At 33.3% G+C, this 115343-nt stretch carries 106 protein-coding genes (1 of these 106 running past the window's edge); 37 read left to right on the forward strand and 69 right to left on the reverse strand.

Annotation, left to right across the window (positions count from 1 at the left end; genetic code table 11):
* Nucleotides 1–1965: the 3' portion of a thiamine pyrophosphate-dependent enzyme gene (locus DK441_RS09060; RefSeq protein ID WP_109098423.1), read on the forward strand. The gene continues 99 nt to the left of window position 1, outside the view; only the last 1965 of its 2064 coding nucleotides appear in the window; its start codon lies beyond the left edge, outside the window; it ends in the stop codon at nucleotides 1963–1965.
* Between the two features lie 61 nt (nucleotides 1966–2026).
* Here DK441_RS09060 and DK441_RS26505 read toward each other — a convergent pair whose 3' ends face one another.
* The 4 genes from DK441_RS26505 to DK441_RS09075 all read right to left on the reverse strand — a co-directional run bounded on the left by DK441_RS26505 (nucleotide 2027) and on the right by DK441_RS09075 (nucleotide 5829).
* Nucleotides 2027–2206 (reverse strand): hypothetical protein, encoded by a 180-nt coding sequence (locus DK441_RS26505; RefSeq protein WP_131248830.1) that lies wholly within the window; start codon nucleotides 2204–2206, stop codon nucleotides 2027–2029.
* A gap of 206 nt (nucleotides 2207–2412) precedes the next feature.
* Nucleotides 2413–3951, reverse strand: a complete 1539-nt coding sequence (locus DK441_RS09065; protein WP_109098424.1) for a serine hydrolase — start codon at nucleotides 3949–3951, stop codon at nucleotides 2413–2415.
* Between the two features lie 158 nt (nucleotides 3952–4109).
* Entirely contained in the window at nucleotides 4110–4841 is a 732-nt protein-coding gene (locus tag DK441_RS09070) for a glycoside hydrolase family 25 protein (RefSeq protein WP_109098425.1), read from the reverse strand.
* A 49-nt stretch (nucleotides 4842–4890) separates the two neighbouring features.
* Nucleotides 4891–5829: a hypothetical protein gene (locus tag DK441_RS09075; RefSeq protein ID WP_109098426.1), complete on the reverse strand. Its 939-nt coding sequence runs from the start codon at nucleotides 5827–5829 to the stop codon at nucleotides 4891–4893.
* 268 nt (nucleotides 5830–6097) lie between these two features.
* On the opposite strand from DK441_RS09075, the gene DK441_RS09080 reads away from it, so the two are divergent.
* The 6 genes from DK441_RS09080 to DK441_RS09105 all read left to right on the forward strand — a co-directional run bounded on the left by DK441_RS09080 (nucleotide 6098) and on the right by DK441_RS09105 (nucleotide 17196).
* Nucleotides 6098–8383: a glycoside hydrolase family 3 N-terminal domain-containing protein gene (locus DK441_RS09080; protein WP_235015743.1), complete on the forward strand. Its 2286-nt coding sequence runs from the start codon at nucleotides 6098–6100 to the stop codon at nucleotides 8381–8383.
* 110 nt (nucleotides 8384–8493) lie between these two features.
* On the forward strand, nucleotides 8494–9042 hold the full coding sequence (locus tag DK441_RS09085; RefSeq protein ID WP_109098427.1) for an RNA polymerase sigma factor: 549 nt from the start codon (nucleotides 8494–8496) through the stop codon (nucleotides 9040–9042).
* Nucleotides 9043–9219: 177 nt separating this feature from the next.
* A complete protein-coding gene (locus DK441_RS09090; RefSeq protein WP_109098428.1) occupies nucleotides 9220–10227 on the forward strand; it encodes a FecR family protein in 1008 nt (335 codons plus the stop codon).
* A gap of 135 nt (nucleotides 10228–10362) precedes the next feature.
* Nucleotides 10363–13719, forward strand: coding sequence for a SusC/RagA family TonB-linked outer membrane protein (locus DK441_RS09095; protein WP_109098429.1), 3357 nt, complete (start codon nucleotides 10363–10365; stop codon nucleotides 13717–13719).
* A 20-nt stretch (nucleotides 13720–13739) separates the two neighbouring features.
* The gene (locus DK441_RS09100) at nucleotides 13740–15266 is read left to right on the forward strand and encodes a RagB/SusD family nutrient uptake outer membrane protein (RefSeq protein ID WP_109098430.1); all 1527 of its coding nucleotides are present in this window, start codon (nucleotides 13740–13742) and stop codon (nucleotides 15264–15266) included.
* Nucleotides 15267–15600: 334 nt separating this feature from the next.
* Nucleotides 15601–17196 (forward strand): solute:sodium symporter family transporter, encoded by a 1596-nt coding sequence (locus DK441_RS09105; protein WP_235015744.1) that lies wholly within the window; start codon nucleotides 15601–15603, stop codon nucleotides 17194–17196.
* Between the two features lie 69 nt (nucleotides 17197–17265).
* Here DK441_RS09105 and DK441_RS26510 read toward each other — a convergent pair whose 3' ends face one another.
* Complete coding sequence (locus tag DK441_RS26510) at nucleotides 17266–17424, reverse strand: hypothetical protein (protein WP_160112017.1); 159 nt, start codon at nucleotides 17422–17424, stop codon at nucleotides 17266–17268.
* A 23-nt stretch (nucleotides 17425–17447) separates the two neighbouring features.
* Nucleotides 17448–17678, reverse strand: a complete 231-nt coding sequence (locus DK441_RS09110; protein ID WP_109098431.1) for a hypothetical protein — start codon at nucleotides 17676–17678, stop codon at nucleotides 17448–17450.
* Between the two features lie 203 nt (nucleotides 17679–17881).
* Here DK441_RS09110 and DK441_RS09115 point away from each other — a divergent pair, with 203 nt between their 5' ends.
* Complete coding sequence (locus DK441_RS09115) at nucleotides 17882–18748, forward strand: bile acid:sodium symporter family protein (RefSeq protein ID WP_074407567.1); 867 nt, start codon at nucleotides 17882–17884, stop codon at nucleotides 18746–18748.
* Between the two features lie 982 nt (nucleotides 18749–19730).
* On the opposite strand, the gene DK441_RS09120 is transcribed toward DK441_RS09115, so the two are convergent.
* Nucleotides 19731–23156, reverse strand: coding sequence for an amidohydrolase family protein (locus DK441_RS09120; protein WP_109098432.1), 3426 nt, complete (start codon nucleotides 23154–23156; stop codon nucleotides 19731–19733).
* 721 nt (nucleotides 23157–23877) lie between these two features.
* Between DK441_RS09120 and DK441_RS09125 the strand changes: the two genes are divergently transcribed.
* Nucleotides 23878–29832, forward strand: a complete 5955-nt coding sequence (locus DK441_RS09125) for a fibronectin type III domain-containing protein (protein ID WP_109098433.1) — start codon at nucleotides 23878–23880, stop codon at nucleotides 29830–29832.
* 342 nt (nucleotides 29833–30174) lie between these two features.
* Here DK441_RS09125 and DK441_RS09130 read toward each other — a convergent pair whose 3' ends face one another.
* The gene (locus DK441_RS09130; protein WP_109098434.1) at nucleotides 30175–31074 is read right to left on the reverse strand and encodes a hypothetical protein; all 900 of its coding nucleotides are present in this window, start codon (nucleotides 31072–31074) and stop codon (nucleotides 30175–30177) included.
* A 171-nt stretch (nucleotides 31075–31245) separates the two neighbouring features.
* Here DK441_RS09130 and DK441_RS09135 point away from each other — a divergent pair, with 171 nt between their 5' ends.
* From DK441_RS09135 to DK441_RS09150, 4 genes are all read left to right on the forward strand, one after another.
* Entirely contained in the window at nucleotides 31246–32100 is an 855-nt protein-coding gene (locus DK441_RS09135) for a carbonic anhydrase (RefSeq protein WP_109098435.1), read from the forward strand.
* A 150-nt stretch (nucleotides 32101–32250) separates the two neighbouring features.
* Nucleotides 32251–32937, forward strand: coding sequence for a Crp/Fnr family transcriptional regulator (locus DK441_RS09140; RefSeq protein ID WP_109098436.1), 687 nt, complete (start codon nucleotides 32251–32253; stop codon nucleotides 32935–32937).
* Nucleotides 32938–33114: 177 nt separating this feature from the next.
* Complete coding sequence (locus tag DK441_RS09145; protein ID WP_109098437.1) at nucleotides 33115–33972, forward strand: carbonic anhydrase; 858 nt, start codon at nucleotides 33115–33117, stop codon at nucleotides 33970–33972.
* Nucleotides 33973–34221: 249 nt separating this feature from the next.
* Nucleotides 34222–34920 carry a Crp/Fnr family transcriptional regulator gene (locus DK441_RS09150; protein ID WP_109098438.1) on the forward strand — a complete coding sequence of 233 codons (699 nt, stop codon included), beginning with the start codon at nucleotides 34222–34224 and terminating at the stop codon, nucleotides 34918–34920.
* Between the two features lie 18 nt (nucleotides 34921–34938).
* Here DK441_RS09150 and DK441_RS09155 read toward each other — a convergent pair whose 3' ends face one another.
* The 4 genes from DK441_RS09155 to DK441_RS09170 all read right to left on the reverse strand — a co-directional run bounded on the left by DK441_RS09155 (nucleotide 34939) and on the right by DK441_RS09170 (nucleotide 39054).
* A complete protein-coding gene (locus DK441_RS09155; RefSeq protein WP_109098439.1) occupies nucleotides 34939–36180 on the reverse strand; it encodes a sodium:proton antiporter in 1242 nt (413 codons plus the stop codon).
* 58 nt (nucleotides 36181–36238) lie between these two features.
* Nucleotides 36239–36622, reverse strand: a complete 384-nt coding sequence (locus DK441_RS09160; protein WP_109098440.1) for a hypothetical protein — start codon at nucleotides 36620–36622, stop codon at nucleotides 36239–36241.
* A 5-nt stretch (nucleotides 36623–36627) separates the two neighbouring features.
* Entirely contained in the window at nucleotides 36628–37374 is a 747-nt protein-coding gene (locus tag DK441_RS09165; RefSeq protein ID WP_109098441.1) for a hypothetical protein, read from the reverse strand.
* Between the two features lie 69 nt (nucleotides 37375–37443).
* Nucleotides 37444–39054 carry a glutamate synthase-related protein gene (locus DK441_RS09170; protein WP_109098442.1) on the reverse strand — a complete coding sequence of 537 codons (1611 nt, stop codon included), beginning with the start codon at nucleotides 39052–39054 and terminating at the stop codon, nucleotides 37444–37446.
* A gap of 664 nt (nucleotides 39055–39718) precedes the next feature.
* Between DK441_RS09170 and DK441_RS09175 the strand changes: the two genes are divergently transcribed.
* The 4 genes from DK441_RS09175 (at nucleotide 39719) to DK441_RS09190 (ending at nucleotide 44886) form a co-directional block, all read left to right on the forward strand.
* Nucleotides 39719–41011 carry a DUF5690 family protein gene (locus tag DK441_RS09175; protein ID WP_109098443.1) on the forward strand — a complete coding sequence of 431 codons (1293 nt, stop codon included), beginning with the start codon at nucleotides 39719–39721 and terminating at the stop codon, nucleotides 41009–41011.
* Nucleotides 40995–42152 carry a TIGR03364 family FAD-dependent oxidoreductase gene (locus tag DK441_RS09180; RefSeq protein WP_109098444.1) on the forward strand — a complete coding sequence of 386 codons (1158 nt, stop codon included), beginning with the start codon at nucleotides 40995–40997 and terminating at the stop codon, nucleotides 42150–42152. Before DK441_RS09175 ends, DK441_RS09180 begins: the two co-directional genes overlap by 17 nt.
* Nucleotides 42153–42154: 2 nt before the next feature.
* On the forward strand, nucleotides 42155–42841 hold the full coding sequence (locus DK441_RS09185; RefSeq protein WP_109098445.1) for an HAD hydrolase-like protein: 687 nt from the start codon (nucleotides 42155–42157) through the stop codon (nucleotides 42839–42841).
* Between the two features lie 221 nt (nucleotides 42842–43062).
* Entirely contained in the window at nucleotides 43063–44886 is a 1824-nt protein-coding gene (locus DK441_RS09190; RefSeq protein WP_109098446.1) for a hemopexin repeat-containing protein, read from the forward strand.
* A 41-nt stretch (nucleotides 44887–44927) separates the two neighbouring features.
* Here DK441_RS09190 and DK441_RS09195 read toward each other — a convergent pair whose 3' ends face one another.
* Entirely contained in the window at nucleotides 44928–45506 is a 579-nt protein-coding gene (locus tag DK441_RS09195) for an XRE family transcriptional regulator (protein ID WP_025667154.1), read from the reverse strand.
* 353 nt (nucleotides 45507–45859) lie between these two features.
* On the opposite strand from DK441_RS09195, the gene DK441_RS09200 reads away from it, so the two are divergent.
* Together DK441_RS09200 and hppD are read left to right on the forward strand one after the other, a co-directional pair.
* Nucleotides 45860–47020, forward strand: a complete 1161-nt coding sequence (locus DK441_RS09200) for a homogentisate 1,2-dioxygenase (protein ID WP_109098447.1) — start codon at nucleotides 45860–45862, stop codon at nucleotides 47018–47020.
* Between the two features lie 25 nt (nucleotides 47021–47045).
* Nucleotides 47046–48203: a 4-hydroxyphenylpyruvate dioxygenase gene (gene hppD / locus DK441_RS09205; RefSeq protein ID WP_109098448.1), complete on the forward strand. Its 1158-nt coding sequence runs from the start codon at nucleotides 47046–47048 to the stop codon at nucleotides 48201–48203.
* Between the two features lie 61 nt (nucleotides 48204–48264).
* Here hppD and DK441_RS09210 read toward each other — a convergent pair whose 3' ends face one another.
* Nucleotides 48265–48495: a ferredoxin gene (locus DK441_RS09210; protein ID WP_109098449.1), complete on the reverse strand. Its 231-nt coding sequence runs from the start codon at nucleotides 48493–48495 to the stop codon at nucleotides 48265–48267.
* Nucleotides 48495–49736 carry a peptidase U32 family protein gene (locus tag DK441_RS09215; protein WP_109098450.1) on the reverse strand — a complete coding sequence of 414 codons (1242 nt, stop codon included), beginning with the start codon at nucleotides 49734–49736 and terminating at the stop codon, nucleotides 48495–48497. The genes DK441_RS09210 and DK441_RS09215 overlap by 1 nt, the downstream gene beginning before the upstream one ends.
* A gap of 296 nt (nucleotides 49737–50032) precedes the next feature.
* On the opposite strand from DK441_RS09215, the gene DK441_RS09220 reads away from it, so the two are divergent.
* Entirely contained in the window at nucleotides 50033–50686 is a 654-nt protein-coding gene (locus tag DK441_RS09220) for an OmpW family protein (protein WP_109098451.1), read from the forward strand.
* Nucleotides 50687–50776: 90 nt separating this feature from the next.
* Here DK441_RS09220 and DK441_RS09225 read toward each other — a convergent pair whose 3' ends face one another.
* Nucleotides 50777–51109, reverse strand: coding sequence for a single-stranded DNA-binding protein (locus tag DK441_RS09225; RefSeq protein ID WP_025667148.1), 333 nt, complete (start codon nucleotides 51107–51109; stop codon nucleotides 50777–50779).
* Between the two features lie 350 nt (nucleotides 51110–51459).
* Here DK441_RS09225 and DK441_RS09230 point away from each other — a divergent pair, with 350 nt between their 5' ends.
* The 7 genes from DK441_RS09230 to DK441_RS09255 all read left to right on the forward strand — a co-directional run bounded on the left by DK441_RS09230 (nucleotide 51460) and on the right by DK441_RS09255 (nucleotide 57318).
* On the forward strand, nucleotides 51460–52596 hold the full coding sequence (locus DK441_RS09230; RefSeq protein WP_109098452.1) for an ankyrin repeat domain-containing protein: 1137 nt from the start codon (nucleotides 51460–51462) through the stop codon (nucleotides 52594–52596).
* Between the two features lie 114 nt (nucleotides 52597–52710).
* Nucleotides 52711–53847, forward strand: a complete 1137-nt coding sequence (locus DK441_RS09235; protein ID WP_109098453.1) for an AraC family transcriptional regulator — start codon at nucleotides 52711–52713, stop codon at nucleotides 53845–53847.
* Between the two features lie 87 nt (nucleotides 53848–53934).
* Nucleotides 53935–54060, forward strand: coding sequence for a hypothetical protein (locus tag DK441_RS27150; RefSeq protein ID WP_255412299.1), 126 nt, complete (start codon nucleotides 53935–53937; stop codon nucleotides 54058–54060).
* Nucleotide 54061: 1 nt separating this feature from the next.
* Entirely contained in the window at nucleotides 54062–54673 is a 612-nt protein-coding gene (locus tag DK441_RS09240) for a hypothetical protein (protein WP_025667146.1), read from the forward strand.
* Nucleotides 54673–55719 carry an alpha/beta fold hydrolase gene (locus DK441_RS09245; protein WP_109098454.1) on the forward strand — a complete coding sequence of 349 codons (1047 nt, stop codon included), beginning with the start codon at nucleotides 54673–54675 and terminating at the stop codon, nucleotides 55717–55719. Before DK441_RS09240 ends, DK441_RS09245 begins: the two co-directional genes overlap by 1 nt.
* 132 nt (nucleotides 55720–55851) lie before the next feature.
* A complete protein-coding gene (locus DK441_RS09250) occupies nucleotides 55852–56334 on the forward strand; it encodes a GNAT family N-acetyltransferase (protein ID WP_109098455.1) in 483 nt (160 codons plus the stop codon).
* A gap of 291 nt (nucleotides 56335–56625) precedes the next feature.
* Nucleotides 56626–57318 (forward strand): nitroreductase family protein, encoded by a 693-nt coding sequence (locus DK441_RS09255; RefSeq protein WP_109098456.1) that lies wholly within the window; start codon nucleotides 56626–56628, stop codon nucleotides 57316–57318.
* Nucleotides 57319–57392: 74 nt separating this feature from the next.
* On the opposite strand, the gene DK441_RS09260 is transcribed toward DK441_RS09255, so the two are convergent.
* The 5 genes from DK441_RS09260 to DK441_RS09280 are packed head-to-tail and all read right to left on the reverse strand — an operon-like array spanning nucleotide 57393 to nucleotide 59864.
* Nucleotides 57393–57686: a hypothetical protein gene (locus tag DK441_RS09260; RefSeq protein WP_109098457.1), complete on the reverse strand. Its 294-nt coding sequence runs from the start codon at nucleotides 57684–57686 to the stop codon at nucleotides 57393–57395.
* Nucleotides 57687–57696: 10 nt separating this feature from the next.
* Nucleotides 57697–58542, reverse strand: coding sequence for a DUF5777 family beta-barrel protein (locus DK441_RS09265; RefSeq protein WP_109098458.1), 846 nt, complete (start codon nucleotides 58540–58542; stop codon nucleotides 57697–57699).
* Between the two features lie 10 nt (nucleotides 58543–58552).
* Entirely contained in the window at nucleotides 58553–58945 is a 393-nt protein-coding gene (locus DK441_RS09270) for a hypothetical protein (protein ID WP_109098459.1), read from the reverse strand.
* The gene (locus DK441_RS09275) at nucleotides 58942–59487 is read right to left on the reverse strand and encodes a YceI family protein (RefSeq protein WP_109098460.1); all 546 of its coding nucleotides are present in this window, start codon (nucleotides 59485–59487) and stop codon (nucleotides 58942–58944) included. The genes DK441_RS09270 and DK441_RS09275 overlap by 4 nt, the downstream gene beginning before the upstream one ends.
* Before the next feature lie 5 nt (nucleotides 59488–59492).
* The gene (locus DK441_RS09280) at nucleotides 59493–59864 is read right to left on the reverse strand and encodes a hypothetical protein (protein WP_109098461.1); all 372 of its coding nucleotides are present in this window, start codon (nucleotides 59862–59864) and stop codon (nucleotides 59493–59495) included.
* A 220-nt stretch (nucleotides 59865–60084) separates the two neighbouring features.
* On the opposite strand from DK441_RS09280, the gene DK441_RS09285 reads away from it, so the two are divergent.
* Together DK441_RS09285 and DK441_RS09290 are read left to right on the forward strand one after the other, a co-directional pair.
* Nucleotides 60085–60555 (forward strand): GNAT family N-acetyltransferase, encoded by a 471-nt coding sequence (locus tag DK441_RS09285; protein ID WP_160112018.1) that lies wholly within the window; start codon nucleotides 60085–60087, stop codon nucleotides 60553–60555.
* A gap of 36 nt (nucleotides 60556–60591) precedes the next feature.
* Nucleotides 60592–61131, forward strand: coding sequence for a dihydrofolate reductase family protein (locus DK441_RS09290; RefSeq protein WP_109098463.1), 540 nt, complete (start codon nucleotides 60592–60594; stop codon nucleotides 61129–61131).
* 212 nt (nucleotides 61132–61343) lie between these two features.
* Here DK441_RS09290 and DK441_RS09295 read toward each other — a convergent pair whose 3' ends face one another.
* From DK441_RS09295 to DK441_RS09305, 3 genes are all read right to left on the reverse strand, one after another.
* Entirely contained in the window at nucleotides 61344–61955 is a 612-nt protein-coding gene (locus DK441_RS09295; protein ID WP_109098464.1) for a DUF4230 domain-containing protein, read from the reverse strand.
* Nucleotides 61956–62049: 94 nt separating this feature from the next.
* Nucleotides 62050–62580 (reverse strand): DUF4136 domain-containing protein, encoded by a 531-nt coding sequence (locus tag DK441_RS09300; RefSeq protein ID WP_109098465.1) that lies wholly within the window; start codon nucleotides 62578–62580, stop codon nucleotides 62050–62052.
* A gap of 155 nt (nucleotides 62581–62735) precedes the next feature.
* On the reverse strand, nucleotides 62736–62912 hold the full coding sequence (locus DK441_RS09305; protein ID WP_159025630.1) for a DUF5522 domain-containing protein: 177 nt from the start codon (nucleotides 62910–62912) through the stop codon (nucleotides 62736–62738).
* 28 nt (nucleotides 62913–62940) lie between these two features.
* Here DK441_RS09305 and DK441_RS09310 point away from each other — a divergent pair, with 28 nt between their 5' ends.
* The 4 genes from DK441_RS09310 to hemL are packed head-to-tail and all read left to right on the forward strand — an operon-like array spanning nucleotide 62941 to nucleotide 66378.
* The gene (locus DK441_RS09310) at nucleotides 62941–63267 is read left to right on the forward strand and encodes a hypothetical protein (protein WP_025667132.1); all 327 of its coding nucleotides are present in this window, start codon (nucleotides 62941–62943) and stop codon (nucleotides 63265–63267) included.
* A complete protein-coding gene (locus DK441_RS09315; RefSeq protein ID WP_109098466.1) occupies nucleotides 63268–64215 on the forward strand; it encodes a 1-aminocyclopropane-1-carboxylate deaminase/D-cysteine desulfhydrase in 948 nt (315 codons plus the stop codon). It abuts the gene before it with no gap.
* 1 nt (nucleotide 64216) lies between these two features.
* On the forward strand, nucleotides 64217–65089 hold the full coding sequence (locus DK441_RS09320; RefSeq protein ID WP_109098467.1) for a glucosaminidase domain-containing protein: 873 nt from the start codon (nucleotides 64217–64219) through the stop codon (nucleotides 65087–65089).
* Nucleotides 65090–65091: 2 nt separating this feature from the next.
* On the forward strand, nucleotides 65092–66378 hold the full coding sequence (gene hemL / locus DK441_RS09325; protein WP_109098468.1) for a glutamate-1-semialdehyde 2,1-aminomutase: 1287 nt from the start codon (nucleotides 65092–65094) through the stop codon (nucleotides 66376–66378).
* 15 nt (nucleotides 66379–66393) lie between these two features.
* On the opposite strand, the gene DK441_RS09330 is transcribed toward hemL, so the two are convergent.
* From DK441_RS09330 to DK441_RS09475, 29 genes are all read right to left on the reverse strand, one after another.
* Nucleotides 66394–67794 (reverse strand): COG3014 family protein, encoded by a 1401-nt coding sequence (locus tag DK441_RS09330; RefSeq protein WP_235015745.1) that lies wholly within the window; start codon nucleotides 67792–67794, stop codon nucleotides 66394–66396.
* 80 nt (nucleotides 67795–67874) lie between these two features.
* Nucleotides 67875–68459, reverse strand: coding sequence for a penicillin-binding protein activator LpoB (locus DK441_RS09335; RefSeq protein WP_025667127.1), 585 nt, complete (start codon nucleotides 68457–68459; stop codon nucleotides 67875–67877).
* A 45-nt stretch (nucleotides 68460–68504) separates the two neighbouring features.
* Nucleotides 68505–68885, reverse strand: a complete 381-nt coding sequence (locus DK441_RS09340; protein ID WP_160112019.1) for a hypothetical protein — start codon at nucleotides 68883–68885, stop codon at nucleotides 68505–68507.
* A 294-nt stretch (nucleotides 68886–69179) separates the two neighbouring features.
* The gene (locus tag DK441_RS09345) at nucleotides 69180–70595 is read right to left on the reverse strand and encodes a SusD/RagB family nutrient-binding outer membrane lipoprotein (RefSeq protein ID WP_109098471.1); all 1416 of its coding nucleotides are present in this window, start codon (nucleotides 70593–70595) and stop codon (nucleotides 69180–69182) included.
* An 11-nt stretch (nucleotides 70596–70606) separates the two neighbouring features.
* Nucleotides 70607–73834, reverse strand: coding sequence for a SusC/RagA family TonB-linked outer membrane protein (locus tag DK441_RS09350; protein WP_109098472.1), 3228 nt, complete (start codon nucleotides 73832–73834; stop codon nucleotides 70607–70609).
* 628 nt (nucleotides 73835–74462) lie between these two features.
* Complete coding sequence (locus DK441_RS09355; protein ID WP_109098473.1) at nucleotides 74463–75023, reverse strand: TIR domain-containing protein; 561 nt, start codon at nucleotides 75021–75023, stop codon at nucleotides 74463–74465.
* A gap of 197 nt (nucleotides 75024–75220) precedes the next feature.
* Nucleotides 75221–75628 carry a lipocalin family protein gene (locus DK441_RS09360; protein ID WP_109098474.1) on the reverse strand — a complete coding sequence of 136 codons (408 nt, stop codon included), beginning with the start codon at nucleotides 75626–75628 and terminating at the stop codon, nucleotides 75221–75223.
* Between the two features lie 96 nt (nucleotides 75629–75724).
* Nucleotides 75725–76852, reverse strand: a complete 1128-nt coding sequence (locus tag DK441_RS09365; protein ID WP_109098475.1) for a helix-turn-helix domain-containing protein — start codon at nucleotides 76850–76852, stop codon at nucleotides 75725–75727.
* 127 nt (nucleotides 76853–76979) lie between these two features.
* Nucleotides 76980–78479, reverse strand: coding sequence for a malate dehydrogenase (quinone) (gene mqo, locus DK441_RS09370; protein ID WP_109098476.1), 1500 nt, complete (start codon nucleotides 78477–78479; stop codon nucleotides 76980–76982).
* 57 nt (nucleotides 78480–78536) lie between these two features.
* Complete coding sequence (locus tag DK441_RS09375) at nucleotides 78537–79070, reverse strand: GNAT family N-acetyltransferase (protein WP_109098477.1); 534 nt, start codon at nucleotides 79068–79070, stop codon at nucleotides 78537–78539.
* A gap of 29 nt (nucleotides 79071–79099) precedes the next feature.
* Nucleotides 79100–79864, reverse strand: coding sequence for an arylamine N-acetyltransferase (locus DK441_RS09380; protein WP_109098478.1), 765 nt, complete (start codon nucleotides 79862–79864; stop codon nucleotides 79100–79102).
* Complete coding sequence (locus DK441_RS09385) at nucleotides 79864–80370, reverse strand: flavodoxin family protein (RefSeq protein WP_109098479.1); 507 nt, start codon at nucleotides 80368–80370, stop codon at nucleotides 79864–79866. The genes DK441_RS09380 and DK441_RS09385 overlap by 1 nt, the downstream gene beginning before the upstream one ends.
* A gap of 283 nt (nucleotides 80371–80653) precedes the next feature.
* Nucleotides 80654–81520 carry a DUF5694 domain-containing protein gene (locus DK441_RS09390; protein WP_160112020.1) on the reverse strand — a complete coding sequence of 289 codons (867 nt, stop codon included), beginning with the start codon at nucleotides 81518–81520 and terminating at the stop codon, nucleotides 80654–80656.
* Nucleotides 81521–81771: 251 nt separating this feature from the next.
* The gene (locus tag DK441_RS09395; RefSeq protein WP_074407702.1) at nucleotides 81772–82149 is read right to left on the reverse strand and encodes an ester cyclase; all 378 of its coding nucleotides are present in this window, start codon (nucleotides 82147–82149) and stop codon (nucleotides 81772–81774) included.
* Between the two features lie 38 nt (nucleotides 82150–82187).
* The gene (locus DK441_RS09400; RefSeq protein WP_109098481.1) at nucleotides 82188–82700 is read right to left on the reverse strand and encodes a GNAT family N-acetyltransferase; all 513 of its coding nucleotides are present in this window, start codon (nucleotides 82698–82700) and stop codon (nucleotides 82188–82190) included.
* Between the two features lie 179 nt (nucleotides 82701–82879).
* Nucleotides 82880–83710, reverse strand: coding sequence for a CPBP family intramembrane glutamic endopeptidase (locus DK441_RS09405; protein ID WP_109098482.1), 831 nt, complete (start codon nucleotides 83708–83710; stop codon nucleotides 82880–82882).
* Nucleotides 83711–83770: 60 nt separating this feature from the next.
* Entirely contained in the window at nucleotides 83771–84562 is a 792-nt protein-coding gene (locus DK441_RS09410) for a leucine-rich repeat domain-containing protein (RefSeq protein WP_109098483.1), read from the reverse strand.
* A 170-nt stretch (nucleotides 84563–84732) separates the two neighbouring features.
* Entirely contained in the window at nucleotides 84733–85650 is a 918-nt protein-coding gene (locus DK441_RS09415; protein WP_109098484.1) for a pyridoxal-phosphate dependent enzyme, read from the reverse strand.
* On the reverse strand, nucleotides 85640–85894 hold the full coding sequence (locus DK441_RS09420; protein WP_109098485.1) for a VF530 family DNA-binding protein: 255 nt from the start codon (nucleotides 85892–85894) through the stop codon (nucleotides 85640–85642). The genes DK441_RS09415 and DK441_RS09420 overlap by 11 nt, the downstream gene beginning before the upstream one ends.
* Before the next feature lie 60 nt (nucleotides 85895–85954).
* Complete coding sequence (locus DK441_RS09425) at nucleotides 85955–86257, reverse strand: hypothetical protein (protein WP_109098486.1); 303 nt, start codon at nucleotides 86255–86257, stop codon at nucleotides 85955–85957.
* 470 nt (nucleotides 86258–86727) lie between these two features.
* Nucleotides 86728–86940, reverse strand: coding sequence for a hypothetical protein (locus DK441_RS09435; RefSeq protein ID WP_160112021.1), 213 nt, complete (start codon nucleotides 86938–86940; stop codon nucleotides 86728–86730).
* A 365-nt stretch (nucleotides 86941–87305) separates the two neighbouring features.
* Nucleotides 87306–88385, reverse strand: coding sequence for a hypothetical protein (locus tag DK441_RS09440; protein WP_109098489.1), 1080 nt, complete (start codon nucleotides 88383–88385; stop codon nucleotides 87306–87308).
* 21 nt (nucleotides 88386–88406) lie between these two features.
* Entirely contained in the window at nucleotides 88407–89501 is a 1095-nt protein-coding gene (locus tag DK441_RS09445) for a serine hydrolase (protein ID WP_109098490.1), read from the reverse strand.
* A 74-nt stretch (nucleotides 89502–89575) separates the two neighbouring features.
* Nucleotides 89576–90007 (reverse strand): hypothetical protein, encoded by a 432-nt coding sequence (locus tag DK441_RS09450; protein WP_109098491.1) that lies wholly within the window; start codon nucleotides 90005–90007, stop codon nucleotides 89576–89578.
* Between the two features lie 55 nt (nucleotides 90008–90062).
* On the reverse strand, nucleotides 90063–90548 hold the full coding sequence (locus DK441_RS09455) for a thioesterase family protein (protein ID WP_109098492.1): 486 nt from the start codon (nucleotides 90546–90548) through the stop codon (nucleotides 90063–90065).
* Entirely contained in the window at nucleotides 90545–91030 is a 486-nt protein-coding gene (locus DK441_RS09460) for a pyridoxamine 5'-phosphate oxidase family protein (RefSeq protein ID WP_109098493.1), read from the reverse strand. Before DK441_RS09460 ends, DK441_RS09455 begins: the two co-directional genes overlap by 4 nt.
* A gap of 70 nt (nucleotides 91031–91100) precedes the next feature.
* Nucleotides 91101–91670: a Crp/Fnr family transcriptional regulator gene (locus tag DK441_RS09465; RefSeq protein WP_074407704.1), complete on the reverse strand. Its 570-nt coding sequence runs from the start codon at nucleotides 91668–91670 to the stop codon at nucleotides 91101–91103.
* 175 nt (nucleotides 91671–91845) lie between these two features.
* Nucleotides 91846–93012 carry an MBL fold metallo-hydrolase gene (locus tag DK441_RS09470; protein WP_109098494.1) on the reverse strand — a complete coding sequence of 389 codons (1167 nt, stop codon included), beginning with the start codon at nucleotides 93010–93012 and terminating at the stop codon, nucleotides 91846–91848.
* 59 nt (nucleotides 93013–93071) lie between these two features.
* Nucleotides 93072–93599 (reverse strand): hypothetical protein, encoded by a 528-nt coding sequence (locus DK441_RS09475; RefSeq protein WP_160112022.1) that lies wholly within the window; start codon nucleotides 93597–93599, stop codon nucleotides 93072–93074.
* Nucleotides 93600–93935: 336 nt separating this feature from the next.
* On the opposite strand from DK441_RS09475, the gene DK441_RS09480 reads away from it, so the two are divergent.
* Nucleotides 93936–94610, forward strand: a complete 675-nt coding sequence (locus tag DK441_RS09480) for a class I SAM-dependent methyltransferase (protein WP_109098496.1) — start codon at nucleotides 93936–93938, stop codon at nucleotides 94608–94610.
* Nucleotides 94611–94686: 76 nt separating this feature from the next.
* Here the strand turns inward: DK441_RS09480 and DK441_RS09485 are convergent, their stop codons facing one another.
* The 8 genes from DK441_RS09485 to DK441_RS09520 form a co-directional block, all read right to left on the reverse strand.
* Nucleotides 94687–95025, reverse strand: a complete 339-nt coding sequence (locus DK441_RS09485) for a hypothetical protein (protein ID WP_109098497.1) — start codon at nucleotides 95023–95025, stop codon at nucleotides 94687–94689.
* Between the two features lie 12 nt (nucleotides 95026–95037).
* Complete coding sequence (locus DK441_RS09490; RefSeq protein WP_109098498.1) at nucleotides 95038–95343, reverse strand: hypothetical protein; 306 nt, start codon at nucleotides 95341–95343, stop codon at nucleotides 95038–95040.
* 126 nt (nucleotides 95344–95469) lie between these two features.
* The gene (locus DK441_RS09495) at nucleotides 95470–96003 is read right to left on the reverse strand and encodes an SRPBCC family protein (RefSeq protein ID WP_109098499.1); all 534 of its coding nucleotides are present in this window, start codon (nucleotides 96001–96003) and stop codon (nucleotides 95470–95472) included.
* Between the two features lie 2 nt (nucleotides 96004–96005).
* Nucleotides 96006–96206: a hypothetical protein gene (locus tag DK441_RS09500; RefSeq protein WP_109098500.1), complete on the reverse strand. Its 201-nt coding sequence runs from the start codon at nucleotides 96204–96206 to the stop codon at nucleotides 96006–96008.
* Nucleotides 96207–96217: 11 nt separating this feature from the next.
* Entirely contained in the window at nucleotides 96218–96574 is a 357-nt protein-coding gene (locus DK441_RS09505; protein WP_025667101.1) for a YciI family protein, read from the reverse strand.
* Between the two features lie 90 nt (nucleotides 96575–96664).
* Complete coding sequence (locus DK441_RS09510; RefSeq protein ID WP_109098501.1) at nucleotides 96665–97945, reverse strand: RNA polymerase sigma factor; 1281 nt, start codon at nucleotides 97943–97945, stop codon at nucleotides 96665–96667.
* Between the two features lie 280 nt (nucleotides 97946–98225).
* Nucleotides 98226–98924, reverse strand: coding sequence for a hypothetical protein (locus DK441_RS09515; protein ID WP_109098502.1), 699 nt, complete (start codon nucleotides 98922–98924; stop codon nucleotides 98226–98228).
* A gap of 148 nt (nucleotides 98925–99072) precedes the next feature.
* The gene (locus DK441_RS09520) at nucleotides 99073–99930 is read right to left on the reverse strand and encodes an alpha/beta fold hydrolase (RefSeq protein WP_109098503.1); all 858 of its coding nucleotides are present in this window, start codon (nucleotides 99928–99930) and stop codon (nucleotides 99073–99075) included.
* Nucleotides 99931–99985: 55 nt separating this feature from the next.
* Here DK441_RS09520 and DK441_RS09525 point away from each other — a divergent pair, with 55 nt between their 5' ends.
* Nucleotides 99986–100621 carry a TetR/AcrR family transcriptional regulator gene (locus DK441_RS09525; RefSeq protein ID WP_109098504.1) on the forward strand — a complete coding sequence of 212 codons (636 nt, stop codon included), beginning with the start codon at nucleotides 99986–99988 and terminating at the stop codon, nucleotides 100619–100621.
* Between the two features lie 111 nt (nucleotides 100622–100732).
* Here the strand turns inward: DK441_RS09525 and DK441_RS09530 are convergent, their stop codons facing one another.
* The 7 genes from DK441_RS09530 to DK441_RS09560 all read right to left on the reverse strand — a co-directional run bounded on the left by DK441_RS09530 (nucleotide 100733) and on the right by DK441_RS09560 (nucleotide 110126).
* Entirely contained in the window at nucleotides 100733–101428 is a 696-nt protein-coding gene (locus tag DK441_RS09530) for an SUMF1/EgtB/PvdO family nonheme iron enzyme (protein WP_109098505.1), read from the reverse strand.
* Between the two features lie 147 nt (nucleotides 101429–101575).
* Nucleotides 101576–102919, reverse strand: coding sequence for a hypothetical protein (locus tag DK441_RS09535; RefSeq protein ID WP_109098506.1), 1344 nt, complete (start codon nucleotides 102917–102919; stop codon nucleotides 101576–101578).
* A gap of 463 nt (nucleotides 102920–103382) precedes the next feature.
* Complete coding sequence (locus DK441_RS09540) at nucleotides 103383–104810, reverse strand: SDR family oxidoreductase (RefSeq protein ID WP_109098507.1); 1428 nt, start codon at nucleotides 104808–104810, stop codon at nucleotides 103383–103385.
* A 99-nt stretch (nucleotides 104811–104909) separates the two neighbouring features.
* Nucleotides 104910–105362, reverse strand: coding sequence for a hypothetical protein (locus DK441_RS09545; RefSeq protein ID WP_109098508.1), 453 nt, complete (start codon nucleotides 105360–105362; stop codon nucleotides 104910–104912).
* Between the two features lie 303 nt (nucleotides 105363–105665).
* A complete protein-coding gene (gene aqpZ / locus DK441_RS09550) occupies nucleotides 105666–106352 on the reverse strand; it encodes an aquaporin Z (RefSeq protein ID WP_109098509.1) in 687 nt (228 codons plus the stop codon).
* Between the two features lie 474 nt (nucleotides 106353–106826).
* Nucleotides 106827–109325, reverse strand: coding sequence for a zinc-dependent metalloprotease (locus tag DK441_RS09555; RefSeq protein WP_109098510.1), 2499 nt, complete (start codon nucleotides 109323–109325; stop codon nucleotides 106827–106829).
* A gap of 375 nt (nucleotides 109326–109700) precedes the next feature.
* Nucleotides 109701–110126 (reverse strand): VOC family protein, encoded by a 426-nt coding sequence (locus tag DK441_RS09560; protein ID WP_109098511.1) that lies wholly within the window; start codon nucleotides 110124–110126, stop codon nucleotides 109701–109703.
* Nucleotides 110127–110474: 348 nt separating this feature from the next.
* Here DK441_RS09560 and DK441_RS09565 point away from each other — a divergent pair, with 348 nt between their 5' ends.
* Nucleotides 110475–111602 carry an AraC family transcriptional regulator gene (locus DK441_RS09565; protein WP_109098512.1) on the forward strand — a complete coding sequence of 376 codons (1128 nt, stop codon included), beginning with the start codon at nucleotides 110475–110477 and terminating at the stop codon, nucleotides 111600–111602.
* 89 nt (nucleotides 111603–111691) lie between these two features.
* Nucleotides 111692–113485: an alpha/beta hydrolase gene (locus tag DK441_RS09570; protein ID WP_109098513.1), complete on the forward strand. Its 1794-nt coding sequence runs from the start codon at nucleotides 111692–111694 to the stop codon at nucleotides 113483–113485.
* A 30-nt stretch (nucleotides 113486–113515) separates the two neighbouring features.
* Here the strand turns inward: DK441_RS09570 and DK441_RS09575 are convergent, their stop codons facing one another.
* Entirely contained in the window at nucleotides 113516–115042 is a 1527-nt protein-coding gene (locus DK441_RS09575) for an arylsulfatase (protein WP_109098514.1), read from the reverse strand.
* Nucleotides 115043–115343: the final 301 nt, after the last annotated feature.

Here is a 115343-nt window from a genome sequence, read left to right on the forward strand (position 1 = left end):
AAAACAGTATCTAAATATGTGCATGCGACTTCAAGAGGGCATGAAGCAATTCAAATAGCTACAGCCATGCAGTTATTACCTCAGGATTATGCGTTTCCGTATTACAGAGATGATTCGATGTTATTAGGGATAGGAATGCGACCGTATGATTTAATGTTGCAATTATTGGCTAAAAAAGGAGATCCTTTTTCGGGAGGTAGAACCTATTACTCACACCCCAGTTTGCGTGATGAGGATAAACCAAAAATTCCGCACCAATCATCGGCAACAGGAATGCAGGCCATACCTTCTACCGGAGTAGCATTAGGGATGCAATACAAAGAATTGGTTGGTTTAGATGACAAATCATTAAAAGATAAACCTCTGGTAGTATGTTCTCTTGGAGATGCATCAGTAACCGAGGGAGAGATTGCAGAAGCTTTTCAGATGGCTGCCTTAAAGCAATTACCGATTTTGTATTTGGTACAGGATAACGGATGGGATATTTCTGCAAATGAAGAAGAAACCCGTGCACAAAATGCTTTTGAATATGCTGCAGGATTTAATGGATTAGAAGCGATTTCTATCGATGGAGCTAATTTTACCGAAAGCTACCTGGCGATACAAGAAGTAATCAAAATCATTAGAGAAGAAAGAAGACCGATTCTGGTGCATGCCAAAGTACCTTTGCTAAATCATCATACTTCGGGGGTGCGAATGGAATGGTATCGAGATGACCTTGAAGAAGCTCGTTCTCGCGATCCATATCCGGTATTGAGAAACCAATTACTTTCATCTGGTTTTACCGAAGATGAAGTGCTGGCTATCGAAACAGAAGCAAAAGCAGTAGTAGCCAAAGATTTGGACGAAGCTATGAAAGCCGAAGATCCAAGGCCAGAAGATTTATTTACTCATGATTTTGCCCCTACACCAATTACAGAAGAGAAAGGAGAACGATCTCCTGCAGATAAAGAAGAAGTGGTAATGGTAGATTGTGCTTTGTTTGCTGTAGAAGAATTAATGAAGGAGCATAAAGAATGTTTGTTATATGGGCAAGATGTAGGAGGAAGACTAGGAGGAGTATTTAGAGAAGCAGCTACATTAGCTCAAAAATTTGGAGACGAGCGTGTGTTTAATACGCCTATACAGGAAGCTTTTATTGTTGGTTCTACTGTGGGAATGTCTGCCGTTGGTTTAAAGCCTATTGTAGAAGTACAGTTTGCCGATTATATCTGGCCAGGGCTAAATCAATTATTTACAGAAGTGAGTAGATCCTGTTATTTATCTAATGGAAAATGGCCGGTATCGATGATTCTGCGAGTTCCGATTGGAGCTTATGGTAGTGGAGGGCCTTATCACTCCTCTTCTGTTGAATCTGTAGTAACTAATATTCGTGGAATCAAGATTGCATATCCAAGTACAGGGGCAGATCTTAAAGGGTTGATGAAAGCTGCATATCATGACCCAAATCCTGTAGTCATTTTAGAGCACAAAGGATTGTATTGGTCAAAGGTAAAAGGAACCGATGCTGCCAGAACTATAGAGCCATCAGAGGATTATATATTACCTTTCGGTAAAGCTAATGTTGTACAACGTATCTGGCCGCAGGATGAAAAGGAAACCATGACGATCGTAACCTACGGTATGGGAGTACATTGGGCGCTTAATGCGACAAAAGGGATGAAAGATGTAGTCGAGGTTATTGATTTACGTACATTGTATCCTCTAGATGAAGAAACCATTATGGAATCGGTAAAGAAAACCAAGAAATGTCTTGTGGTTACCGAAGAACCTACTAATAATTCTTTTGCAAGAGCATTATCGGGCAAAATCCAGGAGGAGTGTTTTAGATCTCTGGATGCTCCTGTGATGACTATAGGGTCAGAGAATATGCCAGCTATTCCTTTGAACAGCACTTTAGAGCAAACCATGATTCCTTCTACCGAAAAAGTAAAAGAGAAAATAGATGAATTGTTAAAGTATTAAACGATTTGATAATAAAAAATATACCCTGGTAATTTAGATCTAAATTACCAGGGTATATTTTTTATCCCCACATACAGAATCTGCCATTGCATTCTCCAATGCCACAAATATTAAGACTTATTCGGCAACATAACTCTCCTTTCTGATAGCAATCCGATATACGGCTTTTTGATCCATTAATAGATTTTTGAACCGCTTTATTCAGTTTTTTTACTCCATTTACGTTTATGATATTTTTCATTTTTAAAGGTTTTAAGAGTTTATATTTATTTAAACTAAAAATGAAAGTGTAAGATATTGATAATAAGTGTTTTTTGTTTAATACGATGTAATATGATTATGTTAAGAAATTGAATTTTATGACAAAGAAGGTATTGATTTCTATAGAGAAATCACCACTTTACGTTCTCATATTGAAAATCAGATTCTTTTTTTGAATATAGGTTGTTATTCAGATATTCTATATGGTTTTAGTTCTTCAAAGAAAATATCATCATTAGGAACATCAAAATCCATACTTTTAACATTTAGGTTATTATCAGTATTAAATTTTACGGTTCCAAAGCTAAACCAGGCATGTTTCTTATCCCAAACAATTTCCCAAACATCATGATGCCAGTGTCGCAGTGTAGCAGATAAATCTGGAGTATGTTCAAATTTCATGCGTAACTGGTCTTTTTCTAACGAGATTTTAATTTTTCCGTAGATATCAGACCTATAATCTCCTACTATTTTAGTTGGTGCGACAGAAGGTTTGGTATTTAGCTCTCTTTTTTCTTTTCTTGTAGAGATTCGAGTGTCTTTTTTACCATTAGTATTTGCCTTTTTCAATAGTTTGGCAGACCAATTGATAGATGCTGTACCTAGAAATTGATCTAAAGCATGGTAAGTTGCAGCTCTAATCGGGCTTTTCATACCATTAGTAAGTACTACAACTCCTAGATTTTCATCAGGAATTAAAGTAACTGCTGTAATCATTCCATCAAACCCTCCTGTATGAGCAACGCTAAGTCTTCCTTGATAATCACTTAATCCCCATCCTAATCCATAGCCACTAAAATGCTTATTGAAATCATTTTTTGAAGTGTGATCTACTCTATAATTGTTATGAGGTGTCCAGATTATATTTCTGGTGTTTTTGGTAAGTAAAGTATCTTTACCGATACGACCATGGTTTAGATTAAAGATCATCCATTTAGAAACATCTTTAACACTAGAAATAAGCCCGCCCATAGCTCCTATTTCTTCCCAATCTACCCAGTCGATAGGGATGTTTTTATCATTTTCGCGACCATGCGGGGTGGCATAATTCTTTTTTGTATCCAGTTTTTTATATGATGTTAAGGTTCTATCCATTCCCAGAGGATCTAGAATTCGTTCTTTTACATTTTCTCCCCAACTTTTTCCGGTTACTTTTTTTATAATTTCTCCTGCAGTAATGTACATTACATTAGAGTACCCAAATCCAGATCTGAAATCATGAGTTTTAGGAAGATGTTTACTTCTTTTTATAATTTCTTCTGATGTTAAGTTTGCTTTATACCAAATCACATCACCACTGAATGTGCCAAGTCCAACACGATGACTTAATATATCTCTAATAGTAACTTCATTACTTACCCATGGATCGTAAAGGGCAAAATATGGTAGATGTTTTTTTACTTTATCATCCCAATTAAGCTTTCCTTCCTGTACCAGCATTCCAATAATAGTAGCCGTAAACGCTTTAGAGTTAGATGCAATGGCATACAGCGTGTTTTCATCTGGTTTTTCGTCTTTTCCTTTTTCTTTTACTCCGTAATTACCACTGAAAATCAGTTTTCCATCTTTAACAATTCCAATAGAAACACTAGGTATATCCCAGTCTTTTGCCATTTTTGCATAGTATTCATCTAACTTTTTAAGATCAACTGTAGTGCCTGTTTGACTTAATATATTTGTTGTAGAAATCAGTAATACTGTAAATAACAGCAATAGTTTTTTCATGATTTTAATTTTAGATAGTGTTTTGTGTGTTTCGAAAGGTAAATATAATTTATTTAAGATGATAAGAATGTTATATCTCCTTCAAAATACTATTCAAAAGATGATCAGGTATACAATCGGTTTTGTCTAATTAATAATTATAATAGCTATACGGGATACTACTTTTTTAACAATTTTCTAAATGCTTCGGCATTTCCATGAAATAGATCATAATCGACATTGCCTTTGATTCCTTTTAAGTTTTTAAGATCTGTACGTTGCCAGATAGTCCAGCCTTCACTCTTCCAGGTGTTAGGAACTTTTGGAGCTTTTTTGGTATACGCTGCAATCCACAATTTATATTTGGCAAAATCGGGATGGTCAAGGTATTTAATACCAAAATAATAATTAGAATAGATAATTGGGGTTACTCCCCATTCCTTTTCTACTGTTTGTAACCAGAGTAAGGTGTTTTTTTGATATTCTTTTTTAGTAACAGGGGCTTGAATCCCTAATTCTTCTAGATCTAAAACAGGAGGTAAATCTCCCGGTTCTAATGTGCCTACTGCAGCTATAAAATTTTGAGCTTGCTTTTTAGGATCATAACCGGTTTGATAAAAATGATAAGCACCCCGGTAGATACAGTTACTTTTTGCAGCTGCTCTGTTTGTTTTAAACATAGGGTCTTTAAAATCATCACCTTCTGAAGCTTTGATGTACACAAAATTAACACCGTCTTTCTTAATATCATTCCATTTGATATCTCCTTGAAAATGAGAAACATCCATTCCTAAAATAGAAGGATCTGTTTCGAGTCTTTGATTTTCTGAAGTACACAAATTGTTTTTGTCTGTTGCACAAGAAAATAATACTAACGATAGTGTAAAAAGTTGAATGGTAATTTTTTTCATGAATTCTATTGGTTAAGTCTTAAAAGTATTTAATTGTTTAAATTTTAGGTTAATGTGGATCATGGGTTAGATCTTTACCAAGTTTTTTTAAATTTTCCTCTTGGGCTTCTTCAATTTTACTTAATCCAGAAAAATGAAAGAACTTCTTAAGTAAGAAACTCATGAGATAAAAATATAATAGTGGTAAAATAAGAAAAAGAACAATGAGGTTACTAATCATGTTTATGATAAGTTTCATCAATTCTTTTTTACCTTCTTTCAAGATTGCAAAAGCTTCAGAAAACCCTTCTTCTGCATCAACACTTACATCTTCGACTTTATCAACAACTGCATCTTCAACTTTTTTAAAAATGCCTATACCTTTACGACCTTTTTCTTTAGCTTTCTCTAATTGCCTGTTTTTTCGAGCTTCTTGTTTTGATTTGATGTACTTTTTCTTTGCTTCATATTTGTTCTTAATAGATGAAAGATGTTCATGTAACGAAGAACCAAGACTTAATTCCATAGAGTCAGATACATAGTGTATTCCATTAACATATAAAGAAAGTCCCGGGTTGATAAGTAATGCTATAATAAGCAGTTTTAAAGCTACTTTTTTATATTTTTCGAAGAATATGCCTACAAGAAAAATCACAGGAAGCACTTTAAACAATAATGATTTACCCATATTTACCAATATGGTTTGAACTGCGATTACAATATTTGCAAAGGTTAAATAATTGATTGCTCGTGTAAAAATATCAGAAAGCTCTGTTGCCAGTCCCCCAACTAAGAGGATACCAGAATTGTCAATACCTGCAGTGATACTTTTTAACTCCATGGCAACGCCAAGACCCAGCATCATATCTCCATTAATATTAGATAAAAAATCAATAGCTGGTGCTACTAATATGTTACTAAATCCCAGAATGATAATAATCAAAGAGATGATAATAACCCAGGTTTTATCATTTTTAATAAGATTGGATAGTGTTTGGTTAATATCCATAGCAGTAGTAAAGTTGGTTCATTTTGTGTAGTTTAAAGGTAGAGAATTTTTGAAGTAAATTGTATAGGTATTTATACGTAATTATTACAGAAATATATAAAGTATGTTCAAAAAAATTATGTATAAATAACCATATGATTTTCTATAATTTTGATATGATACAAGTGATATTTTTGATGATTCTTTAAAAAAACTTTAAGAATAGTGTCTATGTTTCTTGAAGCAAGTACTCTTTACTATAATGTTTACGAATAAATAATCACCAAATATGAGAATTAGTACAATTATTACTATGCTATTAAGTGTAGCTCTATTATTATCTTGCTCATTTAAGAAACAAGAGAATGTTCCTTCTGATCCAATTGATGCCAAAATATCTAAACTATTATCAAGTATGACTTTGGAAGAGAAAATTGGTCAAATGACACAAATTACAATTACTGCATTAGAAAAAGAGGGGCAACCTGGAATACTAGATAAGAGTAAATTAAAAGAAGCAATTCATAAATATAAGATTGGTTCGATACTTAATACTCCTAATCCAGGAGCTCCAAAACCAAAAAGGTGGAATGCGATTTTAAATGAAATTTTAGCAGAAACTAATCAAACTGATAAAAAAATTCCGATAATTTATGGAATAGATGCTATTCATGGAGCAAATTATACAGATGGGGCAGTTTTATTTCCTCAACAAATAGGCTTGGCTGCAACATGGGATGCTGAGCTAGTAGAAAAATGCACTGCTATTTCAGCCTATGAAACCAGAGCATCTTCAATACCCTGGGTTTTTTCTCCAGATCTGGATTTACCAAGACATCCAGCCTGGTCAAGACTTTGGGAATCTTTTGGAGAAGATACATACCTGTCTTCACAAATGGCTGTAGCTATGGTAAAAGGTTTTCAGGGAAATAATGTTGGTGCATCTGATAAAGTAGCTGCATGTCTTAAGCATTATATTGGATATGGAAGTACAACTACAGGAAAAGACAGGACCCCAAGCATTATTCCTGAAAGAGTACTTAGACAATATGATTTACCTATATACCAGAAAAGCATAAGTGCTGGAGCAAAAAGTGTTATGATTAGTTCTGGAGAGATTAATGGCACCCCTGTTCATGCTAGTAAAAAAATGATAACAGAGATTTTAAAAGGCGAATTAGATTTTAAAGGTTTTGTGGTAACCGATTGGAAGGATATAATTTACTTACATACACGCCATAAGGTAGCCTCTACGATGCGTGAAGCTGTTAAGAAATCAGTTATGGCAGGAATTGATATGAGTATGGTGCCAGAGAATTACTCTTTTTTTGAAGAGTTATTTTCTTTGGTGAGTGACGGCGAAGTACCTATGTCTAGAATAGATGATGCGGTAAGTAGAATTCTGAGAGTGAAGTTTGAATTAGATTTATTTAGAACACCGGTTACCAACCCTGAAGATTATCCTGATTTTGGTTCTCCTTCTTCGATTGCAATGTCGTATATCGCCGCATCTGAGTCTATTACTTTACTAAAAAACACAGATAAAATACTTCCTATTGCTAAAGAAAGTAAGGTACTGATAACAGGGCCAACTGCTAACAGTATGCAATACCTTAATGGTGGATGGTCATACACATGGCAAGGGGAAAAAAGTGATGAATATGCAAATGATAAGCTTACAATTTTAGAAGCATTTAAAAATAAAATAGGGGAACAAAATGTAGTATACACGCCTGGGGTATCTATTTTTAAAGAGGTCGATATTGCCAAATCTGTTTCACTAGCGAGTAATGTAGATTATATTGTTTTATGTTTAGGCGAGCATAACTATACAGAAACTCCGGGAGATATTAATGATTTGATAATAACCAAACCTCAAATCAAATTAGCTCAGGCATTAGCTAAGCTAAATAAACCGATTATACTAATCCTTAATGAAGGAAGACCAAGAATTATTAGTGAGTTTGAAAATGATATGGATGCCGTTTTACAGTGTTATCTTCCCGGAAATGAAGGAGCACGAGCCTTGGTAGATATTGTTTATGGAGATATAAATCCAAGTGGAAAACTACCTTATAATTATCCCAGATACTCAAATTCTCTACAAAAATATAATAGAAAATATACAGAAAGTTTGGGAGATGAAGAGCAAAATGATGATGCAGATTATCAAAAAAGTTATAATCCACAATATGAGTTTGGATATGGGTTATCATACACAACTTTTGGCTATAAAAATTTAAAACTGGATAAGATATTTATTAATAAAGAAGACGCGATTCAAATAACTATCGATGTCCAAAATACTGGAGTAAGAACCGGAAAAGAAGTGGTGCAACTATATCTTAAAGATATGTATGCAAGTATTACACCTGAGGTAAAAGCTCTAAAAAGATTTAAAAAAATAGAACTTCAACCAGGAGAAATGAAAACAATTTCATTTACGATTGGAATTGATGATTTAAAGTTTGTTAATGAAAATAATGAATGGATTGCAGAAAGTGGAGAATTTGAAATAATGATTGGCCCCCTTTCTAAAAAAATAGTACTTGAAAAAGAGCTACAAGAACCGTAAAGATTTTTTTATTAGAATTGTTTTTGTTAATTTAATGTTAAACAAACATTCTTAATGCTTTGAAAGTAAATTATTTATTCAGGAATTCATAAACGCTTAAACTATTTTAAATGCAATCCGTTAAAACTATAGATTCTGTACTGTGGACCAAAGTTAAATTGGGGGATTTAGATGCTTTTAATCAACTATATGATAAGTATATAGATGCACTTTATGAGTTTGGGATTCAGCATACTAAGGATACAGATTATGTTAAGGATTGCATCCATGATCTATTTTTAGATATTTACAAATACCGTAAAAAACTTTCTGATGTTGATAATGTAAAATATTATCTGTTTAAATCTTTAAAAAGAAAGATCAATAGAAAATTTAAATCAAAACTAGGTCTATTTTCAACCGAAGAGAAAAAAAATGAAATTAGATCTGAATACAAGTCGATAGAAGAAGTGATTATTCAGTCAGAAAATTCCATAGAAACTAAAGCAAGACTTTCTATTGCGCTATCATCTCTTTCTAGTAGGCAACGAAAAGGATTATCATTAAAATTTGATGAAAAAAAATCATACAAAGAGATTGCAATGATCATGGGAATTTCTATAGAATCGGTACGTACACTTATCTACAGAGCGGTAAAAAAATTAAGAAATGAGATTTGAATTAAGTAAAAAAACAAAAAAGATAATTTTTTGTCTATGTTTTTTGAGTTTGATGCTCTTATAGTATGTTAAGGTGCTAATTTATTATTTCACATTCAAAATTTTACTAAATACTATAGTAGAATAATGTGTTAAGTAAAAATACAAAATAGTAATTGATATTAAAATCTTCCCAAAATGTTAACCGAAGAAGAAAAAAGGCTTTTAAAAAATAAAATAAATACTTCTGTTATGGAGTATCGTAGTAAAAGAAAAAACCGACGAATAGGATATTATATAACTTCGGCGGCGGCAATCACGGTTATATTCTTTTCTACTAAGTATACGAATATCTATCAAAATTCTTCAGCAATAAAAAACTATGTTGATGCTACAGATATTAATATTGATAAAGATGGAGACGTAAAGTTGGTTTTAAATGATAAAGAGGAAGTGAAAATTACAGAAAAAACATCAAGTGTCACGTATTCTAGCTCTGGAGGAGAAGTAGATATTAATGATTCTAAAATAATAGAACAATCGTTAGAGAATACTTTTAATACAGTTATTGTTCCTTTTGGAAAGAGAACTAAAATCACTCTGTCCGAAGGTACAAAAGTATGGCTTAATTCGGGGTCGAAACTTACATATCCAGTTGTGTTTAATGGAAGTAAAAGAGAAGTTCATCTTATAGGAGAAGCTATTTTTGATGTAAAACATAACAAAAAGCAACCATTTTATGTGGTTACAGATGATTACGATATTAAAGTTTTAGGTACGGTATTTAATGTAAGTAGTTATAATGATGATGATTATACGAGTACAGCTTTAGAACGAGGTAGTGTAGAGATAAAGTATAAAGGGAATTCTATTTTTGGAAAATCAAGTATAAAAATAACTCCGGGAACACTCGCTGTATATAATAATAAAACTAAAAAAATAAGGAGCAAGAGAGTCGATGTTACCAAATATATGTCGTGGCGTGATGGTAAATTTATATTCAAAAAAGAAAGAATGGATATGATAGTTAAAAAGCTTTCCCGGTATTATAATGTTGTAATTTCTATAGAGAGCGAAGAACTTAAAATGCAGACTTTCTCTGGTCATTTAGATTTAAAAGATAGTGTAGAAAAAGTGATGGAAGTTCTCAAACAATCAACAGATTTGAGATACAAAATAGAAAACGGAAAATTTGTAATTAACTAAAAACCAAAAACCATATGATATGAAATAACAAAGAGATTGTAATCTATTACAAAAAAGTCAGAAAATGCGGCAACATTTTCTGACCTAATCAAATATTGCGATATCGCAAATACTTAATGCATAAAAAACAAAATTATGAATAAAAAAATTAACGATGTTTCTTTTTTGTCTGAAAAGAAGAGATTCAATTTTTTATTAACCATTATGAGAGTTTTTATTTTATTTCTGTGTTTTGGCTTAACAAGTGTATATGCACATAACTCTTATTCACAAACTAAGCTGGACATTAATTTAAAAAACGGTACTCTTGAAGAACTGTTTGATCAAATTCATTCTCAAAGCGAGTTTATATTTTTTTATAAGGATGATATTGTAAAAACCAATACAAAAATCACACTACGTCTTAAACAATCTACTGTAAAAGAGATACTAAATAGGGTATTTCAAAAAACAGATCTCACTTATAAAATAATTGATCGGCAAATAGTAATATCTAAACGAAAAAAAGAGCTGGGTACGAAAACGATTTCAGAATCAAAAGAATCCCAACAGACGATGTTAACAGGTAAAGTTACCACTGCCGATGGTGAACCCTTACCAGGAGCAAGTATTACTATAAAAAATACAAATAGAGGTACTCAAACCGATTTTGATGGTAACTATGAATTAGAAGTATCTAAAGGAGAATCTTTAGTGTTTTCTTATTTGGGGTTTGCTAATATAGAGGTTGTATATTTTGGTCAACCTAAATTAGATATTACATTGATTGAAGATGCAGGAGAATTAGGAGAAGTAATTGTTGTAGGGTACGGAACCAGGGCAAAAAGTCTAGTTACCGGAGCAATTTCTAGTATTGATTTTAAACAAATAGAAAATTCATCCAACCAGCGTATAGAACAAGTCTTACAAGGAAGAGTGTCTGGTGTTACAGTTGTTTCTTCATCAGGATCTCCTGGTTCTGGATCAAAAGTTAGGATTCGTGGTACGGGCTCTAATGGGAATTCTGATCCTCTTTATATAGTTGATGGCATGAAAGTTTCAAATTTAGAGAATATTGCTCCAAGTGATATTGCGAATATAGAAGTATTAAAAGATGCTGCATCCTCGGCAATTTATGGTACTCAAGGTGCAAATGGTGTTGTTATTGTTACTACAAAACAAGGCAGAAAAGGTAGATCAGTTATAAGCTATAATTCACAAATTGGAATACAGACTTTAAGAACTAAAATGGAACTGATGAATGCTTCTCAGTTTGTAACATATATGAATGAAGCTGGTAATACAACTGTGGCAAATAATGGGATTGATACAGATTGGATTGATGAAACCTTTCAAGATGCATTTATTCAGAGACATGACCTTAGTTTTTCGGGGGGGGCAGAACGATCAACGTATTTTTTATCAGGGTCTTTTTTAGATCAGGATGGTATAGTAGGTAAAAGTAATTCATCATACAAAAGATATACTTTAAGAGCAAATCTTAAGAGTGATATAAAAGATTGGTTAGAAGTAGGAACTAATATTGTGTATTCTAATACTGGGCAGTCTCCAATTATAGAGGATGATTCTTTTAGAGGAGTAGTAAATCATGCACTATTAATTGACCCGTTAACTCCTGTTGTATATAATGGTACACTTCCTCCAAGAGCAATGACAGGTCTTGAGGATGGTACTGCGATGCTTGATAGAAACGGGAATGTATATGGGTATCCTACATACACTACAGGAGAGATAATTAACCCTGTAGCATCTTCAAATTATATTTTTAGAGGGGGAATAGATATCGATAGAGTTTTACTTTCTGTTAAAGGAAAAATAAAATTATCAAATGATTTATCATTTACGTCAAGATTCGGCTATGAAAGATCTAATTCATTTGATACGAGATGGACACCTGTATATTATGTTGCCAGCGAAGCAAGTAATTCTGTCGTAAGTCTAAGGCATGCAATAAGCAGAAATTCAAGATGGTTATGGGAAAATTTTGCAAGATATACTAAGAATCTAGAAGAACACAGTTTTACTGGATTACTTGGTTATTCTGCTGAGAAAATCAAGAATCCATTTTATAATTTGCAAGGGGCTGATGTTCCTAGAGGAACTGATGATTTTGCATATTTTGATTTTTCTAACAGAGATAATGATATTATAGGGAACAATATATTTCAGAAGAATATGACTTCGGTTTTTGGAAGAATATCGTATGATTATTTAAATAAGTATTTGATAGAAGGATCATTGCGATATGACCAATCAAGTGTTTTTCCTAAAAATAAAAAAGGGGGATATTTTCCTGCAGTTTCTGTAGGCTGGGTGGTTTCTAAAGAAAATTTCTGGAACTCAAATAAAATTGACTACATCAAATTACGTGGTAGTTGGGGACAGAATGGGAGTGATGCAAACTTATCGGGTAATGGAGATTTACAATTCTGGCAAAGTGTTGCTACCGATGTTGGAGTAATACCAATAGTTTATGAGGGCGTAAGTGGTACTCAAGTTGGAGATTTGGCAAACCCTCAATTATTATGGGAGCGTTCAGAACAACTCGACATTGGCCTTGATTTAAAAGCATTAGATAATAAGTTTAACTTTTCTGTAGATTATTATAGTAAAACTACTAGAGATTTGATTGTTTCTAATGGTAATATCATAGTGCCTGGATCAGTAGGGAGAACATTAGGAGCAATTAATGCAGGTACGATTACAAATAGAGGTTTTGAGTTTGAGATTGGTTATAATACTACTACAAGTAGAGGTTTGGATTATGGTGTTAATCTTAACTTGTCTACATTAAAAAATAATACTTCAGAAGTATCTATTGGAGGAGCTTTAAATGGCGCGTCAATCCCAGGAAGACCGATTACAAGATTCGAAGAAGGCTTTCCTGTATGGTATTTTTATGGATTTAAAACCAATGGTATAGATCCACAAACAGGGGGAATTATTTTTGTTGATACCGATGGAGTTCCTGGTATTACCTCTAATGATAAAACTATGATTGGTTCACCACATCCAGATATATTGTTTGGAGGTAATATTAGTTTGGGGTATAAAAACTTTGATCTAAACGTATTATTTCAAGGAACATATGGTAATGATATTTTTGCTGGATATCATCGTCCTTCTAGACCATTAACTAATAAACCTGTTGATTATTTTAATAATAGATGGCAACAACCAGGGGATATAGCATCTTTTCCGGGAGCTGCAAATATAGCTGAAGCATATGATACCGATCTTATGGTAGAAGATGGCTCTTATCTAAGAATTAAACAATTACAATTAGGGTATAATTTTCCACAAGGAATTACAGATAAACTTAACTTAGGAAAGTTAAGAGTTTACATTTCTCTGGATGATTATTTTACTTTCACTAAGTATAATGGTTTAGATCCTGAGGCAGGAAGTTTTGCAAATAATAGCCAAGGAATTGATAGAGGATTTTACCCAATACCTGGTAAAGCATTATTTGGTTTATCAGTAGATTTTTAAAAATTTAATTATTTATAATTATGAAAAAAATAATTTTTATCACAATATTGGTTTTTTGTACGTCTTGTAGTGATGATTTTGTAAATATTGCCCCAATTGGGACATTAGATAATGCTACATATTTTGATACCGAAGAAAATGCAGATCAGGCAATTATAGGATTGTATGATCTTATGCAACACAATTATGGTCTTAACTGGAATAGTGCATATTTCGTAAAAATGTTACCTGGTGATGATGTTAATGCCGGGGGAGGTAGCTCTACCGACCAAGAACAGTTACAAGATATTGATGGTTATGTAAATGTGTCTATTGATAATATTTCAATTCAGAGCAATTGGGATTTGTTTTATCAAACAATTGCATTAGCAAATATTATTATTAATACTGTAGAGACAGGAACTTTAAGTAATCGTGAATTAGTCTTGGGGGAGGCAAAATTTATCAGAGCTTGGTGTTATTTTGAATTAGCAACAATGTGGGGAGATGTACCTTTGCGATTAGAAAGTCCATCTAATATAAGCCCTGATGATTTTACTTTACCTAAAAGTCCTAAGGCAAAAATCTACGAGCAGGTAGAAAATGACTTGAAAAGTGCTATTGCTGGTTTGCCAGATAAGATGTCGGTTTCTCAACCGTTTAGAGTTTCCAAAGGAGCAGCCAAAGCTCTTTTAGGTAAAGTATTGGTTTTTCAGGAAAAATATGCCTCAGCAATTACAGAGTTATCAAGTGTGATAGCTAATCCTGCACATGATCTTGAAGATACTCCGGCAGATGTATGGACTACTGCAACAGAATTTGGCAAAGAATCACTTTTTGAATTAGGATATATCTCTACTAATGGCTATGATTGGGGTAATTTCCCATGGGGAGGTCGTGTAGAAAGTAATATTCACCAACAATTAATGGGACCAAGAGGAGATGGTCTTTTTGATGTAGCTGGATTAGGAATTCTAAATGGATGGGGGTTTAATTTGCCTACATCTAAATTGGTAATGGCTTTTGATACCGCTGGGGATATAGATCGAAAAGCAGCTACTATAGCTACAGAAGCAGAAATTATTGCTGCAGGAGGTAGTGTGAATACCCCAGAGAATATTTGGGGTTATGAAGGAGCCATACGAATGAAGTATGTTACTCGTTTATCTGAAACTGTTTCTGATGGAGGAGTATCTGAACTAAATTATTCAGCTAACTGGAGATTATTACGGTATGCAGAAGTTTTGTTATTAGCAGCAGAAGCGTACAATAAAAATGGCCAAGATGATTTGGCATTAATCGAGTTGAATAAGGTAAGGAATAGAGCAGGATTACCTAACCTTTCTGGAATATCTGGAAATGATTTATTTGAAGCAATTATAAATGAGAAATTCTTAGAATTAGCACATGAGGGGCAACGTTTTTGGGATTTGGTACGATGGGGTAGAGCAGCCACAGAACTTGCAGGTACAGGATATACAACTAAAAATAATTTGTTTCCTATTCCCATGACCGAAATTCAATTGAATACGGCATTGTCTGTATCAGATCAAAATCCAGGATATTAAATTAAAATCAGTAATAGTAATTAGGTTATAAAAAAACAACGTGTGTAAACACGCTGTTTTTTTATAGCATATCATGATAATGATTGATTAATACAAGCATATTACTATTTTTAAGCAATTGCCCAAAAACAAGAGCACTGCATAAAAATAATCCTTCAATTTTTTGCCTATAGTTTTCAAATGTATACGAGTAGTATATAGCACAGAAATGTAGATATTGATGATATTGAATACAATATTCATAGGGTATATTCTTTTAATTATAACCTATATGGGATGCTAGTAATTTTCTAAACATTACACCAAAATTATACATGAAGGTTAAAATAAAATTATGGACTATATAGGTATCATTTCTTTTTTTGGGTTTACACTTCTGGTTGGTATTATTGCCTATTTATCTACATCTAAGACAGATGAAACATCTTCTGATGGTTACTTTTTGGGAGGAAGAAGTTTAACGGCAGGAGTCATTGCAGGATCTTTATTGCTTACTAACCTATCAACAGAACAGATTGTAGGTCTAAATGGAGCTGCATTTAAAGAAGGTATATTGGTGATGGCATGGGAGACACTTGCGGCCATTGCTATGGTAATAACGGCGATATTTTTATTACCTCGGTATCTAAAAGGAGGGATTACCACGGTACCCCAGTTTTTACAACGACGATACGATACAACTACTAAAGCAATAACATCAGGGTTATTTCTTACGGGGTATGCTATTATTTTGCTACCAACAGTGTTATATTCTGGTGCATTGGCTATTAATACTATGTTTAATATACCAGAACTTCTGGGAGTATCAGAATCAATAGCACTTTGGATTACTGTATGGGGGATAGGAAGTATAGGCTCAATTTATGCAATTTTTGGAGGATTAAAAGCTGTAGCCGTGTCAGATACTATTAATGCTATTGGATTATTAATAGGAGGAGTGATGATCCCTTTATTTGGATTATGGGATATTGGAAGTGGTAATATTTTAGAAGGAATTAATGTTTTACTTGATTTATATCCTGATAAATTTAATGCAATAGGAGATAAAAAAGCTTCGGTTCCCTTTACAACCATTTTTACAGGAATGATGCTGGTGCAATTATTTTATTGGGGAACCAATCAGGCTATTATTCAAAGAGCTCTTGGAGCCAAAAATTTAAAAGAAGGGCAAAAAGGTTTGTTGTTGGGGTCATTCGTTAAAATTTTAGGGCCAATTATTGTTGTGTTACCTGGTATTATTGCTTTTCATATGTTTGGAGATACACTCAAAAATCCAGATGAAGCTTATCCGATGTTGGTAAGTAAAGTTTTGCCTGTATCCTTGGTAGGCTTTTTTGCAGCAGTATTATTTGGTGCTATTTTAAGTTCATTTAATAGTGCTTTGAATAGTTCTGTTACATTATTTGGGATAGATATTTATAAAGAATATTTTAATAAAGAAGCAAGTGAAACTACCGTTGTAAAAGCTGGAAAACGGTTTGGGATTATCTTAGCAATAATATCAATGTTTGTGGCACCACTTCTTGTGTACGCTTCAGATGGATTATTTGGCTATCTTCAAGAAGCAAATGGTATTTATAGTATTCCAATCTTAACAATAATTGTAGTAGGCTATTTAACAAAATATGTTCCAGCAATTGCTGCAAAAATAGGACTCATTTCTGGTTCTATATTGTATATTATTAGCCAGTTTATATTAAAGCCATATGTAATTGGAGACGAAAATTATCCGCATTTTTTACATGTAATGGCAGTGCTATTTATTTTAAATGTAATTATTATGTTGTTAATAGGTAAGCTTTATCCAAGGAAAGATGAATACAAGCAAAAATACACCAAACAGGTAAATATCACTCCGCTAAGATATGTAATGCCTATTGGTGTATCGATTTGTATAACAGTGATTGCTATTTATTTATATTTCTCATAAAAATGACTTGCTTAATTGTATAAATAAAGCCCCGTTACTTCTTATATGTTGTAACAGGGCACTACTACATCATTTATCAAAAATGCGATGTCTGTCATTTTTACTTTGTACTCCTTTTACTTCCGCAGGGTATAAAGCTTTGCTCATCGCCGTGATGTAATTAGATAACCATTTTGCTAGTATTTTTGATATTTTTCTTTCTTTATTATTGGTAAGTTGTGTTTTCATATTATTAAATTTTTAACTGTTATTTATGTGCCTGGTAATGATGCATATACAGGCGCGTTAATTTTTTTAAAAGAATTTGAATAATTCTCTGTTCGTTTCTTTGCTGTATAGCTCATGTCGAGACAATACCTATCGAGGTTACTCCCGCTGGTTGGTTTGAGGCGAAGAGTAATACTCATAGTTCTTGGTTGTACAATGAACTTTTTTGTTTCTGTGGTTTTACGCAAAAACCATTGTGATTCATCATTTTTCATGATTATTGTTTTTAAAGATTAATAGAGCCGATAAGGTTATCTTATCAGTTTTTGCTTTTTTATACTGTATGTTAATTATGGTATGGGGTGATCCATAAATTGATGGTAATTAGATGCTTGAGGAATACCGTATTCCTTGTGATGTTTTACCAGAATATCCTTCAAAAATTTCTATATTGCTTATTCAATCAGAACTATAAAAGATGGATAGTGTATCGACAATTATTTTAGCTTTATCTCTTATTATTATAATGTTAGGAATGGGATTATCGCTAGTTGTTGATGATTTTAGAAGAATATTTATATATCCTAAAGCAATACTGTTAGGATTGACCAATCAAATACTAATACTACCAGTGTTAGGATTTGCATTGGCATCATTATTTCCTATTCAACCCGAGATCGCAATCGGAATTATGATTTTAACTGCATGTCCAGGAGGACCAACGTCTAATTTGATATCTCATTTGGCAAAAGGAGATATAGCATTATCTGTTACCCTTACTGCATTAAGTAGCTTTATTACTATTTTAACTATACCTTTTATTATAAATTTTGCACTTCTTCATTTTTTGGAAGAGGGACAAATGATTAAATTGAATGTAGTAACAACTATTGTTCAGATATTGGTAATTACCATTATTCCTGTAGGTATTGGTATGTTAATTAGAAAATATAATGAACGATTTGCTTTAAAAATGGCTAAACCTGTTCGACGAGCTTCTGGTATTGTACTAATGCTTGTAATTGTAGGTATCACAATTAAAGAAAAAGATAATATGGTGTCTTACTTTCAGCAAGCAGGAATAGTTGCCTTATGTTTAAATGTTATTACAATGATTGTGGGATATTATTCTGCTAAATTATTTAGTATTAAAGATAAAAGAGCTATTTCAATCGCAATAGAGTCGGGAATCCAAAATGGAACTCTAGCAATAACTATTGCTGTTGTTTTACTTAAAAATACTTCGTTTGCAGTTGCTCCGGCAGTGTATAGCTTATTAATGTTTTTTACAGGAGGTATTGCTGTTTATTTGGGTATTAAGAAAAGTAATACCCAGAAAAATTAGTAGTACCGATCCCGCAGTGCGGGATATACATCCAAGAGACAGTCGGATGTACTAGCAATTGTGCTACAGTACATACTATATTATATTGGTTCTGGTATTAGAACCTTATATATTAGTTTTTTCAATATGTCAATGAACCTTATCAACAAAAAAAGACGCCTTATTAGGGCGTCTTTTTTATATCTTGATCTGTTTATAAGTTATACTCTTATAATTATCTTTTGTATATAATAGACACCTTTTATGTTCACTCCAGAACAATACCTCGATTGTTTAATAAAAAAACGAGTTAGTATATGTTGTAAGTTACTTGGTGTCATTTTTTAATTTTTTAGTTAAATATGTGCTATTGATAATAATTTAGGTTGATAATTGTTTCGATGCAAAGATCAAAACATTTTTTAAAAAAGCAAATATTTTTTCAAGTTATTTTATTGAAAATCAATTAGTTATAATCATTTTAAGATATAGAAATCCCTGTCCGTTTTTCAACAGATTTTGGATATTCTTGCAATTGTCTGTCTCCCTGTTGCTTACTTTCCAAATGGTATTTTTTATGTGCTAATTAATTTTTATTCATATGTCTAATTTTTTTTACTGAATTTATTGGGATTACTTAATTTATTAGATTAAAATGTATTATTTCTTTATCAGGTTTCTCTCTTTAAGGGAATCATTCCGACTAGATTTTCTGTATTTGCTTCATTTTACTTCAAAAAGGCTCAATAAAAAAAGCGTCCAATTTCTTGGACGCTTGAGTTATATTTAGTTTTTGTTTTAAATCACTTCAAAAAAAATCAAAAATAGCTATATAGCATCCTATTTTGTGGGGATAATGTATGTACCCAACGAGATTCACATTGTTTATACAATGTTTTAGGATTAATATGTAGTCTATTGTTTCTCATTTTGTTATGCAAATATTAATAGTTTCTCTGCTGTTTTCCAAATATTTATTGAAATTAACTCTATTTTCACATACCTATTTCCTAATTCCGGGTAATCCATTAGGTTTTTTGGTTTGCCAATGAAAAGTTTCTGCTTTTTGTTTTTTGGGCCATACTTCATCCAATGTATTTGCATTATACACTCTTCCATTTTTGATTACATGAGTTAATGTATTTGTGTTTCTGATATTTTCTAATGGTTTTTTTGATAAAATTAAAATATCGGCTAGTTTCCCGGCTTCAATGCTTCCCAAATCATGATCTAATCCCAATGCTTCAGCACCAAGTGTTGTAGCAACTCTAAGCGCATCATGATTTTTCATTCCGCCACTGCCCACAGACCATAATTCCCAATGAAACCCGAGTCCTTGTAATTGTCCATGACTTCCTATTCCGGCCAAACCACCTGCTTCTACCAGTTCTTTCATAAACGCTGCATGTTTTTTAAATACATGTTCCTCTTCCATAAACCAACCTGGCCTTCTTCTGGATTTTTGTGCTAATTCTTCATAAGGTGTGAAATATTGAATTTTTTGATCGCTCCAAACATTCTCACGTGAGTAATAATAATTTTCTGCCCAAGGCCCACCATAGGATACTAATAAAGTAGGTGTCACTGCCATTTTTGAATCTGCTACGGTTTTTACAACATCTTTATAGATAGGGTAAATAGGTAAGGAATGTTCATGACCGGGATAGCCGTCTAAGAGCTGGGTCATATTTAGTTTAAAATCTAATCCTCCTTCAGTAGTAGGCATTAGTTTTAATTCTTTTGCAGCCATCATGATCCATTGTCGGTGTTTACGATTACCCACCAAATACATTTTGATACTCTTGGTATTGTAATACTCGCTATACTGTTTTAATACATCTTTGGCATGATCCAGGCTTTCGATTTGATATTTCCAAAACCCAACTCCCGGACCAGTACTGTATACACGTGGACCGTGAATCATACCAGATTCTACCATATCACTATAAGTAAGCACATCTGTTGTAGCAGTTTGTGGATCCCTGGTAGTGGTAACACCATAGGCCAGATTCGCAGAATACATCCATACCTGGTTTTTATGTACGCCCCAATTAGGCCACATATGAGCATGGGTATCAACGAATCCAGGAACTAATGTTTTACCAGAAACGTCAATGATTTGAGTACCCGCAGGAATCGTTAAGCTTCCCGAAATACCAATAGCTTTAATTCTATTGTTCTCTATAAGAATATCTCCTTTTTTGATAACATCGTATCCTTTCATAGTAACAATATGACCACCTTGTAATAATAAAGTTCCTTTAGGAATATCCTTTTTATAATTTACTCTAATTTTAAATTTTTCAGCTTCAAATTTTGGATCTTTCTTTTTTTCTTCATCTTCTTTCGTATCTGTTTTTGTAGTATCAGATTTTTTCTGTGTTTCCTTAAGTTCTTCTTCTTTTTTCTTGGCTGTAGTTAAGCTATCGATAAACTTTTTTCCTGCTTCTAGATCATACCTGAAATGACTTGCTCCCAGGGACCAATGTACTTTTTTACTATTCGAGGACCAGGTAGGAAATTCACCACCCATAACTGTTAATTTCATAGCCGGAAATGCAGCTCCGCTAACTTTGGCGACAGAAACCGAAGGCGTTTTACCATATCGAGGAATAATTACCGTATAAATATCATTATTAATTAAAGCGAGTGCAGTTTTTCCATCTGGAGAGATTTGTATTTCTGAAGGTTTGGAAGCCTTACTTTTATCACGCCACCCTTCTTCTGCTGATGGCAACGCACTAGAAATATAACTATCAATATTATTTTCATGATGATCTTTACCAAAAATATCCTGAGAACCATGAGTAGTGATTCCGGTTAATTTTAGGTGCTCTTTTTCATCAGATCCATCCCAACGAATAGAAATTAACCCTTTTTCATTACTACTTAAATAAATACGATTATCTATTTTGGTAAAATGAGGGTTTTGTCTTCCTTTTGTTTTATCAATCATATTGATAACACCTCCATTAGCATGTATCCATACTAAATCTTCCTGAGTTCGATTTGAAAATGGGTTAATTGCATCATCATACGTTTGAGCTACTCCTCGATGAAATGCAATTCTATTCGAAGAATAAGACCATGAAGGTTTTGTATAGATACCAGGTTGTTTGGTTAATTGTATAGCCGCAGAACGACCATCAGGACTTACTTTAAATAAATGACCACCTCCTTGTTTCCAGGTAGTAAATACGATATGCTTTCCATCGGGAGACCAGGTAGGTTGTGCTTCTGTAAAATTATTTGTAGTTAAACGTCTGGGAGTACCATTAGGTAAACTCATTACATATAACCGATTCAATGCAGTAAATGCCAGTTTCGAACCATCTGGTGAGGGCTTGGCGTCACGAATCTGGGTTGCCCATACATTTTCTGTATCTTTTATAGGGTATTTGAAAGCTAGTTTTGGCCCTAAATCAAGTTTCGCATCAACCTGAAAAGGAATTTCTTTAGCAGTATTGTTTTCTACAGAAACAGCATATATTTTTCCGCCATACGAAACAATCAGGTTCTTATTGTCAGGAGTAAATGACATCGCCGGAAGTACTCCCAGAGGAGCAATCGATTCTTGCTCATCTCGTTGAACCGGGTATGCCAACCATCGTTCTTTTCCGGTTTTTAAGTTTCGTAATACAAGGCCGGTTTCATCTTCAAAACGAGTACCATACACCAGCCAGTTACCATCATTAGATAAAGTAGGAGTAAAAGCAGAACCATATCGAGAAGTTATTACTGCCATATCACCATCTTCCATGTCATAAGTCCCTATTTGATATTGTGGTAATTGAGCATTGTAGTTCCATGAACCTTTTCGCTGAGAGAAGTATAACAATTTACCATCGGCACTAAAAGCAGGATCAATAGCTTTAATATCTTTAGGTTTTTCAAACAATTGACCACCAGAACCACCTTCTTTATGATAAATATGTAGTTTAATATTTCTACGTCCTTTACCTCCTACAATATATTGACCATCGGTAGTCCATTCTGCAGAAAAGAAATTGTGTTTTTCTTCTTTAGTAATCTGTTTATCCTCTTTGGTAGCAAGATCCAGAGTCCAGATATTATCAGAACCACTTTTATCTGAGATAAAAACCAGGGATTTGCCATCAGGACTATATCTGGGGTGTACATCATACGCCATACCACTAGTAATTTGCGTTGCTTTACCACCGCTAATCGGAATAGAATAAATATCACCCATAAGATCAAAAACAATAGTTTTTCCATCCGGACTTACATCTAGCGAAATCCAGGTTCCCTGATCGGTTGTAAAGGATATTGTACGTTCAGGCTCTAAGGGAAGCTCCTTAGTCGCTTTTTTGATTGAATCTTTTTCCTTTTTAGCATTTTGAGAAAATGTAGTGAGCGTACATAAAAATAAAAATAGGGAGGTAACCCTTAGAGTGATGTGTGATTTCATTGATTGTGAATGTTGAATTATTTTGAAAAGTAAATATAAACAATAAATTAATGGACTCTATTCTTGTTCAAGATCCTAAATACTAAAGTTTTGTGAAATGTATCACCTTTTAAGCTCTCTAAAAGTAAATTAAAAAAGATCACCTTTTATGAAGGTACTAAACTGATATATGTCAAAAAAATAGTTGATAAATATCAGGAGTTAGGTTGATTAATTCGAGAATTTGAATGATGATAAGAAAGTATTTTTGAATCATTATTAACCACAAATCTACACAAGCTTATGAGAACCAGGGAAATACTCTTATCTCCAACTTTATACACTATCATTCATTACAATTTTACATTTCTAAATGTAGAAAAAGAAGAAACTACACTATAGCTTTATAAAAAAATGAATTCAGTTTAATAAAAATGATAAACCACCTTCAGGATGGATGTAGTCTGTGGTGGTTTATAATCTATTGATAGTAAAAGCTTTATTTAAATAAAAAAATAATGAACTAGGGGGTGATTATAATTAATACGTCATAATAAATAGACACAACTATTTTAATTAGTAACCAAATTAAAACTTATGAATACTCAAAAAACCAGAAGTAACAAAACGAAAATTATGATTCCCCGAACTCAATGTCTTTTTAGACATAAAAGATTTTTCTGATAAAAATCTTAAGCTAATTTTTCTATACACACAATCTTAATTAATTAAAACTCAACTCATGAAATCAAGGAAGAGCATATTCCTCCTTATTCCTTTTTTGTTGTTTTCGATATTCGTTAACGCACAAAATCAGAATGACCGAGAGAATATTAAAAAGCAGACCAATTTACAAGCCTTACAAAGGATTGTTGACAGGTCTAATAATGTGAATAATGCGAATAGGGCCAAAATTACTAATCAAAAAATTCCTCTTACTAAGACCACTGCAGATGGTCGATTAGGAGTTTTTTATTCTTTTAATGAAAAAGGTGAAGCCATTTATGCATATGATGATAATGTTGATGCTGCCGCTTCTGGACGTACAAATAAAATTTGGACAGGAGGTTCATCTGGACTTAATCTTACTGGTTCTGGCATCGAAATAGGTGTTTGGGAAAGTGGTTATGCCAGACCGACTCATCAGGAATTTGGAGGCAGAGCTTCTAATGGAGGTGATGGGGGATCTGTTACCAGCCACGGGACACATACAGGAGGAACATTAATCGCAAGTGGTACCGATCCAGCTGCCAGAGGAATGGCCTCTGGAGCAACTATAAAAAACTATACAGCTTCTGGGATGGTAACAGAAGCGGCTTCATTTGCTGCTGCCGGAGGAATTTTGGCTAATAACTCTAATACTCCGAGTGGTTCGGCAGGTGTTTATGACGCTACTGCCCGTGATATGGATGAAGTTACTCATAATGCTCCATTTTACCTGCATTGTAAATCTGCAGGAAATAGTGGAAATAATTATGGAGTAGTAAAAACAAACCAACTCGCAAAGAATTTACTGGTTGTCGGAAATTGTAATGATGTACTAAACTATACGGGGCCTTCTTCTGTAAGTATGTCTTCATCTAGTTCCTACGGTCCTTCTGATGATTGGAGAATTAAACCAGATATTACTAATAATGGTACTACGGTATATTCTTCTGATAGTGCTAATAATACAGATTATGGTACGAAGAGCGGTACTTCGATGTCTACTCCCGCAACTGCAGGTACTATTGCTTTGTTACAAGAGCACTATAAAAATATTAACGGAGTGTATATGAGGGCTGCTACGGCTAAAGGATTGATTATTGATACTGCTGATGAAATGGGAGCCAATGATGGTCCTGATTTTGCAAGTGGATGGGGGCTGGTGAATGCAGAAAGAGCTGCCCAGGTGATCACTAATAATGGTAACACATCTATTATGGATGAGTTAACCTTAAATAACGGAAGTACATATACCAGAACTATTATTTCTAATGGATCTACCCCATTAGCTTTGACTATCGTATGGAATGACCCCGCAGGAGCAATAGGTTCGGGAAATACACCTGTATTGGTAAATGATCTGGATGTTCGTGTGACTGGTAACAATACTACCTATTCTCCCTGGGTAATGGTACCTAACGGAAGTTTTAATAACTATACAGATCCTGCCCAAAAAGGAGATAATTTTAGAGATAATGTCGAAAAAATAGATGCTGTTTTGGCTGCAGGAACATATACCGTTACAGTTACTCATAAAGGTACATTGACTAATGGATCTCAGGACTTTTCATTGATTGTTGACGGAGTTGTAGTAAGCGCAGATACGCAGGCGCCAAGTGCTCCGGCAAGTTTAGCAGCTTCTAATATTGGAGCTACAACAGCAGACTTATCCTGGAGTGCTTCTACAGATAATATAGGAGTTACCGGATACGAGATTTTTCAGGGAGGTAATAGTATAGGAACATCAACAACCACTAGTTTTAATGTTACAGGTCTTACTGCTTCAACAGCATATAGTTTTACAGTAAAAGCTAAAGATGCAGCAGGTAATGTATCAGGAAACAGTAATGTTGCTAATATTACTACTACAGCTATTCCAGCATGTGCTGGGATTAGTAGTTTTCCATACAGTGAGAGTTTTGAGTCTGGTTTAGGAGTCTGGACTAATGCTACAGGTGATGATATTGATTGGACCCGAGACTCAGGAGGAACCCCATCTAATGGTACTGGTCCTGCAAGTGGGCAAGATGGTTCATTCTATCTGTATACTGAAGCGTCAACCAATGTTACTCCGGCAGGTAGTCCAAATAAAGTTGCTTTATTAAACAGTCCTTGTATAGACTTAACAGGAGTTACAAGCATTTCATTAGAGTTTGGATACCACATGCAGGGAACTGCTATGGGTAATATGGAAGTTTTGGCAAGTACCGATAATGGAGTTACATATACTTCAATCTGGTCAAAGAATGGTAGCCAGGGAGATGTTTGGAACCCAGCAACTGTATCTCTTGCGACATATTCTGGATCTGTCATCAAGTTACAATTTAAAGCAACCACAGGATCAGGATGGAGTAGTGATATAGCGATCGATAATGTAAAGATCATTTCTACAACACCCGATACCCAAGCACCAAGTGCTCCGGCAAGTTTAGCAGCTTCTAATATTGAAGCAACAACAGCAGATTTATCCTGGAGTGCTTCTACAGATAATATAGGTGTTACCGAATATGAGATTTTTCAGGGAGGTAGTAGTATAGGAACATCGACAACCACTGGTTTTAATGTTATCGGTCTTACTGCTTCAACAGCATATAGTTTTACGGTAAAAGCTAAAGATGCAGCGGGTAATGTATCAGGAAACAGTAATGTTGCTAATATTACTACTACAGCTACTCCAGGGTGTGCTGGGGTTAACAGTTTTCCATACAGTGAGAGTTTCGAGTCTGGTTTAGGAGTTTGGACCAATGCTACAGGTGATGATATCGATTGGACCCGAGATTCAGGAGGAACCCCATCTAATGGTACTGGTCCTGCAAGTGGGCAAGATGGTTCATTCTATCTGTATACCGAAGCTTCGACCAATGTTACCCCGGCAGGTAGTCCAAATAAGGTTGCTTTATTAAACAGTCCTTGTATAGACTTAACAGGAGTTACAGGCATTTCATTAGAATTTGGATACCACATGCAGGGAACTGCTATGGGTAATATGGAAGTTTTGGCAAGTACCGATAATGGAGTTACGTATACTTCAATCTGGTCAAAGAATGGTAGCCAGGGAGATGTTTGGAACCCAGCAACTGTATCTCTTGCGACATATTCTGGATCTGTAATCAAGTTACAATTTAAAGCAACCACAGGATCAGGATGGAGTAGTGATATAGCGATCGATAATGTAAAGATCATTTCTACAACACCCGATACGCAAGCACCAAGTGCTCCGGCAAGTTTAGCAGCTTCCAATATTGGAGCAACAACAGCAGATTTATCCTGGAGTGCTTCTACAGATAATATAGGAGTTACGGGATACGAGATTTTTCAGGGAAGTAATAGTATAGGGACATCAACAACCACTAGTTTTAATGTTACCGGTCTTACTGCTTCTACAGCATATAGTTTTACGGTAAAAGCTAAAGATGCAGCGGGTAATGTATCAGGAAACAGTAATGTTGCTAATATTACTACTACAGCTATTCCAGCCTGTACCGGGATTAGTAGTTTTCCATACAGTGAGAGTTTCGAGTCTGGTATAGGAGTTTGGACCAATGCTACAGGTGATGATATCGATTGGACCCGAGATTCAGGAGGAACCCCATCTAATGGTACTGGTCCTGCAAGTGGGCAAGATGGTTCATTCTATCTGTATACCGAAGCTTCGACCAATGTTACTCCGGCAGGTAGTCCAAATAAAGTAGCTCTATTAAACAGTCCATGTATAGATTTGACAGGAGTTCCTAATGGATCATTAGAATTTGGATACCACATGCAAGGAACTGCTATGGGTAATATGGAAGTTTTAGCAAGTACCGATGATGGAGTTACGTATACTTCAATCTGGTCAAAGAATGGTAGCCAGGGAGATGTTTGGAACCAAGCTACTGTTGCACTTACTTCATATGCTGGATCTGTAATCAAGTTACAATTTAAAGCAACTACAGGATCAGGATGGAGTAGTGATATAGCGATCGATAATGTAAAAATCATATCTATCGTTCCAGATACACAAGCACCAACTGTACCTGCAAATTTAACGGCTTCTAATATTGCAAATACATCGGTAGATCTTAGTTGGGACGCCTCTACAGATAATGTAGGAGTTACAGGGTATGATGTATATCAGGATGGAGCAAGTATTGGTTCATCAACTAGTACTACGTATAGTGTTAGTGGTCTTACAGCGAATACTACTTATAGTTTTACAGTACGAGCCAAAGATGCTGCTGGTAATGTGTCTACAAATAGCACTGCTGCAAATGTTACCACAACAAATGTTGTTCAATATACCTTAACTACAAATACGATAGGGCAAGGAACCGTAAGTGGTGGTGGGACCTACAACTCAGGAACCTCGGTTACTGTTACAGCTACTGCTGCATCAGGATGGGATTTTAGCGGATGGTCGGGTGCTTTATCAGGCAATACCAACCCGGGATCTGTGACAATGAGTTCTGATAAAACAGTAACAGCAACCTTTACTGAAACTCCAGTGATCAGTACATCAACAGAAAAGTATCGATTAACCTGGAGAGGTAATACGTCTACGACTATGGTTGTAGGATGGAACCAGGTACGAGGAACGAATCCGGTTGTGCATTATGGTACAACAGATTTTGGAAGTAATGCTGCGTCATATCCATTTAGCAAAACTGTAGATAGAACAGTTTCTAGTAAAGGGATGAATAATAACTATGCTAGATTAACAGGGCTTCAGGCAGATACTGCTTATTATTTTGTGATCAAAGATAGTGAAGGAGTTTCTAAAAGATTCTGGTTTAAAACTGCGCCTAGCGATCCCAATACTCGATTGTCAATTATAGCTGGAGGAGATTCCCGAAACAATCGTACTCCACGACAAAATGCTAATAGACTTGTTGCTAAGATCAGACCACACGCAGTGCTATTTGGAGGAGATATGACAAGTTCATCATCTAGCTCCCAATGGCAAAACTGGTTTGATGACTGGCAATTGACTATCGGTGCTGATGGAAGAATTATTCCGGTTGTAGCGGCACGAGGTAATCATGAAAGCTCTAATGATATTAGAGATCTTTTTGATATTCCTACTGCTGCAGGAGGAGAATATTATGCATTGAGTTTTGGAGGGAATTTGATAAGAACTTATACCTTAAACACAGAGGTAACCCCAGCAGGTACACAGGGAACTTGGTTGGCTAATGATTTAGCATCCAATTCTGCTAGTCACACCTGGGCTGTGGCTCAGTATCATAGAGCAACCAGGCCTCATGAACCTGGCAAATCAGAACAGAACGATCAGTATGAAGCATGGTCTAAACCTTTTTATACTCATGCCGTACAATTGGTAATGGAGAGTGATTCTCATGTGGTGAAACGTACCTGGCCAATCAAACCTTCGACAGGTTCAGGAAGTGATGAAGGGTTTGTAAGAGTGGATACCGATCCTAAACGAGCTGTTTATGTTGGTGAAGGATGTTGGGGAGCTCCCTTACGTAATGCTTCTGATACCAAAAACTGGACAAGAGCTGCAGCATCGTTTAACCAGTTTAAGTGGTTATGGATTGATAAGAATAAGATAGAACTTAGAACTATTAAAGTAGATAATGCCAGCAGTGTTGGACAGGTGAGTGATAACAACTTGTTTGTCTTACCTACCAATATCGATGTTTGGAATCCTACAGGAGGTAGTCTTGTGACTATTGACAATCCACATACTATCGCAGCTGTTGCTCAAAGAAATGACACTTCATTTGCAGACGAAAACAGTGTTGTAGAGAAAAAACTGGAAATTCATCCAAATCCGATAGAATCTGGTGTATTACACATCAAATACCCTAATTATACTAAGGTCAATAGGTCTGAAGCTATCATCAGAGATATGTTCGGAAGGGTGGTTGATAAAATATACTTTAAATCAGAAACTACAACCTATACTATTGATAAATTAAATGCAGGGGTATATTTCATTGTTATCAAAACAAGAGAAGGAGAGGAAAGTAAGAAGTTTATTAAAAGATAAAATATCTTTCTTACTAGTCGTAAACTGCCTGAGCATACGTTCAGGCAGTTTTTTTATTCTAAGAAGAGTTAATACTCTAAGATTTGCTCAACGAATATCGTCGTTTTTTTAAGCTTGATGATTGATCATATTATGAAGAAAGAAGGTTAGTATGAAATTCATTTCCCATTTCAAAGTGCTCAATCCTATAGCCTAACAAAAATTGTAGCTCAATTCATTAAAAATTAAAGTAAGGAGAAAGAGTATGACGTATTATATAAAGATAATTAACTGAACTTATTCTAATATAACCCTCGGGGTTTATCCCGAGGGTTATTTATGAAGTTATAATGGTGAAATGAATTATACAGTCTGAGGGGTTTTTCTAAAAGAAAGTTTCTTTAGATAACTTAAATTAGGACGATCTGCAATCATCACAAACAAGGGAATTAAACCATGAGGCAGTCTAATCAACATTTCCCAGGTCCATTGACTAAATGAGTTCCATAAAAAAGCAATGTGAAAATGACCTACTAGCCGGGCTATAGCGGTCAGCCCTCCCCATACAAAGGCATATACTAAAGCAGCATAAGATATTCTGGGAATAAAAATAGCAATAGCTACTACAAAATCAAGGATGCCTGCAATTTTTAGCATGGCATGTGCACTAGGTTCGCTAATAGGTAAGGTGTTAAGTGTCATGTCGATAAAACTACCTGGTCTGGGATAATATCCGATAGCATACAAACCATGACAACTAAATGTAAGTGCAATAGCAATAAGAGCAATTAAGCGTATCTTTTTAAACTCGATAGAAGTAAATAATACCATATAAAGAAGTACCGGAGTCATAAATTGAATTGTATATTCAAAAAATTGCCCTACATGTAAAAACTTCTCTTTACAATACAAAAGCGCTAAAATAAAAAGGCCAATACTTCCACCAATTAGAAAGAATTTACCTGTTTTTTTCATGTTGGGTTTTATCATTAAAGTAATGATAGCACAAATGAGATAAAAGATGCCTATTACTTTTATAGAAAAAGAAATAGAATTAGCAGCAGATAGGCTGGTCACGTAATTATTCCAGGGGGTACCAAAAATATTTTCAATACTACTTTTTAGAATACTTTCGTCCCATAAAAAAGTTCTGTAAGGGGCATCCCATACAATGTGTTGATAGGCTCTACCCAAAAAAATAAGAAAAGTAGAGAGCTTTAAAATAGTAATTAATCTATGTCGTGGGTTAGAGGATTGTGTCATAAGTTTTGTGTGATAGTTAATACTTTAAAAATATCGATTTATTCCGGTTTAAACCATTCAATAGTCAATAAATTAATTGATAAATATCATATTCTTGATTGATGGATTTTGCACAAAAAATAATAACAAGCCCATATTTTTGAACACATAAAATTATAAACTCAACACATTATGAAATCAAATTTTTTTAAGTATTTATTTACTTTGGCTTTAATTTATGGATTAGCTTCTTGTGAGAATGAAAAGACAGATATTCAGGATCAAAATGTTAATCAGGATATTAATAAAAATGACGAGACAAATCTAGGGAACATCTTTTTTGGGCGAAAAAGTTCATCAGACTGTCATTTTGAGTACGAAGGACCAGAAGGGCCAGCATTCTGGGCTGATCTTTGCGGCGAAGATTGGAAAGATTGTGCTGGTAATGCACAGTCTCCCATCGATATTATAACCGATGATGCAGATGACGCAGATAATATTAATAATATCAATACCAACTATACTACAAGTACTACGACTATTGTTAATAATGGTCATACTTTACGTTTTGATTATACTCCTGGTAGTTCGGCTTCATTAAACAATATTGATTACGATCTTTTACAGTTTCACTTTCATACTGGTAGTGAGCATACTATAAATGGAAATAGATATCCTATGGAGATGCATTTGGTACACAGAAACCCAACTACGGGTTTACTGGCAGTAGTCGGTATTTTCTTTACCGAAGGAGCAGAAAACGAAGTGCTGTCTCAATTTATGGATAATCTCCCCGAGCATAAAGATCAATATTACATAAGTAATGAGGAGTATCATATAGCCGATATGCTTCCTGATACTATGGATTTTTATACCTATAGCGGTTCTTTAACAACTCCTGCATGTTCAGAAATTGTTACCTGGTATGTGGTTAAACAACCTATTCAGGCATCGTATACGCAGTTAGAACAATTTAAGCATATCATGCACGAAAATTTCAGACCAATTCAAGCATTGAATGGAAGGATTGTTAATACTAATAATTAGAATTTAGGGATACCATTTTTGATAGTTGTAAAAGGAGGAATTGCCATTTGGTAGTACCTCCTTTTTTCTTTAAGGATAAAAAAATAAAAATAAAAGTAGGGTATTTTAAGCTTGACTTGTTTTAGACAAACAAAACTCAACTTAAATATTATGATCAATACTCTTTTTTCTCATGAACGATATTCTTTTATGAGTTCTGATATTTTTGAAATGATCCCGGATGATGTTTCTTCTTTTATAGAAGAAAATATAATTCCTATACGACTAAAAAAAGGACAAGTCTTGTTTTATGAGGGTACTATCCCTAGTGGGGTATATATATTAAAAAAAGGAAAAATAAAGAAATATGCTACAGGATTAAATGGTAAAGAACATATTTTTTACCTAATTAGGGAAAACGGAATTCTTGGTCATCATAATTTGCTTTGTAAAGAGAAATATTCTCATTCTGCAGCTTGTCTTACCGATTGCTTATTTCATTTAATACCCAAAGAAATTTTCTTCTCAATAATCGAAAATAATCAAGAAATACTTCATAGTCTTTTAAAAAATATTAGCCATGAGTTTGGAGTGTTTATTAATAACTCTAAAATTCTGGCTCAGCATAGTGTTAGAGAACGAACTGCTCTATCGATACTAAGATTAGACGAATTCTTTGAAGAGAAAGGTTGTTTCAATTTATCAAGAAAGGATCATAGCAATTTAGTAGGCACCTCAATTGAATCTTTGATAAGGGTACTACATGATTTTAAAAAAGAACAAATTATAGAAATTGAAAAAAACACGATTATTATTAAGGATACAAAAAAAATAATTACAGCAGCTAATTTTAGGTAAGCAATTAATTTGAGATGAGATGTTTTTTTAATGTATAAGTTGCATTGTGTTTATAACTAATTGATTTATATCAAACCAATAGTTGATATAAATCAATTCTTGATTTGACGAATATTGACTTTTAATTCTAGGCATCTAATACTTTTGGCAGAATAGTAAACACAAATTCAACTTATTATGAAATCAATTTTTTTTAAGTATTTATTTACTTTGGTTTTAATCTATGGATTAGCGTCCTGTGAGAATGAAAAAACAGATATTCTGGATCAAAATGTTAATCAGGATATTCATAAAAATGACGAGACAAATTTAGGGAACATCTTTTTTGGTCGAAAAAGTTCATCAGATTGTCATTTTGAGTACGAAGGACAAGAAGGTCCAGCATTCTGGGCTGATCTTTGCGGCGAAGATTGGAAAGATTGCGCTGGTAATGCACAGTCTCCAATTGATATTGTAACAGATGATGCAGATGATGTGGATGATATTAATAATATCAATACCAATTATACTACAAGTACTACAACTATTGTTAATAATGGTCATACTTTACGTTTTGATTATACTCCTGGTAGTTCGGCTTCATTAAACAATATTGATTACGATCTTTTACAGTTCCACTTTCATACAGGTAGTGAGCATACTGTAGATGGAAATAGATATCCTATGGAGATGCATTTGGTACACAGAAACCCAACTACGGGTTTGTTGGCAGTAGTCGGTATTTTCTTTATCGAAGGAGCAGAAAATGAACTTTTGTCTCAGTTTATGGATAATCTTCCGGAAGATGAGGATGAATATTACACAAGTAATGAGGAGTATCATATAGTCGATATACTTCCTGATACTATGGATTTTTACACCTATAGTGGTTCTTTAACAACTCCTGCCTGTTCAGAAATTGTTACCTGGTATGTGGTTAAACAACCTATCCAGGCATCACATGCACAGTTAGAGCAATTTGAGCATATCATGCATGAAAATTTCAGACCAGTTCAAGCATTGAATGGAAGAATAGTTCGTTCTAATGATGATTAAAGGTTAAGTTTCCCCATCACTAACCTAAATTGAGAGAAGAGGTTGTCTTTAGAAATAAGGGGAGCCTTTTCTTTATGGTTAAGATAATGTATACCATTACATTGATCTCTCTTTCTGCTATTAAGACACAATATAAAGTAGTCTTGCTTTTGCAATAAAATCATGCTTTTTACGTTAAATTAACATAAAAAATGTTAATTTTTGAATCAAATCCCATTTTAAATAAGATTCACTAAATAATTATACCCTATGATTAGTGCTCTTTTCCCCAATAAGCAATATTCATTTATACAAGAATCGTTTTTACAATGTATTCCAGATGATGTATTAGAAATAATTGAAGAAAAAAAAACTGTTCTTAAGCTTAAAAAAGGTCAGGTATTGTTTCATGAAGGATCAATACCGACTGTGGTATATATATTAAAGCAAGGAAAAGTAAAAAAATATGCTACTGGGTTAAATGGAAAAGAGCATATTTTTCATTTGGTAGGAGAAAATAGAATTCTTGGCCATCATAATATATTATGTAATGAAACCTATTCTCATTCTGCTGCTTGTTTAACAGAATGTATATTTTATTTAATTCCTAAACACATTTTCTTTTCGATCATAGAAAATAATCGAGACATGTTAAATCGTTTATTACAAAATATTAGTCATGAGTTTGGGGTATTTTTAAATAATTCTAAGATTCTGGCTCAGCATAGTGTTAGAGAACGAACTGCTCTGTCTATCATAAAACTGGAAGAATTCTTTAATGAAGAATCAATTATGAATGTTGGAGTTAAATTATCAAGGAAAGACCACAGTAATATAGTGGGAACATCGATTGAGTCTTTAGTTCGAGTATTGCATGATTTTAAGGAGGAGAGAATTATTGAGATCCGAGAAAATATAATCATGATTAAAGATATGGAAAAGCTAATAAGTATAACTAACCTTGTATAACGGTGATTTTATGGTTGGTTAATCGTATAGTTTCTTTACTAATTTCCCTATACTTAACCCTTGAACGATTATAGAAAATAATACAACCACATATGTTATATATAGAATTATTTCTGAAGAAGGATTATCGTCTAAACTTAATGCCAATGCGATAGAAATCCCGCCTCTTAATCCTCCCCAGGTTAATATAGTCACCGTTTTTATTGGGTTATTTTCTGAATGTTTCAACAAAGAATAAGGAATAAATACAGAAATGAATCGCGAAATCAATACAATCAGGATAGCTATACTTCCCAGGATTAAATGATCCAGATTAAATTTTAATAAATGAATGGCTAATCCGATAAGTACAAATAAAATACCATTAAAAACATCATCAAGTACTTCCCAAATGTCATTAAGCATTTTTCTGGTTGCCCCTTTATTTGTAGCAATATTTAATTTATTTCCAATGATCATTCCTGCAACTACCATAGCTAGTGGGCCAGAAACATGGATAAGAGATGCAAATGCATAACCACCCATTACAATTGCCAGGCTAATCATTACCGCCAATTGAGGATTGTCTTTTACAGATTTGATAGATTGATATCCAATAAAACCAAGAAGTCCTCCATATAATATTCCGCCAATAGCTTCTTCAAGAAAAAGTTTGCCTATTTCAGAGGTTATAGAACCTTCTATCGGGTGCTCTCCCATCCCTGCAAGAATCAATATAGCAGAGAAAACTACAACTCCGATACCATCATTAAAAAGGGATTCTCCTTCAATTTTGATACCCAGATTTTTAGCGATATTGGCCTTTTTAAGAATCGCCATTACGGCAATTGGATCTGTTGGAGAAATCAACGAGCCAAATAATAGGGCATGCAGAAAAGGAAGTTCAAGACCAATTAGTTGTGTAGCTCCAAAAGTTAATCCACCTACAATAATAGTAGAAATTAGTACGCCGAGTGTTGCAAATAAAAGGATCGGCCATTTTTCTTTTGCTAATTCGTCAATGTTTACATGCAATGCTCCTGCAAAAAGAAGAAAACTTAAGATCCCATCTAATAGTAAAGATCTGAAATTAGAATTAGTAACAATATCACAAAAAAACTGATAGAATTCTGGGATGATACTTTTGCTAATGGTTATGATTAAGATTGTAGCCAAACTCATCAGCATCAACCCAATAGTAGTAGGTAGTTTAAGCCACTTATAGTTCATAAAGTTGAAGAAAGCAGCAATAGCAAAAATGATGCTGAAAGATTGTAACATGTTTTCTAAAGTTTTATATTAATATATTTCTGAAGTCATGATCGATTATTTTTTGGTGTTAACATTTGTTATTAAATTGGTCTTGCCTGATTTTTACGGCTCTAAATGAATATACGATTAGTGCAATCAGACCTAATAAAGCACTGATAATGCCTGCTATAGTAATGTATATGGCAGAGTCAAAACTGGTTTCTACACTTCTATATACCCCAGAAACTAATGCAGAAATAACAAAACTGGCCACTGCGACATACAAGAAAACCATAGCATTGTTTAATAACTTAAGCTGTTTAAGTTTACGTGTAATGAGGACTTCTTTGAGTGTTACTTCTACAATTAAGGTTTTAATCTCGGTACTTAGATTAACTAATAGATTAGAAGTAGATAATATCAAAAGCCCAATACCAGGTATTATAGTTGCCGGGATATACCAATGTTCCATAGTGTTTAATTTTTATATGCCGTAAATGCTTCTTCAAAAAAGGCAATAATTGTAGTTTTATCTACTTCAGAAATGGGTAAAACAGCACCTTTAAATCCTTCATTATACCATTTTCCTGTTGTTAACGGTTTGAAATCAGAAGTGTTTAGACCATCATGGCCTTGATATCCACTGATGTAGAAATAATAATCATTACACATTGTATCAGGAATGGCAAGTCCCAGACCTATGGCGAGGCCAGATTCGTCTTCTAAAGAAGCAAAAGCACCTGTGTCAAAGTGGTGAGGCCATATTCTAATTTCAGAACTTAATTGATTGTTTTGTAAAAATTCTTGGATAGCAGATTTGGATAATTTTCTAAATGCTACCAGTTCTCGTAATCTACTTAGATCTTTCAGTGTGTAGATGTAGTCATCTGTTATCGTATAAGGCAACTCATAATGCAGAGCATAGGTGTAAGGCGTATTGATATCACTATCTTTTGCCATACGTCTTATCCATTGTAAAACTTCTGCATGCGAAGTACCGTTTAATTGCAATGTCTTTATTGTATTATGACTAGTCCACTCTAATGCGAAAAGATGGTAATTAAGAGACAGTAAGTCTCCAGATGAATTAAGAGGTCTGGTGTATAAAGTTCCTTTTTCTATAGAAAACCCCAGATTAGTGTGGCTATCATCACTTTTCTTTTCTAGAAAGCTAATTCCTGCAGCTGCCAGGTATTGCGCTGCTAAATGCATTTGAGTAGTCATATTTTGTTGATTTATTAGTTAGTCTTCGTTAGAAAAATTTATTTTTTACTGTTTTAAACTAGGTTCTTATTACATAACACCAGCATAATTAATACCTGTTAATCTGTGCATGTCGTGATCAAAAGTTGAAAGGTCATCATGATTAAATTTTGAAATATTATCATATCCACAAGCTCTTGCAATAACCTTGATAAGATCATTGGTCGCATCAAAATAATTATGTAGTTGTTTGGCAGAAGATTCTATAATCATTCTGCTTCTTAAAGATTCTTTTTGTGTTGCAATCCCTACAGGGCAATTATTACTTCCGCAAGCACGCATCCCCAGGCACCCAATTGCCTGTAAAGCAGAGTTAGATACGGCAACAGCATCTGCTCCCAGCATCATTGCTTTTGCAAAATCTTCGGCAATACGAAGTCCTCCGGTAATAATTAGTGTTACGTCGTTTGCGCCTACTTTATCAAGATATTTTCGTGCTCTTGCGAGTGCAGGTATGGTAGGAACATTAATATTATCACGCAAAATAGTAGGAGCAGAACCTGTTCCTCCACCACGACCATCCAGAATGATGTAATCTACGCCTACATCTAGAGCAAACTGTATGTCTTTTTCGATATGACTGGCAGCAATCTTAAAACCAATGGGGATACCACCGGTTCGTTCACGTACCTGATCTGCAAAAGCTTTGAAATCTTGTACACCATGAAAATCCGGAAAGGTAGCTGGTGAAATTGCGGTCTGTCCTTCCTGTAATCCTCTAACTTCTGCAATCTCTTTACTTACTTTACTCCCGGGAAGATGTCCTCCTGTTCCTGTTTTGGCACCTTGCCCTCCTTTAAAATGAAAAGCCTGTACTTTATCTAATTTATCCCACGAAAATCCGAATTGTGCCGAGGCTAATTCATAAAAATATTTGGTGTTATTTTCCTGTTCTTGTGGTAGCATACCACCTTCTCCCGAGCAGATACCGGTCCCTACCATTTCTGCTCCGCGTGACAATGCTATTTTTGCTTCTCTAGAAAGTGCCCCAAAACTCATATCACTTACAAATAAAGGAATATCAATAGATAAAGGTTTTTGGGCATTGGGGCCAATAATTACTTTGGTAGCTACTTCTTCATGGTCTAATAAAGGTCGGTTGGCTAGCTGAGCCGGTAGAAATTGGATATCATTCCATTTTGGTAACGTATTTCGATCTACTCCCATTGATGCAGAGAATCCATGATGTCCCAGATTTTTTAAACCGTTTTTAGCTAATTCTTTAATATAACCTGTATAGGGTTCGGTTTCTTCAGGATGAGTATCTGCATAAGCACCGAGATATTCTTCACGGTTAAATGGTTGTGGGTGATCTGCGATATAAGAGTTGATTTCAACTTCATCTACATAGAGGTTGTCTCCTTCTGTTTTTGTGCTAAATTTATGTAAAACCTCGCTGTTGTTATACTCAGAAACACCAGTATCATAGCGATAATCCCAACCATGTACTCCGCAGATAAGATTATGTCCATCGATGTGGCCATCTGCCATAAGCGCTCCTCTGTGTAAACACCTTCCGTATAATACAGAAATTTCATCATCATATTTTACAATGACCAAATCTAATCCATTTATCAAGGCGTGTACAGGTTCTTTATTTTCTAAATTACCAAGTTGTGCTATTAAGACAGGTTGCTTCATCTATTTTTTTATTAGGTTAGGTAGAATTTATTTTGATCTTGATCAGAATAAATATTGTATTTGGTCTCAAAACTTTAGCAAGACTTTCATCTGTTCATAAAATTTGTTTTTATTCTTCAGATAAAACTGACTAATAATCACTTCGTTATAGGTGTTGTTGTTTGCAAAAAAAACAAACTCTAGTATAAAGGCAAATAGGCTTTGATTTATACTATTATACCTTGTGTAGGTAATGCAATAGAGTATTCTACTAGTTTATTAAATAGATTAATTTCTTTAGAAAACTAATGTTAGCACATATATTCAAGAGAATAAGTTATTAGTTAGTAGTATTAAAAATACTCAATTCTAACCATACTATCTATCAATTAATTTTTAAAAAATACTTTAAATTGATTTTTTATTTATTGATTATCAATGGTGTAAGTTGTGTGGAGAATGAGAAAAAATAGGTTTCTGTATTGTATAGTGATTCGTTTAGAATGATTTCAACCTCCTTTTCAAGATTAAGAATTCGTTATTAATGGTCTTTATTTTGGAAATGTTTTTAATCTGAATTTTACAATTAATCAAAACTATGGTAAATATTTCTTAAACTCCATAATTTTACAAATAGTAAAATATTTTTCATTTTTGAAGCTTAATATTTACTAATTGTAAAAATTTGAAAGAAACTAAATTATCTAATCTAAAATTTATCTTACATGCTTGTATTGCTTCTTTCGGAGCATATTTTTGTATGTATGCATTTAGAAAGCCATTTAGTGTTGCGACTTTTGAGGGTTTTTCTGTTTTCAATATAGATTACAAAATCATATTGATTATTGCTCAAGTGCTTGGATATACTTTATCAAAGTTTTTTGGGATTAAAATAATTTCAGAATTAAAAAGAGGAAAGCGTATATTTTATCTAATTGGGTTAATTCTTTTTGCAGAATTAGCATTACTACTTTTTGCGATCCTTCCTGGACCATACAATGCGGTTTCTTTATTTTTTAATGGCTTACCACTAGGAATGATATGGGGTATTGTGTTCTCGTATTTAGAAGGACGAAAGTTTACAGAAATACTTGGAGTAGCTCTATGCTCAAGTTTTATTGTATCTAGCGGAATTGTAAAATCTATTGGCTTATATCTTATGAATACCTGGGAGATATCTCAGTTTTGGATGCCCGCAACCACAGGGGCATTATTCATAATCCCATTAGTGTTTTTTGCATGGTTGTTAGAAAAGCTACCGGGTACTACTGAAGAAGATAAGAAAATGCGCTCTGCTCGTATGCCAATGTCTTCAATAGATAGAAAAAATCTGTTATACTCCTTTCTTGTACCTATTATAGGAATTGTAGTGTTTTATACGATTTTAACTGCATTTAGAGATTTTAGAGATAATTTTGCTCGAGAACTTTGGGATAGTATCGGTTATCAGGGGGATATATCGGTATATACCACTTCAGAAACTATCATTGCTGTAGTGGTCTTATTACTCTTAGGAAGTACATTCTATATCAAAAACAATGCAAAAGCTTTGTATATCTATCATCTTTTGATTTTAACAGGTATCCTGTGTATTGGAGTTTCTACGCTACTATTTCAGTTAGAAATATTAAACCCTTTTATCTGGATGGTGATTTGTGGTTTTGGACTCTACATTTGTTATGTTCCTTTTAATTGCCTGTTTTTTGATCGATTTATAGCTGCATTTAAGGTAAAAGGTAATGCGGGGTTCTTAATCTATATAGCAGATTCTTTTGGGTATTTAGGCAGCATATCTGCTTTGCTATATAAAAATTTTGGACAAGCAAATTTAACATGGCTAGACTTTTTTATTTATGGGGCATATGGTGTAACAGTATTAGGAGTATTCTGCATACTGGGGTCTTTGCTTTATTTTAAAAATGCATATCAAACTCGATTAAAAACAATACAAACAGAATTACATTATGAAAAAATATGACCTCATTATTGTAGGAGGTGGAGTGCTAGGTACGTTTCATGCATATCATGCACTGCAAAATGGATTACAGGTAGCCTTACTAGAAAAAAATAGAAGACCACAAGGAGCTACGACTCAAAATTTTGGACAAGTAGTTCCATCTGGGATGAATACCAAATGGCAAACCTATGGTAGGGAAAGTTTAAAAATTTATAAAGAGATTCAGCAACAATTTGATATTACTCTTCGAGAAAATGGATCAGTATATCTGGCTTCAAATCACGAAGAAGTAGAGCTTATCGAAGAACTTCATCAAATTAACAAGAACAACCAATACACCTCAGTAGTATTAACAAAGGAAGAATGCTTGAAAAAATATCCGGGATTGCGATCGGATTATATAGAAGCAGGATTATTCTTCCCAGAGGAAGTTACTGTAGAATCCAGAGAAATGATTCATCGATTGCAGGATTTTATGGTGAAACATATGAATCTGACCTATTTTACTAATCAAAATGTAATCTCTTGTGAGGAAGTAAATACAACAGTAAAAGTTACCTCTTCTTCTGAAGAAGTTTTTGAAGCCGAAAAAGTGATCATCTGTAATGGAAACGAGTTTAAAAACCTATACCCAAAGCTTTTCAGTGAAAGTGATCTCGAAGTAACAAAATTACAAATGCTTCAAACTAAACCTCAATCGGGATATCAATTGCCAGGAAATATTCTAACAGGATGGTCAATACGGCGTTATGAAGCATTTACCGAGTGTGCTTCCTTTTCAGGGATTAAATCACAGGAAGATCCAGATTCACTTCAGAAAAAATGGGGAGTACATATTTTGTTTAAACAGGCGCCAGACGGATCTGTAATTGTTGGAGATTCTCATGAATATGCCGATGCAAAACATATAGAAGATTTGGGATATGATTTAGATATGAATATAGATGATTTTATGATTTCTGAGGCACAAAAAATCATTGATTTACCAACTTATGATATTCAAAATCGATGGTATGGGATGTATTCTCAGTGTAAAACGAAGGACGTGTTTCAGGAAACGATAGGTAGTAATATCCATATCATAACCGGGATTGGAGGAAAAGGAATGACAGGAAGTGCTGGCTTTGCAAAAGAGAATATTACAAGAATTTTTAATATATAAGTATGAATAAAAAAATTGAACTGGCTGTTTTTGATATGGCAGGAACCACAGTAAATGAAGATAATATTGTCTATAAAACCGTACAACAAGTCATTAATGACGAGGGGTATAACATTAGTCTAGATGATGTACTTGAATATGGAGCAGGTAAAGAAAAACATCAGGCGATACAGGATATTTTAACTAGTGTGACTTCTTGTGAAGAAGTAAAAAGTACTGCAAAAAGAGCATTTTCTAATTTCAAGCCTATTTTAAAAAAACTATATACAGCGTTAGACGTTGTAGCTTTCGAAAGGGTCGAAGAGTTATTTGATGTGTTGAAAAATAATAAAATAAATGTAGTACTTAATACAGGGTACGATGCAAAGACAGCAAATCAGCTTATTACAAAATTAGGTTGGAAAAAAGGAGAACATTTTGATGCGTTACTCACAGCAGATGACGTAACTAATGGCCGACCACATAAAGAAATGATTTGTAAGGCAATGCAAATGTTTGATATTACAGATGCTTCTAAAGTATTAAAAGCAGGAGATTCTGCAATAGATATCGAAGAAGGTAAAAATGCGGATTGTGGAATTACCGTTGGCGTTTTAACCGGAGCACAAAATAGAGAACAACTAGAAAAAGCGAAACCAGATTTTATTGTAAATGAGTTAATAGAGTTGATCAATATTATATTTTATTAGATCAACGTTTTAATTGTTTGTTTCTGAAAACCGCCTTTTGGCGGTTTTTTAATGTTTATTAAGAAGTATAAAAGTTAACTAATAGTAAAATTTGCTTTATGAAAATAAATGCTCTGTATTAATTTAATTATCAAATGATTAAATGATTATTTGAATGATTTTTAATTTTAGTATTTGTATAATTTTGATTCAAAATATTACTAATATTAAAAAATCAACTTATGAAAACAAAGCTCTTTTTAAAACTTACTTTTCTTGTTTTTCTGGTATTTATAACAGGATGTGAAGAAAATCTACCGACCGACCCTAACAATACATCAAAACAAACATCGATGCCCAAAAAAGTATTACTGGTGGGGATCGATGGATTACAATTTGAAAGGATTGCTGCCCTCAATACCCCAAACCTGGATAAACTACATATTTCGAAAGCCTATACTGGTGGGATCAAAGGAAATTTAAGCCATCAAGCAACATCAAGCGGCCCGGGATGGACATCAATTTTAACCGGAGTCTGGAAAGATAAACACGGTGTACCTAATAATAGTTCGGGAACATACAAATCTAAAGTCAAAAGCATATACAGACTTATCAAAGAAAATAAAAACAATACATCTATAGCAAGTATTGCAACCTGGAGCCCAATTCACGAATTCTTACAGAATGATATGTCTTTGGTTGATTATCGAAATGAGGGAGGTAGTGATGCTAATTCAACTAATCTGGGAGTACATCAAATATCAAATAGTAATCATGATTTGATATTTATTCATTTAGATAATGTCGATATTGTAGGGCATGCATCTGGGTTTGGTAGTGCATATGACAATGCAATTATCACTGCCGATCAGCAATTGGGGCAACTAATGGATGCTATTACAAAACGCTTAGCAACCAAGAACGAAGATTGGTTGATTATGGTTACTACAGATCACGGCAGAAATTCAAACGGAGGATATAGTCACGGAGGAACTACAGAATCCGAAAAAACAATATTTATAGGAATGAACAAACCCGGAAACCAGGAATTCAAATCTAAAATATCAAATCTTCCAAATACCGATTTTAATGGCTTGTATGGATATCCTGCACAGACATCTATTGTACCTACGATTTTAAGACATATGGAAATCAATATTGAAACCAATTGGCAACTAAGTTCAACTCCATTAATAGGTGCCGATGGACCAAGAAAGTTGCTGTTTGTTAATAACAATCAAAATGAATTATTCTGGGTATCGAATAGTGGAAGTAATGCAGAGATCTACAAAAACAATCAATTAGTTACTACAGTGCCTGCTTCTCAAGGGAGTTATCTAGACACAGCAACAAATGATGGGAAAACAACATACACTATTAGAATCGAAGAATCTACTGCATCGATAGAATCAAGGAATCAGAATTTAAAAATTATAGCATGTTTAGATTGGAATGATATGCTAAACAACAGAGCATATTTCTTTAGAAATGATGGGCAATATATACGTTATAATAAGCTAAAAGATGAAACAGATTCGGGATATCCAAAAGAGATAAATAATAGCTCGTGGCCTGGATTAGGAGCCTACAAAGAATTGATTACAGCAACATTTAAATGGAATAATCATAAAGGATATTTCTTTTTATCAGACGGAAGATACTTGAGATATGATATGAACGCAGATAAAGTAGATAATGGATATCCAGCTTTGATTAATAATAACAACTGGCCTGGTCTTGAAGGTTTGGGAGATAAGATTGTTGGAGCCGTAAACTGGAATAATGATAAAGCTTATTTCTTCTTAAATGATGGGACTTATACTCGCTATAGCATTACGAATGACAGTGCAGACCCTGGCTACCCCAGATCTATAAATAATGGCAACTGGCCTGGATTAGGAAATTATGCCACTTCTATCTCATCGGTTGTAGATTGGAATACGAAGTACGTATATTTCTTTTTAACAGATAATACATATATAAAATATGATAAGCAAAAAGATGCTGTGGTTTCTGGGTATCCAAAAAATGTGGATGATACTACATGGCCAGGAATTTTAGACTAAAAAAAGACAAACTAAATAAAAGGCTGCCTTTGGTGGCCTTTTTAATTTCCTTTATCTAAAAAGAAATATAAAACAATCATTTTAGAAGATGTTTCTCCACGATTTACAGGCACATGAGGAATCCGTCCATCAAAGAAAATCGAATCCCCCTCTTTCAAAAGAACTTCTTCGTCTCCAATAATATAATGGCATTCTCCGGTTAGAATATATTTAAATTCATAAGCATCAGTTTCTACTTTATTACGTTCAGAACCTGGTTGCACTTCTAAAAAGACAGCTTCAAAACCAATAGAAGAAAGCTGTTTGCCAAAAATGTATTTGTAGCTAAATCCAATAGCATCATCCTCTTTTTCGATAACACTGTACTCAGAAGCTCTGGTGACTAAAAATGTAAAATTAGTCTGACTAGGCATCCCATTAAAAAAAGCAGGAATCTCTATATCGAGCGCATTGATAATATTTAATAAAACCGGTAAAGAAGGTATAGTTCTTCCGTTTTCAATTCGGGAAATAAGCCCATTACTAACTCCAGCTTTAGTGGCAATGTCATTAATGGTTTTTTTATCACTTTTACGGATTTCTTTTAAACGCTTACCAATACCTATTAAATAATCTTCCATTTGTTTGTAAATAGTAAATAATAGTACAACAATATTCTTAAAAGTAAAGACAAAGAAAATGTTTCTGATCGTAAGATCAGGGAAATAATAGGTATTATTTAACAAAATTATGCTTTTCGAAATACTACATATAGTGTTTTTTGGATTTGCTATGTATTTTACCAGAAGAAATGTGTTGTAATATGACATTTGTCATGTTTTTTCTAAAACGCAATACTTTTATTAGCGTTGTGAATTCTCAATGGATATACATACTCATCTATTTGCACTTTCTCATTAAGAGAAACCCTGAATAAGGTTTGCCTAACCTTACGCCTATTTATTTCATATTAATCATTTTAACATTACAATTTATGCCTAGATATCATTCATTGGGAGAGATTCCTCATAAAAGACATATCACTTTTAACAACCCTAAAGGTGGGTTGTATCAAGAAGAATTATTTGGAACAGCGGGTTTTGCAGGAATGTCATCACTTATCTATCATCTGTACCCTCCTACAGTAGTTTCAGAAATTAAAAGAGGTAAAGACATCACTCCAAAAATAGCGATCGATAAAAATATGAAAGCGATGAGTTTTCAGGGGTTTTCACTTCCTAACGGAGAAGAGTTTCTGGAAAGCAGAAAAATACTATTTACTAATAATGATCTAAAGATCGGTTTGGCTGCTCCCATAACATTTTCGCAAGATTATTTTTATAGAAATAGTGATGCAGACGAAATGCTGTTTATTCATGTAGGTTCGGGGACATTAAAAACAATGTATGGGAATATTCCTTTTAAATATGGAGATTATTTAATCATACCAAGAGGAACAACATATCAGATAGATTTTGATACCGAAACCAATAGAATATTATTTATCGAATCATCAAGTGCAATAGAATCACCTAAACGTTATAGAAATAATTACGGACAGTTTTTAGAACATTCTCCGTTTTGTGAACGTGATTTTAGATTACCACAAAATTTAGAAACGCATGATGAACAGGGAGAGTTTAAAATCATTTCTAAAAAACAAGATGTACTTTGGGAGTATACCTATGCCAATCATCCTTTTGATGTAATTGGTTGGGATGGTTTTAATTATCCATTTGCGTTTTCAATTTTTGATTTCGAACCTATAACAGGGCGTATACATCTACCACCACCAATACATCAGCAATGGGAAGCCGCAGGATTTGTGGTCTGCTCTTTTGTACCGCGATTATACGACTACCACCCTAAAGCAGTTCCTGCACCATATCATCATAGTAATATTGATTCTGAAGAACTACTGTATTATGTAGATGGTGATTTTATGAGTAGAAATAATATCCAAAAAGGACAAATTACACTACATCCAGGAGGTATTCCTCACGGGCCTCACCCAGGAGCAATAGAACGAAGTGTTGGTAAAAAATCGACAGAAGAACTCGCAGTTATGATAGACCCTTTTAATCCTATTATGATTACAGAAGAAGCAATGAATTTACAAGTAGATGATTATTATAAATCCTGGAAAACCGAATAGGTTTTTCACTTAAAAACTTAAAGACATGCCAGATTTAAAAAATATAGAAAACTATAAATACAGCTTAGAGAAAATATTTCCTGAAGCCGAAGATTTTTTACCACTTTTAGGAACAGACTACGTAGAATACTATGTAGGAAACGCAAAACAGGCAGCTCATTTTTATAAGACAGCACTTGGATTTCAATCCTTGGCTTATGCCGGTTTAGAGACAGGTCTAAAAGACAGAACATCCTATGTTGTGGTACAAGATAAAATACGTTTGGTTTTTACCACACCAATGCCAGGGGGAGAAAGTAAAGAACTATATGATCATATTCAAAAACATGGTGATGGAGTTAAAGTTATTGCACTATGGGTCGAAGATGCTCGTAAATCCTGGGAAGAAACTACAAAAAGAGGAGCAAAATCTTATTTTGAGCCAAGAGTAGAAAAAGATGAAGATGGAGAAGTAGTGCGATCAGGAATACATACTTATGGAGATACAGTACATGTTTTTGTTGAACGTAAAAACTACAACGGAACATTTCTTCCAAAGTTCGAAAAATGGGAATCTCACTATAATCCAACAAGTTGCGGGTTAAAATATATTGATCATATGGTAGGTAATGTAGATTGGGGTCAAATGAATGTTTGGGCAAAATTCTATAACGAAGTGATGGGGTTTGCAAACCTGATTACCTTTGATGATAAAGATATTTCTACAGAGTATACGGCTTTAATGAGTAAAGTAATGACCAATGGAAATGGTAGAATTAAGTTTCCGATAAATGAACCCGCCGAAGGTAAAAAGAAATCCCAAATTGAAGAATATATAGATTTTTATGGCGGAGCAGGATGTCAGCATATCGCTGTTGCTACAGATGATATTGTATTTACGGTTAGTGAAATGAAAAAACGAGGAGTAGAGTTTTTATATGTACCAGGAACGTATTATGATACCGTTGGTGATCGTGTAGGAGAAATAGCAGAAGATATGAAACTCCTCAAAAAGCATGGGATTATGGTGGATAGAGATGATGAAGGGTATTTGCTTCAGATTTTTACTAAACCATTGACTGATAGACCCACATTGTTTTTTGAAATTATTCAACGCAAAGGGGCGCAATCTTTTGGGAAAGGAAATTTTAAAGCTCTATTTGAATCTATAGAAGCAGAACAGGCAAGACGAGGAACATTATAGCAATGTACTAATAGAATAACTGCCCTTTAAAGAAACGTTACTTCATTAAAGATAGGAGGGGTTATACCATCTTTGTCGTAATAATCTTTACTGGGCAGGCTTTTTGAGCCTGTACACAATCATCATAAATAGTATTGTCGGGAGATTTTAGGGTGTGGAACCCTTTTTTATCTATAGCATGTAGTAGTACTGTTTTTCCATCCTTTTTAGACATTTGAAATTGCGTGGGAGCCATTTCTACACAATAATTACAACCAATACATTTTTCGCGTTGCAGAGTTACTACTACCATTATTCCTGAACGATTTTATAAAGTTTATCAGATGGGCGTATTCTAAAATTGGTAGGGATAGTACACGAATCTCCTTTTTGTGCAATATCTAATCGCTCATCGTTTACCATCATCTCTTTGAGTTCAAACTCTTCTACTCCTGTTGTAGGACCTGTAATTAAAATGGTATCACCTAGTTTAATATCATAAGCTTCAATTTTAAACTCTGCGATGCTGGGTTTAGGGAAAAAATGAACACCTTTGCCAATATATACTTTCTTTTGTGTGGCTTTGGATCCAGAAACATCACTCCATTCTCCTAATTTTTGCCCTAAGTAATACCCGCTCCAAAAGCCTCTGTTATACACTTTTTCTAATTCTTTCATCCAATGATCAACTTTGGTTTTAGTAAAGTCTTCATTAGCACAGGCATCTATGGCTTCGCGATAGGTCTTAATTACTTTGGCTACATATTCGGGGGCTCGCCCACGACCTTCAATCTTTAATACTTTGGCCCCGGTGTCTATAACCTGATCTAAGAAATCTAAGGTGCATAAGTCTTTCGGAGACATGATATACTCATTATCCAATTCCATTTCAAAACCAGTTTCCTGGTCAACAACACTGTATTTTTTTCTACAATTTTGTTTACAGGCACCACGGTTGGCAGAGGAGTTATGCGAATGCAAGCTCAGGTAGCACTTACCAGACACCGCCATGCAAAGCGCTCCATGGCCAAAAATTTCAATCTCAACCAATCTCCCCGAAGGGCCTTTAATTTGTTCTTTCTCTATCTGATCACAAATTTTCTTTACCTGTCGTAAACTTAATTCACGACTCATTACCATAGTGTCTGCAAAAAGAGAATAGAACTTTACCGTTTCAATATTGGTGATATTGATTTGAGTAGAAATATGAACTTCCATATCGATCTGTCTGGCATAGGCTATGACGGCCTGGTCCATCGCAATTACAGCAGTTAGATTTGCTGCTTTGGCAGCATCTAATAACGTTTTTATAATCGATAAATCGTGATCATAGATTATAGTATTCAGTGTAAGGTATGTACGTACATTTTTTTCGATACAGCGACGCGCTATTTCAGGTAAATCGGCAATCGTAAAATTTATACTGGCTCTGGCCCGCATATTTAGTTGATCTACTCCAAAATAAACAGAATCTGCTCCATTATCAATGGCAGCTTGTAGAGATTCAAAATTACCAGCCGGTGCCATTAATTCCATTGTTCCTGTTGGGGTCATATTTTGTTCATTAATTCAAGTACAAAAGTACATTATTTTTCACCTTTTTTGACGTGAAAATTGATGTGCTAAGTGTACTTATTTTCAAAACGCAAATGTATGTTATTTGCTGAATAAAAATGATATTTAAAATCATTCTTTTTTATTCTTTTTGTTAGAGGTAATATGTTGATTTATAGGTGTGTAAAAACAACGGTTTTTGAAGCCAGGAAAGCCTGATTCGAGGAATGATAAAAGTCATATTTAGGCCTTTTTCTTGTCGATATTTTTGTTACATAATTCAAAATTCTTTCAAGATGAAAAATGTAATAATTACTGTATTGGTTGTACTGTTAGGAGTGACTAATTTTGCGTATGCACAAGAAAAATCAAATGACAATACTGATTTTAGCAAATGGCAAATCAGATTAAGAGGAATCGTTGTATCACCAGATGAAAATGCTACAATAGAAACTATAGGAGGAGATGTGGATATTTCTACAGCTGTTGTTCCAGAATTAGATATCACTTATTTCTTTACCGAAAACTGGTCTGCAGAGTTAATTTTAGCAACTACAAAACATGATGTAAAAGCTGTAGGTACTGCTGCAGGAAACATAGATTTAGGTGATGTGTGGTTATTACCACCTACTTTACTAGGACAATACCATTTTACTGGAGGTAAATTTGTTCCTTATATTGGTGCTGGTGTTAATCTAACCCTTTTTTATGGAGTAGACGAAGGACCGGTGGCCGATGATATAGATTATGATACTGCTGTAGGTTTTGCTTTTCAAGGTGGTTTTGATTTTATGTTAAACGACAAATGGTTTATAAATGTAGATGTCAAAAAAGTATTTTTAAGTACAGACGCTACGGTTAACGCAACAACCGCTTTGGGAGCTACTGTAGGTGCAGATGTAGATATTAATCCATGGATATTTGGAGCAGGAGTAGGTATCAAATTATAAATATAGGTTATATACTGTAAAAACCGCTTAACAGAAATGTTAAGCGGTTTTTTGATTGGCTATAATAATACTCAAATAAATAAATTGTTTTTATTTTCCTAACATTAATAACTCATTACAAACTACCTCTGTGATATATCGTTTTTGGCCTTCGTTATCTTCATAACTTCGAGAGGTAAGTTTGCCCTGTATAGCGACCTCTTGTCCTTTGTTTACATATTTATCTACGATATCGGCAATTTTACCCCATGCAATGATATTATGCCATTGGGTATCTGTGATTTTATCGCCTTGTTTGTTATAATAGTGATCATTTGTTGCAATAGAGAATTTAACCAGTTTTTTACCGGATTCCAGATTTACAGTTTCTGGTTCTTGTCCTAAGTTTCCAATCAACTGTACTTTGTTTTTTAGCGTGTTCATAATTTTAATTTTTTCGTGTTAAACAGTTAATACCTTGTCTTAAAATTCGTTTTAAGAGCTTTTTAATCTTAATCAAATCAGAGAATAACTTTTATAGTTTAAAAAAAGCTGACTTCAATTCGACACCGCAAACTTAGGATGAGACCATAGCTATATTCGGTTAGGAAGTGTTTATTTTCGCTTGTAACCGTTTGTAGTCGTTTAAAAATGATTAATAGTGCTGATTATCAGGACATATTAGGAATTCGAATAAGTAATGTTTTTTTTGCGAAAAAGTCTATTTTAGTACGATAATATAAATAGACACTATAGATACGTTTATTTGCTTGTTGTATATAATAAAGAAAAATATGGGGATTTTTAAAAAGCTATTTGGAGGAAGTGAGAAAAACGATCCTAAAAAAAAAGAAATCAAGAAAAGTGAATACAATTTACAATGGATCACTCCAGAGCAAAACCCTTGGGGTCTGAAAATTTTGGATTTACGACCAATTTCTCAAAATATGCTTTCTACTTCAAAGGATCAGAGAATGGCGACCAATGCTATTTCATACAACCAAGAAGATGGAACAACTTTTAAAGATTATTTCCCTAAATCAAGCAAGAGTTTTTCTAGTAATTTAAGTATCCCAATTGACGGGAAACTTGAAGAGGGAGTTTTGTTTAACCCATCAACAATGGAACACAAATGGGCTATTTATTTTATGAATGATCGTTTGATATTTATTAGAAGTTGGTTAAGGGAAGCTTTTGTAGTTGCAAAAACCATCCAAGAGAAAAACCAATTAAGAATAACTGAAATAACAGGAGAATTCACAGACGATGAATCTCGAGAAATGACCGAATCTATCCTAATGTTTCTATTATTTAGTCATTCTTTAAATGAAACTATACCTGCTCCTATTCCAAATGATTTATTTGAAAATACAGATCAAGCTGGAATGTGGGCTTTTTCAACTTATGGAAATATGGCTCATTTAGGATATTTTGAAAATAATTTCAAGTATGAGACTGATTTGAAACTAAGATCCCATTCATTATTGCATATTGCAATTGCTAGGGGTGAGATGGATAAAATCAATGATGAGTTAAATAAAGGTACTAATATAAATTGTTTGGCAGGAGATGGACTTTCAACTTTGCAATGGGCAATGACAGCCGACCCAAACATTTTGAATTTATTGCTCGAAAATGGAGCTGATCCAAACTCTAGATCAACGGAAGGAGCAACACCAATAATGAATGCTGTACAATCTGACAAAATTGAACATTTAAACTTATTAATTAAAAATAATGCTGATGTCAATGCTAAAGATGACAGAGGTTTTACCGCATTACATAGAGCTTCAGAAATGGGACGTGATGAAATGGTTCGGATGTTATTAGCAAATGGCGCTGATAAAAATGTAGAAGCGGAAAATCATACACCGTTATCATTAGCTGTAGCGATGAAAAATGAAGAGATTATAAAACTACTGGGAAATTAAAGAATCTATAACAATTTGTATAATGCATATGCACCTTTCGGGATACAAACACACCATACAAGAGACGTTGTAAAACACTAAATGAATCCTCGAATCTTAAAATAAAACTTACCATTGATATTAATAGCCCTTCTTAATATTGCGATATTCCAAGGAGTTGTCTTGGGAATAATTATTTTAAAATCTCCTATATTCAAAAGCAAGGCGAATAAATATTTAGCCTATGCCTTTTTTTCAATTTCAATTTCTCTACTAAATTTCGTTCTTGATGATATTGGAGTATATACTAATATTCCGTTGCTAAGCTTTATCGACACCATAGATTCGGGGTTTCTTTTCCCTGTTTTTATTTTTTTATATGTTGCGCATCAAATTGATCGTCCGATTAAAAAATCCAGAAAAATAATATGGTTATTTATACCCTACTTGTATTCTACAATTTTAGATGTTTTTGAGGATCTTACTATAATTACTGATCTTGATACTCCTTATAATTTCGTTCTACTTTTCCTAAATCTCATACAAATTCTAATAATACTTTTTTTCATACCGGGCATTTTAATCTATGCCTTTGTCCTTATCTGTTATTCGAAGAATACTCAGGAAAGAAGATGGCTTACTCATTTATGGTTGTTAACTGTACTATTATTTGGATCTTGGATTTTGACTATACTTTCTGGTATTTTTTTAGAGTATGATATTACACCTATCATGAAAATTCTTACTGTGGTTGTTGCATTCTTAATACATTGGGTGAGCTATTTTGGAATTTTTAAATTTAGACTGGCAAAAGATCAGGAAGAAATTAGAGCCTTAATACACAAACGAAAAAACGATAGTACTGCAGATGTTGTTGCCAATGTTAAACTATCTGAAGTACATAATGCAAAAAAAACAGAATCTTTTACTAAAGAACACTCCTATTTCAAAAAGCTAGAAGACCTTTGTACAAATCATCACATTTATAGAGACAGTACATTAGACAGGGATAAAGTAGCAGAAATGCTAGGCATTAGTACTGGCTATGTTTCTCAGCTTGTAAATACAGCTACAGGAGATAATTTTACTACTTACATTAATCACTATCGTGTTGAGGCGGTCAAAGACTTAATTCTCAATTCAGAATTCGATAACTATAGTCTTTTGGCAATAGGACTAGAATGTGGTTTTTCTTCAAAGTCAACTTTTCATAATGCTTTCAAAAAAATAGCAGGCACTACACCAAATGCTTATCGAAAGAAGTATAAATAAGTACGAATTTGTTCAAATTTAAGGTTTCGATACCTTAAATATGCTTAGTACATATACGTTTGCCATCAAAATAAATTAAATACTAAAATGAATTTAAAACAATATCTAATTATTGCAATTAGTCTTTTATGTGTGGCAGCTATACAAGCTCAGGTTACAGAAAAGTATATGGCAAAAAAACTAGTATTAACTACTTTATTTAGTTTTAAGTAACATGAAAATACATACTATTATTTTTCTACTTGTAGCTACTATGCATCTTCAAGCCCAAAATCAAATCAGTGGTTCTTCTTTTTTAGATAGAACAGAATTTAAAATTGGGTATTATGGAAATATTGCTTGGGATAACGGACTTACTATTGGTACCGAATATGTATGGAAAGAATACATCAATATCAAAGAAAGAAAGAGAGGGCAAAAGATCATTACACACCAATTTTTGTTTAATGGAAATCTTGGTTATTCTACAAATTTCTCAACACAAACAGATAATGGGCTATCTACTTATTATGGCCTTATCTGGCGAAGAACAAATCCCAAAGGCAAACAATATAATGTAGAGTTAAATCCACTTGGGTACTATCGATCATTTTTACCCGAAACGTATGAGGTAAAAGGAGATCGTGTTTCTAAAGTTTCCTTGCCTGGCAGGGGATATTATGCTCCTTCTATTGCTGTTGGGATAGGGAAACTTCGTAAAGGGAAAAAACGTTCGGGTTGGTATTTAAACCTTCAATTAACCCTTAGAACCAATTATAATGCCGGTACATTACCCGTTTTATCATTGCACTACGGTCATCGGTTTAATTTTAAAAGAAAAAGATAATGAAAAAAATAATTCTTAGTAACGTAAAAATAGTAGTGCTAATATTAATCGTTTTAAGCATTTTCTCTTGTTCAAAAGACGATGATAATATTAATGACTTAAGCGAAACCATTTTTGTAAGGCATAAAAATGCAGATATGGCAGCGTATATTCATGGCAATGCTTCTGAAAAAGTATTTCTAATCATATTGCATGGGGGCCCCGGTGGATCTGGATGGCAGTATAGAAAGAATACCATTAAAAGTAAAATTGAAAAAAACAATGCCGTTGTTTATTTTGATCAACGTGGCTCTGGCAACTCGCAGGGGAGTTATTCTGAAGCAGATGTAAGTGTGGATATTATGGCAGAAGATGTGTTGGCTCTTGTAAAGGTGTTAAAAGCTAAATATGGTGATGATTCCCGATTATTTTTAATGGGGCATAGTTGGGGAGGCACTTTAGGACCTGCTACCTTATTAAAAAATCAGGAAGATTTTTTGGGGTGGATTGATGTAGATGGTGCTCATGACCCTAAAGGATCTTACAACGAATATAAAATAGCTTTAAAGAAGATGGCTGATGAGCAAATCGCTTTAGAAAATAATATTGATTATTGGAAAGCTGTACTTGATTTAGTAAAAAATGTAGGCCCGGATTATAATGAGGATGATTTTTATAAAATGAATAGAGAAGCTTATAGAGCAGAAGAAAAACTTGCTGATGACAAGATAATTAACAAACCAACATCTGATGATGATGGTTCACAATATAATTTCTTTACAAATAATTGGAATGCTAACAGAATACAGTCTATTTTAGTTAAAAAAGGGCTTTTTGAGAAGGTATCGTTTACCAATAGACTGCATGAAATTACCATACCATCACTAGTGCTTTGGGGTAAATATGACATTGGTGTTCCTACGGTATATGCCCAGGAAGCTTATGACAATTTAGGGTCTAATCAAAAAGAACTCTTCATTTTTGAAAAATCGGCACATAGCCCTATGGATACAGAACCAGATCTTTTTGCCGAAAAAATAATTGATTTTATCAATTTGCATAAATAGTGAGATAGCAAGTATATGATCTAGTAGTACAGATCTCAAGGTTAACTCCTAACAATGAAGAATCATCTTTTGTTCTTTCCTTTAACTAGTAGTAGAAATTTTAGAGTACATTTGAGTTAAAACTTTTTATCATTGAAATCATCTCAGGAAAAACAAATGAAAATATCGATAAGAAAAGTAACATTAAGTGAGCTAGAGGCTATATACAAAATCGAAGAAAAAGTGTTTTCCCCGATGAATTATCCTCTATTTGTGATTAGGCAGTATTATGATTTATTTTCAGATTATTTTTTGATTGCCGAAAATGAAGAAAAAGAAATGGCAGGATATATTCTTGGAGGAATTAATCCTAAAGAGAAAGATGGCTGGATACTAGCCCTGGCAACTGAAAAGAGATTTAGAAAACAGGGAATAGGCTTAAAATTAATTTCGACCGTTATAAAAAAAATTAATGAGTTGGATATTAGCAGTATTCTTTTGACTACCGAACCCAATACTCCTGCAGTTGATTTTTACAAAAAAATAGGATTCGAAATTATTAAGAATGAATCAAACTATTTTGGAGATCATTCAGAACGAGTTCTTATGCAATTAAATCAAAAGCTAGATTTGTAGGGTTTGCAAAAGAAAATAAAGCCGAAAAAACTGAATTGATAGTCAACCGGGAGAACCAAAAGACAATTGATATCTACCTAAAAAAAAGGATTTGTAATCAAAGAATCGGTTATAAATTCATTTCAGAACCGACATTCTGTAGAGGATTATAAAATGGAAAAAACAGTAGAAATCTGATTCAGAAAAATAAATGAAATGTATCAATTAAGAAAAAGTATGTTAACTTTATACAACTATATACTCATAAGATAAGACGAAGTAGAAATTAAACAATAACATAAAACTATAAAAATGGAATCACCAAGTAGCATTACCATCAATGGATATAATCATGTTTCTTACCATTCTGATGTTTTTTCTGAAGAAGAGCTAGTTTTAAAAAGTAAATCATTTTACGAGTGGTTAGATAAAAGGAGATCGGTAAGAGATTTCTCTGATAAACATGTTCCCAAAGCGGTTATTGAAAATCTTATCAAAAGTGCTTCTACGGCTCCATCTGGAGCTCATAAACAACCTTGGACATTTTGCGCTATTTCTAATCCGGCCTTAAAAACCCAAATTCGTAAAGAAGCAGAAATCGAAGAAAAAACAAACTATGAGAACAGGATGAGTGAACGTTGGAAAAAGGACCTAGAACCACTAGCTACCGATATGAATAAACCTTTTTTAGAAGTTGCTCCCTGGTTGATTATTGCATTCAAAAAAGCTTATGAATTCGAAGAAAATGGTGATAAACATAATAATTATTATGTGAATGAATCTATAGGGATTGCATGCGGGATGTTAATCTCTGCAATTCATAACGCTGGGTTGGTGACATTAACTCATACACCTAGTCCCATGAATTTTTTGACAAATATTCTTAAAAGACCGGCTAATGAAAGAGCCTTTTTGTTACTCCCTGTTGGCTATCCCAAATTCCCTACCTATGTTCCGGATTTAAAAAGAAAAGGGTTGGATGAAATGACCGTTTTTTATGAATAAAATTGAAAAAATCTAAAGTAGAAGTATTCTTTATTGAGCAAAAACCTGATCATTTCGTAATCTGGACTATAAGTCTATGTACTGGTTTTTTCGAAAACACAATAATTTCTGGATTGATCTTTACAATAATATCCTGCATTATTCTTCTTTTTAATTTTTTCGCCCACAGGCGGAAACCCTAAAAAAGTTAACATATTTTCAATATTCGATAAATCATTGACCGAAGTATGATTAAAAGAAATATGAGAGTAATCACTATGGATGTACACATCCGAAATGTTTTGAATCTGCAATATTTTCCTTTTTAGAGCTGTAGCACAATTATTGCATTTTAGATTTTGAATAGGAATTGTATTTCTAAATACCATAACTATTATATTAAAATACTCGTGATAAATTAAATCCAAAGAAAAAATCTCCGTCACTCCAATCACCCGATCCCTGGCTCAAGAATCCACTTGTATTCATAGGTTGGGCGTTGGTAAAGTGTAACTGAAATACATGTCCGCCAGTTTCTAAATCAAACCCTATAGAAAGAGGGTTTTTAAATGGAGAGTTACTAGCTCTGTTAAGGTGAAGTCCATAATCGATATTAACAGACCACCTTTTGGTAAGTTTATGTCGCCCGCCAATTCCTATAGCGTATTGCGTATTATCCTGATTACTAATTCTTACAAGGTTCTCATGTAAAAGTGTTGGTATTAGCTGTAGTGAGAAGTTTTTGTTAAATTTTCTGGCGATTAACAACTGCGATACATAAGATAACCTATGCTTAAATTCGAGGCCAGGTAAATCTTCTTTGTCCAGATCGGTATTTGCAGTTATACTATGGTAACCCACTACTGTAAAAGGAAAACTATTCTTTTTTTGTCTTAATAACCGGTATTTCAGAGAAGCTTCATATGTTTTCTGAAATGAACTACGGGATATACCAATTTGTAGTTTATCACTAATGCCATACATAAAATTTAACCTGGTAACGGCCTGATCTAATCCAAAAAAATCTTCAATTCCCGATTTAACAGAACCAAATCTATGAGAAACGACTAAATAAAATAATCCTTTGTCGGCTAGTTTGGTAGATTCGAAATTCACAATTTTTAATCCTTTAAAAACAGCACTCGCATATTGATTGTCATCTTTTTCAGTAGTAATTTCCTGAAGTAAATCATCTTGCGAGAATGACAATAGAGGAATTAAAAACAATAGAAATATTTTTTTCATAATAATACATTTATTGGGTACTTGTAACTGTAGCCTGATCTATTTTTAGGTGTTCTAAGAGGTCGTCAAATCCTACATACCTTCCTTTGATCGTTATTTTTTTGTTGATTTTTAACGCTGTTAGATCACTTTCTAAAGTCACGGCTATTTTTTGATCCAAAACAATACGATTAGACTCTATTGCAGTAATCAGACCTTTTAATTCTACTGCATTGTCAAGATGAATGGCATTAAAAACTGCTTTGTCTTTAATAAATGCCGAATAGAATGCAATAGCCGTAGTGTTGGTATCAACTTTTTCGGTATGTATGGTTCTATGTTCCTTATATATATAGCTCAACAAAACAATACCCGTAGCTGCTATAAACGCCAGAGTGAGAAAGATAAAGTTCTTGGTTTTCATTGTTGTTTTAATTTAAAATCAACGAACACCTTTACGTGTTCGGCTATTTTATTCCTTACGATTTTTGGAATAGAGATATCAAAACCCTGTGGCGTAACAACAAATTCCCCGCGTAAAGAGATGTATTTATCTTTTTTTGATAGATATAGTATCGATTCGATACTTTTTTCTCTACCATGTAGTTTAAGCTGTCCGTTGACGTTAAACTCTTTTTCTTGATCGGATAATTCAAAAAAATTAAATGCTATAATTTTTCCTCTAAAAATAGCTTTAGAGTAGATGTCTGATTCGATATAATTTTCATTAAAATGCTCTTCCATTAATGCATTTCTAAACCTAAATTCTTTCATCAAAGCCAATGAGGCTATTTCGCCAGTGTTTATATTTAGAATTGCAGTAACAGATGTGTTTTTTGCTTTAACAGGTTCAAATGTTTTTTCAGAAGCTTCAAAAGCAATAGTTCCCTTTTTTTCTATATATTTTTCTTGAGAACGAGAAATACCAGAGATCAAAAAGCAAAATATGATTATGAATATTTTCATTTTGATTATTCTAATGATCCATCTTTAATCCATTGATCAATGTCATCTATTGTTCCCTGCGGCAATCTTCCCGAGGGTGGCATAGCTGCTGATGCTCCTGTTTGTTTTGAAACAGCATTAAGTATAGCAGAAGCCTGACCACTAACATTTTGAAAAGTGATCAAAGGAAAAGGGGCTCCATTTACAGGTGGGTTTGCATGACACCCTATACAATTAGAATCAATTATACTTTTGATATTTGCGGTATACGTAAGTTTTTCACCCATAGGAGGCGGCGGAGGTGGAGCAATATCGTCTTCGTTGTCACTAGAACAACTATATCCGATTATGACTATAACTACAACCAGAACCTTGTTGATGTTTGATATTGATTTCATAACTTGTGTGTTTGGTTTATATTTATTTTAAATTTTGTTTTATGCTTTTGCCTTTTGATAATTTTTTTAGAAAAAGGTTACAAAATCATGTAACTTTTTTAGGAGTGGCATCTCTATAAAGGGAAAAGTGGTTTGTGATAGTGATAAAAAGGAGTATTCTTATATGTTAATGTGTAATTTGTAGTGCAAAATGATATTGTTTGAGACAAAGAGACTGTTTGTGAGACGCTTAGAGGATAGCGATTTAGAATCTTTTTATGATATGCAGGGTAATCCCAATGTAATGAGATATATCAAAAAAACGATGAATTTTGAAGAGAGTAAACAAGAATTAAATCGTTTTATTAAGTATTATAAAGATGTTGATGTTTTTTTTAAAATTTGGGCAGTAATAGAACGCAATAACAATCAATTTGTGGGTATATGTGGAGTATATGAGAATGATAAATCAGAATTTGAAATAGCCTATCGATTAAGAGAATGTTTCTGGGGTAATGGATTTGGAAGAGAAATAGCAAAAGGATTGTTTAGATACTGTTTTGACCAAATTAAATTAAATGAGTTAACCGCATATGCAAGCACAGATAATGTAGGTTCTATACGTATTCTTGAAAAAGAAATGAATTATGTTGAAGAATTTTATGCTGAAAAAGAAAATAGTATAGAACGAAAGTACACGCTAAAAAAATAAAGCACTTATATGATTCATTTATAAACTAAGAATGAAATGAGAAAAATCAAGATGTATATTGCTATGAGTCTTAATGGAAAAATAGCAAAATCAGACGGAAGTGTGCATTGGCTAGAATCCATACCAAACCCTGATAAAACAGATCATGGTTACTACGAGTTTTATAAAACAATTGATACTACAATCCAGGGGAACAATACATATGAACAGGTGATGAGTTGGGATATTGATTTTCCGTATTCAGATAAAAAAAACGTTGTGTTAACCAGAAATAAGAAAGTAAAGAATACCGAGCATGTTCAATTTATATCTGAAAATCATATCGATTTTATTAAAAAATTAAAACAACAGAAAGGTGATGATATTTGGTTAATAGGTGGTGGGCAGATAAATACAATGATGTTTAATGAAAATCTTATAGATGAAATTCTGATTTTTGTAATGCCAATAGTCATTTCTGATGGGGTTGAGCTTTTTGAAGGAATCCCGAATGAAACCCGACTGAAGCTTATTGAGACAAAAGAATACACTACAGGAGCGGTTAAATTAAGGTATCAGATAGAGGAAGTTGAATAACTTTTTATGAGTAGGAAAATTTTTATTTTTTTATTTTTTAAATAAGAGGGTAGGGTATATAAAAAGTAAAGCGTTATAAAGAAGTAACAAATTTGTAAATCTGTAATAACACTAGAGTTTAAGGGACAAAATGAATTCTGTAATTCAGATTTTTTTAAATTTAAAGATGGGAAGAATTCGTTCTTCCCATTTTTTGATTATAGTTAAGGGTTTTAATGTATAAATTCTTGAATACCTATTTGACTGTCTATCGTGGTATCCTTATATTTTAATGTCCAACCCAGAGAATTAGTAAGAATATATAGTTTCTGCAATTCACTAATGAGTCGATTTTGCGAATTGGTAACGAGTGCAGACTTTTGTACTTTTTTATTTAATCCTTCCATTACTATTTTGCGTATAGCATTATGATCTTCTGGATTAAATTTATTAATGATCCCTTCTTCGATATCATGATATTTTATTTCGGGATTAACATTAACCTCTGCAGCAGGGATTTTTGTTATGGTTAGTGTTTTTGTTTCTTGATCAATAATATGCTCAATTTTTCTTAAATCATAAGAGACCTGTACATTAGCATTAACCATTACAATTATTTTTTTCTTTGATGAGATTACATTAAAATAAGTCTTATCATTTTTATAGGTAATGATATCAGAAAAGTGTCCTTCTGTAACTACCAGTTTACCTACGTTTTTGATTTGATCCAGAATCAGACCAGAAGATGCTACTTCTGTTTTTTGGGTATTAGATTGATCAATAACATATTTTATTCCAAACACCAGGAGTGCTGTTAAAAGTGCACCGAGTAGAAAATTACGCATACATCTATAGTATCAAGTTGAGTATAAATGTACACAAAAAAATAGCCTTCTTATAAAGAAAGGCTATTTGTAATATAAATAAAAGGGTATTTTCTTATTGTTCCTGTGGTGGATATTTTTCTAAGATTGCAGTAACAATCTCATTCATTTTTTCTTGCTTTTTGTTCACGTTCTTGGTTAATGCTGCAGAACCCATTCCTTGCCAGACCAATTCCTTTTTAGAGGCATCAATAAGATCTATATAAAGAGTGCCTTCTGTAGTCGTAGAAACAGTATTGTATCCAGCTCCCCAGAACCATGGATTCCACCCCCATCCATAACCCCATCCGAAGTTATTTTGATAGATATTTACATTTTCCTTAGTTTTTGTAAAAATACTTACGAGTACATCTGGATTTGCTGATTTGGCAAAACCTTTTGAGGTCATATCTGCTTCGATAGCACGCAGGATACGTTTTTTGTCGAGATCGCTAATTTCTGCTTTGTCGATTCCAGGCTTGTAAAATGCAAAGCTTTTATAGGTGTTAAAATCAGCCTGCTTATCATAATCCGAAGCAACGCGCACTGTGGAGCAAGAACTAAGAGTTATGATAAGGATTAATGATAAAAGTGAAAAAAATTTCATAATCCTAGTTTTTTATAATATCAAATATGTCATGATGATCAGAAAATAAAAATACGTTTTTATCAATCATTTTATAAGCATTTGATATTGGTTTAACAATAGCTATTATATACAAATTTAACCACAATAATCATACCATGAGATAGATAGTGAATCTATTTTTTAGAATAACTATTTGTTTTTTTATCATAACCATACGGGCAATGTCTGCAACCACTTTCACAACAATAGCCTCTCCTTAAGTGATATTGTTCTGTAAAACAACGATACCCTTCTGGGGTAATATAATAATCCCCTTCTTTTGGAGTTAATACTTTTTTAGGATTGTCCATAGTTACAAAAATAGTATCTTGCAGTAATATGCCCATTGTTGTTAACAAATATTTGATAGGTCGCCGTTTTGTAGGCATCGCCCTTTGGCCTTTTATTGTGGTTAATAATTCTTTCCTTAAAGAGGACGAAGTCTTTATTAATCACGAAAAAATCCACTTGAGACAGCAGGCAGAACTGTTGGTTATACCTTTTTATGTTTTTTACTTCACAGAATATTTGTTTAGAGTGATTCAATATCGAAATTTACAGCAAGCCTATCGCAATATCTCTTTTGAAAGAGAAGCATATCTTAATGAAGAAGACCTCGATTATCTCAAAACAAGAAAACTCTGGAGTTTTTTTAAATATCGATAAATGCATATTTTTTTTTCGGAAACACCACCTTCAAAAAACCAATCGATTACTCATTCTATTTTGGATAATGCTGGAGTTATTCTTGATATCAAAAGAGAAGACCAGATTCATAAGGACGTTTCGGGTAATAAATTCAGGAAATTAAAATATAACCTTATTGAAGCTAAAAAAACGGGTTATACTACTATACTAACTTTTGGAGGAGCATATAGTAACCATATTGCTGCAACAGCAGCAGCCGGAGAAATTATGGGGTTGCAAGCCATAGGGATAATAAGAGGAGACGAATTGGCTAAAAATCTTGAGAAAACACTATCAGAAAATGATACTTTACGGTTTGCTCACGCTTCGGGAATGCATCTTAAATTTATTAGTAGAGAGCAATATAGAGAAAAAACATCCTCAGCTTTTTTAGAACAGTTAAAAGATGAGTTTGGTTCATGCTACATCATTCCCGAAGGAGGCACTAATGATTTGGCTGTTAAAGGTTGCGAAGAAATATTAACTGCACAGGATAATACCTATGATATTATTTGTTGTGCTGTGGGGACAGGAGGTACAATTTCAGGAATTATTAATAGCACTAAAACTCACCAGACGGTTCTGGGATTTCCTGCTTTAAAAGGAGATTTTCTAGACAAAGAGATTAAAAAGCATACATCAAAAACCAATTGGAAGCTCATTTCTGAATATCATTTTGGGGGATATGGTAAAATAAATCAAGAAGGAGTAGAGTTTATGAATGAGTTTAACAATCAGCAACATATTGCATTGGATCCAGTCTATACAGTTAAGATGGTTTTTGGTATTTTTGACCTGGCGCAAAAAGGTGTTTTTAAGAAAAATACTCGTATTTTAGCCATTCATACTGGTGGTTTGCAAGGGATAGCCGGAATGAATAAAAAATTAAAGAAAAAGAAACTACCCCTTATTACAATTGAATATTAAAATGAGGAAATTTATAGTATTGTTATGTGTTGCTATGGTTATTATTTCTTGTGGAGGGAGCAAAAAAGTAACATCTTCAAGACCATCTAAACCAAAGCCAAAACCGACGGTTATAACCAAGGTTGAGCAGGGCCCTAAAAAAATAATAGTAGAAGAACATACAACTAGAAAACCACTTCCTGTACTGTCATATAAAGATAAAGTGCAACGCTATATCCATGAGTTCTCGGGTATTGCCAAAAGCGAAATGAAAACATACGGGATTCCGGCAAGTATAACATTAGCACAAGGAATATTAGAATCGGGAGCAGGATATGGAGATCTTACCCAAAGAGCAAAAAACCATTTTGGGATTAAATGTCATGATTGGGAAGGAGATCGGGTATATCATGATGATGATCGTTCTCAGGAATGTTTTAGAAAATATAATCGGGCAAGTGAATCATTTAGAGATCATTCTTTATTCTTAAAAGATAGAAAACGATATTCCAGACTATTTACATTTAACCAAAAAGATTATAAATCTTGGGCACGTGGACTACGTGAAGCAGGTTATGCTACCGATAAGAAATATCCTCAAAAACTTATTGCTATTATTGAACGTTATGATTTGGATAAGTTTGATGATGAGGTATTGGGTAAAAAACCGCGAAGAAAAGACGAAAAAAATAAAGCTGTTGCAGTTATAACTTCCATTTCTAATAAGGATGGCTATACAGTAAAAAAAGGAGACACTCTATATTCGATTTCCAGAAAGTATAAGATTTCTGTAGAGGAACTCAGAGCATTTAATAATCTGGTCAATAATAATATCAAGGTCGGGCAAGTTCTTAAAGTAGCAGCTGCCGACGAAGAGGAAGAAGATTTTAATTAAGCATGATCTATAAAAGAAGTAGCGCATTATTTACAGCAGCGCAAAAAGTAATCCCGGGAGGAGTTAATTCACCAGTACGAGCCTTCAAAGCTGTAGGAGGAGATCCCATATTTGTTACAGAGGCCAAAGGGGCATATTTGTATGACGAAGATGATAACCGATTGATAGATTATATCAACTCATGGGGACCGATGATTTTGGGGCATGCACATCCACCAGTGGTAAATGCGGTTATTGATAAAGCTAAAAAAGGAACCAGTTTTGGAATGCCAACAGAAATCGAAACTCAAATTGCAGAACTTGCAGTTTCTATGGTACCTAATATCGATAAAATACGATTTGTGAACTCTGGTACCGAAGCCTGCATGAGCGCTGTGCGATTGGCACGTGGATATACAAACAAAGATAAGATTATCAAATTTGCAGGATGTTATCATGGGCATAGCGATTCTTTTCTGATTCAGGCAGGGAGTGGTGCAGTTACTTTTGGAAGCCCCAATAGCCCGGGAGTAACCAAAGGAACAGCACAAGATACTTTATTAGCCAGATACAATGATTTGGATCATGTAGAACGTATTATCATGTCTAATCAAGGAGAGATTGCCTGTATTATTATAGAACCTATTGCCGGAAACATGGGATGTATCCCACCAGTAAAAGGATTTTTAGAAGGGCTTAGATCTTTATGTGATACCCATGGTATACTATTGATTTTTGATGAGGTAATGACTGGTTTTAGACTAGCAAAAGGAGGAGCACAAGAACTTACAGGCGTAAACGCCGATATCGTTACTTTTGGTAAAGTAATTGGAGGAGGATTACCTGTTGGTGCTTTTGCAGCACGTGCCGAAATTATGAATCATTTAGCACCGCTTGGACCCGTATACCAGGCAGGAACCTTAAGTGGTAATCCACTGGCGATGGCTGCAGGATTAGCAATGCTCAACGAATTAAATAACAACCCTGAGATATTTAAAAACCTTGCCAGTAAGACCGAATACTTGCATCATGGAATTGCTAATGCTCTGGATGAGCATAATATTACTCATACGATTAATAGAATTGGTTCTATGATTTCGGTTCATTTTGCAGGGGATACCGTAGTGGATTTTGATACTGCGGCAAAGGGCAATAACGATACTTTTAAAAAGTTTTTTCACGGAATGCTAGACAACGGTGTTTATATTGCACCAAGTGCTTTTGAAACCTGGTTTATAACCGAAGCACTTACTTATGAAGACCTGGATGAAACTATTGCTACAGTACAAAAAGTCGCTAAAACACTTTAGAGGATAAACACGATTTTATTGACTGGGATGAGAAATTCTTGGAGTTGTGATTTTTTCAAATTGAATTCCTCCGGTTCCCTGTATCTGAATATTTTTAGAAGTTAATTCCCCTTGATGTGTACGTAATTTAACGGTCAAGTTATTTTCTCCTTTCTTTAAAGGGATTCGAGCATAAAATATTTTGTTAGGTAAACTTTGCCAATTACGAGTGTCGGCACCTTCTGTTAATGCATTAAAAATACCCAATAAAGCTCCTAAATCGTTGTTTTGATTTTTTACTATGTATTCTGAAACTTTCTTTGTTCCTAGTCGCAAAGCAATTTTTCCGATCTCTCTAAATGTTCTATCTTTTAAAGTTTTAAAAGCAATTTCTTCATAATCTTGTGTTAGTTGAAACGGATATGATAGACTATCCACTTGTATCTCTGCATTATTATATAAGGATTGCTGACTCACATATTTAGGATATGCAACATTAAAAATATCCAGATCAGAAAAATCAGAATTATTATCTCCTCCGGTTGGTATCGGTAATGGTAAATTTAAAGAGAGATCTTCGTTGATGATGGTTAGAAAACCGATTTCGTTACCTGGTAAGATGGTAAACGTATAAAAAGTTTGATCTTTATAAGGAGCCAGTCCGTTTTCCCAAAAAATAATTGCTTCTCCACCTTCAGTAGTTTTTTTGGGTATGTAAGTAGTGTTTAATAGATTTTCATAACGTTCTATTTCATCGGTAAATCCCATAGCACTTGCTGTATGAAACATATCCTGGCATAGTTGTTCAGGGATATTAACTCCAATATAAGTGCCTTGATTTTCTAGATATAAATCTACAGCATTACGATATGCAATAAACGCATTGTTATTATCTCCCGAGGCTTCGTATAATAGACCTTGCAATATATGAGCAAATGCATCATCACTATACCTGTTTTTTTTCTCGGGAGGATAACTTTCATTTATTTTTTGTAGTTGTAATGAAATGCGTTTTGCTTCAACAATAGCTTCATCATATTGGTTTAAAAATATATAATTAAGCGCTTTGTAATAGTGTATTGCAACTTTTTCAAAATCTTCTCCTTTATATGTTTCTTTTTCGGGATTTAAAAGAATACCCAGAACTTGATTTCCTATTGCTCTTTTATTAGATTCGATAAACAGATCTGCTTCGTTTAAAAGCTCATTGCTTAAAGTATAATTGCCTGCCAGGTATGCCAATTTCCCTTTTTCTAATAAATATAGAAGATGATTTCTGGGTTTTCCTAAAAACTTATTTTCTTCGATCACCTCCATGGCACCTTCCATATCTCCCTGTTGTACCTTGGATTGAAAAAGTGTGCTCTTGGTATGATAACTGCCACAGTTACTAAGTATTATTGAAAAACAACATAATAGTACAATGCGAAAGATCATTTTTTTATGGACCATATTCAATTATCAAAAAAGCTTTCCTGAGAAAGTTTGGTGTTTTGTGAATTTAGAGTGCTACAGAATTAGTTTTTTACAAACTTTTTTATCTTTTTATCTCCAATCCATACTTTTTCATTGGTTTGAATATTGGTTAACTCCAGGTCGATTTGATAATATACTACTTTGTTTCTTTTATGTGCATCAACTATAGAATTAATATTGCCTTGAAGCATATAGTCTGCCCCTGTTTCTAATCCAAATTTCTTAACAGTAGACATAGAAGCATTATCCTGTTGATCAGCTCGTTCTGCTCTTAGCTCTTCGCGCATTTTACCACCTTGTACTACTCTAACTTTTTGTCGTTGAATAAAAGCTTTTTCTATATCTTTAATAAAGGTTTCGCTTTCTATGTGCTCGTGTGATTTGTTGCGTATCAAACCAACTATAACCACAGGTTTTTTGCCTTTTTCCTGAGTGTGATCGGTTATCCAGTTTCCTGTAAGTACTTCTTGCGTTAGTTCTTCTGCTGCAAAGCGTGAATCAGTATCGTTCCATCGTCCGCTAATATCAATTTGTGTATCAGGAGCTACACGTGTAATTTTTCTTGCGCATGAAGAAGTTAAAGATACTACTAGTAATACTGCTATAGCAGCGATTGATTTTCTCATTTTGTAATTTTATTTAATGTATTTTATAATGTGTTTTTTGTGATATTACCAAAGAATGCATGCGCCTAATATGCCAAGTGTAAGCCAGTCATATCCATACGGCCGGTAACTATAATAAGATCCATAGTCATAATATCTGGTATTTTCGATACGTTTTAATCTTCGCTCATGTCTCCAGTATGCTCTTTGTGATCGGTATTGTCTTCGTAACGAGCGTAGCTCTCTTTTTTCTTCGAGAGGGTCAATAGCTTTATAGGTCTCTTGCTCAGTAGTACCTTGTTGTATTGTATATTCCTGACTATTTTTTGAAAATCTATTCATCGCCTCTTTATAATTTGGGTTTTGGTCTTGTGCGAGTTGTGCTTCTTGTGAATACCCAATACATCCTATCATAACAAAAACGAATACTGAAAATATGTTTCTCATAATGCTTATAGATTAGTTTCTATATAAATATTACCTAATAGTAAATGACAATATAAAAGTCAAAGGGTTGCATCATATGAAAAAAATAATCTTAATATCTATGAAGCTATTTTGACTTCTCAATTTATATACACAACATGTAATAGTAACATTACCCTATTTTAGAAATGTTAAAATTTATTTAATCATATTGTATTAGAACAGATCAGCTTGTATTCTAATTTTTATATAAAAAAAACCAACGAAGTTAGCTTCGTTGGTTTTTAACCATTCCCAAAAAATAGAATAATTCGGTTATTGATTTACTACAGTAGGAGTAAATAAATCAGGAATGGGTCGGGGGATATTTTCATTACTATCTAATTCATCCTGTGGATATAAAAATCGTTGTGGATTGATTGTAGTGGTGGTATTGTTTAACGGAAAAGGGACAATAACATCACTGTCGGATTTGAGTAATCTTCGGGCATCGTTAAATGGCATATAGGTGCTAAACCCTGTCACATAACGTTCTTCGATAATCTCTCTTAAGATAGCTCTATCTACTGCTATATTATCAGTGTTTTCAATTCCTCCTGCTTGAAAATCTGCCAGGACATACGGATCATAATTAAATGTATCTGCTGCATCGATAAGATTAAATGCATTTCCTGAGTCGAGATAAGCTCTTAGTTCATTAAGTTTATCAATGGCGCCCTGATTATCACTATTTACACGCAATATACATTCTGCCCAGATCAATAGATTTTCTTCGTAGCTTACTAATTTCATAGGAGTAGATGGTCCATCAATACCATCATCCTGATTTCCATCCCCACTAATGTAAGAATAGTTTCTACGAGCAGTCTCATCTGTCTTGGCATTATTTCTGCCAGAAGCATTAGCAGGATCTATAAGGTCTCGGTAAAAGGCATTATCGCCGGTCATGTCACCTGCACGACTACTGTTTACAAAATTAAAAAGAACATTACTGTTGGAGTCGACAGTACCAATAGGTTTATAAGTCATGGTTCCAGATGCGCTGTTAATACCATTTACTACATTGTTTAATGCCAAATCGTACTGTTTGGTTTGTAAATAATATCGGGCTTTAAGAGTGTATGCAGCGGCAACCCAGGAAGTACCATTACCAGAAAAATAAATATCTTCACTACCAACATTAGTAGTGGCATTATTTATTTTAGATATTGCTCCGTCCAGTAAAGTTTGCAAGTTGTTATAGATGTCTGTTTGCAAGTCTATTGTGGGATCAGGAGATTCTAAACTGGCATTATCAGGTACTGCATTAGAGTAGGGGATATCTCCAAAAAGAGATGTTCCTGTACCAATAGCTAATGCCTCATTAACATCGATGATCCCTTGTAATAAATCTAGGTTAGGAGAGATTCTTCTAATTTCCTTGTTTTGAACTAGTATTCCGTTATAGATCAATTCCCAGACGGCATCAGAATCACCAGGAGTATAATCATAATTATAGAGCGTTTGTTGTACCAGATTTAGCCCGATAAGTCCGCCAGAATAATACATAGATGTTCTGGCCAGTTGTCCTTGTTGTACCTGTGCATTGGCCAAGAGTGTTCCTTTTAATAGAAGATCTCCAGATGGAACTTCGACCAGCTGATTTGGATTTTCGTTAACATCCAGATAATCTTCGCAGGAGAACATCGTGATTACGATACAGGATACTATTAGTTTATATATAGTTTTCATGATTTCGTTTTTTAATAATTAAACTTAATACTAAAAGCATAGGTTCTCACTCCTGGATTCGAAAAATAATCCAGTCCTTTTCCTCTACCAACTCCAAATTGGTTTATGTCGGGATCTATACCAACTACATCGGTCCAGATAACCAGGTTTCTTCCAGAGGCTGTAAATTCAATTGAGCTTAATCCTGTTGTTTTTTGTAGCCCTTGAGAATTAAGCTGGTAGGATAATGAAAGTTCTCTAAACCTTGTCCAGCTAGCATCTCCAACAGCAAATTCATTTAATTTACCATCTCCAAAACCATATAGGTTTCTATAATAACTCTCATCTAGTAATACATTTCCATTTCCGAAGTTTTCTATATTAGCTCTTACGCTTGTACCAGCAGGGACAACATCACCATTAAAATTTACCAAATCTTCATTTAAAGTAATAGTGTTTCCTACATCTCCGTGGGTACCGAAGTATGAAGTGATGAAACGAGTTCTTTGAGCCATATCATTACCTTGACTGGTGTCAAACAATGCCGATATCGATAGATCTTTATACGATACACTTAATTGTAAACCTCCTAACCAATCTGGATTAGGATCTCCTACCACTTTGTTACCACTAGTATCTACTATGGGAAAACCATTGGCATCTAATACCAGGCTTCCATCGGCATTACGTTGAGCACCTTGGGTATACAAAACTCCTAGTGGTTCTCCTTCTATAGCTACAGATTGGATAGAACTACCAGGGGTAAAGCTAACCACTCCTCCTCCTTCGATCTTAGAAACCAGGTTTTTATTGGTACTAAAATTTATGGCAGCACTAGCTTTCCAATCTCTGTTTTTTATAAAATCATATTTCAATTCGGCTTCAAACCCTTCATTTTCTATAGTAGCTCCATTTCCATAAATTTCAGAAAACCCTAATGTTGGAGGTATTGCTATATTGAGTAATACATCTTTAGTTTCGTTTTTGTAATAGGTAGTCGATAATGAAAATCTATTTTTAAAGAAACGAAGATCTAATCCAACTTCGTATTCTGTTTTTATTTCTGGTTTTAAGTTTGGATTTCCAAGGCGTTCGTCGAATTGAAATCCTCCTCCAAAATCTTCGAGTGCGATCGCATCAGAAAAAGTAGAAAAAGACCCTACTTCAAAAACGGTCTCTTCTCTATGTGCCAGAGGAACATTACCTACCTGACCAAAAGCAAGTCTAAGTTTACCAAAAGATAAAGGATCAAAACCATTGATTAATCGACTAAAAGTCCATCCTAATTCTGCGCTTGGATATAAGAATGCATTATCACTTTTTGGGAGTACAGAATGTTTTTCATATGCCCCTCCAAGAGTTAAGAATAATTGATCGGCATAATCAAAATTGGCAGTACCATAGAAACGGATATTCCTTCTTGAGGTTCTGGTAATCTCTGAGGAGATATTTTCTTTTGCCGAGATCTCTACAGGATCTAATGGTTTTCTAAAATTGGCAATGAAGTTATCTGCTTCAATAAAATCTCGTTTTCTTCTTCTGTCGTTAATACCATATCCTATGATTACATTAGTGTTTAGTTGTTCTGTTAATGCATATCGAAAAGATGTTAGTATATCCATCGTATACTCTTCATTATTTATGGTTTCGTCATTAAGTAAACCAAACCTTCGAGCAGAACTTGCAGTGTAGTATGGAAAGAAATATACCCTGTTATCAGAATAAAAATCTGCACCTCCTCTAAGGATAGAGTTGATATTATTGTTCCATTGATATTTTAATTCTGCCGTACCAATAAAACGATTTACTTTGGCTGTACTTCCTTGTTCATTGATTGTCCAGAGAGGATTATTATAAATTACATTATCACTATTTCCAAGATATCTTCGATACGAACGATGACGCGATTGTACGATAGTTCCAGACCCATTATTATAATTTCCTTTATAATCTGTGATGTCAAAATCTGGTGATGTACGCAGTAATCCCAGGTATAACCCTGCGGTATTAGAACCTTGCTGGATTCTGTTAGAGCTGGTGTGTATGTAATTTCCTTTGATATTAGCAGTAAGTCTATCTGTAAAATTCTGAGAAGTAGATAAGGTGAAATTAGTTTTCTTATAATAACTATTTTTAATCGTTCCATCTTGATCTACGTGACCTCCACTTAAGAAATAAGTGCCTTTTTCGCTCCCGGTACTTAAGGTAAAACGATTATCAAGTGTGACCCCGGTACCAAATACTTTATCAAAATTACTATCTACAAACTGATCTGTTCTATTTTTTTGAGTAATCGGATAAATAGTAGTATTGGTTACCAAAGATTCAAAAAATTCTCCTGTAGTATCTACATCATCTGGAGCTCCGCTTCTGTCCGAGATTCTATCTCCCCAGGAGAAGGCAGATGTTGGGCTATAGTTACCATTTGTACCTTGCCCGAAAGATCGTTGTAATGGATGTTTGTAAGAGACTTCATCGATAGAAACACCAGAAGAGAAGGTAACTCTCATTTTACCTTTTTTACCTTTTTTGGTGGTGATTACAATTACTCCGTTAAGCGCTCTTGTTCCATACAACGCTCCTGCAGAAGCTCCTTTAAATACCTGAAAAGATTCGATGTCATCGGGATTAAGGTCATTAAGCCTGGATTGCTGCGATACTCCTGCAGAAGTATCTCCACTACCAGAGCCTTCTAATGTATCATTGTTTAAAGGTACTCCATCTACAATAATTAGAGGTTGGCTAGAGCCTCCCAGAGAACTTGTTCCTCTAATTTGAATATTAGAACCAGCTCCGGGATCTCCAGAAGTGGCATTGATACTTACACCAGCAGCTTTACCGGCTATACCGTCAATAATCTTATTCTCTACAGGCTGTACTAGTTTGTCTGCATCGATTTTAGAATAAGTAGAAGACAGTTTATCTCTTTTTTCTACAAATCCTAAAGAAGTTACAATAACCTCGCCTAAGGCTTCGGCATCTTCCTGTAAGATAACATCGATTGTAGTTTGATTAGCAATTGGTATTTCTTTCGTGACATATCCCAAATACGAAAAGACTAATGTTTGATCAGAGTTTGCATCGATAGTATATTTACCGTCAAAATCTGTTGTCGTTCCAGTTCTAGTTCCCTGTACTAGAATTGTTGCCCCAGGTAAGGGACCTGCTATGTCCCGTACAGTACCTGTTATTGTAGTTTGGCTATAACCAATACTTGATAACAGTACTGCACACATTAAAATTAAGAGTTGTTTTCTCATACAATTGTGATTTGATTAGACATGAATTAAAATGGTATTACATTTTAGTTGGTGAATTATAATTTTGAATATTTTGGGGAGTATATAGCGTAGGTAGTGTTTTATGAAATGCCGAAATAAAAAGAAAATGCATTTTTGATATAGAAAGTAATTGGATATACAAAATATCAAAATGTTTTATTAACATAGGGAGGAATAAAACATGTAGTATATGTATACTAAATGATTTTTTTAGAAGCATTTTTCGTGTTTTTACTAAGGTTTATACCAGAGAGATATACTATAAATAGGTAAGTATACCTACGATTACTAGAAATTGGTTAAGCTTGGGCACTACGTTAATTGTTATTTGTAATGATAATGGTACTTATTATATAAGACGTGTTATTGAGCATTACCCCCCAATTGGAGTTCGTTTTTTTTAAATAAAAAAGGCGCAGATAATCAGTGAATTTTGATTCTTATGATTTACTATGATGATATTGAAAAAAATCTTTAAAGAAGATAAAAACTGGTTAAGTTCATTGGTCATATATGAATTTGATCTCAGATTTTTGATAAACACAAAACTCTGAATAGCAAACCACTTAACTGCGATATGGTATTTTCTAAGGTTTTAGATACCAAATTAAGATGCTAACCAAGCACCTAGTTCTATAATATCTCCATTAGGAGATTTAACATCATACCCATCTGGGTTACTTTCACTTTTTTGAATGTAGGAAAATTTTTGTAGGTACTCTGCACCACCATAATCTGTATAATCTTCTCGTATAGGGAAAATAGCGATATGATCTTTGGATTTTTGTGTATTGGCATATCGTAATTCCCACTTACAACGTTTAGAACTAATAGCATTTTCTGTGGCCAGGAAAATAAACTTTTTATTATCCTTTATTTTTCCTTCTGTTTTTTGCTGGACTTCTTTGTCGGTTACCTTACTGGGGTTTTCTGTAGTATCTGGATCAAGCAACAAATAATCTGCATAGATAAGTACACCAAACCCTTTTAAAAAATTAATTGCACTATCGAGTTCTTCAAGCTCGTCGTGTTTATAAGAAAAAAACAAAGAAGTTTTAAGAAATTTTGTTTCTTCCCTAAAGAGTTGCAGACTTTCAGTAATAGACTTACTATATATTCTCGCTGCATTTCTAAACTGCAGTAGCCCGTATTTAGGTAATATATTCATGAGTTCTTTAACATGATCGTGTGTGAATATCTTAACGTACTACCTCTGGGTTTTGTTGTTATGAATATTGTTAAATCTTCATAATACCGAGTGTAATAAAAGAATTCTTTGCTATATATTCAGATCATAAAATATAGAAATGTCCAGATTTATCATGATAATAAACCCGGACATTTTTAACGCAAGATATTTTTTGGTTATTTCCTGGTATATGTATTTACAAAAATATCTGATGAACTTTTGGATGTGAGAATAAGGGTGGTATTTTTTGGAGTCGAGATTACAAAAGCACTACTGTTACTAATGGTAAGATTAGCACCAGTAATAGTATAATCATAAGTTGTTTTAGCATCTTCTTCACATACATTGTTTGTGTTAAACTTGTAAAGCGTAATACTTACTTTATTAGAGTTACTAAAAACATAAGTTTTCATAAGATCACAAGTGTCTAAATCAATAGTAGTTCCATTTTTGGTAGAACTGGATAATTGCCATTGACCAATAATAAATGTTTCATTAATTGTACCAACGACATCATCATCGGTATTACATGAAAAAGTAATATTTAATGTTATTAAAACGAATACAATTAGTTTTTTGCTCATAACTTTTCTTTTTTGTTTTGAGCAAAATTAGTTTGGTTTTAAAAGTTAGAAGTCTCTAAAAGTTAGAATTGAACAATTATGGACTCTTTTTTATCATTACCTCTGTTCCTTGTGTATTTTTTTAAATGTAGTTGGGGTATGGCCGGTTTCTTTCTTAAAATATTTATAAAAAGCAGATTTAGAATTAAATCCAGCTTCAAGTCCTATTGCTACCATATCATAGTTGTCAAATTCAGGATCTAAAATCATGGTTTTAGCTTCTTTCACTCTGTATGCGTTTAAATAATCAGAAAAATTCTTTTGAGCAACACTATTAATTATTTGAGAAAGGTAACCAATGCTTATATTTAACCGAGTTGCAATATCATCTCTACTCAATTGTTGATTTCTATATACCTTTTCAGTTTCTAGAAGTTGTATAAATTTTTTAAAATATGGGTTGTCTTCTCCTTCTTTAAATTTTACAAGCTCTTTCTGTTTTTCATTTGTTTTCTTTTTGTTAATCTCTCTTATTTCGAATCTGTTTTTGGCCAAAGTAAACTTGTATATACCTTGATAACCAATCCAATAAAAAAGGATATTTAGCAATAGCCATATAATGATAGAATAATCACTGTTATAGTAATAATCTACTACACTTGTTAAAATCCAAAAAAAGATGAGCAAAACATGAAAAGTATAAAATAGACGTATCCATTTTAGATCATAGCCGATATCGGGTTGATATTTGATAGTGTTTTTAAATAACAAGCGAAATTCTACTACAAGTAGAACTAAATTAAATAAAATCGAAAAGTAATATTCTATCGTATAAAAATGAGGTATCCATGCTTTGTTATGAATAGGGTATAAATCAAAGTAAAACTGCCCGCCAATATATAGATTTAGCCCTATTGATATAATAAAGGGAACAAATAACAACCACTCCTTATTTCTAAGTTTTAATGAAGGATTTAATAATTTTAAGTAATAAAAATATAAGGTTACCGGAAAAGCCAATACTAATTCAATATCTTCTAGGATTCTAAAATTTTGATGCTCTTTATACCAATTATAATGTAAGGCCCAATATTGAATATTGATAAAAACTCCGAGTAAAAGACTTATCCCCAGGTATAAATTGGCTTTGTTTTTAAAAAATTTGGAAAATAAAATTATAATCGCAAAGATAAACCCTTGAGTTACTCCTATTAAAATCAAAAAATCTAATATTTCAAAATTCATACTCAATAAAAGTTTGTTTTATCTTAATTGCGTAGTTCAGATTAGACATTTGTATAATTTATGAAACCAATAGCATTACAAAAGTATTGATACAAAATATACACTTTCTTTTTTACTGTATAGCGGCCTAGGTAGGAGTTTGCCTAGACGATTGTAGCTTTAATATCTCTGTTGTTCTGTTTCTGGTTTGAAGACATAATTTACCATCTTCAATTAAAGATTTGCCAAAACTGGGAATAATTTGTCTTAAAGTAGTATTCCATGATTTTGATTTCATTTCTTCTGGGAAACATTCTGACAGCACATTTAACATTATAGAGACAGAAGTAGAGGCTCCTGGTGAGGCACCTAGTAAAACAGCCATTGTCTTTTTCTGATTGGTAACAATTTCGGTTCCAAATTTAAGAATCCCGCCATCTTCTTTGTCTTTTTTAATAATCTGAACTCTCTGTCCAGCAGTGATTAATTCCCAATCTTCAAACTTAGCTTCGGGATAGTATTTTTGCAATGTGGCAAATCGTTCTTCGGGAGACTGATATACTTGTTGGATTAGATATTTTGTTAATGACAAATTATGAACTCCTGCTGCTAACATTGGCCAAATATTATGTGCTTCTATAGACAAAGGGAGATCCATATATGAGCCATTCTTTAAAAACTTGGTAGAGAAACCTGCATAAGGCCCAAATAATAACGAACGTTCCCCATCTAACATTCTGGTGTCGAGATGAGGTACAGACATTGGTGGGGATCCGGTTTCGGCTTTACCATAGACTTTGGCTTCATGTTTAACAATAACATCAGGATTGTTACAACGCAGGAATTGACCACTTACAGGAAAACCACCATACCCGCGCTCTTCTGGGATATCTGATTTTTCCAGAAGCAATAGTGATCCACCACCAGCACCAACAAAAACAAATTGAGTAGTCACTGTTTTTTCTTCTGAGCTTTGTAAATCTGTTACATCAATTTGCCAATTACCATTGTCTTGCATTTTAAGATCTTCTACTTCATGACCTAGATGCAGATTTACGCCATTGCAGGTTTCCAGGTATTTTATCATTCCGCGTGTAATAGCACCAAAATTTACATCTGTACCAATAGGCATTCTGGTAGCAGCAACCTTTTGTTTAGGATCACGACCAGTCATAATCAGGGGAATCCATTCAGTGATTTCTTTATGATCTTCTGCATATTTCATGTTCTTAAACATGTCGTATTGAGTCAGTGCTTCATGTCTCTTTTTTAGAAATGCAATATTTTCATCACCCCACAAAAAGCTCATATGATCGATATCATTAATAAATGGACTTTCGGTTTGTAGATAGCCTTTTTCTAGTAAATATGCCCATAACTGTTTTGAAACCTCAAAATTATCACTAATTCTTAATGCTTTAGAAATATCGATCGCACCATTCTCTCGTTCGGGAGTATAATTCAATTCACAAAAGGCAGAATGCCCGGTACCTGCATTATTCCATGCATCAGAACTTTCGGCACCTACTTTGTCTAATCGTTCGTAGATGTTTATCTGGGCATCAGGAATTAATTCTTTTATGAGTACACCTAAAGTGGCACTCATAATTCCGGCACCGATAAGAGTAAAGTTATTTATATTAGGCATGGTATGTATTTGTCGTTAAATTAAGCGTTGTTATATCTCACTTTTTGTTTTATCCTCTTACTTATTTAACATAGCATAAATAGCTACGCTAATATGTTTTCCGTTTTTGATTTCGCAGTCGACCATTGTCCCTTCGTATTCAAAATCTAATTTTGCCAGTCCATTTTTGCAGTTCGAGTTCTCGGCATCTACAAAACCTTCAATTCTATGCAATCCTAGATTTTCAAATCCAAATTTACAAATGAGAGGCATTACTTCTTTCATGATTCCTTTTCCCCAGTGCTCGGGAAGAAGCCAGAATCCGATTTCTGCTTTTTTGTTTTCTTTTTCGATAGCATTTAGTCCTCCTGCACCATAGAAGATGTTACCATCTTTTGAGCAAACAGCCCACCATATGCCGGTTTCGTTTTTCTCTAATTCTGCAAACCATGTCATTTGCTCTTTGGTCGCTTCACGACTATTAAAGCTAACCCCATAGTATTTGATTACATCGGGATTCGATAGACCGAGATATACATTCTCTAAATCATTGTTTGTAAACTGTCGTAGTCGTAATCGTTCTGTTTCTATAATAGGAAATGTAATTGCCATTTATTTTTAGTATGATATTATAATTTGATTTAGGAAGACTTCTGTATTTCGATATCAAAATGTTTTTTTAGAAGCTCGTTAAATTTTGTTTCTTCTTTAAATTCTATGATCTCGGTATCTGTTCCTTTGGTAATTTTACATTGATTGTCATTTAAAGTAATTCTTCCTGTATCGGTTATCATAGAGATTACTTTTTTTTGTGTAAAATGAGAATCTTTACTGGTTTGATGAAACATACACATTTCTTGAAATTCATTAAAATTTCGATTTATAGTTTTAAAAATATATTGTGGAGTCGATACTTCATCTACCACTTCATTTACTCTTAAATAATCATCATCAAATGTATCGAATTCAAAATAACCAAAATCATCTGATAACCTGTTCCCGGGTTTAATCAGTAATGGGGTATATGAGAATTTACCAAATCCTACATCTACCAGATAATCATTGTTATGTATAGAAGCTATTATGGCTAAATGATCGTATTCTTTTCCGTATCCTTTTGATGTGTTATAAACCCTGCCCGAAATCATTTTTACATCAAATCCAATTTCTTTTAGGAAACGATAGAATAACCCGTTTAACTCATAGCAAAACCCTCCTCTTTTTTGCACTACTATTTTATTGTAAATAGCATCAATGTTAAGTGTGATTTCTCTATCGTAATGAATGTCTAGATTTTCGAAAGGCACATTTTTTAAGTGAGATTGCTGAAGTTCGAAAAGCACTTTTTCATTAACACTTACGTCTTTCTTGTATTTTATTCGTTCTAGATAGAGATCAATATCCATTATTGTATTTGATTTATAAAATCCTTCAATTTTGTTTCTACCAAATCAGGAATGGTATTGTTTTCGATCCAGCAATGTACATCTCCGATATATTTCATGCCCAGATATTTTGATGTTTCTACAAATGGCATATGAAATCCATCTTTTAGTTGTTTATCCGAACCACAACTTAGTACTGCCATTTCCATTCCTCTTAGTTTTCTACCTACATCTTTTTTTATTTTTAAACAATCAGAAATTCTATCTAAAAACGTTTTCAAAATTCCACTCATGGTATACCAATACACGGGAGTTGCAAAAATAATGAGGTCATATTGATTTACAATTTCATGAATTAAAGGATGAAAATCATCATTTCTATTTTTGAATTCGTAATCAAATTCTGATATATATTTTGCTTTTAAATCTATTATAGAATAGTTCATTTGCTGGCTAACGAATGAAGCTGCCTTGTATGTATCTCCATTACTATTTGAACTTCCCAGAATTATAATTCCTTTCTTCATCAGGTATGATGTTCTTTTTTATATTGTTGATCTGGTTGTTGTTTTTCTATAGCTATCTACTACGATATACTATATTGAGACTAATATAAAAAAATCTATCGTGATCAGCACCGGTAGACGATATGTAGTTTGTAATTCGTGGTTTTTTGTATATGGGTTAGCGCCGATAGGAGGTATGCCTATACCATTTACAGGAAGTTTTGTTGCACTGCTATTTTATAGATTTTTTTATTCTATTGTAGATAGGGTCGAGTTTTAAACTTTAGATAAAGCGATAAACTTGTTAGTGATTATTCTTTAGATAATCCCAACTTGAAACCACTTCAAAATCCGGAATGTTTTCAAATAGCATGTCTAATGTCCATTTATGATTATCACCAACAATAACAAGTATTCTATCGCCTGTCTGTGTCATTTTTAGAATGTTGCCTGCCATTCTTACATTTCTTTGGTACCACCGACCTACCCAATCGGGGCCGATCCAGTTTTTTTGAATCCCAACTCTTATTTCATACATATGCATACGTTGCGCGTTAAATTTTTGAGCCGTTGGAGAGTTCATAAGTGCAATACGATCATAAAGATTATGATTTTTGTATGTCTTTTGATTTTGATTAAAAATCTTAGTTAGATGTTTTTCATATGTATTGTAAAAACCATCATCATTTTGTTTAGCATACTCACCAAATGAATCAAAGGAAAAATTCTCTAAAGAACCTATAAATTCGGTTTGATTATCAAAAAAGTATATACTATCGTGTTTCATATTTTTAGCAATGCGAAATCCTAATTGATAAACTTCATTTCTCTTGTTTGAAATATTAAATGTATCAGCTACAAAAGATTGATACTCCTGGTTTGCTATAGATAATGCAGAAGGCTCCCATTCTAATACTACTTTTGTAGGGTTGTATTTGGATATAGTTTTGACCAATTTTGCAATATTCTCTTGATTTTCGGATTCAAGAATGTCTTTACCAAAATGTAATGTTCCTACAATCATAATTTTGGATTGCGTTAACGAGTCATAATTTTTTAATGTGTTTTCTGCCTTCTCAAGTTCATTAAGAGTAGGAGTACTTTTATTTGGGTTACAACTTAATATTAGTACAACTGCTAATAATAAAAGACTTTTTAAAAATGGTTTCATAAGTTGATGTTTCATAATTATCACTAACAAACATGCGTCATTACTAAGATAACTTTGCATTGCAAAAACTACAGTACGACCTTTTTGTATTGTACTGTTTATAAATCTATTCTTAATATCGATATTAAGATGTGTTGGTGTAAAGATGAAAGGAGTATAAAATTGTTACAGTGCTTTTGATTTTTTTACTTCAAAATACGCAAAGATATTGGTATTTGGTATGAGATTTTATAGAGTATTGGCAGCTTTAATTAGTACATGGTATTCTTATTAGCACTTTTTTCAGGGATTTGCTGGATGGCATCCCAATGCTCTACAATTTTGCCTTTTTCATCAAACCTAAAAAAATCCATGGTTATATATTCATCATTTCCGGGCCAGGTTTGATGCGTATGTAATGCGACCAGATCACCTTCGGCAATACAACGTACAAATTCGATTGATTTCTCGGGATACTCGACTTGCATTTTTTCGAAGTAATCAATAAATCCCTGGGTACCATCTTTTACATCTGGGTTATGTTGAATATACACATCGCCAACGTAGCGTTCTACCGCTTTTTTAGGATTTCCGGTATAGGCAGTTTTGTAGAATGCGATAGCATTCTTTTTGTTTTCTTCTAAGTTCATCATCTTTATTTTTATACAGTAAGAGTTGTATAGCGTTACTAAGATAACTTTATTTCGAATAGACTGGCGGGAGCCTTACCATAATGATCGGGTAATCCCTCGGTATTTTTTAAATCAAAGAACCCTAAAAAGTCAAAACCAGCTTTTTTATAATGTTCGATAAGCTTTACATTGTTGCCTAGTGTATCTAATCGTATATAATCCTTATTACTTTTTTGGGCATATTCTTTTGACCATTCTACAATGGTTGCTACAAAATTTTGACCTCTAAAATCGGGATTGGTTGCGATACGATGAATATAGATAGCCGCATCGCCATTTTTTTCTTCCCAAATTTGCTCGTCGCTAAATGTGATGGTCCATACACAGGCAATCTTGTTATCAATGGTAATTTTCCACTGCCTGTTTTCTGAAATACTATCTTCTACAAGTTTTCGCTCAAATTCTGGCCAAACGACAACTCCTTCTTTTGATTTTTGATATGCAGAAGCTATTCTGTATAACCGGTATATCTCATCGATATCATCTATTGTGCAATTTTCAATTTTCATACTCTTTTCATTTAGGAAATGTGTATTCAAATGTCTAACTATTTTTAAAGTGCTACAACCCAAAAATTGCTAATGTTTTGTGAATTTGATATTCTATTGCTATTAGATAACTATGGATCAATTTTTAATAAGGATATATCGTTTTAGTGATTTGTTTTTTATTGAAAGTATTATTCCTATTACAATCCGTATTTGTATCGAATCAATACAATAAATAACCACAGTAGGATAGCAAGTAAAAAATAATAAATAAAGAGAGGTATTCCTATTTCAGAAATATTGAAGATAAAAAATGTAGAAGCTGTACCTGTAGCGTGCATAATAAGGGGTGAAATTAAACTATTTGATTTGTCATAGAGCCAAACAATCAAAATTCTTATGGGAATTAGGCCAGCGTAATGAAAGAAAAAGCCAGGTAGAAATTTAGATAGCACTAAATTACCAGAACTGTCACCAGACCCCCAAATAACCGGAAGGAAATGCCAAGCTCCCCAGAATACCCCAATAATCAAACCCGTCTTTAACACTCCGTAGTGTTCTCTTAGTTTTGGCGTGACAAATCCAGACCACCCCAATTCTTCTAGAATGCCTCCTCCAACTATTCCATAAATTAACCCGCTTAGAATCAAGTTTGTTTTATCCTCTGTTGTGATAATATCTGGAATGTATACTTCTGAAAATTGATTTAAAATGAAGAGAGAAATAATTGAAAGAATAGGTATAGTCAATATCGCTATGAGGTATAATCGAGTTCTTAAGCGCCAAGTCATTAATTTTTTGAGTAGATCTTTGAACCCTTTTTTACCTTTGGTTATTCCAAGTATAATAAAACCAGCGATACTGGGGCCAAATAAATATGGAATCATTGCAATAGGAAGCAGTTTGTCGAATTGTTTTGAGGTAGCCGGAATCCCAGTTTGGCTTGCTACAATCAAAACTCCACTCCATGAGATAATAAATGTTAGAATAAAGAAGAAAGTAACAGCGTTTCTTTTTGTATATTCTCTCATGATATATTAATCTTTTGAAGTTGCTACTTATGTTATAAGTACGCACTAATGGGCAATAGATTACTTCTCAATTTCACAATATTTTAATTTTTCCCTTAGATTTTCGATATCAGCAGGATTAATTTTATTTCCATGAACATCTAAATATCTTAATCTGGTCAACTTCTCCATAGATTGAGGCAAATTCGAAATTTTGTTGTCATAGATAGAAATACTTTGCAATGTTTTAAGGTTTCCTATAGCATCAGGAAGTCGTTCCAGAGGATTATTTACAATAAAAAGAATTTCTAATTTTTCTAAGTTGATAAAAGAATCCGGAAGCTCTTTAATCGCGTTATTTCTTAAATATATATTTTTTAATCGTTTAAGATTTCCTATTGAATTGGGTAATTTTCTTATGGGATTGTTTTGTAGATACAAATCGGTTAAACTGGATAGGTTTCCAAGTGATTCGGGTAATTCGGTTAATAAATTTTCTTGCAGGTCTAAGTCTTTTAATTGTTTTAGACATTCTATAGATTTGGGTAGTTTTTCAAGCATATTTAACCGTAAGTCCAGACGTTCTAAGTTGGTGAGTTGGCATATTTGCTGTGTTATATTAGATAAATTATTACCATATAATCTTAAGACTTTTAGGTTTTTAAATTTTCCGATAATTTTAGGAATACTATCTAGTTTTCCGTGGGATAAATCCAGTTCTTTAATATTTTCTTTTTTATCGATTAACTCTTCTAGAAATTCGATAACACTTTGATTACCTTTTCTATCATTTCCCAGAGCGTATGAAGATTTTTGAGCCTGGATAGAAGTGCCGATGAGTAGTGTAAAAAGAAAAGTTAAGATTGTTTTCATAGGGCCTGATTTGGTGCTGGCAACAACAGTATTTGTACTAGAATACTTGTATTTATTTTAAAACCTCACATGGTCAATATGAGCTTATATCAAAAATACAGTTTTACAAAATAGAATGTGTTGTTTTTGACAGGTATTTATAGCATTTTAGTATTGCTGATGTATAGAGTTTATTTATTGCTGAGCAATGTATTTATTTCTGTATTCGCTCCACCACATACAATTACTAAAACGGTTTCATTTTCTGTTATCAATTCAGGGTAAAAATAAGGAACAGAAAGTGCTGCTCCACATGCCGGTTCGACGATTACATTGTATTCATCCAAAAAATTAAATGAAGCATCAACAGCTTCTTTATCACTAACGGTGATTGGTTTAACATTGAAATAAGATGCTAGTTCTAATGATTTTTTGGCAATTTTTTTTGCTCCTAAACTGGTTGCAATAGAGGATATTTCTTCTAATTCTATAATTTTTTTTGCTTGCCAACTTTTATAAAATGATGCTGCACCTGTAGTTTCGGTTGTCATTACCTGAGTGCTTTCCCATCCATTTTTTTTCATTCCTTCGAATATTCCGCAAAGTAAGCCTCCGCCACCAACAGATACTATAATTTTATCGGGTTGCTGTATTTGTCTTGCACATTCATCAATAATCGTCGAATGGCCTTTCCAAAGTAAAGGATCATCAAACGGAGAAACATAAACAGCACCTGTCTCTTCAGAAATTTTCTGGGCGTATCGATGAGCTTCATCCCAAACATTACCATATACTTCGACCTCGGTTCCTAAATTTGCTATTTTGTTAATCATAAATGCAGAAGTCGTTTTAGGAACGACCACTTTAACTTTTACACCAATATGTTTCCCAACATATGCCAAAGAATATCCGGCATTTCCGCCCGAAGAGGCAATGAAGCTTTTTTTTCCTTTTTCGAAATGAAAGCGACACAATTCTTCCATACCTCTAATTTTGAAAGAGCCGGTTGGTTGATAGCAGTCTAGCTTATAAAATATGTTTTTTTGTTGTTCTTTTTTTAATTTATGTGATCTATAAATTGGAGTTTCTATGTAAAGTTTATGATTCATCAGTTATTTTTTTTTGTAACTCAAGATAAAGCTGTTCAACCTTATCTCTTGCCCATTGTGTTTTTCTTAAAAATTTAAGACTAGACTTAATCGAAGGATCCTTTTTAAAACAATTAATATTAATTTTCATCGCTAATCGTTCCCAGCCATAATGTGCTACTAATACCTGTAATATGTCTATTAATTTCATCCCATGTAAAGGGTTGTTGGGCTGTTGTTGGTTAGAGCTACTTTTATCGTGCATTATTATAATGATTAATTAAAATGTTAATCTTTATTTATTGGTGTGTATAGAATCTCTTTGTTATGGGAGGGTTGTATGTTTTATAATTTTTTTATTTGAGACTTTAGTATTTAGATTCCATTGAGGTTTGTCATATTCATTTTCAGCTTTATGTTTTCCGATCTCAGGAATTGTAAAATATTCTTTATCAAAAGTCATAAAATTGACTATCAAATAATCTTTTATGTTTTCACCTTTATATGTTATTTCCTGAATGGCCCACTGCCCAATTATTTTTTGAAAGATTAAATTTTCTTCATTTTGGCAAGAGCTCAATGTGAATGTAATCAATAAAATAATTGAATATTTAGGTTTAAATTTCATTTTACGCTTGTAAGTAATGCTAAATATAATAATAGTTGTTGATCGAAAGGATAGTTATGGTTTACTTTTTCTATTATTTCAGTTCGAATTATATTTGCTTTACTATTGGCTAACCATATTAATCTGGGTGAGTTTATCTCAAAAATGAGGTTTTTGATGTTTGTATACCAGTACATATATCATTATAAAGAGGGACTTTAGTGATAGCAATTATTTTTATCGTAAAAATTTCTTCTAAAAAGTGTGATATTTTTATATGTAACGATACTAATAAAGTATATCTAAAATTACATACTTATGAAACAACCCAGCCATAGTTTTGCTTTTTTTCTACGTAAATTCTTCCAGTTTTATAAACGCGAAGTCAAACAGTTTAATGCTATTTTAGGAATTAAACCTGGTAACTCCTCACATAAATGTTAATGGTTTATTGTAATGTTATACTTAATATACCTAAATGTCGTATTAGATTATTTGGGTATCACTTCTAGTTTGTATCCGTATTTTAAAGATTTGAAAAAAGACTGTTGATTTTCGAATACATATTCATTTGCTATGAACTTCATTTCATCTGCATCGGTTTTTAATTCAGGGCTTGTTTTTTCAATAGCATATTCGGTTCCATTTAATCTAAAATATCTGGCATAACGTATAGAAACTCTTAATCTTAATGCAATATTCATAGGAGATAGTAAAAAAGGTGTGATTGTTTCTTTTCCCCGAATTAATTTAATTGATTTTATATTGTCTTTTTTGATTGGAATAGCGAACAATTTGTTAGAATAATTAGTGTGCAACAATAGGCCACCTGAGTATTTTTCGAAGTTACATTTTGAATCGATCTTAAGGCACTCATTATAGGAAGATTTGTTTTTAAATGATTTTAGAAAAAATAAAGTGCTTCCTATCGCTCTGGGATTTTTGAAATCAACCTTTTCTGGATTCCCAATTACTTTTTTTATAGAGTTCTCGTTTATGTTTTTTCTGTCAATATCATTTTCTTTTTCCTTACCTAGTTACAATGCTATTGATAACAAAGTGTTATAGTTTAATAAAGATATTGATTTGCAGTAGCTTTCAGTTTTTGAAATGATTTATGAGATTGTACCCAAGGCTCTTTTAAAATCTCCTCTATCTGTTCATCGATACTTTCGGCATCATAGATTGTACATTCCTTTATGATTAGAAGTAAAAGACTATCCCATTCGGGGTTTTTTAAAGCATTTTCATTAGCCAAAACAGCTGTTAATTCACTAAACCAATTATATTCTTCCCAAGATTGAGAAAGCCATCCTTCGTCATCCATAAAAGAAACGATTTCACCTTCATATACATACTTAGATACCTCTTCAAAGGTTAAAGAAATTTTTACAAGATGTTTTATGAGTTCTGCCCATTCTTTTGAAGGGATAAAGCTTTCGTTTTCTAAATAAGAATAACAGATTTCTTTGGCAACACTAGGTAAATCATATACTCTGTCTTTAACAGTCAACTCTAGTAATGCCTCTTTAAGAAACTTCGTTGTATCTACTTTCTTAGTAGTTTTGGTGTCTATATTTAGAAAGTTATGTAGATTTTTGGCAGTATTGGTATTGAGATTTATACCTAAATCTTTAATCAAAGAAAGCAGTACTTGTAAATCCTGAACTTCTTTTTTTGATGATCTACGAGATTCTGCATCATAACTTGCATTATTCACTATTTTATGATGTTCTTCTCCCAGTGCTATACCATATTCTATATAATTTCCCGTTAGTTCAGTTTCTTGATTTTGAGTATACCATTTTACTGTTGCATCAATATCGCTTCCATAGTCAATAAGCAATCTAATTATATTGCATTTTTTACTTACACTAGAGATGTTGTTTTGTAAAGCAAAAAGAAGTGCTGGCCCTGCACGGTAATAAGGCTCAGAAGATGTTAAGTTTACATTAACCCCTTTTTTTAAAAGATATTGGATAGCATTGATATCTCCATCGATCACCATTTTTGCAAGCATCAGCAGGCCTCTTTCTCGTATCATATCAAAATCAAAATCAGATACTAATGCATCAATTTCATCTTTGGTTTGATAACTATTTAGGTTTTTTAGAATACTCCAGATCTCGTTAAACGATTTTTCTTCCATATTAGAAAATGATATCGATTTTTATTTTTTGTTTGCGAATGCCGGTAAGAAGATGTCTTTCATTATTGCAAAAGGTAACTTATCTTCTTGCGAGTTGTATGCGCCACCTGTAAATACAGCAACCATATCCAGTTTAGGAAAAATCATGATATATTGCCCTCCGTTTCCAGTTGCTGTTTTAGAAACTACCATTTTTTCACCAACTTTAAATGGAATGTTCCACCACAAATAGCAGTAATCAATTCCTGTAATTTTTGTTTTTGGAGTGGTCGATTCTTCAATCCATTTTTTAGAAACAATTTGTCTTTCATTCCACTTTCCATTATTAAGTATCAATTGCCCGATTTTTGCCATGTCCCGTGAGGCCATATACAACCTTTTTCCCGAAAGGATCACCTTTTTATTCGAAGTATGCTCCCAACTTATATTAGTAATGTCTAGTGGATTGAATAGATATTGTTGAGCAAATTTATCGATTGTCATTTTTGAAGCTAGACTTATTATTTCGGCTATTAAAACTACGCCCATAGAGCAATAGTTAGAGACTGTTCCTGGTTCGTTAACCATTGGTAAATTAAGCGTATATTGAAGCCAGTCCTTTTTTTTATAAACTCTATCCTCTTGCCCTGCTGATTTCTTGTCCCAGTCATTACAATCAAATCCAGGAGACATTGTTAATAGATGTCTGATTGTTATTTTATCTTTTCTCTCGTCAAGATTTTTGGTTGGTACCAGATTTTTGAGATACTTTGATATGGGATCGTCGATGCTATCAATAAATCCTTTATCAATTGCAATTCCCAATAAAATTGACCTTATACTTTTTGTTGTAGAACGAAGGTCGTGTTGCTTATTTGCAGAATGGTCGTTGAAATATTCTTCAATAATGATTTGATTATTTTTTACTAATAAAATACTATGTAACTTATTTTTACCATTCTGTACCTGATTGAACAATTGATAGATTCTTGTGGTATCGATATTCTGAGAATGCAGATTGCTTGTTTCCCATCCATCCTCAAGATTTTTTGGCTGAGAATATTTATATGATTTTTGCCCGTAGCAAAATGTACTAATTATGAGAATAAAAAATGTTTGAGTTGCTATGTTTTTCATAGTAAGGAATAACCACAATATGCGTACCAATTTATATTTATTTAAAAATAAGGGTGCATTTCAAAAATACGGTTTTAGAAAACATGATTTGATATTTTGGTTGGTTTGATTTTGTTATATAGGTATGTTATAACTATGGGGAGAATTAAACCTTTTAACGGTTTTAATCCAGAGTGAATCGAAAGGATCAACTCGTGGTTTGATTGCGATACGATAAAAAATTGAGTAGAAATAAGTGTTCCTATGCCTAGCCACATTAATACCAGCCCTATATTTTTTCTAAAAATAATTAAGGTAAGACCAATAATTATAATACCTCTAAGAATACTCTGTATCGTTATTATGGCTGAAACAGGAATATTATCTTGAAATGAGTGTAAGAAGTCATTTGAGTTTACAATGTCGTTTCCAAAATAGATAGCATATAGTTTGGATATATGGTAAAATAACAAAAAAAGGACAGGGATTACTATGGCTATTTTTAGAATTTTTGATGTAGATTTCATATGGGCTTGTAATTATGTTATATATATTTAGATCAATAGACTCGATCGGTAGTTATTATTTATTATTCTGTTTTATATTAATTATTCTTTGCTCAAAGCGAAGCGAAGATGGTAACGGATTTTCATATTCACTAAATTTTTCATTTAGATATGCATTATGTTTACTTCTTTTTTGATGAATTAAATCGTAATGCGTAAATGTTGTCCATAATACCGATTTTAATAAGGTCTTTTCTTCGTTCCACATTTGCATTTCTACCAGAATATCGCTGGTATTCCATTCTAATATTGTTGATAGAATGATTACTTTTTCCATTAACTGTGCAGGATTAAAATATGCGATTTGATTTTGAGTCACTAACCAGCTTCTGCCTGTTTTTTTCGCATACCGATACACATCAAAATCATAATTATTTACCAAATGGTCTTCTCTGGCGTTTATAAAATAATCTATATACCTGGAGTTGTTTAAATGATTAAATGGATCGCAATCAGGAAAACGGATCACTGCTATACTTTCTGGGGTTTTGGTTATATTCATAATGCTTCTGTCATTTTTCCAATATTTACTCCTTCTGCCGTGGTAAATTTTATATCACGAACATATTCCATATTCCCCCATAGGTATGCATTTCCTTTTAATCCTTTTGTTGTCTTCATCCGTCTGTTTAGTCTTGAGATCTCAATATCAGTGGCTTTTCTTTTCTCTCCTAACACCCCATAGAGTCTAATGGCGGGATAGGAATCAAATTTTAATTTGTAAAGCGCTTTTATCCAAAACCATTTGCTGCTATTCACGCCTAAAACACATACGTTTTTATTTGTTTTTACATTATTGGGTATCTTTTTAGGAAATTTCTCAAAATAGAAACCGGTTTGATCTTTGTTTAAAAAAAATGTTCCTATTGGTGTTACCGTCGGTTTGTTATCTTTGTCTACAGAAGCTATTGCAACCGATAAGCTGGTCTTATAGGTAGCATTAAAATGCTTTCTGATAAATCTCCAGTTTGCGATACTATTCATTTTATTCCTTTTACATTATGTAAAAGTCAATATTTAGAAAAACAAATCCTTTGATATAGATCAAATTCGACTATTTCTGCGCTCTAATTCGGCTTAGGGTCTCTTGGGTTATACCGATGTACGAAGCAATATCACCCAATGAAATATGTAATTCTATTTTTGGGTATTCTTTTAAAAGAAAGTCATATCGTTCTTTTGCAGTAGAGAACTGAAGATATACGACCCTTTTCTGTAGTTGAAGCATTATTTTTGTAATGGCATTTCTTGTAAATCGTTCAAAATCGTGATATTTATTTGAAAGGATATTGATATGTTTCCGGTTAAACTCTAATAAGATACTATCTTCGGTAAGTTCTATATAATGCTCACTAGGATGGCCCAAAAAATAACCGGTAATAGCACAGATAAATTCATGCTCAAAAGAAAACCAATCTGCTATGGCTTTTCCATCTTTTAGGTGATATGCCTTTGCACTCCCTTTATAGATATAGAAAAGCTTATTTGTATAACTACCTTCACGTACCAATTGAGTACCTTTTTCTAATTCTAACATTAGAATATCGCTTTTCCACTCTTCAATGATTTCATTTGACAGCGTATCATATTCGCTTGTTATTTTAGCAATGATTTCATCTAGCATTGAATTATTTTTTTTGACGCATCAGATATACGTAGGACTACATAAAGTTATGATTTGACTATGGAAAGATAATGAATTTGAACCATAAAATAGCTTTTCGAAAGGCCTCTTCTGAGTTTGTAGAGGGGTATAGCATTATAATATTAGGAACTTCTGTAACATTGACTATTATTTGTTATTTTCTTTTTGCGATTTGACTTTCTTTTCCATTAAAATAAGTCAATTCTTTTCCGTCATTCGAAAAAGAGATATATCTGTATGGTACTTGTCCTTTGATATGAAATTTGGTATCAGAAAGCGTAGATAGCTCAAATATATATGCGCCTTTTCTTCGCAGCATTAATTTTTTATCTTGAAAAATTAATTCATCAATTTCTCCATCTTTATATTGGTACATTCCTTCGTAATTTTTTGCATTTTCTGGAAACGCAGTGCCAGAATTGTAGTCAACAGAAATTGTTTTTTCAATTGTTTGAGCATGTACGGTATTATTTCCACTAAAAGCCAAAGCTAATTGTTTAATTTCTTCATCTTGAGTTATTTCATCCGGAGTTTTGCCAGCAAGTGATAGTTCTTTGATTTTTTCAATCCATTGTATTGAATTTTTTCTATACGTCTTAAGTTCTGCTTTATCAGAAGATAATTTACCGTGACCCGCTACAATAACAGTATTTTGGTTTCCAATAGATAATGCTTTGTCCATGAAATTTATATGACCCTTACTACCACCTCCGAAATAAAAATGCGGAAAGAAATTAGTCATATAGGTATCTCCCATAAAAATAGTGTTGTTTTTGGTGAAATAAATAAGCACATCATCAAAAGTGTGTGAAGTAATATGATAAAGTTCAACTCTTTCACTTTCTAAATCGAGCGTATACTTGTCTTTAAAAGTAACATCATATTTTGCACTGGTATATTTAATATTTTCTTGAGAAATGATTGTTGCCCCTAATTCTACAAAGAATGAATTTGCCCCGGTGTGATCTTCATGATGATGTGTGTTGATTACATATTTAATTGGTTTATTAGAGAGCTTTTTTATTTTTTCTAATAAGGCACGGTGATTATTAGAACCTGTCATAGGATCTATTAAAAGGATTTCTTTATTTCCTATAAAAACACCAACATTTGTATGATAATTATTAGATTTTATAACATAAAGGTTATCTGTTATCTTTTGTTGGGTAAAATTTGACCCTTGTTCTAATTTTGTTTCTTGTCGAACTACTATTTCACCTTTTTCCTTTGTTTTTTGATCTGAGCAGGAAGTGAAAAAAACACAAAGAAAAATTAAGATCAATTGTTTTATATAGGGTAACTGTATTAATTGAATATTCATGATTTGTTTTATATAGTAGGGGGTAAAACATTAGAAATCAGTAAAATATACCAAAAGTTTTATTTTAATTTAATTATTGCGTCTTTACATTTTTTAATAATATCGAAGATTTCTAATGTTTTATCCTTTAAATTAACGTTTATATACGAACTACATATGGTCTGAAAATGTTTTGGTTCCAGAGCTATGATTTGCTTTTGATTCACTGTTTTATTTTCAATTTGTAAATGATAATTTTTATTATGACAAGACTGAAATAGTGTAACAAAATAGTTAAGCCCCGAAAAATTTTTAAGGCTAAATCCCTCCAAGTTTGGCAAAACATCATGCATTGTCGAATGCGATATTAATGTATTGTTCTTTTTTTGTTGGTAAAAAGAAACAATCCTATTATTACTATCTTTTACAGGAGTATACGTGCTATCTAATAATTGTATTGCAAATTGGTGGTTGGGATGTATAGCTTCTTTTTCTAAAATTAAAATCTTGTAACACATCGCTTCCCATCCACAATGTTGTGCAGCTACATATTGTATTCCTGATAACAATAGTAGTGAAAAGAGGATGTTTTTTTTCGCATGTAGCATAATCATTTGTTATTTATATAAAGTTTTTAACTCTAATATTTATTTGATAAATTTCTCTATATGATTTCATGTTAGGTGTAATTCCCGAAGCTTTTTAGATTTTTAATTTCAGCAGGAAATTTGCTAACAGAATGACTAATTTTAATTTAGAACAAAGATAAATTTAAGTATATTTTTATCTCTCACTGTTTTCAGTGAAAATGATTACAAAATGTTTTTATTAAATAAGTTCTTTTATAAGATATGTCATGATATGACTTGTAGGTTTGTTTTACAATTACGTTTAAATACGTATAACTATGTTTTTATAGTGTATATAATATCAATAGTGTGTTTATGAAGAAGAAAGAAGATAGAACCAAAAGAATAAAAAAGCCCTGGCCAACTAAAGATGCTATGGAGCAGGTTTATAAAATGAAACTATGGGGAGGAAACACATCTGATTTTTATTCGGGTACAGGGTCACATCAATCCGAGATCATAGATCCCTATATAGATGTTGTGACCTCATTTTTAAGATCTTTTAAAAGTCCTCTTACCGTATGTGATTTAGGTTGTGGAGATTTTAATGTAGGAAAAGAATTGGTAAAGCATACGAAGCAGTATGTTGCTGTAGATATCGTAACAGATCTTATAGCATATAATAAAGAAAATTTTAAAGCAGAAAATTTAGAATTTCATTGTTTGGATATTGCAGTAAATGATCTACCTCCTGGGGATTGCGCTATAGTAAGACAAGTGTTACAACATCTATCGAATGCAGAGGTACAAAGTGTAGTGAATAAGTTAACCGATTTTAAATATGTTATTTTAACAGAGCATTTACCTGAAGGCGATTTTGTACCCAATAAAGATATTATTTCCGGACAAGGGATTAGGCTAAAAAAACAAAGCGGTTTAAACATATTAGCACCACCATTTAATGTTAAGGTAAAAGAAGAAAAACAATTAGTATCTATTACTTTAGATAATCATCGAGGGGTTATTACAACTACGCTGTATAATTTTTAAACTATAGCTGTTTTTATACCAAGGGTTGCATTCAAGCAGTTAGTGTATGTGTTGTGATTTCGTTGTTAGGGAAGTGTTATTTTTCTATCAATTTGTATTCTTCTAAAGCATCCGACCAGATTTGAAATGCATTCATTTTTATTAGTTTTTTGACTAATTTTTCAGTGACGTTTTGGTTTATAACTTCTCTAGTAATTTCCTTAATGAATATTTTTGAATCTTCATTGTTTAATTTGTTTTCAAAATTTTCAAGCTGGCAACATCCATATCCATCAAATGAAATCCTTCTGAGGTATATTCTATTATCTTTTGAAGAATTAAAATCTATAAATACTGAACCATTTAAACAACCTAAATAGTAATCTGCTTTTCTCGTTATAGGCATAGTTGTTTTGAAAAATCTGAATTTATTCATAAGTATTTTACGTTACCAATTTTCTTTAATAGCTCTAACTCTATCGACGAAAGTTGATTCATTAATTTCATTATCACCAAATCGTTCTTTAAATTTTTCAGAGATTCTTTTCATCCATTTAGTCTCATGTTCAGGGTTCATTCCCTCAGCCGTAATAACATCTTTTGCAAACTCTTTCGCATTGTAAGATTCAGTTTGAGAAATCTTCTGGCCATAATCTGGTGGAATACAAAACCCCCAAATAACACAAAGATTATATAAGAGGTAGTTTAATTCACGTTCCATTGGAGGAATATTTTTGTCTTGTTTAAATCCCATTAATTTTGATTTAAATGTTGTTTATGAGCACTGATTTTTCAGAAATTAAGATACTTAATTTAAAAATAAAAGCGATATAGGCGTTAACCCGAACCGCTTTTATTAGATATGTATTTGTGCCCTGTGTTATTCAGAAACTTTTTTAAGATTGGCTAACCCTTTTTCAAAGACAGATCCTACTTTACCTTCCATCATTAAGTTGCCCATAATTCTTTTTAAAGGATTGTACCCTAAATTTACTTTAACCGTCCATGTAACTGTAGTTGTGTTATGATCTTCATTAAACAACCAGGTACCATTTGCAAAACCGCCATCTTCAAAAGTAATTAGTGTCTTAATTCGTTTATTCAAATCACTTTCAATAATTTCAACACTTCCATCTCCTTTTCCTTGATTATAAATTAATTTTGAACCAACACCAGCAGTCGCTCCCAGTGTTTTTTGAATTACTTTGGCATAATCCATTCCTTCTTCTTGCCATGGTCCGCCCCATTTTTTCCAGCTCTCCATAGCATTTACATGATTAAAAACATGTTCTACTGGTGCGTGAACTACAGTAGATCTGCTTACTTCTTTTTGTGTAGAAAAGAATAGCGATACCACACTTATCAAAAGAATTAGTAGTATAATTCCTAAACCTATTTTTTTTAATATTTTCATTACTATAAGTCTTTAGAGTTCCAGGCGGTATTTGTCTTTTCAATTCGATTGGGTAATAGTTTGAATAAAAATTTTGCTACACCATTAGAAAAAGCATAGTGTTTTCCATTTTTAGTTAAAACATATTTAGTACTTGTCTTAACGGTTGTTTTTCCTGTACTTACGGCAAACGCACAGTTTCCGTTATATTCTAGATTTTTCATTGCTTTGCATTTTAATTTATACCTTCCATTTGTTTAATCGCTCTAACTTCTATAGTACCTTCTGCGTCTTCAAACATTGGGTTTGCTTTTGCAATTTCGATAGCTTCTTCTAAGTTTTTTGCTACTATATGGAAATAACCTACAATTACTTCTTTAGACTCATTAAAAGGGCCATCTTTAAAAACGCCTTTGTTTCCATGAATAATGGCGCCTTTCATTTCCAAAGGTTGTGCTCCTTTTAATTTTCCAGCTTCCATTAGTCCTCCAATGTACATTCCTATTTTTTGAACATGAGCTTGTTGTTGCTCTGGCGAAAGCCCCTCTAAATGGTCTCCTTTGGTTTTGATAAAAATCATAAATTCTTGCATAGTTTAATTTTTTGACTAATTAATAATTATTGTCTTATACCCTTAAGTCAAACGAAAGGAGGTAAAAGGGACATTGAAACTTTAAAAAAATTAATTTTTTTTAGAATATTCTTCCAATCTATTGTTAATCAATGCTTTTGAGTTTTTGTTAAGCGGTAATTTTAAAGCATTGTTTAATAATTCGATAGCGATTTTTGGTTCATTATTTTTAAAATGAAGCTCTGCCTTTGTAGTGTAATATGGTAAATAAGAATGAAATATAGAATCACCCTCTATGTTATTAAGTTGCTCAAGCGCTTCTTTACTAGTGGTTAATTTGGCAATAACAACAACTCTATTGAGTAGAATAAGTGGCGAATTATCAATGTCTACCAGCAAGTCATAAAGAGCCAAAATACTTTCCCAGTCTGTAGATTCGTAGGTTTTGGCTGTACAATGATGAGCAGATATGGTAGCAAGTATATGGTAAATAGAAATTTCGTTTTGTTTTGCCGAAAATTCTAGATAATAAAGCCCTTTTTTGATTAAGGCTTTATCCCATTTGTTTCTGTCTTGATGTTCTAAGTTTAAGAGATTGTTAGATGCGTCTATTCTAGAATCGAAACGAGATGTGTTTAAAGACATTAAGGCCAATAGGGCATAGGTTTGAGACGAATTTATATTAGCATTAGAGGCAATAATCTCGGCAAGTCTTATGGCTTCTTCGCATAATTCAAAACGAATTATAGTATCTCCGGTAGTAGCATTATAGCCTTCGTTAAACAAAAGATAAATAGTTTCGAGAACACTTGATAATCTGTGTTCTAATTTTTTTCCAACAGGTACTTCGAATGGGATATTGGTCTCCTTAATTGTTTTTCTTGCTCTAACTAATCTTTTGTTGATATTTTCATTAGTTGTCAGAAACGCTTTTGCGATTTCGGGTATACTAAATCCACATAGTGTTTTTAGAGTTAGTGCTATTTGTGAGTCGGTAGAAATAGAAGGATGACAGCAGGTAAATATCATTCGTAATTGGTCATCCGCAATTTCTTTATCGGTAAATATATGTTTTAAAGCGGGTGCTACTGTCCATTCTGATTGTAAGTGACGGGCAACTTCAGATGCATGTTCTCTCTTGTATTGTTCTCTATTAACAATATTTACAGCCTTATACTTAGCAACTTTATATATCCATCCGGTAGGGTTATCAGGAATTCCTTCATACGACCATTTATTTAGGGCTTCGAGCATAGCCTCCTGTACTACATCCTCGGCAAGCTCTATATTCGAAGTTCCAAATGTTTTAGTGAGTACAGCAACTAATTTACCATATTCATGTCTGAATAGATGATCTATTTTGTTCCTTATATTTGTTTTATTACCGGTCATTTTTATGTTGACTATAACATTAAGTATAAAATACGTTTTACTTTATTTTTTACCCCACTCATGTTGCTTTATTTTAATCAGAGAATCAATTTCCTTGTTATATTTTAATTCCCAGCCAATCCCATTTATTTCAGTTAAATATTGATTCATTTAGGGATAGGTGGTTACCAAAATTGATTAAGCTTTTTGTTTAGGCATTGCTTATGATATGGATTGAACACTCGTACTGTTCTGTTGGTTTAGTATATGGTACATTTTAACGTATTATGTATCTTGTTATTTATTCTCCTTTTATTTGTTTTCTAAGATATTTTGCCATCTTACTCATTTCTTTCTCAAACCGATTTTTCACTTCTCTGTTCTGACCTATCCTAAATCTAATTTCGTCTTCACCTCCTCCAATTTCATTTAGATGGTCGAAATCTGTATTTCGCAATTCAATTAATCTTTGTTTACCAATTTCAAAATTCTCAAAATCATCCAGGCTGCTCATTAGGTTTTTATAATGACTTTCTTCAATTAACAAAGCATTCTTTTCTAGCGATTCTCTTGTCGATTTGAGTTGAATCGAAAAGTTTTTTAATCTTTCTTTTGAGGCTACTTCCCATAAGTCAGCCCCTTTAAGTTTTAAATCACATAAGCTTTGCCATAGGTCGTTATAGATTTGAAACTGATTTTCCCTATACTTTAGAAACAAAATCTTAGATTTTTCTAATTCAATTTTGGTGGATTCGAGCTCTGATTGATATTTCTGCCTTAAAATTTCTAATTTCTCGTTCTGAAAAGCTTTTTGAGTTTCTAATTCGGTTTGAAAATTACTTTTAAGAGCTTCTAGTTCTAGAGAATATTTAGCACTGTCTTTTGCTAATAGTTTTTTTGCAAATAAATTTCCAAACCATTTAGATAACCCTAAAATTATTGCACCTGCTCCTCCAAGACTTAAGACAGATGCTCCTAAAATTTGTAATATATTTTCCATATTCGCTAATGCTTTTACAATATTTAATGAGTGGTTTCGAAGTGGGAAAGCAAAAAGTTATATTTCGCACTGTCTTAAAGATAGTAAACATACACGAAATCCCGTAGAAATATTAGCTACTATAGGCTATATAGGATGTGGTAACATGTTATTCTTCTAATATTAGCTTTTCTATTTTGCTATTATCTTTTTTACTTTGAACATGTTTCGAATCTTGAAGCAAAACTGTATTTTTTAAGGAAGGAAAAATTTTCTTTGCACGTTTAATCATTTTGACTCCTGGAAACATAATGTCATTCTTTGCTGCGATTATAGTAAGTTGAGTTTTGATTAATTTAGCTTCCTTTTCTTTTATTACAGGAACAGGAGTAAAATCCATTCTGAAATGTAAAAACACTCTAGATAAATATTTAAGAGCAAATTCGTCTCTTTCTGTGAAAAGTGTTTTTAAGAATTTTTCAAGGTACTTATTGTTTTGAGTTTTTATATACCGCTTCATGGGGATAAATATTTTGAACAGTGCAATTAATGGGTTTCCATTTACAATAAATGCCGGAGATGATAAAAATACCTCTTTGATATTGTTTTCATTCTGAATCAAAGTTTTGAGAATTATTAATCCACCCAATGAGAAACCTGCCATAGTCACGTTTTTTAGTTCTAATTGATTTATTATGTCGTTCATCCATAAACCATAACTATTGTCTGTCATACTTAATCTATTTGCAGCACTTTTATTCGGTTGTGCTAGAACATCAATAGCAAATACTTGATATTTTTTGTAAAGAGTTGGATAAGTTTCTAGAGCTATCGGGGCACAAGCATTAGAGCCGTGAACTAATACTAATGGTGGTTTTGTAGAATCGCCTACTACAATAATATTCGTTTTTCCGTGATAGGTGTCAATTCGTTTGTTTTTATATTTTATTTCTAATTCATTTAATTTATGATTGTAGAGTTCTAGTATTTCTTTTTTCCCGGTTTCTGATTTGTATAACGATTCCATTTCGTAATTTTAGGACAAATTTACTAATAATAAATTAATTAGGACAAGTTTACTAATGAGTAAGAAAAAGAAATTGATTTTAGAAGCTGCTATTGCCTTATTTAATGAACATGGTTATTACCAGGTTACCATAAGAATGATTGCTTTAAAGCTGAATATGAGTTCAGGAAATCTAAATTATCATTACAAAAACCGAGAAGATATTTTTGAAGCGATATATTTTGAGATGGTTTCAGTATTTGATGAAAGAATAGAAAAACTAGACAATACCGAAATATCAATAGCTCAAATTAGAAGCGACATTAAGCAAAGTATGATAAGAATGATGGATTACAAATTTTTCTGGACAGATTTGTATAATCTTTTAGGTGTAAGTGATAAAGTGAGAACACATTTTCAAGAAGCATATAAAAACAGGGTTGCAGGGTGTTTTTTGTTGTTTGAAAAAATGAAAAAACAAAATTTAATGAAGGATTCATCTTTTGCATTAGAGTATGAGTTTTTGACAGAAAGAATGATAAATTATGGGAATACGTGGATATATTCTTCGGGACTTTATTTAAATAGATTTACCGCAATACATATAGAAAATCAAGTAAACACCCTTTTAAGTATGTTATACCCATTTTTGACTTTGAGAGGCCAAAAGGAATTCAAAAATTTATTGCCAGAGCTTTTTAATAACACTTAACCATTTTATAAGATTAGGTATATGTTGTGAGTACTCAAGTTAGCAGATATGCTTATACTAGCAATTAATTTCACACAAGTTATAGTACAGAATTACCAAGTGTAATTCTATTTATCTTAAATTTCTTGCAATCCGAAACCCAAGATCGTCTATTTTATAGGCTGTAGGATGACTTCTCCTACGATTAGTCGCCAGACAACCACGTGCTTCATCATTCCAACCACCCCCTTTAATTATCCGATAGGAACCATAAACAGTCTCATCATAAATATCCGAACACCATTCCCAAACATTTCCCAACATATCATATAGCCCAAATGAATTAGGTTCTTTAATGCCAACTTCGTGTGTTTCTCCATTAGAGTTTGCTTTATACCATGAAATTGAATCAATCTCACCATATCTCGGAGCTGTCAATCCAGCTTTACAAGCATATTCCCATTCTGCATCGGTTGGAAGTCGATATCCGTTTGATTTTTTGTTAATTTTAAAATCTTTTTTTGTGTTATTAATCAAATAATAAGGTTGTAATCCAACTTTCTCAGAAAGGCCATTACAAAATATCACACAATCCAACCAGGAAACAGTTTCTACAGGTCTATTGTCTCCCTTAAATATACTTGGCCTTTCATTTGTTACCTTATGAAATAAATCCTGAGATACTAAATACTTTGACAAGTAAAATGAATTAATAGTCTCAACCCACTTTTGCTTTTTCCTATCATCTCGTAGTGATATTTTTCCGTTTGGAATTTCAACTATTAAATCAGATAATAGGTCTTTTATTTTTATTTGAGTTTTAATCATTTTTATCCTTAAATCACTTCTTGCCCATTTTGTGTGCTCTCGCTTCTTATGTGTGTAAATAATTAAATATAATAACTAGAGTAATTATATTGCTTTTACATAAGTGACTAAAATAGTAAATCTATTTTTAGGGTGAGATAGGAAAATTCAAATAGGATCTGAATTTAATTTCTTTTCTATATATAAATGAAAGTTGATAAGCTCTTTTGGTATTTTTGAAGCACTTATTAATTTATGTTTATATAGATTACTACAATCACAACATATAACATCAAATTTTTTCATAACGTTATTATTCTGTAAACTTAAATCTGGTGATGATTGCAAAAATTCACCTTTTTGTTTCTCACATATTGAGCATTTATCGGTATCTTTTTGTGCCGAACAGTTGTAGAGGTCATTATGATATTCTATGATTTTTATCGATTTAAAATATCGTATAAAGTTCTGCGAAAAATAAATAGGAAATATATCATACGAATTAAGCAATTGTACTCTAAAAATAAAAAAAGACCAACTAAAATACTCAGCACTATGTTTTCCAAAGATTACCGATTTTAGTCCTCCTACATATCTAAAAACCCAAATTATACTAATAAAAAAAACTAATAGAGACATAAAAGTTACAGGATATGATATGCTATCAAAATTCAAGTTTGAAGCGATCTTAAAATTGGAAAAAAGGACAGAGTAGAAAAATATTAGCAACAATGTAATTGGAAAAAATACAACTTGAATGACTTTTTTTGGAAATAACCACCCAGTACATAAATATTCTCTTTTCACTCTTTTGAACCTTTTTTTGAAAAAAGAATAGCGAATAGGAATATAAAGATCTAAAAGGCCCCAAAATCCATCATGTATTTTATCTAAAACTCTTTCAGAGAAACTCTTTTCAGGTGTATACATTAATCGCACAACATTTTTGAAATAATTATCCTCTAAAACATCTCTTAATTCAGGTTTTATAGAATTATATTTATAGGTGTCTGGTATTCTAAATTTAAAATATATTTTTTGAATTGCAGTAAGTATTTTTAGCTTTGAATTTTCAAAATCTGCATTATTTAATCTAGCCATCATATATTCCCAGGTAAATAGGGTTAGATAAGAATTATCAGAGGCACCTGTTATTTTTATATTATCTAAGTGCGATTTATCATCTGTGCTTTCCCTTTTCTTAATTTCATCGGTTAATTCGACATATCCAACCTCTTGAGTAAGAAGTAGTACATATCCAACATAACGATTATGGGATTTGAACTTATACCATATAACTTCAAATAAAAATGTTATTGCAACCAAGCCACCTACAATAGCTCCTAATATAATTATACTATTATCTTCTTTTGGATTAAAAAATATTTTTGCTATTGCAACAGCTATTCCAGCAATACTAATAATAAATCCAATAAACTGAAGTATAGACTTTCTAATTGTATCTGCTTCATTTTTCAATAATTCATACTCTTTTTCAGAACCTTTATACATGTACTTTTAGTTTTTTTGAGTTAAAAAATATCTGTCAACGAAGTAGTATTTAATTAAAATATTACTTCTTGGGGAAATAACTGTTTAGTAGGATTAAGGGATATTATTTCAGAATAAGAGGGACTGATAAAAAATAAAAATACAAGCAAAAGATGTGTAGAACTACATATGGTCCTTATAATTTTAAAGTCTGAATATTTGGACAATTGCAATACGTACTTTAAATAATCATTCTAAGCATTTCTGTAACTTTCTGTGCTATATATGTATTTACAAGTATTTATTTATGTCATAAAAACTCATACTCATCAATACTTTTATTTTTTAATCTAGTAAAAATACCACTACCTTTTTTAATATGGTTACGGGAAACCGCATGATAGTGGGAGGAAGTTTTTTGTATATAAGGAGGAGTTGGGTTTTGGGTGTTAGGTTTTGGGTTTTCTGCTATTATTACAGTTAGTTAGGTTTTGTTATGGGTGCTTATTTCGTTAATTAACCCTGTAAAAATAAAGCCATGAAATGGATATACAACATACCAGTATAGTCTGCCGGCCAAACCTAAAGGTCTAAATGTTGCTGTTTGGATCACATCGTTACCTACTATTTTAAATTCGAGCCATGCTTCTCCCGGGAGTTTCATTTCAGCAAAAAGTAACAATCTTCCTTCTTGTTTATTCGCGTAGAGCACCCGCCAGAAGTCTAATGAGTCTCCTACAGATATAGTAGATTGATTGGTACGTCCTCTTCTTAATCCAACTCCTCCAAATAATTTATCCAAAAAACCACGGATTCTCCAAAGCCAGTTGCCGTAATACCATCCATTCTCACCCCCAATACTCCAGATTTTCTCTAGTGATGATTTGTAGTTTTCAATTTGTCGAATACGCTTGTCTTTAAAACATCCAAATTCTGGAACCGCTATAAATTCTGATATGTTACTGGTTATCTCACTACTAGAATAAGAATCTTTCCAGCTAGAAGCAATCTCATTATTTTTAATATTGTCAAATGCTCTTAATAAAGCTTCTTTGTAGGATATGGGGTGTATGTTTAGTAGGGTATTGATTTCATGATCTCGACATACAACTTCGACCTTCATGCTATCGACCAGAGATCTGGCCAGTTTGTAAGAAGTAGAGGTTACAAAATATAACCAATAAGAAGAAAGCCTGGGAGTCATTACAGGAACAGTCCAGATCCTTCTTTTTAAATTTCGAACGTTAGCAAAACCAAGAAGCATTTCTTTATACGATAGAATATCATCACAGCCAATATCAAAATTTCTGTTGTACGTTTCCTCTTTAAGGATACATTCGATTAAAAAACGTTGTACATCTGCTATGCCTATGGGTTGACATTTGGTAAGAAGCCATTTTGGCGTAATCATAATAGGAAGCTTTTCTACCAAATCACGCATAATCTCAAAGGATGCACTGCCAGATCCAACAATAATTCCGGCCCTAAAGCACGTTAGGTTATAATTGCCTTTTCCTAGTTCTTCTTCAACGGTTTTTCTTGATAACAGATGCTTAGATAGGCTAGATTCATTGATAATACCACTTAAGTATATCACTTGTTTAACAGTTGTATTAGATAGTGCATTTCTAAAATTGACAGCAGATTTTTGTTCTAATGATTTATAATTGTCTGATGTCGACATCGAATGCACCAGATAATAGGCTACATCAATATCACCAGGGATTTTTGAAAGCGAGGGAGCGTCTAATAAATCAATTTCTAGTACAGAAATACTTGCGCTTAACGACTGGGGAGGATGAAATCTAGAGATATCCCTTACGCAACATACTACATGGTATCCTTTATTCACTAATAAAGGGAGGATTCGTTTACCGATGTAGCCTGTGGCACCTGTTAGGAGTATTTTCATTTATCTATATAGAACTCATCTCAGGACATACATCCTGTATACTTGTTTGTACTCATATATACCAATGCTTTTGTTTTATTGGCGATTAGAGTGTTTTATCTAAAATACAATAATATATGTGATATAGGTTAGAAAAAGTAGTTGAATAACATTAATAAGTAACGCCATTTTAACACCCTGATGTTTTCTTTTTAAGCCTTTTTCTAAATCATTAATTTGACTATTGATATCTTGTTTTACGTCCTCTTTTTTACTGCTATTCGCGATGCCGTTAAAAGACCAAAAAGATTTTTTATAAGAATTTAAATACGGGGTTATAGTATACACCGTAATAAGTATCGAAAAAATGGAAAAAAGAAGTATTAAACTGGTGATCACTTTAAAAGGAGAAAGATGCAGAGGGGAGACTAGTGTTGCTAATTCGCCTATGATGATTATGATACTAACAATAATCAATATGTTAAGAATTAAAATAAATACTCCTTTGGTATTGATTTCGGCATCATATCCAGAAAATCGTTCTATTGTTTTTATTTTTTTTTCGTAGCCCATTTTACATTTATTATTTATGATTAGCTAAATAGGGATGTTTTAAATGCGATTGGATAAAGCTGCTAATGTAGCCAGTATCTCTTTTATAAAAGTACGACTACCTTTTTTAAAAAAGTTACGGGAAACCTCATGGTATCAGAATGATAGGTTCTTGATAGTTCTGCTGAGCTCTTCGATTTACCCATACTGTACCCTTCGGGTACATGAAGGATATTCTCTCGGGATCGAGTGGTGCATATCATAAATAACCCCTTGCATAAATCATCATACAAGGGGTTTAATATAGGTTTATTTTTTTTTTTGTTATGCTTCTTCGGGAGAAATAAATTTGTAAACCAATCCGGCAAAAATAGCTCCTATGATGGGGGCTACCCAAAATAACCATAGTTGCTCTATTGCCCAACCTCCTGCAAATAATGCCTGGCTCGTACTTCTGGCAGGATTTACCGAAGTATTGGTTACCGGTATACTTATAAGATGAATCAGGGTTAGCCCTAATCCTATGGCGAGGCCTGCAAAACCTTTGGGAGCTTTAGAATGAGTAGCGCCCAAAATAATAATCAAAAACATAAATGTCATTACGATTTCGGTTACTAAAGCCGCAAGCATAGAATAGCCACCCGGAGAATGATCATCATATCCATTGGCAGCAAATCCACCGATTTCGAATCCTGATTTTCCTGTAGCAATAAGGTATAAAATCCCTGCACCGGCAATACCACCCAATACCTGGGCAACAATATACGGTAGCAGTTCTTTTTTATCAAAACGGCCACCTATCCATAACCCAATAGATACTGCAGGATTAAGATGGCAACCCGAAATATGTCCAATGGCATAAGCCATGGTTACAACGGTTAAACCAAATGCGAGAGCAACCCCTGTAAATCCAATCCCTAACTCTGGATATGCCGCTGCTAATACAGCACTTCCACACCCACCTAATACTAACCATAGGGTTCCAATAAATTCTGAAATTAATTTTTTCATGTTGTTTATTCTAGTGTTGATGTTAATAATGAGGGTATGAATTATGACTAAGATACTTATCTTTCTTTTATGCGTTCTATTCTCGTATGATCTTTTCTTTTAATTTTCGGATTAAATGCAGAATAATAGGATGAGGATACTTTATGCTAATACGTATCCTGAGCCCTTCGATAAACTCAGGACAGGTCTCTCGAAGGGTACGTGCAACACAAAGACTACATTATAACTTGTCACCCCAGACTTGATCTGGGGTCCACTTTTGGAGATGCGATTCTGTATTCCGAATCAAGTGATCCAATATTTCGACATGTTCAATAAAAATATGATGTCACAACTTGTCCCGAATTTTCCTCGGGATCGAGTGCGTGAGGAACGAGCGTGTATCGAGATGCATTCGATCAGACAAGTACTTATTAAAAGAACCCCTTGCTTGATGATTCAAACAAGGGGTTGTTATAGTACAGGTGTATTATCTTATTTCTTAGGATCAAGAATGGCGGTGATACGTTCTGCGATATCTTGTAGATGATATTGCGTCATCCTATCTGATGTTCTGCCAATGGCATTTCTAACTGCTCGGCGTAGTGTATTTAAGTCTGCACGTACTACTGCTCTAATATCACTTTGCGAGGCATTTACATTAGTTCGTACTACAAAGCGTCTTATGTTCTCTGGGATCTTAGGCTGCTCTTTGGTCATTAAAAATTCTAAACGATCGATATACGCTCTCTGTAGATTACGACGGTATACATCGATGGTACGACCGTTTCGCAATTCGCTCCATAGTCCTGATCGCAGTTCGGTCATCATATCAAGTAGGGTATAGGCTTCTTTATTGTTTAAAGCTTCATTCTCGATTAATCGTGCCATACGCCCGTGATCCAATAGATTATTTAATGTTCTCACCTGGAAATTACGAATACGCTCTACATTTCCTGCAGATTCTATTTTATCAAAAATAGTCTTATCGAGTAACCAATCCGGAGTGTTAAACAATTGCTCGTGTAAAAATTTCATGGCACGCTTCTGATTCGTTTTGGTTACATGAGAATATACTGCTCCTTTTTGATCATAGGTTTTATAGTATTCATATACCCCACCAATATTAGAAGATACATGCCCCATATATCGATTAAACTGTCCTAATACCTGTCTGTACATCGTGCCCAAATCATCATAGTTTTTACCATCTTCGGCAGTCCATGTGATGAGGTTGGGTACAATTCTTTTTAGGTTTTTGATTCCGTAAGTACTGGCTAGTACGGCATCATCACCAAGATCTTCGGTTTGCGAGCTAGGATCTATAACTCCAAACTGTTGTTTCCCGAATCGATACATAGGATCATTTTGATGTTTGAGTATCCAGCTGTCGAGTGTCTTTTTCTCTTCTTCGGCAGTTGGGGTAAGTATGGGTCGATATCCCCATCGTATTGCATGCTTATCATAGATACCGATATTAGGCATTAAGGCGACATCACCATCTCCCGGTTGTGCCACATAGTTAAATCTAGCATAATCCATTATCGATGGCGCTGTACCGTATTTCTTGGTAAACTCGGGATCTCTTAGAGACTCTACAGGATAAGCAACACTGCTTCCCATATTATGTGGTAACCCCAGGGTGTGGCCTACCTCGTGAGCAGATACAAACCGAATTAATCTTCCCATCACTTCATCCTTAAAAGCAACATTCTGCGCTTCTGGATTGATTGCTGCGGTTTGTACAAAAAACCAATTGCGCAATAAAGTCATTACATTATGATACCAGTTGATATCACTCTCCAGGATCTCTCCCGATCTGGGATCACTTACATGAGGTCCGTTGGCATTAGGGATTGGAGAGGCCAGGTAGCGTACTACAGAGTAGCGCACATCCTCTGGGCTCCAATCGGGATCTTCTTCTACTGTGGGAGGGTCTTTGGCGATAATAGCGTCTTTAAACCCAGCTTGTTCGAAGGCAACCTGCCAGTCTTCGATCCCTTGTTTAATATACGTTCTCCATTTTTTTGGGGTTGCACGGTCGATATAGTATACGATTTGCTTTTTGGGCACTACCAGTTCGCCTCGTTTAAATTTTGCAAGATCTTCATCTTTTACCTCTAATCTCCATCGATCCAGATAACGTACTGTTTTACTTTCTTGTGCTTCTAATCCATAATCCGTTTGTCCACGGGCAAACCATCCTACGCGTTGGTCAAAATATCGACGCCTCATAGGGGTTTTAGGAAGCAGAATCATAGAATTACTCATTTCTAATGATATAGATCCTGTACTGGCATTAGAAGGTGGCTCGGCAGCACTATACGTTTTCACATGACGGGTTTCGATATTTAGCGGGTAGCTTCTGATTGTATCGATATACGATCGGGCAGCATCTAACTTTGAAATCTTATACTGCTTTCGTCTGCTATCAGGAAACCCTAGAGGTTTTACGTCTTTTTTAAACAGATCGGTAACCTCGATCACCGTCGCATTCTTTACTACATTGGTAGAATCTTTATAAAATGCCTTAATCGGAAATGCATATAACACCGGTTCGAAATTAGAATTTTCTACAGCTTCATGAATTGGTAAAGAATCTGAAGCAAAGATCTGGTGCGATACAACGCGAAGTAATATCTGCTTGTTTTTTCGTTGCCAGCGCAATACTTGAGTGTTTTGTTTTCCGCCACCAAAACCAATTCCCGTAGCGGTTTTGGCAATACGCGTAACCATAAGCATCTCTCGGTTAAACAGCGAATCCGGAATTTCATAATAGTATTTACTGCCTATATTATGAACAGTAAATAAACCTTTGTCGGTTTTAGCCTTTTCGGTAATGACCTTATCATAAGGTTTAATGGTGTCTTTGTCTTTACCTGGTTTTTTGGCGTCGGCCGTAGCGGTTTTTTCTTTTTTGGGTTGAAGAACAGAACAACCACTAGTGGTGATTACTACTATACATAGAAGCAATCTAAATGTATTTTTGAGCATGTGAATAATTTTTAATCGGCGGAAGGTAATAAAATAAGAAACCGACATATGTGAAAGTAAGGTTAAAGGTAGATTGGTAAAGAGCATAACCCCTGTTAATTGTGAATTTATTATGAATTTTGTTGCCGTTCAGACTTTTAGAAATATGCACCTTGATTGCAGTCGAAGGGTATGTCACTACTTGTCTCGAAATTTCTTCGGGATCGAGTGCCTGAGGAACAAGCGTGTATATCACAGGTTGAGATGCATTTTAAACACTATCCGCAATTAATTATACACGTCTTAAGTTTGATTTTCAATAGATTTAAGTATTAATCAGAAAGAACAAAAGAGAGAATTAAGTTTTGTATGAACGGCTTATATTATAATTCGAGTTTATTCTGAAAGGCTAAGTTGCCATGAAATACCATATTTATCTTCACACCATCCAAATTTTTTACCAAATCCGTAATCTCCTGAACTGTAGTTGTCAAGAGGGACCATTACCTGGCCTCCATTTGAAGAAAGTTTTTCGAATAAAGTTTGTATCTCATTTTCAGAGTTACATTCAACGAACAGTGATACCCCTGGCGTAAATGACCAAGCGTGATTAAAATTACTTTCGGAAACCATGTACTCTGTACCATTTAACGTAAATACTCCATATTTGATAAGTTCTGGTGTTCCTCCAGCTTCTTCTTCTGAGTATTTTATGATGCTTTTAATTTCTGAATTTGGAAAGATAGAAGTGTAGAAATTTATTGCTACTTCAGCTTTTCCACATTGATCACCTACAAATGTTAGAAATGTTGTTGTCTTCATTTTTTTTGAAATTTGAGTTAAAACCCAAAATTGTCAATTAGATAATAAATTTGCTTCTCGAAAGTTGCTATTATTATTTAATGGCAGAATTGACAATTATTAGGCTCTTTTTCGTAAAATGTTATTCTAATGTTTTCTAATATTACTGCCAACGTTTTGTGTATGATTAGTTGGGGGGAATTAGTTGTGATTTTATTGTGTGAATCAAATATAATCAATGCAAGTGAATTTCCGATAGGGAAATTTCGTTGCAATTGATCATACATGTTGTTGCATGTCGTTTATATTAATTTGGTGTTGACCCAAACTAATTATGTAATTTTACTAATAGTTAATTACAGTTATTACATGATCGAATTACCAGTCAATATTTTTAATTTCATAATTTTTGCCTCTATAATCATAGGTATTACTTTTGGACTACTATTAATCTTAGTAAAGAGAATAAATAGTAAAGGAAATCGATTTTTGGGCTACATGCCTATAATTATTGCACTTTGGAATTGTTGGGTATTAGGAATAGATTTTAAATTTTATGAGTCTTTTCTTTCTTTAAATTTAATACCATTTCAATATTCATTGGCTCTTGGTCCTTGTATATTTTATTATACAAAATACATTACTGATCAAAGTTTTAACTTTAAAAAAAAGTACTTGTTCCATTTTGTTCCGGTATTGATTGAAGTAATTGTCTCAATAGTACAGGGATTCGAAAGTATTGAAAAAGGTATTCCTAATTATGATACTAATGTATTTTTTATTTTCAGCCCATTATTGCAACTGGGTTCAATAATCTCGGTAGTTATCTATAGCTTTTATGCGTTAAAATCAATTAGGAATTATCATATCTGGATAAACAATAATTACAGTAATAGTCATGGTTATAATTTAAATTGGTTATATAGGTTAATCAGTATTCTTACCATTTTGTGGTTACTTTGGGTTCCATATACTATTGTTGATTATATTGTTTTTGACTATGATTTGGGAGTAAGGCATTATTATCCTCTCTACATTTTAATGGCAATAATTACGATATGGATAAGTGCCGAAGGTTTTTTACGTCCCGAGGTTATCTTATTAGATTCTTTACGAAAGTCGTTACGAAAAGACATTGTTGGCTCTGATGAAATAATAGAACAAGCGAAGTGGTTAAAAGAACAAATGGAAACTAACCTATTTTATTTAAATTCTGAATTAACGCTGGGTATTTTGGCTAAGGAACTAAGCCTTCATCCAAACAATGTTTCTCGTATCATTAATGAGGGACTAAAAAAGAGTTTTTCAGATTTTGTGAATGAATACAGAACTAATGCAGTAATTCAAAAATTAAATGATGCAGAGTATAACAAAATTACTTTATTAGGAATAGCGTTTGATTGTGGGTTTAGTTCTAAAACGACATTTAATAGAGTATTTAAAAAAGCTATAGGCAAAACACCATTCGAATACAAAGAAGAACTTAAAAGAATTTAGTATCATATTATAATTTGGGGCGATTGGTCTACGAATTTCTCCTTTTTTTGTTTCTCCAAAAATAATAGTACATCAATCAAGTTCATTTTATGGTAAAAAAAAGAATAATCCAAGTATTAGTTTTAGTACTAATAGTATTTGTTTCGGGCTGTGATAAGTCAATAAAAAAAAATGAAAACAAAGTTATTGTTACGGGTAATGTAAGTTCATCGCATTACAAAGAAATTCGATTGTCAAATAAGCCTATACCCATAGAGAACGAATGGTCGGTTGCTAATGATACTTCTGGTATTGCTGCAACTATTGATAAAGGTGGGAACTTTAGATTTGAAATAGAGGTTGACAAATCGAGTTTTCATAGAATAACATTAGGAGATAAAACTGTACAGCTTTATTTAAATCCAAATGACAGTATATCGGTTACCTTGGATTCTGTAATAGGTATAAACGGTTCTAATGCTCATTTAAACAACTATTTTTTACATCAAAAGGAAGAACTGGACAAATCAGAACGCTATATTCATAAAAACCTTGCAAGTATATATGCCTTAGACGAAATTGAATTTAGCAACCAATTGGACTCTTTAAAAGAATCTAACATAGCACATTGTCGCACATTTATTAGCAATTTTGAAAATGTTCCCCCAGAGTTTGAAGAGCGTTGTATGGCTAGTATCAACTATCTCTATAAATATTATCAGCTTCTATATCCATCAGGTCATGAAATTATAACAAGTAAAAAAGCTCATTTGCCTGCGAATTACTTTGACGAAATGTCTGACGGGTTGAACAAGTTTCAGTTTCTAAATAATAAAAAATACATCATTTATCTCGATAAATATGTTGAGGTAATGTCTGCGGGAGATTTAAAAGAAAGAAGGTACGACAATCTACCAATAGAAAAAATACGTACCCGCTACCACACTATAAAAAACCTTTCTGCAAGTGAGGAAATTAAGGATTATTTATTCGAACAGCATTTTGTACTATGTAATACAAATTATAGTTCTAAAAATTGGAAAGGGATTTTGAACGATTTTGAAAAAGATTCCAAAAACAAAAAATTGATATCAAAAATCAAAAATCAGTATCAAAAATCGAATGATCTCAGAAAGAAACCTAACGAAATTAAAACATATAAAATAGTAGATGGTATTGAACTTGACGCCCATGTTTTCTATCCAAAAGAACATCAAAAAAGGAATCATAGTCGTCCAGCTTACCTTTATTTTCATGGAGGGGGTTGGAGTTTAGGAATGGCAGAATCTGGATATAGCATTTGTAAAAGAATGTCTGAAAAAGGGATGGTTGCCATATCATTTGAATATAGGTTGATTGATGTCTACGGCAACGATATTCAGAAAAGCTTGGAAGATGCAAAATCAGCAATACGATGGGTGAGGTCACAGGCTTCACTCTTAGGTGTAAATTCGGATAAAATTGTGGCAACAGGCTTTTCAGCTGGAGCACATTTGGCAGCTTCAACGGCAATAATTGATGATTTTTTTTCAGAGGATAATAAAGATTTTAGCTCTAAACCAAACCTGGTGATTACGCAATCTTCCAGTTATGATTTAACCAAGGGTGATGGTTGGTTTGATGGGGTTTCTAGAGGGCAGGCTACGTCGATATCTTTACTTCAAAATGTAAAAACAGGTTTACCACCTTTTCTTTCATTTCATACCACAGAAGATTATTTGGCTCCTGTTTATGAATTCTTTCAATTTAAAGCAGCCATGAAAGCACATAAGAATGATTTTCAATTCCAGGTTTTTGAAGGGGTTGGTCACTTTTTTAGGGATAAAGATGCACAAGAAAAGTTGAATAATTTGAGATACGAATATTTAGTAGCCAGAGGATATATAGCAGATGTAACGGATTAATGTTTTTATATAGGTTTTTGGCGATAGTTACTATAAATCCCCTAATTGTTTAAACTTAAATTTGTCATTAGAGGCAGGTTCATGCTCTTGTTCCATAATAGCTTTGATATTTTCTACGATTTTGGGATATTGGTTAGAAACATCTACTTGTTCCTCTAAGTCAGTCTCAAGGTTATATAGTTCGATTTCCAAATTTCCGTCGAAAATATTTTTCCGAATACCCTTCCATTTTCCAATTCTGACTGCTTGCTGACCATTATAACTTGGGAATTCCCAATATAAAAAATCGTGCTGCTTTTGTTCTTGATTGAGTAAAGTTGATTTAAAGCTGATTCCGTCGATAGCATCAGGAGGCTCTATACCAGCAATATCGCATATGGTTGGCATAAGATCATAAAAAGCTGAAATGTGATTACTCTTCGTGTTGGGTTTAATATGATTGGGCCAACTTGCAATTAAAGGAACTCGAATTCCACCTTCATAAACAAATCCTTTTGTTCGCCCGTAACCATTTGAAAATGGTTTGGAGCTTTCAAAATAATCAAAATCAACACCTCCTAAATAGGTTGGTCCGTTATCGCTAGAGAAGATTATAATAGTATTTTCATAGAGTCCTTTTTCTTTAAGAAGAGCGACAATTTCTCCAAGTTGATCATCTAGATAACTAATCATTGCGGCATAGGTAGCTCTGGGGTATCTGTTTGGAAAATAACTGTCATCACCGATATATGGTTTTTCATCTCCTAAGATTTCTCTGTACCTATCTACATATTCTTTTGGAGCCTGTAATGGGAGGTGTGGCAAAGGAGAAGCATAATACATGAAGAAAGGGACATCTTTGTTTTCTTCAATAAAGGAAAGTGCCTTTTGCTGTATTTTTGCAGGAGCATAATCGTTCTGATTAAATTTTGAATAGCTTTGATCGCTATAAGGATCGGCTAGAGAATCTAATTTTGTACTAGGGGCAACTAACTCATTATTTAGTAATATTTTGTCTGTGTTTTCCCAAAGATGTCCAGGATATAAATTATGAGCCTGTCGTTGACAGTTATAACCATAAAAAAAATCAAACCCTTGAAGGTTAGGTATACCGTCGGTTTTAGGAGCACCTAATCCCCATTTCCCCACGATACTTGTTTTATATCCAGCCTTCTTTAATTGGTCTCCCAGGGTTATAGTTTTGAGTGGAATAGGTCTTTGCCCTTCAAGTGTAGGATCTAAGAAGGTTTTTTCGTAGTCCCAAACATCTCCTCGTTCATTCCATTCATCATTGCCTCTAATAAAAGCATGTCCGGTGTGCTCCCCAGTTAAAAAAACATAACGAGCGGGTGCACAAACTGGTGCTCCAGAATAATGTTGAGTAAACATCATACCATTTTGAGCAAGGGCATCAATGTTTGGAGTTTTAATTTTGTTCTGCCCATAGACACCTACTTCTCCATAACCAAGATCATCGGCGAGGAAATAAATTATGTTTGGAGGGTGTACTTCTTTTTCCGCCGAATTACAGCCTAACAGCATAAGGCCACATAAAATTGGGAATATTATTTCTCTCATAATTTCAAATTACTGCTAACAATGGTATATGTATATCAGTACACATATACCCGGTAGGTATTTATAATTGTTTACAAGCGTTTATTTATATTATAAAACTCACGCTTATCAAGGTTTTTAATCTTTTAATTACTCAAAGCTACCATTATCTTTTTGATATAGTGATGGTAATGTATATGGCAGGGAATTTTTTATTTATTTGAGTATCGTTATCGAATTATAACTCTGCGCTGTCGGGTAGAAAATCCGTGAGGGTTTTTGTAAGTAAGCTAGCACTAGCGACTAATCATATACCTTGTTA

Origin of the sequence: Aquimarina sp. AU58, assembly GCF_900312745.1 — a bacterium.
GTDB lineage: Bacteria > Bacteroidota > Bacteroidia > Flavobacteriales > Flavobacteriaceae > Aquimarina > Aquimarina spinulae.

What these genes read in the sequence shown, in the direction of transcription:
- DK441_RS09170 (WP_109098442.1), bottom strand. Translation starts at nt 39,054, where the DNA reads ATGAAGCAACCTGTCTTAATAGCACAACTTGGTAATTTAGAAAATAAA.
- DK441_RS09145 (WP_109098437.1), top strand. Translation starts at nt 33,115, where the DNA reads ATGAAATCAATTTTTTTTAAGTATTTATTTACTTTGGTTTTAATCTAT.
- DK441_RS09360 (WP_109098474.1), bottom strand. Translation starts at nt 75,628, where the DNA reads ATGAGCAAAAAACTAATTGTATTCGTTTTAATAACATTAAATATTACT.
- DK441_RS09485 (WP_109098497.1), bottom strand. Translation starts at nt 95,025, where the DNA reads ATGAATAAATTCAGATTTTTCAAAACAACTATGCCTATAACGAGAAAA.
- DK441_RS09275 (WP_109098460.1), bottom strand. Translation starts at nt 59,487, where the DNA reads ATGAAAATATTCATAATCATATTTTGCTTTTTGATCTCTGGTATTTCT.
- DK441_RS09555 (WP_109098510.1), bottom strand. Translation starts at nt 109,325, where the DNA reads ATGCTCAAAAATACATTTAGATTGCTTCTATGTATAGTAGTAATCACC.
- DK441_RS09150 (WP_109098438.1), top strand. Translation starts at nt 34,222, where the DNA reads ATGATTAGTGCTCTTTTCCCCAATAAGCAATATTCATTTATACAAGAA.
- DK441_RS09420 (WP_109098485.1), bottom strand. Translation starts at nt 85,894, where the DNA reads ATGCACGATAAAAGTAGCTCTAACCAACAACAGCCCAACAACCCTTTA.
- DK441_RS09300 (WP_109098465.1), bottom strand. Translation starts at nt 62,580, where the DNA reads ATGAAATTTTTTTCACTTTTATCATTAATCCTTATCATAACTCTTAGT.
- DK441_RS09425 (WP_109098486.1), bottom strand. Translation starts at nt 86,257, where the DNA reads ATGAAATTTAAACCTAAATATTCAATTATTTTATTGATTACATTCACA.
- DK441_RS09065 (WP_109098424.1), bottom strand. Translation starts at nt 3,951, where the DNA reads ATGAAAAAACTATTGCTGTTATTTACAGTATTACTGATTTCTACAACA.
- DK441_RS09240 (WP_025667146.1), top strand. Translation starts at nt 54,062, where the DNA reads ATGAAAATACATACTATTATTTTTCTACTTGTAGCTACTATGCATCTT.
- DK441_RS09435 (WP_160112021.1), bottom strand. Translation starts at nt 86,940, where the DNA reads ATGAATATTGCATTAAGATTAAGAGTTTCTATACGTTATGCCAGATAT.
- DK441_RS09315 (WP_109098466.1), top strand. Translation starts at nt 63,268, where the DNA reads ATGCATATTTTTTTTTCGGAAACACCACCTTCAAAAAACCAATCGATT.
- DK441_RS09155 (WP_109098439.1), bottom strand. Translation starts at nt 36,180, where the DNA reads ATGTTACAATCTTTCAGCATCATTTTTGCTATTGCTGCTTTCTTCAAC.
- DK441_RS09380 (WP_109098478.1), bottom strand. Translation starts at nt 79,864, where the DNA reads ATGGATATTGATCTCTATCTAGAACGAATAAAATACAAGAAAGACGTA.
- DK441_RS26505 (WP_131248830.1), bottom strand. Translation starts at nt 2,206, where the DNA reads ATGAAAAATATCATAAACGTAAATGGAGTAAAAAAACTGAATAAAGCG.
- DK441_RS09265 (WP_109098458.1), bottom strand. Translation starts at nt 58,542, where the DNA reads ATGAAAAAAATATTTCTATTGTTTTTAATTCCTCTATTGTCATTCTCG.
- DK441_RS09445 (WP_109098490.1), bottom strand. Translation starts at nt 89,501, where the DNA reads ATGAAAAACATAGCAACTCAAACATTTTTTATTCTCATAATTAGTACA.
- DK441_RS09185 (WP_109098445.1), top strand. Translation starts at nt 42,155, where the DNA reads ATGAATAAAAAAATTGAACTGGCTGTTTTTGATATGGCAGGAACCACA.
- DK441_RS09310 (WP_025667132.1), top strand. Translation starts at nt 62,941, where the DNA reads ATGCCCATTGTTGTTAACAAATATTTGATAGGTCGCCGTTTTGTAGGC.
- DK441_RS09405 (WP_109098482.1), bottom strand. Translation starts at nt 83,710, where the DNA reads ATGAGAGAATATACAAAAAGAAACGCTGTTACTTTCTTCTTTATTCTA.
- DK441_RS09330 (WP_235015745.1), bottom strand. Translation starts at nt 67,794, where the DNA reads ATGATCTTTCGCATTGTACTATTATGTTGTTTTTCAATAATACTTAGT.
- DK441_RS09415 (WP_109098484.1), bottom strand. Translation starts at nt 85,650, where the DNA reads ATGAATCATAAACTTTACATAGAAACTCCAATTTATAGATCACATAAA.
- DK441_RS09395 (WP_074407702.1), bottom strand. Translation starts at nt 82,149, where the DNA reads ATGAACTTAGAAGAAAACAAAAAGAATGCTATCGCATTCTACAAAACT.
- DK441_RS09135 (WP_109098435.1), top strand. Translation starts at nt 31,246, where the DNA reads ATGAAATCAAATTTTTTTAAGTATTTATTTACTTTGGCTTTAATTTAT.
- DK441_RS09305 (WP_159025630.1), bottom strand. Translation starts at nt 62,912, where the DNA reads ATGGACAATCCTAAAAAAGTATTAACTCCAAAAGAAGGGGATTATTAT.
- hemL (WP_109098468.1), top strand. Translation starts at nt 65,092, where the DNA reads ATGATCTATAAAAGAAGTAGCGCATTATTTACAGCAGCGCAAAAAGTA.
- aqpZ (WP_109098509.1), bottom strand. Translation starts at nt 106,352, where the DNA reads ATGAAAAAATTAATTTCAGAATTTATTGGAACCCTATGGTTAGTATTA.
- DK441_RS09450 (WP_109098491.1), bottom strand. Translation starts at nt 90,007, where the DNA reads ATGAAATCTACATCAAAAATTCTAAAAATAGCCATAGTAATCCCTGTC.
- DK441_RS09465 (WP_074407704.1), bottom strand. Translation starts at nt 91,670, where the DNA reads ATGCTAGATGAAATCATTGCTAAAATAACAAGCGAATATGATACGCTG.
- mqo (WP_109098476.1), bottom strand. Translation starts at nt 78,479, where the DNA reads ATGCCTAATATAAATAACTTTACTCTTATCGGTGCCGGAATTATGAGT.
- DK441_RS09095 (WP_109098429.1), top strand. Translation starts at nt 10,363, where the DNA reads ATGAATAAAAAAATTAACGATGTTTCTTTTTTGTCTGAAAAGAAGAGA.
- DK441_RS09295 (WP_109098464.1), bottom strand. Translation starts at nt 61,955, where the DNA reads ATGCGTAATTTTCTACTCGGTGCACTTTTAACAGCACTCCTGGTGTTT.
- DK441_RS09290 (WP_109098463.1), top strand. Translation starts at nt 60,592, where the DNA reads ATGAGAAAAATCAAGATGTATATTGCTATGAGTCTTAATGGAAAAATA.
- DK441_RS09110 (WP_109098431.1), bottom strand. Translation starts at nt 17,678, where the DNA reads ATGAAAAATGATGAATCACAATGGTTTTTGCGTAAAACCACAGAAACA.
- DK441_RS09090 (WP_109098428.1), top strand. Translation starts at nt 9,220, where the DNA reads ATGTTAACCGAAGAAGAAAAAAGGCTTTTAAAAAATAAAATAAATACT.
- DK441_RS09375 (WP_109098477.1), bottom strand. Translation starts at nt 79,070, where the DNA reads ATGGCAATTACATTTCCTATTATAGAAACAGAACGATTACGACTACGA.
- DK441_RS09385 (WP_109098479.1), bottom strand. Translation starts at nt 80,370, where the DNA reads ATGAAGAAAGGAATTATAATTCTGGGAAGTTCAAATAGTAATGGAGAT.
- hppD (WP_109098448.1), top strand. Translation starts at nt 47,046, where the DNA reads ATGCCAGATTTAAAAAATATAGAAAACTATAAATACAGCTTAGAGAAA.
- DK441_RS09340 (WP_160112019.1), bottom strand. Translation starts at nt 68,885, where the DNA reads ATGAGAAACATATTTTCAGTATTCGTTTTTGTTATGATAGGATGTATT.
- DK441_RS09130 (WP_109098434.1), bottom strand. Translation starts at nt 31,074, where the DNA reads ATGACACAATCCTCTAACCCACGACATAGATTAATTACTATTTTAAAG.
- DK441_RS09365 (WP_109098475.1), bottom strand. Translation starts at nt 76,852, where the DNA reads ATGAATTTTGAAATATTAGATTTTTTGATTTTAATAGGAGTAACTCAA.
- DK441_RS09245 (WP_109098454.1), top strand. Translation starts at nt 54,673, where the DNA reads ATGAAAAAAATAATTCTTAGTAACGTAAAAATAGTAGTGCTAATATTA.
- DK441_RS09195 (WP_025667154.1), bottom strand. Translation starts at nt 45,506, where the DNA reads ATGGAAGATTATTTAATAGGTATTGGTAAGCGTTTAAAAGAAATCCGT.
- DK441_RS09460 (WP_109098493.1), bottom strand. Translation starts at nt 91,030, where the DNA reads ATGAATAGTATCGCAAACTGGAGATTTATCAGAAAGCATTTTAATGCT.
- DK441_RS09215 (WP_109098450.1), bottom strand. Translation starts at nt 49,736, where the DNA reads ATGACCCCAACAGGAACAATGGAATTAATGGCACCGGCTGGTAATTTT.
- DK441_RS09070 (WP_109098425.1), bottom strand. Translation starts at nt 4,841, where the DNA reads ATGAAAAAAATTACCATTCAACTTTTTACACTATCGTTAGTATTATTT.
- DK441_RS09105 (WP_235015744.1), top strand. Translation starts at nt 15,601, where the DNA reads ATGGACTATATAGGTATCATTTCTTTTTTTGGGTTTACACTTCTGGTT.
- DK441_RS09410 (WP_109098483.1), bottom strand. Translation starts at nt 84,562, where the DNA reads ATGAAAACAATCTTAACTTTTCTTTTTACACTACTCATCGGCACTTCT.
- DK441_RS09400 (WP_109098481.1), bottom strand. Translation starts at nt 82,700, where the DNA reads ATGAAAATTGAAAATTGCACAATAGATGATATCGATGAGATATACCGG.
- DK441_RS09320 (WP_109098467.1), top strand. Translation starts at nt 64,217, where the DNA reads ATGAGGAAATTTATAGTATTGTTATGTGTTGCTATGGTTATTATTTCT.
- DK441_RS09085 (WP_109098427.1), top strand. Translation starts at nt 8,494, where the DNA reads ATGCAATCCGTTAAAACTATAGATTCTGTACTGTGGACCAAAGTTAAA.
- DK441_RS09525 (WP_109098504.1), top strand. Translation starts at nt 99,986, where the DNA reads ATGAGTAAGAAAAAGAAATTGATTTTAGAAGCTGCTATTGCCTTATTT.
- DK441_RS09455 (WP_109098492.1), bottom strand. Translation starts at nt 90,548, where the DNA reads ATGAATATAACCAAAACCCCAGAAAGTATAGCAGTGATCCGTTTTCCT.
- DK441_RS09480 (WP_109098496.1), top strand. Translation starts at nt 93,936, where the DNA reads ATGAAGAAGAAAGAAGATAGAACCAAAAGAATAAAAAAGCCCTGGCCA.
- DK441_RS09565 (WP_109098512.1), top strand. Translation starts at nt 110,475, where the DNA reads ATGATCGAATTACCAGTCAATATTTTTAATTTCATAATTTTTGCCTCT.
- DK441_RS09540 (WP_109098507.1), bottom strand. Translation starts at nt 104,810, where the DNA reads ATGAAAATACTCCTAACAGGTGCCACAGGCTACATCGGTAAACGAATC.
- DK441_RS09350 (WP_109098472.1), bottom strand. Translation starts at nt 73,834, where the DNA reads ATGAGAAAACAACTCTTAATTTTAATGTGTGCAGTACTGTTATCAAGT.
- DK441_RS09115 (WP_074407567.1), top strand. Translation starts at nt 17,882, where the DNA reads ATGGATAGTGTATCGACAATTATTTTAGCTTTATCTCTTATTATTATA.
- DK441_RS09500 (WP_109098500.1), bottom strand. Translation starts at nt 96,206, where the DNA reads ATGAAAAATCTAGAATATAACGGAAACTGTGCGTTTGCCGTAAGTACA.
- DK441_RS09390 (WP_160112020.1), bottom strand. Translation starts at nt 81,520, where the DNA reads ATGAAACCATTTTTAAAAAGTCTTTTATTATTAGCAGTTGTACTAATA.
- DK441_RS09575 (WP_109098514.1), bottom strand. Translation starts at nt 115,042, where the DNA reads ATGAGAGAAATAATATTCCCAATTTTATGTGGCCTTATGCTGTTAGGC.
- DK441_RS09470 (WP_109098494.1), bottom strand. Translation starts at nt 93,012, where the DNA reads ATGAATATTCAATTAATACAGTTACCCTATATAAAACAATTGATCTTA.
- DK441_RS09490 (WP_109098498.1), bottom strand. Translation starts at nt 95,343, where the DNA reads ATGGGATTTAAACAAGACAAAAATATTCCTCCAATGGAACGTGAATTA.
- DK441_RS09270 (WP_109098459.1), bottom strand. Translation starts at nt 58,945, where the DNA reads ATGAAAACCAAGAACTTTATCTTTCTCACTCTGGCGTTTATAGCAGCT.
- DK441_RS09280 (WP_109098461.1), bottom strand. Translation starts at nt 59,864, where the DNA reads ATGAAATCAATATCAAACATCAACAAGGTTCTGGTTGTAGTTATAGTC.
- DK441_RS09140 (WP_109098436.1), top strand. Translation starts at nt 32,251, where the DNA reads ATGATCAATACTCTTTTTTCTCATGAACGATATTCTTTTATGAGTTCT.
- DK441_RS27150 (WP_255412299.1), top strand. Translation starts at nt 53,935, where the DNA reads ATGAATTTAAAACAATATCTAATTATTGCAATTAGTCTTTTATGTGTG.
- DK441_RS09165 (WP_109098441.1), bottom strand. Translation starts at nt 37,374, where the DNA reads ATGACTACTCAAATGCATTTAGCAGCGCAATACCTGGCAGCTGCAGGA.
- DK441_RS09335 (WP_025667127.1), bottom strand. Translation starts at nt 68,459, where the DNA reads ATGAGAAAATCAATCGCTGCTATAGCAGTATTACTAGTAGTATCTTTA.
- DK441_RS09510 (WP_109098501.1), bottom strand. Translation starts at nt 97,945, where the DNA reads ATGACCGGTAATAAAACAAATATAAGGAACAAAATAGATCATCTATTC.
- DK441_RS26510 (WP_160112017.1), bottom strand. Translation starts at nt 17,424, where the DNA reads ATGAAAACACAACTTACCAATAATAAAGAAAGAAAAATATCAAAAATA.
- DK441_RS09190 (WP_109098446.1), top strand. Translation starts at nt 43,063, where the DNA reads ATGAAAACAAAGCTCTTTTTAAAACTTACTTTTCTTGTTTTTCTGGTA.
- DK441_RS09570 (WP_109098513.1), top strand. Translation starts at nt 111,692, where the DNA reads ATGGTAAAAAAAAGAATAATCCAAGTATTAGTTTTAGTACTAATAGTA.
- DK441_RS09505 (WP_025667101.1), bottom strand. Translation starts at nt 96,574, where the DNA reads ATGCAAGAATTTATGATTTTTATCAAAACCAAAGGAGACCATTTAGAG.
- DK441_RS09225 (WP_025667148.1), bottom strand. Translation starts at nt 51,109, where the DNA reads ATGAACACGCTAAAAAACAAAGTACAGTTGATTGGAAACTTAGGACAA.
- DK441_RS09530 (WP_109098505.1), bottom strand. Translation starts at nt 101,428, where the DNA reads ATGATTAAAACTCAAATAAAAATAAAAGACCTATTATCTGATTTAATA.
- DK441_RS09345 (WP_109098471.1), bottom strand. Translation starts at nt 70,595, where the DNA reads ATGAAAACTATATATAAACTAATAGTATCCTGTATCGTAATCACGATG.
- DK441_RS09545 (WP_109098508.1), bottom strand. Translation starts at nt 105,362, where the DNA reads ATGGGCTACGAAAAAAAAATAAAAACAATAGAACGATTTTCTGGATAT.
- DK441_RS09100 (WP_109098430.1), top strand. Translation starts at nt 13,740, where the DNA reads ATGAAAAAAATAATTTTTATCACAATATTGGTTTTTTGTACGTCTTGT.
- DK441_RS09260 (WP_109098457.1), bottom strand. Translation starts at nt 57,686, where the DNA reads ATGGTATTTAGAAATACAATTCCTATTCAAAATCTAAAATGCAATAAT.
- DK441_RS09440 (WP_109098489.1), bottom strand. Translation starts at nt 88,385, where the DNA reads ATGGAAGAAAAATCGTTTAACGAGATCTGGAGTATTCTAAAAAACCTA.
- DK441_RS09535 (WP_109098506.1), bottom strand. Translation starts at nt 102,919, where the DNA reads ATGTATAAAGGTTCTGAAAAAGAGTATGAATTATTGAAAAATGAAGCA.
- DK441_RS09160 (WP_109098440.1), bottom strand. Translation starts at nt 36,622, where the DNA reads ATGGAACATTGGTATATCCCGGCAACTATAATACCTGGTATTGGGCTT.
- DK441_RS09495 (WP_109098499.1), bottom strand. Translation starts at nt 96,003, where the DNA reads ATGAAAATATTAAAAAAAATAGGTTTAGGAATTATACTACTAATTCTT.
- DK441_RS09210 (WP_109098449.1), bottom strand. Translation starts at nt 48,495, where the DNA reads ATGGTAGTAGTAACTCTGCAACGCGAAAAATGTATTGGTTGTAATTAT.
- DK441_RS09200 (WP_109098447.1), top strand. Translation starts at nt 45,860, where the DNA reads ATGCCTAGATATCATTCATTGGGAGAGATTCCTCATAAAAGACATATC.
- DK441_RS09075 (WP_109098426.1), bottom strand. Translation starts at nt 5,829, where the DNA reads ATGGATATTAACCAAACACTATCCAATCTTATTAAAAATGATAAAACC.
- DK441_RS09515 (WP_109098502.1), bottom strand. Translation starts at nt 98,924, where the DNA reads ATGGAAAATATATTACAAATTTTAGGAGCATCTGTCTTAAGTCTTGGA.
- DK441_RS09255 (WP_109098456.1), top strand. Translation starts at nt 56,626, where the DNA reads ATGGAATCACCAAGTAGCATTACCATCAATGGATATAATCATGTTTCT.
- DK441_RS09230 (WP_109098452.1), top strand. Translation starts at nt 51,460, where the DNA reads ATGGGGATTTTTAAAAAGCTATTTGGAGGAAGTGAGAAAAACGATCCT.
- DK441_RS09560 (WP_109098511.1), bottom strand. Translation starts at nt 110,126, where the DNA reads ATGAAGACAACAACATTTCTAACATTTGTAGGTGATCAATGTGGAAAA.
- DK441_RS09125 (WP_109098433.1), top strand. Translation starts at nt 23,878, where the DNA reads ATGAAATCAAGGAAGAGCATATTCCTCCTTATTCCTTTTTTGTTGTTT.
- DK441_RS09220 (WP_109098451.1), top strand. Translation starts at nt 50,033, where the DNA reads ATGAAAAATGTAATAATTACTGTATTGGTTGTACTGTTAGGAGTGACT.
- DK441_RS09120 (WP_109098432.1), bottom strand. Translation starts at nt 23,156, where the DNA reads ATGAAATCACACATCACTCTAAGGGTTACCTCCCTATTTTTATTTTTA.
- DK441_RS09080 (WP_235015743.1), top strand. Translation starts at nt 6,098, where the DNA reads ATGAGAATTAGTACAATTATTACTATGCTATTAAGTGTAGCTCTATTA.
- DK441_RS09475 (WP_160112022.1), bottom strand. Translation starts at nt 93,599, where the DNA reads ATGCTACATGCGAAAAAAAACATCCTCTTTTCACTACTATTGTTATCA.
- DK441_RS09520 (WP_109098503.1), bottom strand. Translation starts at nt 99,930, where the DNA reads ATGGAATCGTTATACAAATCAGAAACCGGGAAAAAAGAAATACTAGAA.
- DK441_RS09355 (WP_109098473.1), bottom strand. Translation starts at nt 75,023, where the DNA reads ATGAATATATTACCTAAATACGGGCTACTGCAGTTTAGAAATGCAGCG.